The sequence below is a fragment of the Pseudomonas sp. 300 genome, assembly GCF_055803035.1.
Genome location: NZ_JAVLRV010000002.1, coordinates 1,911,771 through 2,009,351, shown reverse-complemented (window position 1 = coordinate 2,009,351; position 97,581 = coordinate 1,911,771). Strand labels below are relative to the sequence as shown.

Annotated in this window: 82 protein-coding genes and 2 pseudogenes; 35 read left to right on the top strand and 49 right to left on the bottom strand. The window is 58.8% G+C overall.

Annotated features, from left to right (window positions below; genetic code table 11):
* Positions 1 to 65: 65 nt before the first annotated feature.
* The 3 genes from nhaB to Q7W83_RS15595 form a co-directional block, all read right to left on the bottom strand.
* Positions 66 to 1,568, bottom strand: coding sequence for a sodium/proton antiporter NhaB (nhaB, locus tag Q7W83_RS15605; RefSeq protein ID WP_150629721.1), 1,503 nt, complete (start codon positions 1,566 to 1,568; stop codon positions 66 to 68).
* Between the two features lie 78 nt (positions 1,569 to 1,646).
* On the bottom strand, positions 1,647 to 2,936 hold the full coding sequence (locus Q7W83_RS15600; protein WP_458377385.1) for a hypothetical protein: 1,290 nt from the start codon (positions 2,934 to 2,936) through the stop codon (positions 1,647 to 1,649).
* 285 nt (positions 2,937 to 3,221) lie between these two features.
* Entirely contained in the window at positions 3,222 to 3,488 is a 267-nt protein-coding gene (locus tag Q7W83_RS15595; RefSeq protein WP_150629717.1) for a hypothetical protein, read from the bottom strand.
* Positions 3,489 to 3,831: 343 nt separating this feature from the next.
* Here Q7W83_RS15595 and Q7W83_RS15590 point away from each other — a divergent pair, with 343 nt between their 5' ends.
* Complete coding sequence (locus tag Q7W83_RS15590) at positions 3,832 to 5,157, top strand: sigma-54 dependent transcriptional regulator (RefSeq protein ID WP_150629715.1); 1,326 nt, start codon at positions 3,832 to 3,834, stop codon at positions 5,155 to 5,157.
* A gap of 63 nt (positions 5,158 to 5,220) precedes the next feature.
* Here Q7W83_RS15590 and Q7W83_RS15585 read toward each other — a convergent pair whose 3' ends face one another.
* From Q7W83_RS15585 to Q7W83_RS15545, 9 genes are all read right to left on the bottom strand, one after another.
* Positions 5,221 to 6,525, bottom strand: a complete 1,305-nt coding sequence (locus tag Q7W83_RS15585) for a transporter family protein (protein ID WP_150639003.1) — start codon at positions 6,523 to 6,525, stop codon at positions 5,221 to 5,223.
* A gap of 46 nt (positions 6,526 to 6,571) precedes the next feature.
* Positions 6,572 to 7,315, bottom strand: a complete 744-nt coding sequence (locus Q7W83_RS15580; RefSeq protein ID WP_150629710.1) for a hypothetical protein — start codon at positions 7,313 to 7,315, stop codon at positions 6,572 to 6,574.
* A 43-nt stretch (positions 7,316 to 7,358) separates the two neighbouring features.
* The gene (locus tag Q7W83_RS15575) at positions 7,359 to 8,039 is read right to left on the bottom strand and encodes a C39 family peptidase (protein ID WP_150629708.1); all 681 of its coding nucleotides are present in this window, start codon (positions 8,037 to 8,039) and stop codon (positions 7,359 to 7,361) included.
* Between the two features lie 63 nt (positions 8,040 to 8,102).
* On the bottom strand, positions 8,103 to 9,128 hold the full coding sequence (locus Q7W83_RS15570; RefSeq protein WP_473656311.1) for a heme utilization protein: 1,026 nt from the start codon (positions 9,126 to 9,128) through the stop codon (positions 8,103 to 8,105).
* Between the two features lie 63 nt (positions 9,129 to 9,191).
* Positions 9,192 to 9,770 (bottom strand): adhesin, encoded by a 579-nt coding sequence (locus Q7W83_RS15565; protein WP_473656310.1) that lies wholly within the window; start codon positions 9,768 to 9,770, stop codon positions 9,192 to 9,194.
* 1 nt (position 9,771) lies between these two features.
* Positions 9,772 to 10,218: a hypothetical protein gene (locus Q7W83_RS15560; protein WP_150639000.1), complete on the bottom strand. Its 447-nt coding sequence runs from the start codon at positions 10,216 to 10,218 to the stop codon at positions 9,772 to 9,774.
* 357 nt (positions 10,219 to 10,575) lie between these two features.
* The gene (locus Q7W83_RS15555; protein WP_150638999.1) at positions 10,576 to 11,100 is read right to left on the bottom strand and encodes an AAA family ATPase; all 525 of its coding nucleotides are present in this window, start codon (positions 11,098 to 11,100) and stop codon (positions 10,576 to 10,578) included.
* Positions 11,097 to 11,660: a nicotinamide riboside transporter PnuC gene (gene pnuC / locus Q7W83_RS15550; protein ID WP_150629698.1), complete on the bottom strand. Its 564-nt coding sequence runs from the start codon at positions 11,658 to 11,660 to the stop codon at positions 11,097 to 11,099. The genes Q7W83_RS15555 and pnuC overlap by 4 nt, the downstream gene beginning before the upstream one ends.
* Before the next feature lie 157 nt (positions 11,661 to 11,817).
* Positions 11,818 to 13,452: a methyl-accepting chemotaxis protein gene (locus Q7W83_RS15545; RefSeq protein ID WP_150638997.1), complete on the bottom strand. Its 1,635-nt coding sequence runs from the start codon at positions 13,450 to 13,452 to the stop codon at positions 11,818 to 11,820.
* 293 nt (positions 13,453 to 13,745) lie between these two features.
* Between Q7W83_RS15545 and Q7W83_RS15540 the strand changes: the two genes are divergently transcribed.
* Positions 13,746 to 14,576 (top strand): undecaprenyl-diphosphate phosphatase, encoded by an 831-nt coding sequence (locus tag Q7W83_RS15540; protein ID WP_473656309.1) that lies wholly within the window; start codon positions 13,746 to 13,748, stop codon positions 14,574 to 14,576.
* Positions 14,573 to 14,998 carry a DUF1294 domain-containing protein gene (locus Q7W83_RS15535; RefSeq protein ID WP_150629692.1) on the top strand — a complete coding sequence of 142 codons (426 nt, stop codon included), beginning with the start codon at positions 14,573 to 14,575 and terminating at the stop codon, positions 14,996 to 14,998. Before Q7W83_RS15540 ends, Q7W83_RS15535 begins: the two co-directional genes overlap by 4 nt.
* Here the strand turns inward: Q7W83_RS15535 and Q7W83_RS15530 are convergent.
* Complete coding sequence (locus Q7W83_RS15530; protein WP_008043775.1) at positions 14,995 to 15,354, bottom strand: MmcQ/YjbR family DNA-binding protein; 360 nt, start codon at positions 15,352 to 15,354, stop codon at positions 14,995 to 14,997. The genes Q7W83_RS15535 and Q7W83_RS15530 overlap by 4 nt on opposite strands.
* Positions 15,351 to 16,259 (bottom strand): LysR substrate-binding domain-containing protein, encoded by a 909-nt coding sequence (locus Q7W83_RS15525; RefSeq protein WP_150629690.1) that lies wholly within the window; start codon positions 16,257 to 16,259, stop codon positions 15,351 to 15,353. The genes Q7W83_RS15530 and Q7W83_RS15525 overlap by 4 nt, the downstream gene beginning before the upstream one ends.
* A 129-nt stretch (positions 16,260 to 16,388) precedes the next feature.
* Between Q7W83_RS15525 and Q7W83_RS15520 the strand changes: the two genes are divergently transcribed.
* Positions 16,389 to 17,000 (top strand): FMN-dependent NADH-azoreductase, encoded by a 612-nt coding sequence (locus Q7W83_RS15520; protein WP_150629688.1) that lies wholly within the window; start codon positions 16,389 to 16,391, stop codon positions 16,998 to 17,000.
* A gap of 257 nt (positions 17,001 to 17,257) precedes the next feature.
* A complete protein-coding gene (locus Q7W83_RS15515) occupies positions 17,258 to 18,295 on the top strand; it encodes an alpha/beta hydrolase family protein (protein ID WP_150638996.1) in 1,038 nt (345 codons plus the stop codon).
* Between the two features lie 95 nt (positions 18,296 to 18,390).
* Here Q7W83_RS15515 and Q7W83_RS15510 read toward each other — a convergent pair whose 3' ends face one another.
* Positions 18,391 to 19,578 (bottom strand): MFS transporter, encoded by a 1,188-nt coding sequence (locus tag Q7W83_RS15510; protein ID WP_150629684.1) that lies wholly within the window; start codon positions 19,576 to 19,578, stop codon positions 18,391 to 18,393.
* A gap of 205 nt (positions 19,579 to 19,783) precedes the next feature.
* Entirely contained in the window at positions 19,784 to 21,373 is a 1,590-nt protein-coding gene (locus Q7W83_RS15505) for an ABC-F family ATPase (RefSeq protein WP_010460520.1), read from the bottom strand.
* Positions 21,374 to 21,867: 494 nt separating this feature from the next.
* On the opposite strand from Q7W83_RS15505, the gene lpxO reads away from it, so the two are divergent.
* The gene (lpxO, locus tag Q7W83_RS15500; protein ID WP_473656308.1) at positions 21,868 to 22,767 is read left to right on the top strand and encodes a lipid A hydroxylase LpxO; all 900 of its coding nucleotides are present in this window, start codon (positions 21,868 to 21,870) and stop codon (positions 22,765 to 22,767) included.
* Positions 22,768 to 22,903: 136 nt separating this feature from the next.
* Here the strand turns inward: lpxO and ku are convergent, their stop codons facing one another.
* Positions 22,904 to 23,776 (bottom strand): non-homologous end joining protein Ku, encoded by an 873-nt coding sequence (gene ku, locus Q7W83_RS15495; protein ID WP_150629679.1) that lies wholly within the window; start codon positions 23,774 to 23,776, stop codon positions 22,904 to 22,906.
* Positions 23,777 to 23,962: 186 nt separating this feature from the next.
* On the opposite strand from ku, the gene Q7W83_RS15490 reads away from it, so the two are divergent.
* Positions 23,963 to 24,319: a hypothetical protein gene (locus tag Q7W83_RS15490; protein ID WP_473656307.1), complete on the top strand. Its 357-nt coding sequence runs from the start codon at positions 23,963 to 23,965 to the stop codon at positions 24,317 to 24,319.
* A gap of 51 nt (positions 24,320 to 24,370) precedes the next feature.
* The gene (locus Q7W83_RS15485) at positions 24,371 to 25,522 is read left to right on the top strand and encodes a PQQ-dependent sugar dehydrogenase (protein WP_473656306.1); all 1,152 of its coding nucleotides are present in this window, start codon (positions 24,371 to 24,373) and stop codon (positions 25,520 to 25,522) included.
* Between the two features lie 103 nt (positions 25,523 to 25,625).
* Here the strand turns inward: Q7W83_RS15485 and rimI are convergent, their stop codons facing one another.
* Positions 25,626 to 26,729 (bottom strand): ribosomal protein S18-alanine N-acetyltransferase, encoded by a 1,104-nt coding sequence (rimI, locus tag Q7W83_RS15480; RefSeq protein WP_150653442.1) that lies wholly within the window; start codon positions 26,727 to 26,729, stop codon positions 25,626 to 25,628.
* Between the two features lie 92 nt (positions 26,730 to 26,821).
* Between rimI and Q7W83_RS15475 the strand changes: the two genes are divergently transcribed.
* Positions 26,822 to 28,396, top strand: coding sequence for a RimK family protein (locus Q7W83_RS15475; protein ID WP_150638994.1), 1,575 nt, complete (start codon positions 26,822 to 26,824; stop codon positions 28,394 to 28,396).
* A 7-nt stretch (positions 28,397 to 28,403) separates the two neighbouring features.
* On the top strand, positions 28,404 to 29,327 hold the full coding sequence (locus Q7W83_RS15470) for a magnesium transporter CorA family protein (RefSeq protein WP_150629670.1): 924 nt from the start codon (positions 28,404 to 28,406) through the stop codon (positions 29,325 to 29,327).
* 128 nt (positions 29,328 to 29,455) lie between these two features.
* On the opposite strand, the gene Q7W83_RS15465 is transcribed toward Q7W83_RS15470, so the two are convergent.
* Positions 29,456 to 29,791 carry a DUF2834 domain-containing protein gene (locus Q7W83_RS15465; protein WP_150638993.1) on the bottom strand — a complete coding sequence of 112 codons (336 nt, stop codon included), beginning with the start codon at positions 29,789 to 29,791 and terminating at the stop codon, positions 29,456 to 29,458.
* 248 nt (positions 29,792 to 30,039) lie between these two features.
* Here Q7W83_RS15465 and ilvA point away from each other — a divergent pair.
* Positions 30,040 to 31,035 (top strand): annotated as a pseudogene (gene ilvA / locus Q7W83_RS15460) (threonine ammonia-lyase, biosynthetic); the annotation flags it as partial.
* Positions 31,036 to 31,207: 172 nt separating this feature from the next.
* Here ilvA and eco read toward each other — a convergent pair.
* Entirely contained in the window at positions 31,208 to 31,690 is a 483-nt protein-coding gene (eco, locus tag Q7W83_RS15455) for a serine protease inhibitor ecotin (RefSeq protein WP_150653440.1), read from the bottom strand.
* A 308-nt stretch (positions 31,691 to 31,998) separates the two neighbouring features.
* On the opposite strand from eco, the gene Q7W83_RS15450 reads away from it, so the two are divergent.
* Positions 31,999 to 32,268, top strand: a complete 270-nt coding sequence (locus tag Q7W83_RS15450; RefSeq protein WP_150629663.1) for a DUF1652 domain-containing protein — start codon at positions 31,999 to 32,001, stop codon at positions 32,266 to 32,268.
* 59 nt (positions 32,269 to 32,327) lie between these two features.
* Here Q7W83_RS15450 and Q7W83_RS15445 read toward each other — a convergent pair whose 3' ends face one another.
* Positions 32,328 to 32,594, bottom strand: coding sequence for a DUF2790 domain-containing protein (locus Q7W83_RS15445; protein ID WP_150629661.1), 267 nt, complete (start codon positions 32,592 to 32,594; stop codon positions 32,328 to 32,330).
* Between the two features lie 402 nt (positions 32,595 to 32,996).
* Here Q7W83_RS15445 and Q7W83_RS15440 point away from each other — a divergent pair, with 402 nt between their 5' ends.
* Complete coding sequence (locus Q7W83_RS15440; protein WP_150629659.1) at positions 32,997 to 34,298, top strand: OprD family porin; 1,302 nt, start codon at positions 32,997 to 32,999, stop codon at positions 34,296 to 34,298.
* 122 nt (positions 34,299 to 34,420) lie between these two features.
* Here Q7W83_RS15440 and Q7W83_RS15435 read toward each other — a convergent pair whose 3' ends face one another.
* The 12 genes from Q7W83_RS15435 to Q7W83_RS15380 all read right to left on the bottom strand — a co-directional run bounded on the left by Q7W83_RS15435 (position 34,421) and on the right by Q7W83_RS15380 (position 47,848).
* Entirely contained in the window at positions 34,421 to 35,365 is a 945-nt protein-coding gene (locus Q7W83_RS15435) for a carbohydrate kinase family protein (protein ID WP_150629657.1), read from the bottom strand.
* Between the two features lie 13 nt (positions 35,366 to 35,378).
* Entirely contained in the window at positions 35,379 to 36,875 is a 1,497-nt protein-coding gene (gene xylB, locus Q7W83_RS15430; RefSeq protein ID WP_473656305.1) for a xylulokinase, read from the bottom strand.
* A 187-nt stretch (positions 36,876 to 37,062) separates the two neighbouring features.
* Complete coding sequence (locus tag Q7W83_RS15425) at positions 37,063 to 38,532, bottom strand: mannitol dehydrogenase family protein (RefSeq protein WP_473656304.1); 1,470 nt, start codon at positions 38,530 to 38,532, stop codon at positions 37,063 to 37,065.
* 16 nt (positions 38,533 to 38,548) lie between these two features.
* Positions 38,549 to 39,652, bottom strand: a complete 1,104-nt coding sequence (locus tag Q7W83_RS15420) for an ABC transporter ATP-binding protein (protein ID WP_458377394.1) — start codon at positions 39,650 to 39,652, stop codon at positions 38,549 to 38,551.
* A 31-nt stretch (positions 39,653 to 39,683) separates the two neighbouring features.
* Positions 39,684 to 40,514, bottom strand: a complete 831-nt coding sequence (locus Q7W83_RS15415) for a carbohydrate ABC transporter permease (protein WP_007936731.1) — start codon at positions 40,512 to 40,514, stop codon at positions 39,684 to 39,686.
* 10 nt (positions 40,515 to 40,524) lie between these two features.
* The gene (locus tag Q7W83_RS15410; RefSeq protein ID WP_150629650.1) at positions 40,525 to 41,451 is read right to left on the bottom strand and encodes a carbohydrate ABC transporter permease; all 927 of its coding nucleotides are present in this window, start codon (positions 41,449 to 41,451) and stop codon (positions 40,525 to 40,527) included.
* A gap of 143 nt (positions 41,452 to 41,594) precedes the next feature.
* Positions 41,595 to 42,905 carry an ABC transporter substrate-binding protein gene (locus tag Q7W83_RS15405; RefSeq protein ID WP_150629648.1) on the bottom strand — a complete coding sequence of 437 codons (1,311 nt, stop codon included), beginning with the start codon at positions 42,903 to 42,905 and terminating at the stop codon, positions 41,595 to 41,597.
* A 224-nt stretch (positions 42,906 to 43,129) separates the two neighbouring features.
* Positions 43,130 to 44,053, bottom strand: coding sequence for a helix-turn-helix domain-containing protein (locus Q7W83_RS15400; protein WP_473656303.1), 924 nt, complete (start codon positions 44,051 to 44,053; stop codon positions 43,130 to 43,132).
* Positions 44,054 to 44,148: 95 nt separating this feature from the next.
* Entirely contained in the window at positions 44,149 to 45,024 is an 876-nt protein-coding gene (locus Q7W83_RS15395; RefSeq protein ID WP_473656302.1) for a phosphatidylinositol-specific phospholipase C domain-containing protein, read from the bottom strand.
* 110 nt (positions 45,025 to 45,134) lie between these two features.
* Positions 45,135 to 46,037: a phosphatidylinositol-specific phospholipase C domain-containing protein gene (locus Q7W83_RS15390; RefSeq protein WP_473656301.1), complete on the bottom strand. Its 903-nt coding sequence runs from the start codon at positions 46,035 to 46,037 to the stop codon at positions 45,135 to 45,137.
* Between the two features lie 50 nt (positions 46,038 to 46,087).
* Positions 46,088 to 47,389, bottom strand: a complete 1,302-nt coding sequence (locus Q7W83_RS15385) for a glycosyltransferase (protein WP_150629641.1) — start codon at positions 47,387 to 47,389, stop codon at positions 46,088 to 46,090.
* A gap of 93 nt (positions 47,390 to 47,482) precedes the next feature.
* Positions 47,483 to 47,848, bottom strand: a complete 366-nt coding sequence (locus Q7W83_RS15380; protein WP_473656300.1) for a response regulator — start codon at positions 47,846 to 47,848, stop codon at positions 47,483 to 47,485.
* Between the two features lie 260 nt (positions 47,849 to 48,108).
* On the opposite strand from Q7W83_RS15380, the gene Q7W83_RS15375 reads away from it, so the two are divergent.
* The 5 genes from Q7W83_RS15375 (at position 48,109) to Q7W83_RS15355 (ending at position 54,653) form a co-directional block, all read left to right on the top strand.
* Positions 48,109 to 51,600 (top strand): response regulator, encoded by a 3,492-nt coding sequence (locus tag Q7W83_RS15375; RefSeq protein ID WP_473656299.1) that lies wholly within the window; start codon positions 48,109 to 48,111, stop codon positions 51,598 to 51,600.
* The gene (locus Q7W83_RS15370; protein WP_150629636.1) at positions 51,600 to 52,433 is read left to right on the top strand and encodes a CheR family methyltransferase; all 834 of its coding nucleotides are present in this window, start codon (positions 51,600 to 51,602) and stop codon (positions 52,431 to 52,433) included. The genes Q7W83_RS15375 and Q7W83_RS15370 overlap by 1 nt, the downstream gene beginning before the upstream one ends.
* On the top strand, positions 52,430 to 53,023 hold the full coding sequence (locus Q7W83_RS15365; RefSeq protein WP_150629634.1) for a chemotaxis protein CheB: 594 nt from the start codon (positions 52,430 to 52,432) through the stop codon (positions 53,021 to 53,023). Before Q7W83_RS15370 ends, Q7W83_RS15365 begins: the two co-directional genes overlap by 4 nt.
* Positions 53,017 to 54,198: a hybrid sensor histidine kinase/response regulator gene (locus tag Q7W83_RS15360; protein ID WP_150629633.1), complete on the top strand. Its 1,182-nt coding sequence runs from the start codon at positions 53,017 to 53,019 to the stop codon at positions 54,196 to 54,198. Before Q7W83_RS15365 ends, Q7W83_RS15360 begins: the two co-directional genes overlap by 7 nt.
* Positions 54,199 to 54,275: 77 nt before the next feature.
* Positions 54,276 to 54,653: a response regulator gene (locus Q7W83_RS15355; RefSeq protein ID WP_150629631.1), complete on the top strand. Its 378-nt coding sequence runs from the start codon at positions 54,276 to 54,278 to the stop codon at positions 54,651 to 54,653.
* A gap of 131 nt (positions 54,654 to 54,784) precedes the next feature.
* Here the strand turns inward: Q7W83_RS15355 and Q7W83_RS15350 are convergent, their stop codons facing one another.
* The 3 genes from Q7W83_RS15350 to Q7W83_RS15340 form a co-directional block, all read right to left on the bottom strand.
* On the bottom strand, positions 54,785 to 56,455 hold the full coding sequence (locus Q7W83_RS15350) for a response regulator (RefSeq protein WP_473656298.1): 1,671 nt from the start codon (positions 56,453 to 56,455) through the stop codon (positions 54,785 to 54,787).
* Positions 56,452 to 57,954, bottom strand: a complete 1,503-nt coding sequence (locus Q7W83_RS15345) for an ATPase domain-containing protein (protein WP_150653434.1) — start codon at positions 57,952 to 57,954, stop codon at positions 56,452 to 56,454. Before Q7W83_RS15345 ends, Q7W83_RS15350 begins: the two co-directional genes overlap by 4 nt.
* Positions 57,955 to 58,119: 165 nt before the next feature.
* The gene (locus Q7W83_RS15340) at positions 58,120 to 59,175 is read right to left on the bottom strand and encodes a tetratricopeptide repeat protein (RefSeq protein WP_150653433.1); all 1,056 of its coding nucleotides are present in this window, start codon (positions 59,173 to 59,175) and stop codon (positions 58,120 to 58,122) included.
* Between the two features lie 179 nt (positions 59,176 to 59,354).
* Here Q7W83_RS15340 and Q7W83_RS15335 point away from each other — a divergent pair, with 179 nt between their 5' ends.
* Genes Q7W83_RS15335 through Q7W83_RS15325 form a run of 3 tightly spaced genes read left to right on the top strand, consistent with a single transcriptional unit; the run spans position 59,355 to position 62,662 of the window.
* Entirely contained in the window at positions 59,355 to 61,502 is a 2,148-nt protein-coding gene (locus Q7W83_RS15335) for an FUSC family protein (RefSeq protein WP_150638980.1), read from the top strand.
* Positions 61,492 to 61,692 carry a DUF1656 domain-containing protein gene (locus Q7W83_RS15330; protein ID WP_008026537.1) on the top strand — a complete coding sequence of 67 codons (201 nt, stop codon included), beginning with the start codon at positions 61,492 to 61,494 and terminating at the stop codon, positions 61,690 to 61,692. The genes Q7W83_RS15335 and Q7W83_RS15330 overlap by 11 nt, the downstream gene beginning before the upstream one ends.
* Before the next feature lie 4 nt (positions 61,693 to 61,696).
* Positions 61,697 to 62,662 (top strand): HlyD family secretion protein, encoded by a 966-nt coding sequence (locus tag Q7W83_RS15325; protein WP_150638979.1) that lies wholly within the window; start codon positions 61,697 to 61,699, stop codon positions 62,660 to 62,662.
* Positions 62,663 to 62,866: 204 nt separating this feature from the next.
* On the opposite strand, the gene Q7W83_RS15320 is transcribed toward Q7W83_RS15325, so the two are convergent.
* The 4 genes from Q7W83_RS15320 to Q7W83_RS15305 form a co-directional block, all read right to left on the bottom strand.
* Positions 62,867 to 64,288, bottom strand: coding sequence for an efflux transporter outer membrane subunit (locus Q7W83_RS15320; RefSeq protein ID WP_150629622.1), 1,422 nt, complete (start codon positions 64,286 to 64,288; stop codon positions 62,867 to 62,869).
* Positions 64,285 to 67,467, bottom strand: a complete 3,183-nt coding sequence (locus Q7W83_RS15315; RefSeq protein ID WP_150629620.1) for an efflux RND transporter permease subunit — start codon at positions 67,465 to 67,467, stop codon at positions 64,285 to 64,287. The genes Q7W83_RS15320 and Q7W83_RS15315 overlap by 4 nt, the downstream gene beginning before the upstream one ends.
* Before the next feature lie 16 nt (positions 67,468 to 67,483).
* Positions 67,484 to 68,737, bottom strand: a complete 1,254-nt coding sequence (gene mexE / locus Q7W83_RS15310; RefSeq protein WP_150629618.1) for a multidrug efflux RND transporter periplasmic adaptor subunit MexE — start codon at positions 68,735 to 68,737, stop codon at positions 67,484 to 67,486.
* Positions 68,738 to 69,047: 310 nt separating this feature from the next.
* Positions 69,048 to 69,965 carry a LysR family transcriptional regulator gene (locus tag Q7W83_RS15305; protein WP_150629616.1) on the bottom strand — a complete coding sequence of 306 codons (918 nt, stop codon included), beginning with the start codon at positions 69,963 to 69,965 and terminating at the stop codon, positions 69,048 to 69,050.
* A 269-nt stretch (positions 69,966 to 70,234) separates the two neighbouring features.
* Here Q7W83_RS15305 and Q7W83_RS15300 point away from each other — a divergent pair, with 269 nt between their 5' ends.
* From Q7W83_RS15300 to pgm, 4 genes are all read left to right on the top strand, one after another.
* A complete protein-coding gene (locus Q7W83_RS15300; protein ID WP_150629614.1) occupies positions 70,235 to 71,257 on the top strand; it encodes a zinc-dependent alcohol dehydrogenase family protein in 1,023 nt (340 codons plus the stop codon).
* Between the two features lie 563 nt (positions 71,258 to 71,820).
* A complete protein-coding gene (locus Q7W83_RS15295; RefSeq protein ID WP_473656297.1) occupies positions 71,821 to 73,311 on the top strand; it encodes a hypothetical protein in 1,491 nt (496 codons plus the stop codon).
* Complete coding sequence (locus tag Q7W83_RS15290; protein WP_473656296.1) at positions 73,308 to 74,708, top strand: aminotransferase-like domain-containing protein; 1,401 nt, start codon at positions 73,308 to 73,310, stop codon at positions 74,706 to 74,708. Before Q7W83_RS15295 ends, Q7W83_RS15290 begins: the two co-directional genes overlap by 4 nt.
* Positions 74,709 to 74,818: 110 nt before the next feature.
* Positions 74,819 to 76,465 carry a phosphoglucomutase (alpha-D-glucose-1,6-bisphosphate-dependent) gene (gene pgm / locus Q7W83_RS15285; protein WP_473656295.1) on the top strand — a complete coding sequence of 549 codons (1,647 nt, stop codon included), beginning with the start codon at positions 74,819 to 74,821 and terminating at the stop codon, positions 76,463 to 76,465.
* A 159-nt stretch (positions 76,466 to 76,624) separates the two neighbouring features.
* Here the strand turns inward: pgm and Q7W83_RS15280 are convergent, their stop codons facing one another.
* Positions 76,625 to 77,320 carry a pirin family protein gene (locus Q7W83_RS15280; RefSeq protein WP_150629607.1) on the bottom strand — a complete coding sequence of 232 codons (696 nt, stop codon included), beginning with the start codon at positions 77,318 to 77,320 and terminating at the stop codon, positions 76,625 to 76,627.
* 239 nt (positions 77,321 to 77,559) lie between these two features.
* Between Q7W83_RS15280 and Q7W83_RS15275 the strand changes: the two are divergent.
* Positions 77,560 to 80,035 (top strand): annotated as a pseudogene (locus Q7W83_RS15275) (UvrD-helicase domain-containing protein).
* Positions 80,036 to 80,104: 69 nt separating this feature from the next.
* Here Q7W83_RS15275 and Q7W83_RS15270 read toward each other — a convergent pair.
* The gene (locus Q7W83_RS15270; RefSeq protein ID WP_150629604.1) at positions 80,105 to 80,377 is read right to left on the bottom strand and encodes a DUF1652 domain-containing protein; all 273 of its coding nucleotides are present in this window, start codon (positions 80,375 to 80,377) and stop codon (positions 80,105 to 80,107) included.
* Between the two features lie 263 nt (positions 80,378 to 80,640).
* Between Q7W83_RS15270 and Q7W83_RS15265 the strand changes: the two genes are divergently transcribed.
* Genes Q7W83_RS15265 through Q7W83_RS15250 form a run of 4 tightly spaced genes read left to right on the top strand, consistent with a single transcriptional unit; the run spans position 80,641 to position 84,431 of the window.
* On the top strand, positions 80,641 to 81,456 hold the full coding sequence (locus tag Q7W83_RS15265; RefSeq protein ID WP_150629602.1) for a helix-turn-helix transcriptional regulator: 816 nt from the start codon (positions 80,641 to 80,643) through the stop codon (positions 81,454 to 81,456).
* A gap of 50 nt (positions 81,457 to 81,506) precedes the next feature.
* Positions 81,507 to 82,913: an NAD(P)/FAD-dependent oxidoreductase gene (locus tag Q7W83_RS15260; protein ID WP_473656294.1), complete on the top strand. Its 1,407-nt coding sequence runs from the start codon at positions 81,507 to 81,509 to the stop codon at positions 82,911 to 82,913.
* A gap of 43 nt (positions 82,914 to 82,956) precedes the next feature.
* On the top strand, positions 82,957 to 83,298 hold the full coding sequence (locus Q7W83_RS15255; RefSeq protein WP_150653426.1) for a cupin domain-containing protein: 342 nt from the start codon (positions 82,957 to 82,959) through the stop codon (positions 83,296 to 83,298).
* A gap of 47 nt (positions 83,299 to 83,345) precedes the next feature.
* Entirely contained in the window at positions 83,346 to 84,431 is a 1,086-nt protein-coding gene (locus tag Q7W83_RS15250) for a polyamine ABC transporter substrate-binding protein (protein WP_150629596.1), read from the top strand.
* Between the two features lie 44 nt (positions 84,432 to 84,475).
* On the opposite strand, the gene Q7W83_RS15245 is transcribed toward Q7W83_RS15250, so the two are convergent.
* Together Q7W83_RS15245 and Q7W83_RS15240 are read right to left on the bottom strand one after the other, a co-directional pair.
* The gene (locus Q7W83_RS15245) at positions 84,476 to 85,132 is read right to left on the bottom strand and encodes an MliC family protein (protein ID WP_150653425.1); all 657 of its coding nucleotides are present in this window, start codon (positions 85,130 to 85,132) and stop codon (positions 84,476 to 84,478) included.
* Between the two features lie 145 nt (positions 85,133 to 85,277).
* Positions 85,278 to 85,502, bottom strand: a complete 225-nt coding sequence (locus Q7W83_RS15240; RefSeq protein WP_150629592.1) for a YgdI/YgdR family lipoprotein — start codon at positions 85,500 to 85,502, stop codon at positions 85,278 to 85,280.
* Between the two features lie 222 nt (positions 85,503 to 85,724).
* Between Q7W83_RS15240 and Q7W83_RS15235 the strand changes: the two genes are divergently transcribed.
* The 4 genes from Q7W83_RS15235 to Q7W83_RS15220 all read left to right on the top strand — a co-directional run bounded on the left by Q7W83_RS15235 (position 85,725) and on the right by Q7W83_RS15220 (position 92,694).
* Entirely contained in the window at positions 85,725 to 87,377 is a 1,653-nt protein-coding gene (locus Q7W83_RS15235; RefSeq protein ID WP_150636457.1) for a VRR-NUC domain-containing protein, read from the top strand.
* A complete protein-coding gene (locus Q7W83_RS15230; protein ID WP_473656293.1) occupies positions 87,374 to 89,653 on the top strand; it encodes an ATP-dependent DNA helicase in 2,280 nt (759 codons plus the stop codon). The genes Q7W83_RS15235 and Q7W83_RS15230 overlap by 4 nt, the downstream gene beginning before the upstream one ends.
* Before the next feature lie 127 nt (positions 89,654 to 89,780).
* On the top strand, positions 89,781 to 90,689 hold the full coding sequence (locus tag Q7W83_RS15225; RefSeq protein WP_150636461.1) for a zeta toxin family protein: 909 nt from the start codon (positions 89,781 to 89,783) through the stop codon (positions 90,687 to 90,689).
* Between the two features lie 85 nt (positions 90,690 to 90,774).
* On the top strand, positions 90,775 to 92,694 hold the full coding sequence (locus Q7W83_RS15220; RefSeq protein ID WP_473656292.1) for a hybrid sensor histidine kinase/response regulator: 1,920 nt from the start codon (positions 90,775 to 90,777) through the stop codon (positions 92,692 to 92,694).
* A gap of 1 nt (position 92,695) precedes the next feature.
* On the opposite strand, the gene Q7W83_RS15215 is transcribed toward Q7W83_RS15220, so the two are convergent.
* Positions 92,696 to 92,941: a hypothetical protein gene (locus Q7W83_RS15215; RefSeq protein WP_150629582.1), complete on the bottom strand. Its 246-nt coding sequence runs from the start codon at positions 92,939 to 92,941 to the stop codon at positions 92,696 to 92,698.
* A gap of 83 nt (positions 92,942 to 93,024) precedes the next feature.
* Between Q7W83_RS15215 and Q7W83_RS15210 the strand changes: the two genes are divergently transcribed.
* Entirely contained in the window at positions 93,025 to 93,561 is a 537-nt protein-coding gene (locus Q7W83_RS15210; RefSeq protein ID WP_150629581.1) for a hypothetical protein, read from the top strand.
* 57 nt (positions 93,562 to 93,618) lie between these two features.
* Here the strand turns inward: Q7W83_RS15210 and Q7W83_RS15205 are convergent, their stop codons facing one another.
* From Q7W83_RS15205 to Q7W83_RS15190, 4 genes are all read right to left on the bottom strand, one after another.
* Complete coding sequence (locus Q7W83_RS15205; RefSeq protein ID WP_150629579.1) at positions 93,619 to 94,095, bottom strand: hemerythrin domain-containing protein; 477 nt, start codon at positions 94,093 to 94,095, stop codon at positions 93,619 to 93,621.
* A gap of 231 nt (positions 94,096 to 94,326) precedes the next feature.
* Positions 94,327 to 95,670 (bottom strand): cation:proton antiporter, encoded by a 1,344-nt coding sequence (locus tag Q7W83_RS15200; RefSeq protein WP_473656291.1) that lies wholly within the window; start codon positions 95,668 to 95,670, stop codon positions 94,327 to 94,329.
* 46 nt (positions 95,671 to 95,716) lie between these two features.
* Positions 95,717 to 96,328, bottom strand: coding sequence for a Yip1 family protein (locus Q7W83_RS15195; protein ID WP_150629575.1), 612 nt, complete (start codon positions 96,326 to 96,328; stop codon positions 95,717 to 95,719).
* Positions 96,329 to 96,571: 243 nt separating this feature from the next.
* Complete coding sequence (locus Q7W83_RS15190) at positions 96,572 to 97,429, bottom strand: SDR family oxidoreductase (RefSeq protein ID WP_473656290.1); 858 nt, start codon at positions 97,427 to 97,429, stop codon at positions 96,572 to 96,574.
* Positions 97,430 to 97,581: the final 152 nt, after the last annotated feature.

Below are 97,581 nucleotides of genomic sequence, written 5' to 3'. Positions count from 1 at the left end.
CATTCAACAATGATGCTGAATGTGAGGGACTCATCGCGGGCAAGCCCGCTCCCACAGGGTCGGTGTTACAGCCAAAAACTTACGGCATACCAGCCCAGCCCACCCATCACCACGGTATATGGCAACGCCATCCACACCATCCGCCCATACGACAGACGAATCAGCGGTGCAATCGCCGACGTCAGCAGAAACAGAAACGCGGCCTGACCATTGGGCGTCGCCACGCTCGGCAGGTTGGTGCCGGTGTTGATTGCAATTGCCAGTGTCTCGAAATGTTCACGGCTCATGTGGCCGGAGATGAACGCCTGTTTCACTTCGGTGATGTAGATGGTCGCGACGAACACATTGTCGCTGATCGCCGACAACAAACCGTTGGCGATAAACAGCATGCCCGGTTGCTGATCCGCCGGCAGCGCCAGCACCCACTGGATCAGCGGCGTGAACAACTGCTGGTCGTGAATTACCGCCACCACCGCAAAAAACACCACCAACAGCGCCGTGAACGGCATGGCGTCCTTGAACGCACTGCCGAGGCGGTGCTCGTCAGTAATCCCAGTGAACGCGGTAATCAGCACGATCACCATCAAGCCGATCAGGCCCACTTCAGCCAGGTGGAAAGCCAGGCAGCCAATCAGGATCAGCGCCGCCAGCCCCTGAACAATCAACGCAGCGCGTTGGCGCGAAGTGCGTTCGGCGTTGTCTTCGGCGGCATAGTTGGCCAGCACCGCGCGCACGTTGTCCGGCAGCAGCGTGCCATAACCGAACCAGCGCAATTTCTCCAGCAGCACGCAAGTCACCAGGCCCGCCACCAGCACCGGCAGGGAAACGGGGGCGACTTTCAGGAAAAACTCAGCGAAGTGCCAACCCATTTCGTGGCCGATCAGCAGGTTTTGCGGTTCGCCGACCAGCGTGCAAACACCTCCCAGTGCAGTGCCCACGGCGCCGTGCATCAGCAGGCTGCGCAGAAAGGCGCGGAACTGTTCGAGATCCCCGTGATGCAGCGTTGGCAGGTGCTGGTCATCGCTGAATTCACTGTCCTGACGCGGATCGTTGCCCGAGGCGACACGGTGATACACCGAGTAAAACCCGACGGCGGCACTGATGATCACGGCGGTCACGGTCAAGGCATCGAGAAATGCCGAGAGAAACGCCGAGAGAAAGCAGAACATCAACGCCAGCATGGCTTTGGAGCGAACGCCGAGCAGCAGGCGCGAGAACAGAAACAGCAGCAGGTCTTTCATGAAGTAGATGCCGGCCACCATGAACATCAGCAGCAGAATCACCGGAAAGTTGTGCAGCAGTTCGTCATACAGCGCCTGAGGCGTGGTCATCTTCAGCAACAGCGCTTCGATCAGCAGCAAGCCGCCTGGCATCAGTGGATAGCACTTGAGCGCCATGGCCAGGGTGAAAATGAATTCCAGCACCAGCAGCCAACCGGCCGCTACCGGACCCACGGTCCAAAGCACCAAGGCATTGAGAATCAGGAAACCGACAATACTGGCCTTGTACCAGCGGGGTGAGTGCCCGAGAAAATTATGCGCGAACGCCTGGGCCATTGAGCCGGACATCGGCTGCTCCTTGTATTAAGAAGCGCGCAACTTGCCGTAAGCGGCCCGGAAGATCAAGTGCAGGAAATGTCGGCAGGTCTATCCCAGGTAGCGTGCGATGATTGCCCGGTAGTTGCCATCCAGCGAATAGCCACCTACGACGATGTTGCCATCGTCCTGCACGGCCAGCGACGTCGCCGTATCCAGGCTGCGACCCAGGCGGGTACGGACCCAGCCAGTGCCATTGCCGAACTGCTCGTCGAGTTGTCCGTCAGGACGATACCGGGCCAGGATGAAGTCGGCTTCGACGCCACCGATGGTCGCGCCAACGGTCAACACACGCCCGTCTGCAAGGGCTTGGGCGGCGGTCCACTGGCAGCCACTGTGGCCGATGCCCAGCAGGTGCGGCTGGCCGTCGTTGCAATGAATGTCCGGGCGACCGTTACTGTGGACTTTCAGGGCCATGCAATGCATCGGGTCGCGGCTGCTGCCAAAACAGTGCAAGTCGCCGTTGTCCTGTTGGATGATCTGGCTGACCTGAGCGTGACGTTCCTGTGCCATGAAACTCATGAAGCCATCCACGGCGAAACTGTCGTCGAGGCTGCCGTCGCTGTGATAGCGCGCAAGCAGGCCCTCTTCAGGAAAGTTGATTGAGCCGCCCACCAGTATCCGGCCGTCGCGTTGCACCATCAGGCTGCTGAGCCAGGTGTTCATCAACAGGTGCCGGACCAGGACGAAGCCGCGACCGTTGAAGGTATCGTCCAGTGTGCCATCGGGGTTGAGCCGCATCAGCAGGCCGACGTGATCGGCGAGTTCGAAATGATGATTGGCCAGCAGGAGCAGTCGTCCGTCTTCCTGCACGCACACATCACAGGCTTCGGCGCCCGGTACGCCGGGGGGAAGCCAGCCATCCCGCACACCCAGGGAAAGATTGCCCGGCAGGCGCACGACCCGGCGTCCGTTGTTGCCAAAGCCTTGGACCGGTTTGCCTTGCTGATCGAACAAGGCGAGGGCGGGCAGCGTCTTGTGTGCATTTTCATAGTGCAGGCCGGTCAACAGAATGCACCCGTCGGGCAGCATCAGCACTTTGCCCCCCATGGCTTCGAAGCCGGGTTCGAACTGGCTGATGACACTGCCTTGATTGCCGAATGCCAGATCCGCCGAGCCGTCCTCAAGCAGGCGGGCCAGACCGAAGCGGCTGCCACCTGGGGTTCCGACCTTGGCTGCGACGAGTAGCCGACCCTGCGAATCAATCGCGACGCCATTGGCCATGCTCGACGTGCTGCCGGCGAAATACACCTGGGTTTTACCGGCGCTGGCAAAGGTTTTGTCGAGTGCCCCGGCGCCGCTCAGTGTCGCGGGTAGGGCAAAAGCGGTCTGGGTTGGCATCCACGCATCTCCTTGCGAGTCGTCAGGGGCCAGGAGTTGGGGTGGCGACTTATAGGGGAAACATTCAATCCCTGAATGAATGGCTGCACAACTCCAAGAACTAACAGGCGGAGGGTCGCTGTGTGCCAGAACAGTGTCTTTTCGATCCACTGACAAGCCTGCCAAGTAGTTGGCCGCGTTCAAGTACACACAAATAGATGTCGCGAGTGCTATTGGCCTGCAACGCCAACAAACTAACGATCAAGGAGGAGGGTGCGGATTACCACCAAGTAATCCGCAAAAAGATTAGTGCGGCATCGACCACGATTGCAGCGCGTAACCTTCCTGGCTCAGCTCTTTACGGGCTTCTTCCAGAACATGTTCCAGTTGCGCTGGATCGGTATAGGCACTGCTCGGGATCTGTTTGCGCCCGATGCGGTTATTGGTGCGGTCGATGACGGTCAGGCTGAGTTCGCCGTTGCCGTCTTGTGGGGCCCAGGCCACGCATTGAAATGGCTTGAACGCGCGGTCGGCAATCAAAAGAGCTTCGTTGATACGGAGCGGGGCGGTCATGGGATCTTCTCTCTGTATGCCCAATCAAGTGATGTGCCGTCGGTTGGGCTTACCGTTCGGCTGGTTACTTGTACTGATGCCCGCAACCCGTGGGTGGGTCACATACAATTAAAAGAATTTTCAACTTTCTTTCATTCGTTCAGGTTTCTGACGTTTTTTGAAAGCTGAATGAATGGTTCGACTCGTTAGGTAACTAACAAAGTTGCTTCTTATAACTGCTTGCTCGCACTCCCTATAGTCAATCGATACAAGCCAGCGTCAAATTCTTGCTAATGTTACAGCCAGATTCGCCAAATGATTGTTTTTAATAATATTTCCTATAATTTGGCGTCAAGGAACAGTCATGATCGAAACGCCTGCGTTACGACGTCTGTTAGTAGTGGACCCTTGCGACGACTGTCATCGCCTGCTGCCAGGTCTGCGTTCTGTCGGTTGGGACGTTGATAGCTGTACGCTGGAAAATGCCGCCGACCGAACCTGCGACGTCGGCCTGTTGCGGCTCCAGCCGTTTCACCTGGAGCGCCCCGATGCCGTCAAGGAGCTGATCAGCCGCAGTGGCACCGAGTGGATCGCCGTGCTTAACCAGGAAGTCCTGCGGATGCAGAATGTCGGGGACTTCGTCTGCGAATGGTTTTTCGATTTTCACACCTTGCCGTTCGATGTATCCCGGGTTCAGGTGACGTTGGGCCGGGCGTTCGGCATGGCGCGCTTGCGTGGCCAAGGCACGGTTCACATCGATCAGCCCGAACACGAGCTGCTCGGTGACAGTAAACCGATTCGCGAACTGCGCAAACTGCTGAGCAAACTGGCGCCCACCGAGTCTCCGGTGTTGATTCGCGGCGAGAGCGGGACCGGCAAAGAGCTGGTCGCCCGGACACTGCACCGACAATCCCAACGCCACAACAAACCTTTTGTCGCGATCAATTGCGGCGCGATTCCCGAACACTTGATCCAGTCTGAATTGTTTGGCCATGAGAAGGGGGCCTTTACCGGTGCCCATCAACGCAAGGTCGGACGGATCGAAGCGGCCAATGGTGGCACCCTGTTTCTCGATGAGATCGGTGACCTGCCGCTGGAGCTGCAAGCCAACCTGTTGCGTTTCCTCCAGGAAAAACACATCGAACGCGTGGGCGGCAGCCAGCCGATTCCGGTCGATGTGCGGGTGCTGGCGGCGACTCACGTCGACCTTGAAGCGGCCATCGAGAAGAAACGCTTTCGCGAAGATTTGTATTACCGCCTCAACGTGCTGCAAGTGGTCACCGCGCCGCTGCGTGAGCGGCATGGCGACTTGTCGATGCTGGCCAACCACTTTTCCCATTTCTACAGTCATGAAACCGGGCGTCGTCCGCGCAGTTTCAGCGAAGACGCATTGATTGCCATGGGTAAGCATGACTGGCCGGGCAACGTGCGCGAGCTGGCCAATCGCGTACGTCGCGGGTTGGTTCTGGCTGAAGGACGACAGATCGAGGCGCGTGACCTGGGGTTGATCAGTCAGCATGCCATCGCCGCACCGATGGGCACTCTCGAAGACTACAAGACTCGCGCCGAACGGCAGGCGTTGTGCGATGTATTGAACCGCCACAGCGACAACTTGAGCGTCGCCGCCCGTGTGTTGGGCGTGTCGCGGCCGACCTTTTACCGATTGCTGCACAAGCACCAGATACGCTGATCTTCAGACACAATCAAAAGCCCCGCTACGATCGAAATCGCAGCGGGGCTTTTGTGTTGCGGGTCAGAAGTAGTACGGGAATTTCAGGCTGAAGGTGAAGTCCGGCGCATCGTCCGTGAGTCCAATGGACAGGTTCGGCACGATGGTCAGGTTGTCGGTGGCCGCAACGGTCATGCCGATGTTGAAGTAACCGGCGTTGGCATCGCTGGAAGTAACCGATTGCCAATCCCCGCCATCCTCCTTGATCTTGCTTTTACGCTGCACCAGGTCAGACACCGAGAACGACATACTCATCTTCTCGTTCAGTGCGAACGCAACGCCGGCACCGATCTGGAAACTGTCGCCAATACTGACCTTGCCAGGGTTCTTCACGTTTTCCGTGGAGCTGATGTCGTCGAAGGACTCCTCAAAGTTGTGGGTGTAGGACAAGCTGCCGAACAGTACGGCCGGGTCGAAGGTTTTGACGAGCGAGATGCCCGGGCTGATCGACCAGACGCCATTGCCGGTCGGCAAGGTGTCAGGCACGAACAGGTTGGTGTTCTCGTCGGCCTGGCGCAGCTTGATGCCGAACGGGTCCTTGCCGGTAGGCGCCTTGACTCGCAAGGTGACCACGGCATCCGGCGTACTCACCGATTCGTCCATGAACTTGTAGGCGATGCCGAAGTTGACGTCGCCAATGGTCGGATCCCGGGTGACGCTGTCTTCGGTGGTGACGCCTGCTGAACCCTGGTTGCCGCCGCCGGATTGATACGTCGATTCGCGGTAGATGACGGGCACGTTCAGGTCGAACTGCCAGCGGTTGTCGAAGTTGTAGCGGCCGGTGAGGTCAAGTGTCCAGGTGTCGGCCTTGATCCGGTCCAGGTTGATGTTGCCGAGAAAGATCGAATCCAGTGCGAGGAAGCCGTTGAGAATCAGCTGGCGGGTGTCATAGCGGGAGTAGGTAATCCCGGTTTCGAAGCTGAACTTGCCGCCGCCGAAGAATCCGCTGGCCTCGTCGTAGAGATTGGAAACGCTTTGTGCCGGTTGTGAATCATCAGCCAGCGACTGCCCGTAGGAACTGCCGCTTCCCCCGGCGGCGCCACCTGAAGCTGCCGCGGCGCCGGTGCCGGTCGCTACCTTGTTGCCTTTCATATCCGCTGGCGACTTGGCCAGGCGTTTAGGTTGTGGGGTTGCCGGTTGATCTTCGACCTGGCGGACCCGTTGCTCGAGTACCGCCAGGGCTTTTTGTTGTACTTCGTATCGTTGCTTCAGCTCCAGAAGCTCTTGTTTCAGAAGCTCTACATCCGCATCGGGCGCTGCTTGCAGCATCGCCGCCGGGAACAGAGTGCTCAAACATACAACTGCGCGCAGTGATACTGATCGATACATGTAATAAGCCGTCCCTTTAAGCCCAATGATCGAGAGTCAGCGTAGTTCAATATCCGAGGGAACGTAGTGCGGTTAGTTGAGAAAGGTTGCAGTCCAGTCCACCTGCACTCGGGCCGTTATTATTGAGCACTACGTTGAGTTGGGTCATGTTGGTGACCATATTGCTGCTACCCAGTAGCTGGGTGTTTTGGAGCAGGCCGCCCTGGCCAACCCGTTGCATGGAGGACCCCTGGTTGTTGTTGGCCGCGATGGCCATCTGGATACCACCGCGCGTAGCGGAAATAGCCACATTCCCCGCGGCATTGCCGCCCGTCACGGTTTGTCCGCTCATCAGCAACTGGCCTTGGCCAGGGCTCAATGCAGGGGGTAGTCGGCCCTCGCTGACGTTGATGCCGACGTTGTTATAGGCGGTGTTGCCATCGCCAGCGGCACGTACGCTTTGCGTGACGCCCTGGCTGCCGTTCAGCCCGGCGCCGCCGACAATAACGCCGGTGCCTTGAGCGGGCGTACTGCCGTCGCCGCTCTGGCTGTAGGTCGAAACATAGAATTCGGGTTTGACGGTAGACGACTGGATCTGCATCGAGGAAGTCGCCCCGATCAAGTCACCACTGGCGTTGCGCCAGGTACTGCTCATGACAATACCGAAGCTGATGATCCGCCCCGGCATAACGTAACGACCGCGTAGCTCACCGAGCTGCTGATCACTTATTTCGATGGGTTTGAATCCGTTGGCAAAACTTGAAGCGCTCGCTGCCAGGCAGGCGGCGGCCAGCAAGTATGACGTTTTCATTTGCTGCTCCCGGGGCATCCAGCCCGAATAACATCGTAGGCGATTAAAAGAAGTCGCTCTGAATGAAACCAAAGTCCATCAATTCAGCATCTTTGACCGGGTTGAAGTTATCCAGCTTGTTCTTGGCTGTCAGGGGTTCCGGTGGACTGCGTAATGCATTGGTTTTTTCGTAACCGGGCCCGACGATAGCGAAAACGATGCCGTTCCAACCTTTGACAAAGTCATCGTGGGAGAAGCGTTTGTGACCGAGTACCGGGTCGCCGATATAGACCCAGTTTTTGTCTGAGCGCTGCAACACCACGAAATGCTTGTAGCCGCGAATATCCATCAGTACCACCACCGGAATAGTGACTGCATCCAGCTTTTCAGGTGGGATCTTGTAGCCCCGTGCACGCATGCCGATGCTTTCTACGTAGCGCTTCATGTCCAGCATGGAGAAACCTTGAGTGCGAACAAGGTCCTGGTCAGCGTTGACCAGCATGCCTTTGATGACGTGCTCTTCATCGACGTCGAGCCAATAGGCCTGGCGTAAAATCGTTGCCAGTGCGGCGGCGCCGCAGCTGAAATCGGTTTTTTGTTCGACGATGTCGGTGAACTTGCGCTCACGCACACTCTGCACGTCTTTGTAGATCAGCACGCCGCCAGGCAAGGCGGCCACAGGCATCTGTGCGGCCTGAGTCAGGCCAGACAGGCAGAGGAGGGCGAAAAGGGCAGTCTTACGCATGATCGATACGCCTTTGCGGACTGAGGAAAAGCCCCGTTTCCGGGGCTTTCGTTTCGATCGCGGTTACAGGCAGGCTCTGCAGCCTGCGGCGATGGACAGCGAGTTGCTTTGTTGGTTGCCTACGCCAGCCGATACGTTGACGCCACTGTTGCCGGACATCCCGTTCATCGAGTTGGTCATGTTGGCAGTGTTGGTGACAGGGTTTTTCCAGCCGTCTGGAGTCAGCACTTGTTGGGTGTATACGCCAGCCAGGCCGAATACGCCTACAGCCACGAAGTCGGAGGTGTTGTTGTCATTGCCATGACCACCACCGTTGTTGCCGCCGCCTCTGTAGTCATTGCCGTGACCATTGCCATGACCATGATCGTCATCACGGGTAGTGGCAGTGCCTGCGGCTACGAACACGCCAGCCGCATTAAAGGTACCGACCAAGGTATCTTTTTTGTAGACCTGGGTGCCGTAGTTGTTGACTGTCAGCCCGCTGGAGGTTTGGTTGGCCGACGCAGCAGCTGTTGCTACACGTCCACCCGATACAGCGATCGCCAGGTTGTTTTTCTGTTGGTTGAAGTTGCCGGCCGTCACGTTGACACCGATGTTGCCGGAGCCGTTGTTGGCAGCGTTGTTCAGGTTGGCGGTGTTGGTACTGGACCAGTTGTTGACCGTGTTGTTGGTGTTGGTTTGTGTGGCGCTGGAAACAGCGACGGCGGAGCCGAAGATGAACCTTTCGTCAGCAGTGGCCAGTGCCGCGGCGTTGTCTTGTTGGTTTCCGTCGCCAGCTGCAACGTTGGCGCCCATGTTGCCGTTGGAACCATTGAGCGAGCCGTCGACTTTGGCGTCGTTTTTGGTGCCTTGGTTCGAGACGTTGTTGCGTTGGCTGCTTTGAGTGTCAATGACGGCAGCCCCAGCGCCCGCAGTGATTGACAGCAGAGTTTCAAGGCTTGGGCCCCGAGGATCATGGTTGTTGCCATGCCCGTTGCCATGCCCGTTACCATGACCGTGATCATCGTCACGACCGCTAGCTTGTGCTGCGATTGCCATCACTGCTGCCAGAGCGAAAACCAGTGGTTTGAGAGCCATTGTAGGTTTCATGGTGTTTCTCCGTGCTTATTAGTTGGTTAAGTATTGGTACTTTCTAATCGCACTGCGTTTGGGTCAGTCAGCGACCCGGATGCTCAGGGTGTTAGCCATTCGGTTCCCCACCCCGGCACTCTGGTTCACCTGAATCACGCCCCGGCTGCCGGTGAAGGCCTGGTCGCTGGTAACGACCTGGCGACTGCCGATTGGGGTGCCAGTTGCTCCTGAGCTTGGTAGCAACGCCACGTTCTGTTGAGAAAGGGCGCTATCGTCAACGGCTTGCGGCCCGGCACTGATGCTGATGCGCATGACGTTGGCCATCTGGTTGTTGGCCCCGGCGCTCTGGTTGACGCCCAGAACTCCGCTGCCATTACTGAAAGAAGTGCCGCCGATGGTGGTGGTCGCGTTCATTGACCGGTTGGCGGGGGTATCGATTCGCTGGTTTACGCCAGTGATCGCAGCGGCTTCGGTGCCGATGGCGATTGCACGAACGTTGGTTTGTTGCTGCTGGTCACCGGCCGCCTGGTTGACGTTGTAGTTGCCTCTGTATTGCGTGCCGGAGTTTTGAATATTGGCGGTGTTCACCGTATTGACGCTGGAGTCAGCCATTGCAGTGGTGCAGGCGAACATGGCAAGGAACAGGAGGGTACGATTCATGTCATTGACCTCCAGCCAGTCTGCCCAATGGGGCGAGGCCGGAACCCATGGCACGGTTGATGGTTCCCGAAATCGCGCTGCCACTGCCGCCGCCGTGGCCGGCGCCCATGCCAGACATGCCGTTGGGGTTGTTGACTACGTTGAGGCCGTGAATGCTGCCATTCGGGATGACGGTGTTGCGAATGGAAGAGCCGCTGGATACGCCGGCGAAGTCACCGTCGCTCAACTCGTTATTGGCAATGTTCTGATTGACGCGGCTGGATGGATTGGCATTGACGGTGGTCGGGTTGGGATCCTTGCCACCGGTACGGCCGAAGTGAACAGGCTTGACATCACGAGTCAGCACAATGATGCCATCGCCCTCTGCCTGAGCGGTGAAGCTGAGTAGCGAGCTGGCGGCACATCCGATCAGTAGGAGGCAGGTCAAACCTTTATTGATAGTCCCCACGGCGGCAATTCCTTCTTCTTGTGGGCTGGCCCTAGTCAGCGTTGTGAAGGAGAGAGCGAAAGCTGTGCCGCTTTTGGATTATTGTTTTAATTCAATAGCTTGCAAGTTTTGTCCGGGAGGGTGGTGTCTAGGCTGTTTCACGATTGAGACAACGCCTCGCACCTGCAACTGAACAAAGTGGGCGCAATGCTCTAGAACAAGGGTTTGCGCGGAGGTGTTTCACAACCTTGACACTTTGCGCACCAAGACCGCACAGGCCGCTGAAACGGCCTGTTTTGGGTGCAAGGTGTGTATCAGAGACGGACACTTTTCCCCCTCAACAGGGGAAACGCTGGGGAAAAGGCCCCAAAAGCAGGGTCAGGGGCCGAGCAGTAGCGTGACGGCTTGCAGTGCGTGGTGACGGCGCTCCGCCCAGTTTCCCCGCAGTATCTGGAACGGTTGTTCATGGGTTTGGAGCCAGGTCAGGGTCGCGTCGAAAAATGCCCGGCGCTCACTCAAATCGGGTTGGCAGCGCTGACCATCGTCCGTCCAGTCGACCTGTTCAGGCGACAGCAACAGGTGCAAATCGTACTGCCGAGTCAACAGTGCTTGCTCAATCCATGGCGGGCAATCGCCAAACAGCGTCTGGCTCCAGAGAATGTTGCTCAGCAAGTGAGTGTCGAGAATCAGCAGCCGTGGCTGCCGGGTGCGGGCCTCGTCTTCGCACTGCAATTGCCCACGGGCAATGTCGGGAACATCGGCCAGGCAGGTATCTCTAGGGTTCTGCTCGATGAACCGGCGCACATATTCGTCGACCAGAACCCCGCCGAAATGCGCTTGCAACTCGGCTGCGAGCCAGCTCTTGCCGCTGGATTCGGGACCGGTGAGTACCAGGACTTTCATGTGCGCAATGCCGGATCAGCCCGCCATTCCCGCCAGCCCTGTACGGCAATCAGGGTAAACAGCGCATAGAGCCCGGCGGTCAAGTACATGCCCTTATAGATGAAGAGACCGACGAAAATCACATCCAGGGTGATCCACAGTGGCCAGCATTGAACGCGCTTTTGCGCCATCCAGACCTGTGCCACCAGGCTGAAGCCAGTCAACGCCGCATCGAGCCAGGGCTGGGCGGCATCCGTCCAGTGCGCCATGGCCGCGCCGAGCAACAGACTGCCGAGGGCTCCGATGGCCAGACTTGTCGTAATCGATTTGCCCCCGAGGCGGCTGACCTGCCGCCCTTGTCGCGCATCCCCGGCACGCGTCCACTGCCACCAGCCATAGAGCTGCAATGCGGCGTAGATCACCTGCAATAGCATGTCCGAATACAGCTTCACTTCAAAAAAGACCCAGCTGTAAAGCAACACCATGACCAGGCCGATCGGCCAGCACCAAGGATTCTGTTTGACCGTCAACCAGACGGCAATGACACCGAGGGCGGCGGCAAACAGTTCAAGCCCGGACATGGAGGTTCCTTGGAGGAGACGAAGAGGGGGGCGGATTGTACCCGGATTGTGGCGGATGGGATTGTGATGGGGAGGGAGAATGCACCCGCTGACCTGTAGGAGCCCGGCTTGCCGGCGATGGCGATTTCATGGTCGCCATCGCCGGCAAGCCTGGCGTCTACACCCGGAATTGCTTGAGCAACCCGTTCAGTTGCTCGCTCAATTCCTTGAGGTGGACGCTCGCCACGCTCGACTGTTCTGCCGCCAGCGCCGTGCTGTGGGACAAACCGGCCGCCTGGGTCACGTTCTGGTTGATGTCTTCGACCACATGGGCCTGTTGCAGAGTGGCGCTGGCAATGGACGCGTTCAGCCCGTTGAGGTTGCGCAGTGCCTGGCCAATGGCATTCAGGCTCGCACCGGCGAGGCCGGCCTGTTCGATAGTCAGTTGCGAGGCGCGACTGCTGTCGCCGATGACCTTGACCGCCGCTTCAGAGTGGCTTTGCAGGCGTTCGATCATTGCCTGGATCTCGGCGGTGGACTTCTGCGTGCGCTGGGCCAGCAGGCGCACCTCATCGGCCACGACGGCAAACCCGCGCCCTTGCTCACCGGCACGGGCAGCTTCGATGGCCGCGTTGAGGGCCAGCAGGTTGGTTTGCTCGGCGATAGAGCGGATCACTTCCAGGACGCTGCCGATCTGGGTGCTTTCTGCGGAGAGGGTACGGATGACCTCCACGGCCTGATCAATCGTTGAAGACAGCTTGTCGATTTGTTGCAGGCTGCTGTCGATGTTGACCTGGCCCTGCTGCGCCTGAGACTCGGCATCGCGCATTTCACTCGCGGCGTGCTCGGCATTCTTCGCCACGTCCTGCACGCCATAGGTCACTTCATTGATGGCCGTGGCTACCAGTTCCATCTGTTGCGATTGCTGCTGACTTCGTTGCTGGGCCTGGGCGGCGTCGTTGCCCAGTTCGCTGGACGACTGGCCCAGGGCGCTGGCAGACACCTGCAATTCGCTGATCACCTGTCGTAGCTTGGCGGTGAACGCATTGAAGTGACGTGCCAGCTGCGTGACTTCGTCCTGGCCGTGGGTGTCGAGGCTGCGAGTCAGATCGCTCTCGCCGCTGGCGATGTTGGCCATGGCGTTCACGGTGTCCTGCAGCGGACGGACGATGCTGCGGGCAATCAGGATCACCAGCAGCGCCATGATGGCGGCGATCACCAGCCCGACGACTGTCGCTTTCCAGACCTGGCCCATGAACTCGGCTTGCATGTCATCGATGTACACACCCGAGCCGATCACCCAGCCCCACGGCTCGAAGAGTTTGACGTAGGAGGTTTTTGCGACCGGATCGCTGGCGCCCGGTTTCGGCCAGCGATAGTCGATCGGGCCGGCGCCCTTGGCCTTGGCGAGGGCGACCATTTCATTGAACAGCGCAAACCCGTCGGGGTCGCGGATCGCCGAGAGGTTCTGGCCATCGAGCTTCGGGTTGACCGGATGCATGATCATCACCGGCGTCAGGTCGTTGATCCAGAAGTACTCGTTCTGGTCATAGCGCAGGCCGCGAACGGTGGTCAGTGCCTGTTTTTGTGCGGCTTCGCGCGTCAGCGTGCCGGCGGTTTCGAGCCCGTGGTAGTAGGTCAGAATGCCGCTGGCCGTCTGCACGACGTGCTGGGTTTTCTGCGCCTTGGCTTGATACAGGTCCTCGTGAATCTGTTTGAGCATCAACACGCCCAACGTCAAAAGCATCATGACGGCCACGATCAAAATCAGCCACAGGCGCCGGCTGATCGACATATTGCGCAAGCTGTTCATAACGCTGTCACTCCTGTTTCTTTTTCTTGTAATAAACGACCGCCAGCATCCAACCACATTTTGCCGATCGGGCATATCCGACCCAAGTCCAATAACGTGGCAGCGTTATTCAGCCTTGTCTGATAGGATTTCGGCCCCGCACGGAAAAACCTGAATCCAAGTTGATTTTTCACGGAATGTTTACGGTTCCGTCTGGATTCTGTGCGCGTCGGGTTGCAGCGACGATGATCGCAGTCAATGTTTTGGAAAATATTAACGGGGCATGCCGCAGTGCATTGCTTTTTGGGGGATTGATGGATCTTTGGACCGCCTTTCAGGCATTGATACTTGGCGTTGTAGAGGGGCTTACGGAGTTTTTGCCCATTTCCAGTACCGGACACCAGATCATCGTGGCCGACTTGCTCAACTTCGGCGGCGAGCGGGCCATGGCGTTCAACATCATTATCCAGCTTGGGGCGATCCTCGCGGTGGTGTGGGAGTTTCGCCGCAAGATTCTCGATGTCGTCATCGGTTTGCCGACGCAGCCCGGCGCCCGTCGCTTTACCGCCAACCTGCTGATTGCCTTCATGCCGGCCGTGGTCCTGGGGGTGATTTTCGCCGACCTGATCCACCATTACCTGTTTAACCCGATTACCGTCGCCACGGCATTGGTCGTGGGCGGTATCGTGATGTTGTGGGCGGAGCAGCGCCAGCATGAAGTGCATGCCGAAACCGTCGACGAGATCACCTGGAAAGATGCCTTGAAAATCGGCTTCGCCCAGTGCCTGGCAATGATTCCGGGTACCTCGCGTTCAGGCTCGACGATCATTGGCGGCTTGCTGTTCGGGCTGTCGCGCAAAACGGCCACCGAGTTTTCGTTCTTCCTGGCGATGCCGACCATGGTCGGTGCGGCGGTGTACTCGGGCTACAAGTATCGCGACCTGTTCGTCCCTGCTGATTTCCCGGTGTTTGCCCTCGGCTTCGTCACCGCCTTCATATTCGCCATGATTGCCGTCAGGGGCTTGCTCAAGTTCATCGCCAGCCACAGCTACGCGGCGTTCGCCTGGTATCGCATTGCATTTGGCCTGGTCATTCTTGCCACTTGGCAGTTTGGCTGGGTTGACTGGACCGCGGTCAAGCCATGAGTGACGCCAGCGCACGCAACCATCCCGGAGGCCGGTCCGGGGGCGGGATCCAGAACCCACGGTTGAAACTGCTGGTGTTCGCGATGGTGTGTGCGCTGCCGTTGTTCGGCTCGATGTCGTTCTGGTTGCGAGGGATTTCGCTGATTCCCCTGGCGGCCTACGGCATCGTCAGCGTGCTCGCGTTCTTCCTTTACTGGAGCGACAAACGCAAGGCCCGGACCGACCGCTGGCGCACGCCGGAGAACGTTTTGCATGCGGTGGAACTCGCTGGTGGCTGGCCGGGTGCGTTGCTGGCTCAGCAGGTGTTTCGGCACAAGACCCGCAAAGTGTCGTTTCAGTTGCTGTTCTGGGTGATCGTGCTGCTGCATCAAGTGTTCTGGATCGATCAACTGTTCCTCGGCGCCAATCTGGCGCTGCTTTAAAGCAGCAGCCCGACCTGCGTGCGTTTGGGCAGTTTGCTCACCACCAGTTGATGAGAGCGTTGCAGCAGCCCTTGCAGTTCTTCGCTGCCCAGCGGGTAGGGCGTTTGCATGATGATCCACTGGGCCCGCGCCAGATAGGGCGCCGGATGAATTCCCGGGCGGTCGCAATGCCCCAGAAACAGATCCTTGTCGACCTTGAACGCCAACGAGTCGCCCCGCAGGTTTTGCAGGGCGAACATCTTGTTCCCGGCAATCGAAAACACCCGCACGCCTCCCCATTTGTAATCTTCCCGCGCACCCGGTAGCGCGAGACAGAACTGCGCGACGTCCTCTTCGCTCATACGCCCAGCCTTCATATCAGTCGGTCCCCACAGGCATTGAATGATTCGATCAAATGGTCGAGCCAGGCGCGAACGGCCGGCATCACCCCGCGCCGATGAGGGTAGACCGCTTGCAGCCAGCCGCCAGGTAAAGACCAGTCCGGCAGCAATTGCACCAGCGCGCCGCTTTCCAGTTCCTGCTCGCAATACATCATCGGCAACATGGTAAAGCCCTGGCCGGCGAGGGTGCAGGCCTTGCGCACGATAAAGTCATCGATGCCCAGTCGTGCTTCGAGGGCGAGTTCATGACTTTTACCCTCTTGGTCGAGCATACGGATGTGCACCATGCGGTCCGCTTCAAGTGCGCCGAGCACGGGCAAGCCCTTGAGGTCTTCGGGGTGATTGATCTCGCGCCCATGTATAAAAGCCGGACTGGCGACCAGGAGCATCTGCGCCTGACGTAGACGCCGGGTCACCAGCAACGGGTCTTCATCGCCCAACTCGCGCACGCGCAGGGCGACGTCGACACCCTCGGTCACCAGATCCACCCGACGATTGAGCAGCATGACTTCCAGTTGAACCTGCGGGTACTTTTCGAGAAACCGGCTGATCACCGTCGGCAACATTTGATGGGCGAGCCCGACGGGGCAGGACACCCGCAAACGTCCGCGAGGTTCACTGGACATGCTGGCCACGGCCTCATCGGCCATCTCGGCTTCCAGCAACATGGCCTGACAGTGGCGTAAATAACGCTCGCCTACCGCGGTCAACTTAAGCTGCCGGGTGGTGCGTTGCAGCAGACGCGCGCCCAGGCGTTCTTCCAGTTCGGCAATGCGACGTGACAAACGCGACTTGGGAATCCCCAGCAAGCGCCCGGCCGCCGCGAACCCGCCGGCTTCGACCACCTTGGCGAAATAGTAGAGGTCATTGAGGTCTTGCATGCGGTTAGCTCGATTGTTCTATCAGTGAGACGAACTATCGCATTGTTGCGGTCTAATCAGCTATTGGTTTCGTCTGTAGGATTGTCTCCATCAGATCGCCCCGTGGCGATCCTCACCTGGAGATCCCACATGAAACTGCTGCATATCGATTCGAGCATTCTTGGTGACAACTCGGCTTCCCGTCAGCTGAGCAGCGAAGTCGTCAACGCCTGGCAAGCCGCCGAGCCGACCGCCGTCGTGACCTACCGCGACCTGGCCAGCGATGCCATCAGCCATTTCTCCGCCACGACCCTGGTCGCTGCCGGCACCACCGCTGAACTGCGCAACGCCGCGCAGCAGCACGAAGCTGAACTGAGCGCTTCGACGCTGGCCGAATTCCTCGCCGCCGATGCCATCGTCATCGCAGCGCCGATGTACAACTTCACTATCCCGACCCAACTCAAGGCCTGGATTGACCGCATCGCCGTTGCCGGTCAGACCTTCCGCTACACCGAAGCCGGCCCAGAAGGCCTGTGCGGTGGCAAAAAAATCGTGATCGTGTCGACTGCCGGCGGTTTGCATGCCGGTCAGGCGTCCGGTGTTGCGCACGAAGAGTATTTGAAGTTGCTGTTCGGCTTCCTTGGCATCACCGACATCGAATTCGTCCGTGCTGAAGGCCTGGCGTACGGAGACGAAGTGCGCACCAAAGCCATGAGCGATGCCCGCACGCACATCAGCGAGCAACTGTTCGCCGCCGCGTAAGGCTTGCGTAAAGGTGTAAATCAGCTCGGGCAACACCCCAAAAAACTCTGTATTCTGATCCTGCAAGATCAGATACGGAGTTTTTTGTTTCTGATCATTGCGTAATTTTTCATGTTGTGGCCCAGGTTATGCAGTCGAGGGTTTAACGTCCCCGTTCTGTAACGGCCTTGGTGGCCGCAAATGCGGGTACAAGGCCGCTTCCTCGGTAGTCGATGGAGAACGGGCTTCCCGGTCAAGTAACAAAGGTGGGGCATCCCATGGTGCGTCTTTGGGCAACGTTACTGATTTGCCTGCTCAGCAGCCTGACTTCAGTGCACGCCGCGCCTGCGCCGCATCCTCACTGGAGCGTTGGTTTCCATGAGATGAGTTTTCTCGATCCGCTGGACCTGCAACCGATGCGCGCCATCGCGTTCTACCCCTCCAGCGACCGTGAGCACACCAGCAAACTCGAGGGCTACACGGTCGAGGCGGGTGAAGACACTCGCGTCGCGATTGGCCGCTTCCCGATGCTGATGTTGTCCCACGGCAACACCGGAACGCCGCTGGCCCTGCACGACCTCGCCACGTCGCTGGCGCGCAAGGGTTTTGTCGTGGTGGCGGTGATTCATCCCGGCGACAACTCCAAAGACCACAGTCGCCTCGGCACCTTGAGCAACCTGTACGGGCGGCCGATCCAGATTTCCGAAGCCATTACCGCGACTCTGGGCGACCGCATGCTTGCGCCGTTCGTCAATGCCGATCAGGTGGGGGTGATCGGTTATTCGGCCGGTGGGGAGACGGCGCTGATTCTGTCGGGCGCAACGCCGGATCTGGATCGTCTGCGTCGCTATTGCCAGGAGCGTCCGGACGACCATGATGCCTGCAACACCCAAGGTGAATTGATCGTCGACCGTGATGACCTGCAACCGGTCGCGGATCCGCGGGTTCACGCGCTGTTGCTGATGGCGCCGTTGAGCCTGAAATTCGGCCGTCATACGCTGGCCGACGTGCATGTGCCGGTGCTGCTGTACAGCGGTGACGGCGACAAACTGGTGGCCTTCGACAAAAACGCCGCAGCGTTGGCGCGCAAACTGCCGATCGCACCGGACTTCAAGTTATTGGCCGGGGCAGGGCACTTCGTGTTCATGGCGCCGTGCAACGAAGAACAGATCGCGGCGATGCCGGCGCTGTGCACCGATGCCGACGGTGTCGACCGCGAGGACATTCACCGCAACATGATCTCCGAAGCGGGGCGCTTCTTCTCCCACGCCCTGGGCAAACCGACCCGCGCCGGCATGCAAACCGCCGATCAATAGGATTCACGCCCCCCTTGCAGGAACCGGCTTGCCGGCGATAGCGCCCTCGAAATCGCCATCGTCGGCAAGCCGGGCTCCTGCAAGGTTTGTGTTTTTCAGGTTGTTGCGCGGCGTTTCAGTAACAGGGTCAACGCCAGGCCGGTGATCGACAACATTGCCGCACTGAAGAAAATCCACGAATACCCCAGGTTCAACGCCACCGCGCCCATCAGCGGTCCGGCAATCGCCAGCGCCAGATCGAAAAACACCGCGTAAGCACTCAAACCCGCACCGCGACTGGAATTGGGCACCTGTTTGATGGCTTCCACCCCCAGCGCCGGGTACACCAGTGACAGGCCAAACCCGGCCAGGCCCGCGCCGATCAGAGCGAAACCGGTCGACGGCGCGAGCCACAGCAGCACCAGACCCACTGTTTCAATGCTCATGCAGACAATCGCCGACGTGAACCCACCAAAACGGCTGATGCTGGAAATGAACAGCAGCCGCGCCAGAATGAAGCAAACGCCGAACACCGTCAGGCAGTACGCAGCGCCGGTCCAGCCACGGCTCACGTAGTACAGGGTAATAAAGGTGGTCAACGTGCCGTAGCCGATCGACGCCAGGCTCAAACTCGCGCCGAACGGCGCGATACGCCCGAACACCGCCCAGAAGGGCAGGCGCTCACCGCGAACCACCGGCACCGAGGGTTTGTTGCGGATCAGCAACAGCGCCAACGCGGCCAGCGCCGACAGCGCGATCCCGAGGCTGGCAAAACCGTATTCAGCCACCATCACCACGCCCAGCGGCGCACCAATCGCAATGGCCCCGTAAGACGCGATGCCGTTCCACGAAATCGAACGCGCGGTATGTTCAGCGCCGACCTGACCCATGCACCAACTGATGGTGCCAACGCCGATCAAGCCCTGTGCGATGCCCAGCAACAAACGGCCGGCGATCAGGATCAACAGGCTCGTCAGCGGAAAGCTTTGCAGCAGCGTCGACAGCAACGTCAGCGCGCCGCTCAAGACAATCCCCGCCAACCCGTAAACAATCGAGCGTTTGGTGCCGATGCTGTCCGACATGCGTCCGGCCATCGGACGGCTGAGCAGGGTGGCGAGGTATTGCGAACCAATGGTCAACCCGGCCACGACCGCACTGAAACCCAGCTGCTCGTGGACATAACCCGGCAGCACCGCAATCGGCAGACCGATGCAGAGGAAGGCAATAAAGGTATAGAAAACGATAGAGACGATCTGCAGGGTGATCGCCATTGAGCTTTGCGGTGGCAGTTGCGGCGCAGACATAGGGCTCGTTCGCGGGCAGCGGTGGGAGAACTGCATCATGGCGCGGGTGTGGCATAAAAGAAAGCAGGCTAACGATCAAAGCGAGCAGGTCTTGCCTTGAAATACGCCTCCTACAGAACTGCGGTACGCAGGCTCAAGCAGTTTGATGCTGAAAATGCAAAAAGCCCCGTCACAAGGACGGGGCTTTCAGTCGAAGCAGGCTTGTTTAGAACACTACGCCTTGGCTACGCAGGTAATCATCATACGTACCGCTGAAGTCAATCACGCCACTTGGGCTCAGCTCGATAATGCGAGTGGCCAGCGACGATACGAACTCACGGTCGTGGCTGACGAAGATCAGCGTGCCCGGATAGTTCTCCAGCGCCAGGTTCAGCGCCTCGATGGATTCCATGTCCAAGTGGTTGGTCGGTTCGTCCATGATCAGCACGTTCGGTTTTTGCAGGATCAGCTTGCCGAACAGCATGCGACCTTGCTCACCACCAGAGATGACCTTGACCGACTTCAGAATCTCGTCGTTGGAGAACAGCATGCGCCCAAGGGTGCCGCGAACGATTTGCTCGCCGCCCTGAGTCCACTGGCCCATCCAGTCGAACAGGTTGCAGTCGTCTTCGAAGTCGTGCGCGTGGTCCTGGGCGTAGTAGCCCAGTTCGGCTGCGTCGGTCCACTTCACGGTGCCGGCGTCCGGGGTCAGTTCGTTGACCAGGGTACGCAGCAGGGTGGTTTTGCCGATACCGTTCGGGCCGATGATCGCTACGCGCTCGCCCGCTTCAACCTGGAAGCTGAAGTCCTTGAACAGTGGCTTGCCGTCGAAGCCTTTGGCCATGCGCTCGACGATGACCGCTTGACGGTGCAGCTTCTTGGTTTGTTCGAAACGTATGAACGGGCTCACACGGCTCGAAGGCTTGACCTCGGCCAGCTGGATCTTGTCGATCGCCTTGGCGCGGGAAGTGGCCTGCTTGGCTTTCGAGGCGTTGGCCGAGAAGCGGCTGACGAACGATTGCAGTTCCGAAATCTGTGCCTTCTTCTTGGCGTTGTCCGACAGCAGTTGCTCGCGGGACTGGGTCGCCACGGTCATGTACTCGTCGTAGTTGCCCGGGAACAGGCGCAGCTCGCCGTAATCCAGGTCAGCCATGTGGGTGCACACGCTGTTCAGGAAGTGACGGTCGTGAGAGATGATGATCATCAGGCTGGAGCGTTGGGTCAGGATGTTTTCCAGCCAGCGGATGGTGTTGATGTCCAGGTGGTTGGTCGGTTCGTCGAGCAACAGCACTTCAGGATCGGAGAACAGCGCCTGCGCCAGCAATACGCGCAGTTTCCAGCCTGGGGAAACCTCGCTCATCGGGCCAAAGTGCTGCTCGATGCCGATACCCAGGCCCAGCAACAGTTCGCCAGCGCGGGATTCGGCGGTGTAGCCGTCCATTTCGGCGAATTCGGTTTCCAGCTCGGCCACGGCCATGCCGTCTTCTTCGGTCATTTCCGGCAACGAGTAGATGCGGTCGCGCTCGGCTTTAACCTTCCACAGTTCTTCGTGACCCATGATCACGGTGTCGATCACGGTGAATTCTTCGTAGGCGAACTGGTCCTGGCGCAATTTACCCAGACGCACGTTCGGCTCGAGCATGACCTGGCCGCCGGACGGCTCGAGGTCGCCACCGAGGATTTTCATGAAGGTCGATTTGCCGCAGCCGTTGGCGCCGATCAGGCCGTAGCGGTTGCCCGCGCCGAATTTGACCGAAACGTTTTCGAATAGCGGCTTGGCGCCGAACTGCATCGTGATGTTAGCTGTAGAGATCAAAGGTTTTTCCTGCGAAGCATTCAGAGTAGCTAGGGTTGCGGCAGTACCGATTCAGTACCCGTTTCCGGTATTCAAACCACGGGAAATGCATCCCGGTCAGAAGCGGAAGGTCCATCTGGCAATAAGTGGACAGCAGCAGTTGGAGCGCTTGGCCCGAGTCGAAGCGCGCTGAAACGGGGTTCATTCCCGTCATCAACCAAGGGGGGCGCGTAATGTTTGGCGGCGATTGTACTGGTCTGGCTCTTTAAACGATAGGGCGTTGAGGCCGCACGGCTGCTTTGGTGGTATCAGCGGACAGATTTTCACATCTGAAGGTTAACTATTGGTTACAAATTGTGACTAAAATGCCATCTTTTCCACCTGATGCCGGCCGCCGGCGTGCTCAAGGACGCGCCTCAGGGACGCTGTTTCGTATTCAGACGCTGCACAAGACCCTTGAGCCGTTGGGCTGGCAGGGGACGCAGTTTGTTCACTTCTGACGTGTGACGATTTCCGTGAAACTCATCATTGCCGCTGTTTATGTTGTATCGATTGCCTACGTCCACCTGCGCGGTCGCGTGCGCCACAAGCTGGGCCGCCAACTGAGCGATCACTCGACGTTTCTCGCACCGATCAATTGCTTCCTTTATCTGTTCTCGAAAATTCCCAACAAGCCTTACCTCGATCCAGCCGACTTCCCCGACCTGAGCCCATTGCAGACCCATTGGGAAGAAATCCGCGCCGAAGGCCAGAACCTGCTCCGGGCGGGTGAGATCAAGCGTTCGAACCAGTACGACGACGTCGGCTTCAACTCGTTCTTCAAGACCGGCTGGAAGCGCTTTTACCTCAAGTGGTACGGGGACAGCCATCCTTCGGCAATGAAGCTTTGCCCGCGCACCACCGAACTGGTGCAGAGCATCGGCTCGATCAAGGCGGCGATGTTCGCCGAACTGCCGCCCGGTTCGAAGCTGGTGCGCCACCGCGATCCGTATGCCGGTTCCTACCGTTATCACCTGGGCCTGGAGACGCCGAACGACGCCGGTTGCTACATTAACGTCGATGGCGAGAACTACCATTGGCGCGACGGTGAAGCGGTGATGTTCGACGAGACCTTCATTCATTACGCTGAAAACACCACCCAGCAGAACCGCATCATTCTGTTCTGCGATGTCGAGCGACCGATGAAGTACCGCTGGGCGGCGGCGTTCAATGGTTGGTTCAGCCGTAACGTGATGTCGGCGGCGGGCGCGCCGAACGATGTGGGCGACAAGACCGGCGGCATCAATCGCCTGTTCGCCAGAATCTACAAGATTCGCCTGCGCGGCAAAGCGTTGAAGAAGCGTAACCGCAAGCTGTATTACCTGGAGAAGTGGGCGATTTTTGCCGGGTTGTTTGCGATTTTTGTCTGGATCTGATTCTGCGTCGCCGCTCATTACGCCATCGCCAGCAGGCTGGCTCCCACAGTTGGAATGCACTTCATTGTGGGAGCCAGCCTGCTGGCGATGGGGCCGGTAGATTCTCCGAAAGACGCTCAGATACCCTCGTAATTGATCAACCACTCGACCGTTTCGTTGCTTTTTTCGCCGCCGCCGGTTTTTCCGTCGACTTCGCTTTGGCCGCCGCTTTACCGCCAGCCTTGCCCCCCAAACTGCGCTTGAGCAACTCGGTCAAATCAATAACATCCGCCGTCTTCCGTTCCTCTTCACCCGTCGCCGACTCAACATCCTCAATCTTCCCTTCGTTAGCCTTCTTCTCGACCAACGCCATGATCTTGTCTTCGAAACTGTCGCGGTAATCCTCGGGGCTCCAGTCGCCGCTCATGTCCTGCACCAGCCGCTTGGCCATCTCCAATTCACCCTTGGCCAATTCCGGTTTGGTCACCTCGCTGCCCAGCTCGAGCGTGTCGAGACTGCGCACTTCCGCCGGCCAGCGCAGCATCACCAGCACCATGGCCGAGTCCAGCGGCATCAGCGCGGCCAGATGCTGACGGGTATGCAATACCACATGGGCGAGGGCGACCTTGTTGGTTTTACTCAGCGTTTCCCGTAGCAGCGCATACACCTTGCCACCGCGTTTATCCGGCGCCAGGTAATAGGGCGTGTCGATGTTCTGCAACGGAATCTGTTCACTGTCGACAAAGGAAAATATGTCGATGGTCTGCGTGGACAGCGGGTGCGCCGACTTGATTTCCTCTTCGCTGAGCACCACGTAGCGACCCTTTTCGTACTGCACGCCCTTGACGATGTGCTCCTTGGTCACTTCCTTGCCGGTGACCTTGTTCACGCGCTTATAGCCCACCGGGTCCATGCTGCGGCTGTCGAGCCAGTCGAAATCCACCCCTTGCGAAGACGTCGCCGAGACCAGCGCCACAGGGATATGCACCAGCCCGAAACTGATTGCGCCTTTCCAGATTGCCCGTGCCATGGTCGTCTACTCGCGAGTGATGATCAGGTGACCCGCGCCCCGGCGCAAAAGTTTCAGCGGCGTGCCACCCCGTCCGGCCGGGGGATCAACTTCGTGTTACATCTTGCCGGGGAGGTTTTGGTTAACAAATCCGAACCCTGGGCGTAGCGTGCTATCGAAGGCTCTATCCACGTAGAGAGGCTACCCATGAATCGATTTGTGCTGGGCGTCATCGCGTTGGCACTGAGTGGCGTGCTGAGCAATCTGGCCCAGGCCGCCGCCCCGTCGCCCACATTCCCTTTGCTGTTGGCCCAAAGCCCGACGGGCGCCGCCAGCAACCCTTACAACAGCCCGATCCGCCGGGCCAATCCCAACAGCATGCAAGGCACACAACCCAATGCGCCGGCGATCCGCGGGCCGAACACGGTTCCCGTTCCGCGGCCACCGACGCTGGACAACGGCGGTATCGGCAACCGCTATCCCCAAGACCGGTCGGCGCCCGCCAGCCCACCGAAATTCATCCCCAATCCGCCGCATCGGGACGCAGACACCAGCAACCGTTGAGCGGCAGGACGCAGGTCTTGCCAGCCATTCAGACGACAAAAGGAATCGTGCATGTTGCGTAAAACCCTCCTGGCCACCGTGTGTGCCAGCGCACTGATCAGCGCCGCCACCGCTGTTTTCGCGGCGCCCGCGCAAGAGCTGAAAAGCGAACAGGGCACCCTTGAGGTCACACCCATCGCCAAGGGGCTGGATCACCCGTGGGCCTTGGCGTTTCTGCCCGATCGCAAAGGGATGCTGGTGACCGAACGGCCCGGTAACCTGCGCGTGGTCAGCGCCGATGGCAAACTGTCGGCGCCGCTCAGTGGCGTGCCGAAGGTGTGGGCCAAAGGGCAGGGCGGTCTGCTCGATGTGGTGCTCTCGCCCGACTTCAAGCAGGACCGCACCGTTTATCTGTCCTATGCCGAAGGCGGGGATGAGGGCGGCAAGGCCGGTACGGCGGTCGGTCGTGGGCAGTTGTCGGAAGACCTGACCGCCATCAGGAATTTCAAAGTGATCTTCCGTCAGGAGCCGAAGCTTTCGGTCGGCAATCACTTCGGTTCGCGCCTGGTGTTCGACCGCGACGGCTACCTGTTCATCACCCTCGGCGAGAACAATGACCGGCCGACCGCGCAGGATCTGGACAAGCTGCAAGGCAAGGTCGTGCGGATCTACCCGGACGGCAAGGTGCCCGACGACAACCCCTTCGTCGGCCAAGCGGGTGTGCGTCCGGAAATCTGGTCCTACGGCCAGCGCAATCCACAAGGCGCGGCACTCAATCCGTGGACCGGCGTGCTCTGGGAAAACGAACACGGCCCGCGCGGCGGTGACGAGATCAACATCATCGAGCGCGGCAAGAATTACGGCTGGCCGCTGGCGACCCATGGAATCAACTACTCCGGTCAACCGATTCCCGAATCCACGGGCAAGACCGCCGAAGGCGCCGTTGCGCCGCACCACGTCTGGGAAAAATCCCCCGGCCTGAGCGGCATGGCGTTTTACGACGCGGACCGCTTCAAGGTGTGGCAGCACAACGTCTTCATCGGCGCGCTGGTGAGTCAGGAGTTGATACGCCTGCAGTTCGACGGCGACAGGGTGGTTCACGAAGAGCGTTTGATGGGCGAGCTGAACCAACGCATCCGCGATGTGCGGCAGGGGCCGGACGGGTATTTGTATGTGCTCACCGATGAAGATGATGGTGTGTTGTACAAGGTTGGGCTCAAGTAAAAATAATGCGCCGCCATCGCGAGCAGGCTCGCTCCCACCGTTGACCGAGATCGAATGTGGGAGCGAGCGTGCTCGCGATGGCGGCGTTGGACTGAATAACCGTTCAGTGATTCTCCCGCGCATACAGAATCACCGCGGCCCTGAGCTTGCCGCGCCCGAAACTGCACATCTTCTCGAACTCCCCATGGCTGACCGGCAAATGCTGGCAGTCCATGGGCTGACGATGCTGGCTATGGTCGACATCCGGGTCGTGCAGGTACACAAAATCCTCATCGCAATCGGTGACGATCACCCAGTGCGGCGACTTGGAGCGGGTCAGCCGGTAACTGCTGATCAACACCATCGGCTGTCCGCCGTCGTTCAGTAACCGTGGCAGGTCCAGCGGTCCGCCGAGTATCTGTTCGACGTCGGTCGCTCCCAGTTGGGCCATGAACTCTTCGTGCACCAGGCGCATGACATCTTTTTTATGCTCATCACGCACGCCGTCGAGGAACAACGGCCCAGCCATGCTCACTTGCAGGCGCACACGAAACCCGCGTCGCGTCGCCGCCAGTGCCAGGCCCTGAGGGCTGCACCCGCCATGACCCGAAGTCATAAACACGGTGGTCGCTTCGCGCCAGATCTGCAATTCTTCGCGGCGCTCCAGCACGCGACCGGTTTGCAGCGCGCCCATGGCCATCAACAGGCACGCCGGGCCACAGGTGAAATCGGTGGTCTGGGCGTACCAGGGGACATTGATATTGCGCGAGTCACGATGCTCAAGGATGCGTTTCTCCAGGCGCAGCGCATCGGCGTGGTCCTGGTAATAATCGTGAATCAGTGCGAAACGCCGATAACCGTTGCGCTCATACAGGGCGATGGCGGCGGGGTTGTCGATGCGCACCTCCAGCCGCAGGTACGCGCAGTCATGCTCAAGGGCACAAGCCTCGATGCGTTCAAGCAATTGCTTGCCGAGCCCGCTGCCGCGAGCCTGTTCGGCGATGGCAATCGAGTAGAGCCGCGCCAGCGATGTGCCTCGGTGAAACAACACCACCGCGTAACCCAGCAATTGCTCGCCACGCTGGGCCACCAGCAGTCGTCCGTGAGCACGGGTGATCATCCATTGAAAACTGCGACTGGTGAGCCGGTCCGTGGTGAAACATTGCTGTTCGAGTGCCAACAACGCGGGTAAGTCTTCAACTACCGCCAAGCGAAAGACAGGATTCATATGACCGCCGTAAAAGTTGCGTAACGAAACGGGACTTTCGAAAAAGTTCGTGCTTAATAGGAAAGGTCTTGTTCTCCAACGGATCAATCACTATGTCAGCGGTACAAGGTCATTGGCGCGAAGTATCCGAGCAAACTTTGCCGGCAGCAACTTATTTAAATGACACGGTCAGAACTTCAAGTCAGTTGATTATCATCGTCGAGCGCAAGGAAGACTGGGCATCTTACTTTCCCAGCGAAGACATCGTCACGGCTCAGGAATACCTCGAGCAGACCCGCGACAATGAGCAGGGCAAGCGGGTCCAGGTGATCAACCTGTGCCGCAGCTACAAGTACCTGGGGCACGGTTATTACTGCTCTTTGCTGGCCGAGGCGCGGGGGCACAAGGTCATTCCGTCGGTGCGCACCATCAGCGAACTGACGCGCAAAGCGCTCTACGGTCTGGCGCTGGATGATCTGGATAAAACGTTGGAGAAAGCCCTCAGTCATCATCTTTACAGCGATACCGAAGGCTTTACCCTGACCCTGTATTTTGGCAAGACGCATATTGAACCTTTGCAGGACTTGGCGCGGCAGTTGTTTGAAGTGTTTCCGTGCCCGATATTGTTAGTTGAGTTTCGTCGAACTAACGGTTGGCACATCGAAGGGATAAAGTCTGGCGCCTTGCACAAGTTGCGCGAAGATCAGGAAGACCAGTTCGCCCACTCACTCGACACGTTCAGTCGCAAGATCTGGCGCGTGCCACGGTCGCGACGCGTGGCCCGTTATGACCTGGCGATCCTGCACGATCCGCAGGAAGCGCTGCCGCCGTCCAACCCCAAGGCGCTGGAAAATTTCGTACGTGTCGGCAAGACCTTGGGCATCGATGTAGAGCTGATCGAGCGCAAGGACTACGCGCGCATCGCCGAATACGACGGGCTGCTGATCCGGGAGACCACAAGCGTCGACAACCACACCTATCGTTTTGCGAAAAAAGCCGAGAGTGAAGGGTTGGTGGTGATGGACGACCCGACATCGATCCTGCGCTGCACCAACAAGGTCTACCTGACCGACCTGCTCAACAGCCATCAGTTGGGCATGCCCGCCACCGAAATCCTCTACAAGGAACGACCGGAAGATTTCGAACGGGTCGGCGAGCGCCTGGGATTTCCGCTGGTGTTGAAGATCCCCGACGGTTGTTTCTCCCGTGGCGTGATCAAGGTCGAAAGCCAGCAAGCCTTGCTTGAAGCGACCGCCGAACTGTTTGAGCACTCGGTGCTGTTGCTGGCTCAGGAGTTCTTCTACACCGAATACGACTGGCGCATTGGCGTGCTCAACCGCAAACCGATCTTTGCCTGCCAGTACTTCATGTCCAAGGGGCACTGGCAGATCTACAACCACAAGGCCAAGGGGCAGGACATCAACGGCGAATGCCGCACCCTTGCGGTTCACGAAGCACCGCGCGCCGTGGTGGAGCTGGCGGTAAAAACCGCCAACCTCATCGGCGACGGCCTCTACGGCGTTGACCTCAAACAGTCCGGCGACAAGGTGGTGGTGATCGAGGTCAACGACAACCCGAATATGGACGCCGGCATCGAAGACGCGTATTTGCAAGACGATTTGTACTCACTGGTACTGGAAGAGTTCGTCCGCCGACTGGAACTCAAACGTCGCGGCCAGGCCTGGTGACCGGCCGATGATCAAGAGCTTTCAACTGACCCATGGCGCGTTGCATGCGGTCGAACGGCTGGACGCTGAAGTGATGCTGTTCAGCAACCCCGACGCGGCCGAGCGTGACTTGCTGCACAGCCATTTCAAACTCGATGAACACGCGTTGGCCTCGGCGCTGGACCCGGATGAGGTGTCGCGCATCGAGTTTCACCCCGACAACCTGTTCCTGATCTGGAAACGCCCGGAGAATTATTCCGGTGCCGGCAGCCTGGCCTTTGAAGTGTCTTCCTGCGGTTTGCTGTTTTGTGCGCAGCGCTTGCTGGTGATCGCCACCGACGACTCGCCGCTGCATGGCCTCGGCACCCGGCAGAAGTTGAACACGCCACTGGATGTGTTGCTCGATCTGCTGTTCAACAACATCCACCACTACCTGGGTCACCTCAAAGTGATCAAGCTGGTTGCACGGGAATTGCAGCAGAAATTCAACGCGTCGATGCAGAACCAGCACCTCATCCAGATGTTCAACCTCAGCGAAAGCCTGATCTATTACATCAACGCGATTCACAGCAACGGCGCGGTCCTGACACGGCTGCGCAACCACGCGGAAAAGCAGCGCTTCAGCGCCGAGGCCATCGGCCTGATCGACGACCTGATCATCGAAAACAACCAGTGCTACAAGCAGGCGGAAATTTACTCCACGGTGTTCTCCGGGCTGATCGATGCCCGGGGCAACCTGATGAACAACAGCATGAACAACCTGCTGCGCAAACTGACGCTGATCAACGTGGTGTTTTTGCCCCTGAACCTGATTGCGAGCATCGGCGGCATGTCCGAGTTCAGCATGATGACGGCAGGTACGCCGTGGTGGGTTTCTTACCCGTTGTTTCTCACGGTGATGATGCTGGGGGCGGGGGTGATGGTGTTGGGGCTCAGGCGGTTGGCGAAATAATATCGGCGGCTGTGATGCCGTCATCGCGAGCAGGCTCGCTCCCACAGTAGTTAGAGTGATCAACTCAGATCCCCTGTGGGAGCGAGCCTGCTCGCGATAGCTATTTCATTAACCCGACAAATCCGCAATTAGGCCACTTGTTCGGCGTCGACAGGCTTTTTTCTGTCCTGCAGCCCACGAACAACGAGGTACAACAACGGCCCAACCGACACAAAAACCGCAGTGAGCAAAAGATAGGGAACAACGGACCACCCCGACCGCCCACGCTTGCGCACATCGCTATACATCCACACCCCGGCCAGCGTCGCCAACAGGTACAGATCTATCACTACCTGCGCCGTATCAGGTCGCGACATCAGGCTGATACCAAACTCGATCAATGACTGTTCGGCCTGGAGCATCACCGAAACGGTGTAGCCAGCGAAGGCGAGCAGGGCAATCAGGGGCAGGGCGACAGACTTCATGGTTTCCTTCCTTGGGACAATGAGCAGAACAGCGAGCCTACACAGGCCGGGGAAAATTGGCCATTGACTTGACTGCCATGCCCGGCTAATTTCCAGCCATGACTTCCACCGTATTGCGTTGCCAGCCAAGCATTATTACCGCCATTCCTTATTTGGCGGGCTAGCTCACGACTGCAGCACCCAACCCGCCCTAGAGGCGGGTTTTTACTTTCCGTCTCCCGGGTTTTGATCAGTGTCAGGAGACGACCATGAACAGCACGCCCGCCCAGCAGACCTTGCTCGAGCACTACGTCAAAAAGATCCTCGCTGCGCCGGTGTACGAGCTGGCGGTACGCACGCCGTTGCAAGCAGCGCCAGCGCTGTCCGAAGCCCTGGGCAACCAGATCCTTTTGAAACGCGAAGACTTGCAGCCGACCTTTTCCTTCAAAATCCGTGGTGCCTACAACAAATTGGTGCAACTGAGCGATGAGCAGAAGGCACGCGGGGTGATCACCGCGTCTGCCGGCAATCATGCCCAGGGCGTAGCGCTGGCGGCGCGAGAGTTGGGGATCGCCGCCACCATCGTCATGCCCGCCACCACACCGGAATTAAAAGTGCTCGGGGTGCGCAGTCGGGGCGCCGAGGCCTTGCTGCACGGGGAGAGTTTTCCATTTGCCCTGGCGTACGCCTTGAAGCTGGCGGAACAAACCGGGCGCACCTTTGTTTCGCCCTTCGACGACCCGGATGTGATCGCCGGGCAGGGCACCGTCGCCATGGAAATCCTCCGTCAACACCAAGGACCGCTCGACGCGATCTTCGTACCCGTGGGCGGTGGCGGCCTGATCGCAGGCATCGCCGCTTACGTCAAATACCTGCGACCTGAAATCCGCATCATCGGCGTCGAGTCGGAACATTCCGCGTGTCTGTCCGCTGCGTTAGAGGTCGGCGAGCGCGTTGTCTTGCCGAGCGTCGGCACTTTCGCCGATGGCGTCGCCGTGGCTCAGATCGGCGCTTATGGTTTCGAAGTCTGCCGGTTTTGTGTGGATGAAATGCTGACCGTCAGCAACGACGAACTGTGCGCAGCGATCAAGAACATCTACGACGATACCCGCTCGATCACCGAACCTTCCGGCGCGTTGGCTGTGGCAGGCATCAAAAAGTACGTGGCGCAGTCGGGCGTGCGTGGTCAAACGTTGGTGGCCATCGACTCCGGCGCCAACATCAATTTCGACAGCTTGCGTCACGTCGCCGAGCGCGCTGCATTGAGCGGCACCCCGGCGTGAGCGGGCGCAGGGGACCAAGCAATCACCCAATCCCCCTGTGGGAGCGAGCTTGCTCGCGATTGCGGTGTGTCAGTCGACAAAGATGCCAGCTGACACATCGCCTTCGCGAGCAAGCTCGCTCCCACAGGTTTTGCATTTGGACGGGCCGCAGTGGTTATTCCTGAACGGCTTTTTCAACCTTGCTGGACGCCGACCAGATCCGGTAGCGCACCTCAACCTCCTTGGGCACATACAGCACGATCGGCAGTTTGCTGTTGTAGCGCAGCATGAAGCCGTCGCCGACGACCGGGACGAACTCCTGCCGGCTTTTGCCATCGGGACAGGCCATTAGGGTACTCATCGGGCCGATCACTTTTTCCAGACGGTAAAACGGATAGCCCCAGCCCTCGAGGTTCTTCTCTTCGAGCATGCCGCCCAGGCGCTGGCGATTGCAGTCCACGGCCAGGGTCTTGCCGGCAAGAATTTCGACCTGGTAGCTGTCTTCCTGCTGCTGTGGCGCCAGGTGAATAACCTGGCGGGTGAACCCGCTGTCGGCTTTGGGGAAGGGCGCGACGTCTTCGAGTTTCGCGGCGTGAACGACGGTCGAAAGCCCGGCAACTATCAGCCCGACGGTAGTGACACAGGTCAATGAACCCATGAAGCCTCCTTGCGTGTGAGTAGGGTCAGCGGATACTGAATGGACGGGATCGCAATTTTTACTGCCATGGGCGGCCAATGCAAACCTGGCGTCACCAGGTTGCAATTTGCAGGAAGCAAAACCTCCTCTCTTGCAAATTGCATGAGGGTATTTATAGACGAGTTGAGTAAACCATTGATTTGCCGATGAGCTGCAGGGCGAAATGTGCGGCATGTTTTATGCTGTAGCTGGTTCTTAAAGCTGACCGGGTTTTACAAGTCAGTTATTTGCTCGTTGTTTGGCAAACTCACACTCAGGAGAGGGTCGCCATGTTTCTTTCTGCCTTGGAACTCCGCAACATCGTCGAAAGCAGTTTTCTGCCGAAACGTTGTCAATGCACGTTGTCGCCGGACTTGTTAATGACCGTCAAGGTGTATTCGGACGGTAAAACCGATCAAGTGGATCTATTGAAGACCGACATCGATGCCAAGTCGCTTAATGGATGTCGGGAAATAAACGATCTGATCGCCGCATTGCGCTCCGACATGCAGCTTCAGGCCAACACCCAGACGCTGCACCCCGACAAGCAAGCGCTTTAACTCATCCTCGTCGCATTCCGGGTCTGGCCAAGAAGCCAGACCGCGGTCGTTGTTTTCGATCAACCCTGATAACTGCACGCATCCGACAGTTTGCGATACGTGATCTCTGCGGGTTTGCCGGACGTATCGATGTACTTCATGTTTGCCGTAATGACTTTGCAGTCCAGCGTCGAGGGTTCGGTCAGGGCGACGACCTTGGCCACGTGCAGCGGCATCCCGTATTCGTAGGGTACGGCTTGAGAGGATGCGGTGTCGTTGGCCTGGGCAAGCCCGGCGAACCCGGTGCAGGCGAGAGCGGCGGTAACCAGCAAAATGCGCGTATTCATGAGCAATCTCCGGTGCGGACGGAAGGAGAGTTCGACGTAGCGAACGTCGAACCTGCCGCACTGGGCATCAGAAGAACCTGAGGGCGTGCGGTCCAGTAAAGTTTTGGACCGCAGCGTTAAGCGATGGTTAACCGGGCTGAGTGCCGCTTGTCGTGTGGTGCGATTCTGTCAGGCAATTAGTCGGGCAAGAATCTTCGGTAGTTTCGGCTTCGTCCTGCAAGGATGGATGCCCCGCCTGACTCATTTCCGACTAAAGTCGTCTGTAGCCGGTAAAAGCCCTCTGCCATCATTGCCCCTCACCCCGTGTGTCGCCTTCATCCTGGCCAGTTTCCTGGTCCGGGGCGAAGCTATTTTCTGGCTTATTGCGCCTTGCGCAAACGCTGCACTGTTGGAGCTTTTTTCATGCGTCCCCCCTTGCCACTCATCACCGCGCGCCAGTCATTTGGCCTCGGCGCTTTAGTCCTGTGCGCCGGTTTTACCCTCCCGGCTCAAGCGAGCGGTTTTATCGATGACACCACGGCTAAAATCGAATCGCGCACGGTGTATTTCAACCGTGATTTTCGCGATGGGCACACGTCCACCGAACAGGGCGCGTCCAAGCGCGAAGAATCGGCCCAGGGCTTCATTCTCAACCTGCAGTCGGGTTACACCGACGGCACCGTCGGCTTCGGTGTTGATGCGTTGGGCATGCTCGGATTGAAGCTGGATTCCAGCGCCGACAGCAGCAACAGCGGCTTGCTGCCCTCATCGGGTGAAAACCCGCGTGGCTCGAAAGACCAGTACGCCAAACTCGGCCTGACCGCCAAAGTACGCGTGTCCGACAGCGTGTTGAAGTACGGCGCGCTGTTGCCTGACGTGCCGCTGCTCAAGTACAACGACGGCCGTCTGCTGCCGACGATGTTCAACGGCGCGCAGCTCACCTCTAAAGAGATCAAGGACCTGACGTTCATGGCCGCGCGCCTGGACCAGTACACCGCCCGGGATTCCACCGATGCCCAGGACATCCGCGTGCACTGCAAAAACAAGCGCTACGGCTGCAACGTCACGGCCGATCATTTCGATATGTACGGCTTTGACTATAAGATCAACGAGCGCCTGACCGCCCAGTATCACTACGCGGAACTGGAAGACATCTACCGTCAGCACTTCGTCGGTCTGCTCGCCAATCAACCGTTGGGCAGCGGCGTGCTCAAGGCCGATCTGCGCGTGCTCAAGAGTGCCGACAGCGGCGCCGAACGTGCCGGCGCCATCGACAACCGCGCATTGAGCGGCATGTTCGCGTATGCCATCAGCGGCCACACCTTCAGTGCCGGTTGGCAGCGCATGAACGGCGACAATTCGATGCCGTACCTGGATGGCACCAACCCGTATCTGGTGAACTACGTCCAGGTCAACGACTTCGCCGCCGCGCAAGAGCGTTCGTGGCAACTGCGTTATGACTATGACTTCAAGGCGATCGGCATCAACGGCCTGAGTTTCCTGACCCGCTACGTGAACGGCGACCACATCAAGGTGTTGGGCAGCGATCAGGAAGGCAAGGAGTGGGAGCGCGATAGCGAGCTCAAATATGTGGTGCAGAGCGGGACGTTCAAGGATGTCAGCCTGCGGCTGCGCAATGCGACATACCGGACCAACTACGAGAAGTTCGCCCGGGATGTGGATGAGACGCGGTTGATCATCAGCTATAACTTTTCAGTCTTGTAGCGCCTGACAGAAAGTCATCGCGAGCAAGCACGCTCCCACATTGGAACTTTGGTGAACATGGATCTTATGTTCGGCATCGATTCAATGTGGGAGCTTGCCTGCTAGCGATGAGGCCATCACATTCAACGCAAATCCAACTGCCGCCGATACGGCAAATCCGGCCCGGCCTTGCTGCACGTCAACGCCGCCGCCCGCACCGCAAACTTCAACATCCCGTCGATCTGCTCACGCGCCAGCGATTGCACACCCTCGACCGAGTCCAGCTGCTGCTCGGTCAACCACGTAAGCAACGCCGCCTGAAACGTATCGCCAGCCCCCACGGTGTCGGCAATCTTCACCGAACAGGCCGGCACCGACCACGAACCATGGCTGCGGCTGAACACCGTCGCCCCCTCGCCACCCCGGGTCAGGAATACGACCTGACAGCGATGCTGCAACCAGCCTTCGATCACCCGCTGCGGATCCTGCCCGGGGTACAGCAGGCTCAAATCCTCGTCGCTGACTTTGATCAGGTCGGCCAGCTCCACCAACGTAGCAACCCGCGACCGCCACAGGTCGATGTTCGGTTCAGGGTTGAGCCGCACATTCGGATCAAGGCTGATCAGACGCTTGCCACTTTCGCGCTGCACCAGGGCCAGCAACGTGTCGGCAATCGGCTGCACCACCAGCGAGAACGAGCCGATGTGCAAACCGCGCACCTCAGGCCCCAGTTCCGGCAGATGCTCCAGTTTCAACTGCCGATCCGCGCAACCCTCGCCACGGAAGCTGTACTGCGGCGAACCGTTGGCGCCGACCGCAACCATCGCCAGGGTGGTCGGTGCGGCAAAATCCGCCAGGTAATCCGGACGTACACCTTCATCCTGCAGCACTTGCCGCAAGCGCCGGCCCAAGTAGTCGGTCGACAACCCGGCAAACAGCGCTGCGTCCACGCCCAGGCGGCGCAAACCGACCGCTACGTTGAAAGGCGAGCCGCCGGCAATCGCCTTGAAATTCACTTTTGAAGCCAGGCCGCTGGCGTCGTCTTCACTGAAGAAATCGAACAGCGCTTCGCCACACACCAGGTACATAGTTGTTCACTCTTTAAAGGGTTGCGACATGCTGTTGATAGCGTTCATAGGCCTGCTGACAGGCCGTTACATTCTCTGCAATCGGCAGGGTTTCGCTGGCCGGATCAAACTTCACGCAACGCTCGCACAAATCCGCGAGGCTGTCTTCGTGGCCGTTTGCCCAGGATTGGCACCACGCGGCCTGAATCGCCGCGCCGAGGGCGGCGGCTTCGCTTTGTTCGGTGCAGATCACCGGGGTGTTCATGATGTCGGCGACGATCTGTCGCCACACCGGGCTTTTCGAACCGCCGCCGATCAGGCAGATGGTGCGGCTTTGTAAGCCATTCTGACGCAGCAGGTCCAGCCCGTAACGCAAACCGAAAGTGGTGCCTTCGACCACGGCGCGGCACAGGTTGGCTTGCGTCAGGTTCGTCATGGTCAAGCCGAGCAGGCTGCCGGTGGCGTGGGGCAGGGCGGGGACGCGCTCGCCGTTGAGAAACGGCAACAGGGTCACCCCTTCGGCGCCGATCGGTGCTTGCGCGACGAGGGCATTGAACTGCTCGATATCCAACTCGAACAAATCGCGAATCACCCCGGTGGCGTTGGTCAGGTTCATGGTGCAGATCAGCGGCAGCCAGCCACCGCTGGAGGAACAGAACGTCGCGACCGAGGCATCCGCACTGACGTTCGGTTGATCGGCATAAGCGTAAACCGTCCCCGACGAACCGAGGCTCATGGTGATCGCGCCGGGGCGGATATTGCCGGTGCCGATGGCGCCCATCATGTTGTCGCCACCGCCGCTGGACACCAGCGCCTTGGGGTTGATGCCCAGGTGCTCGGCGATGCCTGGCAGGAGCGTGCCGACGGCTTGATGGGCGTCGATCAGCTCTGGCAGCGCCGCTTGCAAACGCCCACTGGGGTCGATGTCGCGCAGCAGCTGCAAGTCCCACTGGCGGGTGCGCACGTTGAAATAACCGGTGCCCGAGGCGTCGCCGTACTCGCTGCAACTGCGGCCGGTGAGCCAATGGTTGAGGTAGTCGTGGGGCAGCAGAATGTGTGCGATCCGCGAAAAAACCTCCGGGTGTTGTTCTTTGGTCCAGAGTAATTTTGAAACCGTGTAGCCCGGCGCGATGACCACGCCGAGGCGTTCGAGCGAGCCTTTTTCACCGCCCAGATGGGCTAGCAGGCGGTCGTTTTCCGCAGTGGATTCGGTGTCGCACCAGAGCTTGGCGGGGCGCAGCACCTGGTCTTGATCGTCGAGCAGGACCAGGCCGTGTTGTTGCCCGGAGACGCCGATGCCGAGGATGTGTTGGCCGTCGACGTTTGCCGCGATCAAAGCACGGCGAGTCGCCAACGTGAACGCTTCAAGCCATTGCGATGTGTCCTGCTCACGGCGGCCATTGGCGCCGCAGAGCAACGTGTGCGCGGCGGCGCCCTGGCCGAGAACCTGACCACTGGCCGCATCGAGAACGATGGCCTTTGTGCCTTGGGTGCCGCAGTCGATGCCGAGGAATAATTGTTGGTTTGCCATGGGCGGTCCTTGCTGCGTCAGTTCGATATCAGTGCGTATTCATCAACATGTCGGGAGGCTGTCAGTCAGCCATCGCGGGCAAGCCCGCTCCCACAGGGATCAATGTCGTTCACAAATCTGTGTTCCACCACGGGCCACTTTGGGAGCGGGCTTGCCCGCGATGTCGGCAGTAGTTTCACCACTGTATTTAAGCCAGCACCCGCTCCAACGTCCGAGTCACACCTACTTCCCGCAAACTGTTACAGCACCACTCAAACGCCGCGACAAATTCCGGCGAGCGCGGAATCTCCGTGCCAAAAATATCCTCGATCCCCAGCAATCGCTGGGTAATCAACGCATCATCCGCCACCAGCGCCTGGCAAAACGCGGCGCGCGGGTCGGGAATCGAATAGGTATCGCCATTCTCATCCACCCCCTTCAAATACAGCGCCCACGCCGCCACCACCAACGCCGCACGTTGGGTCTCCCGGCCATCGGTAATCAATCGGTTGATCGTCGGCACGGTGAACTTGGGAAACTTCGACGAACCGTCCGAACACACGCGTTCGAGTTGGTCGGCAATCGCCTGATTGGAGAAACGCGCCACCAGGGTGTTCTTGTAGTCGCTCAGGTCGATCCCCGGAACGGCGGACAACTGCGGCGTCACGTCCAGGTCCATGTAGGCACGCATGTAGCGCACGAACAGTGGATCGTTCATGGTCTCGTGAACGAAGCGATATCCCTTGAGGAACCCAAGATAGGTCAGTGCCAGATGACTGCCGTTGAGCAGCTTGATCTTCATCTCTTCATACGGCGTGACGTCGTCGGTGAACTGCACGCCGACCTTCTCCCACGCCGGGCGCCCGTTGACGAACTTGTCTTCCAGCACCCACTGCACAAACGGCTCGCAGACCACCGGCCAGGCGTCGTCCACCGCGTGTTTGTCGTGCAATTGCAGCTTGTGTTCGGTGCTGGTCATCGGCGTGATGCGGTCGACCATGGCGTTCGGGAAACTGACGTTTTTGGCGATCCAGTCGTGAAGTTCTGCGTCGCGTAATGCGGCGAAGGCCAACAGCGCTTTGCGCGTCACTGCGCCGTTGTGCGGCAGGTTATCGCAGGACATCAAGCTGAACGCCGGCGTGCCGGCAGCGCGGCGTTTGGCCAGCGCGGCACAGAGGAAACCGAATACGGTTTTCGGCGAATACGGGTGCGTCAGGTCGTGCTGGATCTGCGGCAGGTGTGCCATGAATTCGCCGTTGCTGTCATCGATGCAGTAACCGCCCTCGGTGATGGTCAGCGAGACAATGCGAATCTCGGGGCTGGCCAGCTTGTCGATCACCGCCTGCGCGCCGTCTTCGGCCAGCAGCATGTCGCGGATCGCGCCGATGACCCGGACCTCGGTGTCGGTATCGCCGAGTTCAAACAGGGTGAACAGGTAGTCCTGATCCTTCAGGTCGTCATGGGCGCGACGGTCTTCGGCGCGCAGGCCGACGCCGCAAATGGCCCAGTCCAGCGCTTCGCCAGTGTTCATCAAAGCGTCGGTGTAATACGCCTGATGAGCGCGGTGGAAGCCGCCAACGCCAATGTGCGCGATGCCTTGGCGCGTATCGCTCAGGGCGTAGGCGGGCAGGACCACTTCGGGGGCTAGGTGGTGCAGGTTCTGTTTATTCAGTTTCATCACAGGCTCTCTGAAATCAGGCCGCAGCGCGCAATGGACGGGTCAGCGCCACGCCGTCGGCATCGAATAAATGGCAGTGTTCGGCGTCCAGGTGCAGGCTCAACGCTTCGCCATATCGGCTGGCCAGATCGCCGCGAACACGCATGGTCAGCGCTTCACCGGACGAGGTCAGCACGTGGCAGAAGGTGTCGCTGCCCAGCCGTTCGCTGACGTCGGCGGTGACCTGCAAGGTGCAGTCGCCGGTTTGCGCGAGGTTGAGGTGCTCAGGGCGAATGCCCAGCGTCACGGCGCCGCCAATGCTCAAGTTGGCGCCGGTCAGCGGCAAGGTGATGCGGGTGCCGGCATCGAGCGCGACTTCGCAGCTTTGGCTGTCGACACGGGTGACTTTGCCCTTGAGGAAGCCCATTTTCGGCGTGCCGAGAAAGCCCGCGACAAACAGGTTGGCCGGCTGGTGATACAGGTCCAGCGGCGAGCCGACCTGCTCGATCTTGCCGCCATTGAGCACGACCACTTTGTCGGCCATGGTCATGGCTTCGACCTGGTCGTGAGTCACGTAGATCATCGTCGCTTGCAGCTCTTTGTGCAGGCGCAACAGTTCCAGACGCATCTGCACCCGCAGTGCCGCATCGAGGTTGGACAGCGGTTCGTCGAACAGGAAAATTTTCGGGTTGCGCACGATGGCGCGGCCGATGGCTACGCGTTGACGCTGGCCGCCGGACAGTTGTTTCGGCTTGCGCTCCAGCATCGGCCCGAGCTCGAGGATGCGCGCCGCTTCGCCGACTTTTTTCTCGACCTCGGCTTTTGGTACGCCCGCGAGGTCGAGGGCAAACGACATGTTTTTGCGCACGCTCATGTGCGGGTACAGGGCATAGGTCTGGAACACCATGGCCAGGTCACGCTTGGCCGGGCTGACTTCGGTGATGTCGCGGCCGTCGAGTTCGATGGTGCCGCCGCTGACTTCTTCCAGGCCGGCGATCAGGCGCAGCAGGGTGGATTTGCCACAGCCCGACGGGCCGACGAAGACCACGAATTCCTTGTCGTTCACTTCCAGGTCGATGCCTTTGATGATGGAAAAGCCTTCGAAGCCTTTTTGCAGATTCTTGATTTTCAGGTTGGCCATGGTGGCGCTCCTTTATGCTAATTCTTGAGGGCTATTTCACTGCGCCAAACGACAGGCCGCGGACCAGTTGTTTCTGGCTGATCCAGCCGAAGATCAGAATCGGCGCGCAGGCCAGCGTGGACACCGCCGACAACTTGGCCCAGAACAACCCTTCGGGGCTTGAGTACGAAGCGATCAGCGCGGTCAGTGGCGCGGCTTTCGATGAGGTCAGGTTCAGCGACCAGAACGCCTCGTTCCAGCACAGGATCAGCGACAACAACACCGTGGAAGCCAAACCGCCCTTGGCGATCGGCAGCAGCACCCGGACCATTTCCTGCCACAGCGTGGCGCCGTCGAGGCGCGCGGCTTCGAGGATGTCTTTGGGGATGTCCTTGAAGTAGGTGTAAATCATCCAGACCACGATCGGCAGGTTGATCAGCGTGTAGATCACGATCAGCGCGATGCGTGTGTCGAGCAGGCCGAAGCTCTTGGCCAGCAGGTAGATCGGCATCAGCACGCCCACTGGTGGCAGCATCTTGGTGGAGAGCATCCACAGCAGCGTGCCTTTGGTGCGCTGGGTTTCATAGAACGCCATGGAGTAGGCCGCCGGCACCGCGATCAGCAGGCACAGGGCCGTGGCGCTGAAGGAAATCACCACCGAGTTCCAGGCGAAACTGAAGTAATCGCTGCGCTCGTTGATGTGCAGGTAATTCTCCAGCGTCGGCGTGAAGATGAATTGCGGCGGCGTGGCGAACGCGTCGATTTCGGTTTTGAAACTGGTCAGCACCATCCAGAAGATCGGGAAGAAGATCAGGATCGCGATGGCCCAGGCCAGCGTGCCGAGCAGCAGGCTTTGCAGACGACGGGATTGTTGAAGGGTCATGGCGCAGGCCTCAGGCTTTGTCTGTCAGGTTTTTGCCGATCATGCGCACCAGCACGATGGCCGCGATGTTGGCAATCACCACCGCAATCAAGCCGCCGGCGGACGCCATGCCGACGTCGAACTGCACCAGCGCCTGGTTGTAGATCAGGTAGGCGAGGTTGGTCGAGGCGTAGCCGGGGCCGCCGTTGGTGGTGGTGAAGATTTCGGCGAACACCGAGAGCAGGAAAATGGTTTCGATCATCACCACCACCGCAATCGGTCGCGCCAGGTGCGGCAGGGTCAGGTGCCAGAAGATGGCGACAGGACCGGCACCGTCGAGGCGCGCGGCTTCTTTCTGTTCCTGGTCGAGCGACTGCATGGCGGTCATCAGGATCAGGATCGCGAAGGGCAGCCATTGCCAGGACACAATGATGATGATCGACAGCAGCGGGTAGTGCGCCAGCCAGTCCACCGGCTGCGCGCCGAAGAGTTTCCAGACGTAGGCGAGAATCCCCGAGACCGGGTGGAAAATCAGGTTCTTCCAGATCAGCGCGCCGACGGTGGGCATGATGAAGAACGGCGAAATCAGCATGACCCGCACGATGCCGCGACCGAGGAACTCACTGGCCTCCAGCAAGGCGCTGATCAATACGCCAAACACCACGCTGATCAGCAACACGCTGCCCACCAGCAACAAGGTGTTGGTGGCTCCGGGCATGAACCCGGAATCCGTCAGGAAGTAGGTGAAATTCTCCAGCCCCACGAACTCGTTTTCGCCCGGGTTGAGCAGGTTGTAGCGGATCATCGAGAAGTACAGCGTCATGCCCAGCGGCACGATCATCCACAGCAGCAACAACGCCACCGAGGGGCTGACCAGAAACCAGCCGGGGTTGGCCAGGCGGTTTTTGCGCACCGGCTGGGGGATGTCCACTTGAGCTTTGGCAGTTGAAATATTCATGGCGTTAAAACCGATTGGGAACAGACGATGAAGATCAACTGTGGGAGCGAGCCTGCTCGCGATAGCGATTTATCAGCCAACACTGATGTTGAATGTCATGGCCTCATCGCGAGCAGGCTCGCTCCCACATTGAAATGGTGGGGTTACTTGGGATAACCCGCGCGCTTCATCTCACGTTCGGTGGTTTGCTGGGCAGCGGTCAGGGCTTGATCCACCGTGGTCTGACCGATCAGCGCCGCCGAGAAAGACTTGCCGACCTGGGTGCCAATGCCCTGGAACTCGGGAATGGTCACCAACTGAATGCCGATGTAAGGCACAGGCTTGAGTGTCGGCTTGCTCGGGTCCGCCTTCTTCAGCGACTCAAGCGTCACCTTGGCGAATGGCGCAGCGCTCATGTACGCCTCGCTGTAAGTCGAGGCCCGAGTGCCTGGCGGCACGTTGGCGATGCCGTCCTTTTCCGCGACCAGCGCCCCGTATTCCTTGGAAGTTGCCCAGGCGCTGAAGGTCTTCGCCGCATCCTTCGCCTTGGAGCTGGTCGGAATCGCCAGCGCCCAGGAATAGAGCCAGGCCGACCCTTTGTCAGTGATCTGGTGCGGCGCGTAGGTGAAGCCGACGTGCTCGCTGACTTTGCTCTGGGTCTTGTCGGTGACGAACGAGCCGGCGACGCTGGCATCGACCCAGATTGCGCACTTGCCGCTGTTGAACAGCGCCAGGTTTTCGTTGAAACCGTTGCTCGACGCGCCCGGCGGGCCGGATTTCTTCATGGTCTCGACGTAGAAGTTGAGTGCGTTTTTCCACTCCGGACCGGTGAATTCCGGCTGCCACTTCTCATCGAACCAGCGTGCGCCGTAAGCATTGGCGACGGTGGTGATCAGCGCCATGTTCTCGCCCCAGCCGGCCTTGCCGCGCAGGCAGATGCCGTACTGCTCTTTGTCCTTGTTGGTGAGTTTGCTGGCGAATTCGCCGATCTGTTCCCAGGTCGGATGTTCCGGCATGGTCAGCCCGGCGTCCTTGAACAGGTCAGTGCGGTAATAGGTGATGGAGCTTTCGGCGTAGAACGGCAAGGCATATAGCGAACCCTTGACCGACAGGCCTTCACGCACCGAAGGGAACACGTCGTCAAGGTCATAAGTGGCGGGCAAATCCTTCATCGGTTCCAGCCAGCCCTTGGCGCCCCACAGTGCGGCTTCGTACATGCCGATGGTCAACACGTCGAACTGCCCGCCCTGGGTGGCGATGTCGGTGGTCAGGCGTTGGCGCAGGACGTTCTCTTCGAGCACCACCCAATTGAGCTTGATGTCCGGGTGCTCGGCCTCGAAGGTTTTCGAGAGCTTTTGCATGCGGATCATGTCGCTGTTGTTGACGGTGGCGATGGTCAATGTCTGAGCGCCGAGGCTGACGCTGCTGAGGGTCATGCAGGTGAGGGCTAGCAGAGCTTTTACAGAAGGTTGCATCGTGCACTCCTTTTCTGCACCCGGCGGGGGCAGAAGGACAGTTATTGTTTTTGTGTCTTCCGAGGCAGGAAGAATGTGCACTGATTACAGCCTTCAATTGAGGATGAGACAAATCATCCATCGCACTTGAATCGATACTATTTTGCACTGGCGTTTGGAGTGGCAAACGAAGGGAAGGGCTTTTCAGCGCTCAAGCGTTATCGAATACGTATAGGTTTCTGGCCTCAACGCCGTAGCGGTGCTAGCCCAGATTTCTGCTCGGTCAACCGCTGTACCGCCAACCGCCGGTAGTGCGACGGCGTCATGCCTTTTAACTGCTGAAAACGCCGGTTGAAATTTGAAATGTTGTTGAATCCCGACTCGAAACACACGTCGGTCACCGGTTTGTCGCCGTCGGCCAGCAGTTCGCAGGATTTGCTGATGCGCAGCCGGTTGACGAACTCGATGAAGCAGCGCCCGGTGGCTTGTTTGAACACGCGGCTGAAATAGGTCGGCTTCATGCCCAGGTGCTCGGCGACTTCCTCCAGCGGCAGTTCACGGGCGTAGTGGGCAAAGATGTAATCCACCGCACGGTTAGTGCGATCGATATTGTGTTCATCCGCCAGTTGCGGCGTTGTGGCGCCGGACAACAGTTGATAGTCGTCGCAGGCGGCGAGCAACTCCAGCAGAATGAAAAAGTGCCCGAGGCGGGTCACGCCTTTGGTGTCGGCGATGCGTTGCATCAAGGTCATTGCCTGGCGGATGGTGTGTTTGCAGCGAAACTCGATGCCGTATTGCGCGCGCTCCAGCAAGGGCGCAAGCGACTTGAGCTCGGTAAACACTTGATGGCCGCTCTCGAACAACTCGTCGGTGAAGTTGACCAGCATGTCACGCTTGGGCACCACTTCGTCTTCGGCGACCTGGCTGATCCAGTTGTGGGGCAGGTTGGGGCCGGTGAGGAACAGTGTTTGCGGATAGAAGTTGCCAATGTAGTCGCCAATGAACACCTTGCCCGAGCTGGCGACGATCAGGTGCAGTTCGTATTCCTTGTGAAAATGCCAGCGCACCAAGGGGCAGGGGAAACCGTGCTGGCGATAAATGATCGACAACCCGTTGTGGTCGTCCATCAGTTCGTAGGAAGGATCGGTGACTCTGGCAGTCCGGGTCATATCGGGGCGCTTTTATTGTTATTGCACCCTGATCATGCCTCTTTACCGGCCGACATTGCCAGCCTTGGGCATGTCGACCGGCGTCATGCGTCCGCTTACTGATGCAACGCGCTGCCGTAAACCGCCTTCATGCTCGACGCGCTCCAGCAGTAACGCACGATGTCTGACTCATCGAAAAAGTCGGTGCTGATAATGCTGCAACGCGTTACCCAGTCGCGGGTCGGGTTGAACCAGGCGTTGATCTGGGTCTTGATGTCCTGAGGCCCGCCCAGAAAGCCATAACTGGTGGCCGACAACAACCATAGAAAGGTCTCGAACGGTGCGTCTTGCAGCTCGCTGGAAATGTGGCGTTCCAGTTCCGCGGTGTCAGTGAAGGTTTCACCGCTCCATTTGTGCGGGATACGCGGCCAGAAGCAATCATCGTCCAGCCCCGTTACCACGTGCGCAGCCAGTACCAGTCTGCGGCGGGTGCTGATGCGCTTGAGCTCGCCCACCGTTTTCGACGCGTCGTAGGGCGGTATGACGCGGTTCCCTAGTCGATTTACCAACAAATCATTGAGTTTCTTGTGGTCAAAACGCTTCGCACCGTCGCCCATTTGGTGAAAGTCGAAGACGATGAATTCGTCCGGGTTTTGATCAAGGAACGTCGTCGTCGCGTCGATCAGCTCATCAAGGACGCGATGAGATTGAAAACCGTTGTGATGAAAGTAGAAGATCGATTGATCGTGCCCCTCGGTGTAACCAAGACGAATATCAAAGGCCCGTGCGCCGTTGGCCAGTTGCCACGCAAATGAATCGTTCTGACACGTGGTCCAGTTGCCAATCACGACATCATAGTTGGGGGCTTTTTTATCCATGCCGCTGTTATGAGTGCAGGGCCAGACCAAGTCGGTCAACTTCAGGCGGTCAATGTCGAGCACATTACTCATCCATTTCTTTTTGTCGAGAATACCTTGTAGAGATTGGGTCATTATCTTTCCTGATAGTGGCTTCAGCCCGTCCGTGGGATGAAGTGGATAAATGTAAATTCAAGCATAGAAGTGCGCTCCGACATTGCCAGTGATGGAAACATCTGCACAAATTAATGGTTATAGGCGTTTACCTTGAACAGGTTGGCCGTTCGACAATGGCCTACCAGATTCGACGTTTCAAAAAAATCGACATTGATAATGCTGCTCTTCAGAACCCATTCGCTGGCGGCCGGATTGAACCATTGATCAAGTTGCTCGCCGATGTTCACCGGACCGCCCGCTGCATGGTAGCTGGTCGCGGAGAGCGACCACGGCAGGCCGCTGGATGGCGGGTACTTCATCACGCGAGTGATATGCGCGTTCAGTTCACTGATGCTGGTCGTCCCGATCCCGCTCCACTCGTGCTGGATGGACCGACTGAAGAAGGTTGCATCGAATGCCGGGTGATAGTCGGCGGCGACTAGTACACGCTGGGCATGACTGGCCCGTTTCAATTGACTGAGGGGCAGGTTCGCATTTCTGCGAGGAATGATCCGGTCCCCCAGATGTGTCATCAGCAGGCGGTTGAACTCGTGATGGCCAAGGGGCTGGTTGCCTGTGTTCAGCTGATGAAAATCCAGGATGATGAATTCATCGGGGTTTTCCTGCAGAAACCGGATCACGCTCGTGATCAGATTTTCCAGGGAGCGGGAAGAGCGAAAACCGTTGTGCTGAAACCAGAACGTTCCGACGCCATTGCTGCCGATTTCATACTCAAGGCGCAAATCGAGCGCACGTGCGCCATGGGTCAATTGATAATAAAACGAATGGGTCTGACAAGCGGCCCAGTGACTGATCCCCGGCGCCGCGTAGGAAGCCTTCTTGTCCACCCCGGCATTATGAGCTCCGGGCAAAACCAGTTCCGCAAGCGAGAGTGCATCAATAACGGGAAGTTGGGTCATCCAGTTGTGGGCGGTGAAAGCGTGAGTGTCATAGGGGACGTCGGGCAGAAGTCGAATTGCAGCGTTATTCATAGTGCATCCTTGCACAGTGGGTTAATCGTCAGATGAGACGATTCTAACGATCAAGTGTCCGCTTTAGTTTGGTTTTTCGCTTCAATCCATTGCGCCATGTATTGAGTACTTTTGTGTTGATGGTGACGCAACATGCTGCCGGTGAAGTTGTCCCGTCTAAGTGTCGCCAAGTGCTGTTGGCAATACTTGAGTTGTGCAATCAACGCCGGGCCGTGAGTGTGCACCTGGTAACGTTCGGCGAGCAGTTCCAGGCCAACCGTCTGGGCGTTCGACCATTGCGCCTGGTCTTTATAAAGTTGCACCGCGCAATCGGCAAACTCGCGCGCCGTGCGGGTCACCGCACCCGGCCAAGGGCCTTGGCCATGCATGGCTTCGGCGCCGATCGGCGTGGTGACATTAGGCGTACCGCAGATCATCGCATCGACGATTTTGCCCTTGATGCCGGCACCGAAACGCAATGGCGCCAGGCACACGCGTGCGGCCGACATGACTTGCAACGCATCTTCTGCCCAGTTCATTACATGGAAACCTTGAGCCGCATTGTGCAGCGCGGTCGCCTTGGGGGGCGTGTAGGCCCCGTAGATGAGCAGACGGGCAGTGGGCAATTGCTCGCGAATCAGTGGCCAAATGGTGGTTTTCATCCAGAGCACCGCATCCCAGTTGGGCGCGTGGCGGAAGTTGCCAATGCTGAGAAAGTCCGCGCGTTCCTCAAAACCCGCTGGCGGCACGCTCGGCAGATCGACCATCAACGGGCACCAGTGCAGCAGGCTGCGTGGCACCTTGAACTGCTCGACCAGCAACTCGATTTCCGTTTCGGAAATCATCAGGTTCAAGTCGCAGCGATACAGCGCAGCGATTTCCCGTTTGGCCAGGTCGGTGTCGGCCATCAGTTCGAATTCTTCACGCAAGGCCGGCGCGAACAGCTCGCTGAAATCATTGTCGTCGTCGCGGGCCTTCAACCGGTCCTTGAGCCGTTGATGACGGGCATGACGCAGGCTTTGCAAATCCTGGGTGCCGAGCACGCGCAAGGCATCGGGGCAGTGCTTTTCAACACGCCAGCCGAACTGTTCTTCCATCATGAATTGTTCGAACAGCACGATATCCGGCGCCAGTTCACGGACAAACACATCGAAACTGCTGTTGTTCAGTTCTATCGGCACTTCACGAATGCCCAACGCCGTCAGGTCTTCCTGATGTTCGCCAGCGCCGGCCGGGCTGCTGAATGTCACGTCCCAGCCTTGTTGCAGAAACGTCCCGAGCAGTTGCATCACATACCCACCCGCCGCAGAAGAGCGAGGCTCGGGCCAGACGTAGCCGATAACCAGGACTTTGGTGGCGCGGGGCTGACTCATGCAGGGAGGTTCCTTGAAGCGGGGCAGGGGAACAAAAGCGGGGCGCAATTAAACCACAGCCGTGGGCGATTCCTCAGCCCGCTCCAGCGCAGACTAGGTGTGAGCGAGTATGTCTTTGACCTTGTCGCGCAGTTGATCAATGGAAAACGGCTTGCCGATCACCTGCATTCCTGCGGGCACGTCAATGTTTTCGGCATACCCGCTGGCGAACAGAATGGGGAGTTCGGGGCGCAGCATCCGCGCCTGGGTGGCCAGCTCGCGCCCGTCCATTACTGGTAAGCCGACGTCGGTCATCATCAGGTCGATGTACTGGTCTTCGTCGTTGAGAAACTCCAACGCCTTTTCACTGCCGTCGGCTTCGAGCACGTTGAATTCCAGCTCCTCCAGCACATCGACGATCAGCATGCGCACAATGTCGTCGTCTTCAACGACCAGGATGATGGGTTTTTCAGCGGACATAATGGGGCTCTCGAAGGTTGAATGTGCGGTGACCGGTCGATCGGAAATGCCGGGCTTGTGCTTCAGTAAGTGACGGAACCCGACAAGTTCCCAAGCTCGCTGAAAAAAGAATAGCCGCATCGCGCCGGCAAGGATAACCACTCCTTTGCGCAGGGGCAGCTGAATGTAGGAATTCGCGTATAAACACGTCAGAAAATTGGATCAATGCGGCAGTTTTGGGGCAAACTCCTTGGTTTCCAACAGTTCGACAAGGCCCTCCCATGACCACTGCGTCTTCGGTTGATGAGCAACGATTCCGTAAACTCCTGAGCCGCAACGTCAGCCTGCCGTTGGGTGTCGGTGTGCTCAGTGCGGTGTTCTTTGTCTCGCTGATCACCTATCTGCTGTCGGTGATCCAGTGGGTCGAGCACACCGACCGGGTGATCAATAACGCCAATGAAGCGGTCAAGCTGACCGTCGATCTGGAAACCGGTATGCGCGGCTACCTGCTCAGTGGCGACGAGAAATTTCTTGAACCCTACGAAACCGCCCGGCCGAGAGTCGCGGTAGCGGTCAAGACCTTGCTCGAACTGACGGCAGACAACCCGGTGCAGACTGACCGCTTGCAACGGCTCCAGGCGTTGCAGGATGAATGGGCCACGTATGCGCAGAGCATGATCGACTTGCAGCGTGCGAGCGGTGATTACCGCGGTGCCGTCAAGGCCGGGCGCGGCAAACGCCTGACCGATGAAATCCGCAAGCAATTCGAAGACGTGATCGACATGGAGCAGCAGTTACGCGCCACGCGTAACGAAGAAGTGCGCCGTACCACGATCTGGAGCATCAGCCTTTATCTGCTGTTCATTGTCGGCATCAGCGCGTTGCTCGCCTATATTGGTCGCCGCGATCTGCTCAACCTTTCGCAAAGTTACAGCGCTAACCTGGCCGCGCAACAGGCCAGTGCCCATCGGCTGGAGCAGCAAGCCTGGTTGCGCAACGGCCAGACCGAGCTGGCCGAACAAGTGCTGGGGCAACTGTCGCTCAATCTGCTGGGGCGCAACATTTTGCAGTTTTGCGCGCAATACCTCGGCTCGGCGGTGGCGGCTATTTATGTGCGTGAAGAACATGGCGGCCTGAACCGCATTGCCTCTTACGGTTTCTCCCGGGAGCAGGAAGCCCTTGGTCAACAGATTTACAGCGACGAAGGGATTGTCGGGCAAGTGGCGCAACAGGCGCGGCTGATACGCCTCGACAATGTGCCCAGTCACTATTTCAAGGTCAGTTCCGGCCTGGGTGAAGGCTTGCCGCACAGTGTGCTGGTGGTACCGACCAGCGATGACGAACGGGTCAACGGGGTCATCGAACTCGGCTTCCTGCGCCCGCTGAACGACCGCGACATCGAATTGCTGGAATTGATTGCTGGCAACATTGGCACTTCCATCGAGGCCGCACGCTATCGCCAACGCTTGCAGGAAGTGCTCGCCGAAACCCAGCAGCTCAACGAAGAACTGCAAGTTCAGCAGGAAGAACTCAAGACCGCCAACGAAGAGCTTGAAGAGCAATCAAGGATTCTCAAAGAGTCCCAGGCGCATCTGGAAACCCAGCAAGTCGAACTGGAGCAGACCAACGAGCAGCTCGCCGATCAGGCACAGATCCTCGCCGAACAACGCGATGCCATGGACCTGAAGAACACCGAACTCAATCATGCCCAGGCGCAGCTCGAGGAGCGCGCCGAAGAGCTGCAGCGCTCAAGCAAGTACAAGTCTGAATTCCTCGCCAACATGTCTCACGAATTGCGCACGCCGCTGAACAGTTCGTTGATCCTGGCCAAGTTGCTGGCGGAAAACCCGCAGGAAAACCTCAGCGCCGAACAGGTCAAATTCGCCGAGTCGATCTATTCGGCCGGTAACGATTTGCTGAACCTGATCAACGACATTCTCGACATTTCCAAGGTCGAGGCCGGCAAACTGGATATGCGTCCGGAAAACACCAGCGTTGCCCGTCTGGTGGACGGTTTGCGCGGGATGTTCCAGCCATTGGCGACGGACAAGCGCCTTGATTTCCAGGTCGATGTGCAGCCCGGCGCGCCGATGATGATCTTCACCGACCGCCAGCGTCTGGAACAGGTGGTGAAGAATCTGCTGTCCAACGCGGTGAAGTTCACCGAGAAAGGCGCGGTCAGCCTGACCGTCGCCAGTCAGCCAAACGACGGGATTGCCTTTATCGTTCGCGATTCCGGGATCGGTATTGCAGCGGAGCAGCAGGAAAGCATTTTCGAAGCATTCCGCCAGGCCGATGGCACCACCAATCGCCGTTACGGCGGCACGGGTCTGGGTCTGTCGATTTCCCGCGATCTGGCGACACTGCTCGGCGGCTCCATCAGCGTCACCAGCGAACCGGGGCAGGGCAGTGTGTTTACCCTGGTCTTGCCGCAGCACTACATTGAACCGGGCGAGACGCCGGTCAAGCCGATGCAGGCCTCACCGGTCACGATGGCGCCGAGAGTGCCGACTCTTGCCCTGGTGCCGCTGATAGCTGACGTTGATATTCCGCGTTTCGACGATGATCGCAGCAAGGCGCCGTTCAACACTCGCTGTATTCTGGTGGTGGAGGATGAGCCGAACTTCGCGAACATCCTCTACGATCTGGCCCACGAATTGGGGTATCAGTGCCTGGTAGCCCATGGTGCCGACGAAGGTTACGACCTTGCGAAGGCGTACATTCCCGACGCCATCCTGCTGGACATGCGCCTGCCGGACCATTCCGGTCTGACGGTGTTGCAACGTCTGAAGGAACACGCGCAAACCCGGCACATTCCGGTGCATGTGATCTCGGTCGAAGACCGCGTGGAAGCCGCCATGCACATGGGCGCGATCGGTTATGCGGTCAAGCCGACCACCCGCGAAGAGCTCAAGGATGTGTTTGCACGCCTCGAAGCCAAGTTGACCCAGAAGGTCAAACGCGTGCTGCTGGTGGAGGACGACGATTTGCAACGCGACAGCATTGCCCGCTTGATCGGCGACGATGACATCGAGATCACCGCTGTCGGCCTCGCGCAGGATGCGCTGGATCTGCTGCGCACGACGATTTTCGACTGCATGATCATCGACCTTAAGCTGCCGGATATGCTGGGTAATGATTTGCTCAAGCGCATGTCCACCGAGGACATCTGTTCGTTCCCGCCGGTGATCGTCTACACCGGGCGCAACCTGACCCGGGACGAAGAAGCCGAACTGCGCAAGTATTCGCGCTCGATCATCATCAAGGGCGCGCGCTCGCCAGAGCGTTTGCTGGATGAAGTGACACTCTTTCTGCACAAAGTCGAATCGCGGTTGTCCCATGAACGGCAGACGATGCTCAAGACCGCGCGCAGCCGCGACAAGGTCTTCGAGGGTCGCAAAGTGCTGTTGGTGGATGACGATGTACGCAACATCTTCGCCCTCACCAGCGCGCTGGAGCAAAAAGGCGCAGTCGTGATCATTGGCCGCAACGGCCGTGAGGCGATTGAAAAACTGAATGAAGTCGAGGACATCGATCTGGTGCTGATGGACGTGATGATGCCGGAGATGGACGGTTTCGAGGCGACGAGCCTGATCCGCCAGGACCCGCGCTGGCGCAAGCTGCCCATCATTGCGGTGACGGCCAAAGCCATGAAGGACGATCAGGAGCGCTGCCTGCAGGCCGGTTCCAACGATTACCTGGCCAAGCCTATCGACCTGGATCGCCTGTTCTCGCTGATTCGCGTGTGGTTACCGAAGATGGAACGCATTTAGTGGAACGCAATTATTCAGTGGAGCGAAATAGCGAAATCGAACTGCGCTTGTTGATTGAGGCGATCTACCTCAAATACAGCTACGATTTTCGTGATTATTCTGGCGCGTCGATCAAACGCCGCGTCCAGCATGCGCTGAGTCAATTGGAGTGCGCGACCATTTCGGCGTTGCAAGAGAGGGTGTTGCACGATCCGAAGGCGTTCATGCAGTTGCTGCAATTACTGACGATCCCGGTCAGCGAGATGTTCCGCGACCCTTCGCACTTCCTCGCCATTCGCGAGGAAGTCGTGCCGCTGCTCAAGACCTACCCCTCGATCAAGATCTGGATTGCCGGTTGCAGCACTGGTGAAGAGGTCTATTCGATGGCGATCCTGCTGCGCGAAGAAGGCTTGCTCGATCGCACCATCATCTATGCGACCGACATCAATCCGCGCTCGCTGGACAAGGCCAAGCAGGGGATTTTCTCCATGGAGAATGTCCGGGCCTACACTCACAACTACCAGCAGGCAGGTGGCCAGCGTTCGTTCGCCGACTACTACACGGCGGCGTACGGCTACGCGATTTTCGACAAGAGCTTGTGCGAAAACGTGACCTTTGCCGATCACAGCCTGGCGACGGACAGCGTCTTTTCAGAAACTCAATTAATTTCGTGTCGTAACGTATTGATTTATTTCAATAAAAAACTTCAGGATCGAGCGTTTGGATTGTTCCACGAATCCCTTTGTCATCGGGGTTTTCTGGCGCTGGGTAGCAAGGAAACCCCGGACTTTTCGGCTTTCGGCAATCAGTTCGAGTCGTTGGTCAAACAAGAACGGATCTACCGTAAATCATGAACAGTGCAGCGGATTTGCCTACTGTCGAGGCCATCGTGATCGGCGCTTCAGCCGGTGGCGTGGAGGCGTTGCTGAGTATTCTCAGCCCTCTGCGTGAAGGTTTCATGCTGCCGATCATTGTCGTGCTGCACCTGCCGGACGAGCGTCGCAGCCACCTCGCCGAAGTGTTTGCCCGAAGAGTCGCAATGCGCGTTGTCGAGGCACATGACAAGACGCTGATCGAAACGGGAACGTTGTATTTCGCCACACCGGGCTATCACTTGTCGGTGGAGCAGGACCGCACCTTTTCCCTGAGTCTTGAAGACCGCGTGCATTATTCGCGGCCGGCCATCGATTTCCTGTTCTCGTCGGCAGCGGATGCTTACGGTCCTGCCTTGGCCGCGGTGCTGTTGACCGGTGCCAATCGCGATGGCGCGAGCGGCATGGCAAAGGTCCAGCATCTTGGCGGCCTGACTATCGTGCAGGACCCGAACGAAGCCCAGGTTGCGACCATGCCCCTGGCGGCGCTGGATGTTCACCAACCAGACCACATTCTCCCCATACGCGGCATCGGCCGTCTGCTTGTCGAGCTGGAACGAATAGCATGCTAAGTAACATCCAAGCCAAACTGCTGATCGTCGACGATCTGCCGGAGAACCTGTTGGCGCTCGAAGCGCTGATCAAGCGTGAAGACCGTGTGGTCTACAAAGCCTTGTCCGCCGACGAAGCCTTATCGCTGCTGCTGCAACACGAATTCGCCATCGCCATTCTCGATGTGCAGATGCCCGGCATGAATGGCTTCGAACTGGCCGAGTTGATGCGCGGCACGGAAAAGACCAAGAACATCCCGATTGTGTTCGTCAGTGCCGCCGGCCGTGAACTGAACTACGCGTTCAAGGGCTACGAAAGCGGCGCCGTGGACTTCCTGCACAAACCCCTGGATATCCACGCGGTGAAGAGCAAGGTCAACGTCTTTGTTGATCTGTACCGCCAAAGCAAGGCCATGAAGCAACAGGTCGAAGCGCTGGAACAGAGCCGCCGCGAGCAGGAAGCGCTGCTAAAACAGTTGCAGAGCACCCAGTCGGAACTGGAGCAGGCGGTGCGCATGCGCGATGACTTCATGTCCATCGTCGCCCACGAAGTGCGTACGCCGCTCAACGGTCTGATCCTCGAAACCCAACTGCGCAAGATGCACCTGGCCCGGGACAATGCCGCTGCGTTCACCCTGGAAAAAATGCACGCGATGGTCGATCGCGACGAGCGGCAGATCAAAAGCCTGATTCGCCTGATCGAAGACATGCTCGATGTGTCGCGCATTCGCACAGGCAAGTTGTCCATCCGTCCGACACGCTTCGATCTGTCGGCTCTGGTGCGCAATTTTCTGCAGAACTTCGCCCCGCAGATCGATGCCGCCGAATCCGCGGTCACCCTGGACGCCGAGCATCCGGTGGAGGGCAATTGGGACGAATTCCGTATAGAACAGGTGATTTCCAACCTGTTGACCAACGCATTGCGTTACGGCGCCAAGAGCCCGATCAACGTGAAGGTGTACAGTGAGAACGATCAGGCGCGGGTGGAAGTGTGCGATCAGGGCATCGGCATCGGTGAAGAAAACCAGAAGCGCATTTTCCAGCAGTTCGAACGCGTGACGGCTAAACATGCCGTCGCCGGGCTGGGCCTGGGGTTGTTTATTTCAGAGCAGATTGTGACCGCCCATGGCGGTACCATTACCGTCGAGAGCCGGATTGGCGAAGGCGCCTTGTTTCGCGTTTGTCTGCCGCTGTAGGAAAACAGCCAGTTAAACGCAACCTCTGATCGACCTCACGGTCGTATCAGCAGCTATTGACCGAACAAAGGCTTCCCATGAGTGAAGATGCACAAGATGTCGTATTGATCGTCGAAGATGACCCCTCGATCCTGATGGTGTTGTCGGCTTACCTGTCGGGTGAGGGCTACCGGGTATTGCAGGCCGAAAACGGCGAGCAAGCCTTCGAGATTCTGGCGAGCAAGCCGCATCTGGACATGATGATCACCGACTTCCGTCTGCCGGGTGGGATTTCTGGCGTGCAGATCGCCGAACCCGCCGTGAAATTGCGACCGGAGCTCAAGGTGATTTTCATCAGCGGTTACCCGCAGGAAATCCGCGAGACCGACAGTCCGATAACGCGCACGGCGCCAATCCTGGGCAAGCCGTTTGATCTGGATGTGTTGCAGGAATTGATGCAGGACATGTTGTCCTAATCATTTGTCGGCATGGCTCGACCGGTTGACCCCGGACCAGCAGGAGCCGACTTGCCGGCGAAGAGGCCCCTGAGGTTTGCGTCGATCTTGCGGCCGCTATCGCCAGCAGCTGGCTCCTGCAGGGGCGATCTTCAGATTCGGATCATCTCCCGCACCTTCGCCGTCAACAGGTCGAAGGTAAACGGCTTGGTGATCATCTGCATGCCCGGATCAAGGAAACCACCGCGCACTGCCGCGTGTTCCGCATAGCCGGTGATGAACAACACTTTGAGGTCGGGCCGGTACTGGCGGCCGATTTCTGCCAGTTGCCGGCCATTCATGCCTGGTAACCCGACGTCGCTGATCATCAGGTCGATACGCTGCCCGGAGTCGAGAATCGGCACCGCGCTGTCGGCGTCACCGGCCTCGACGAAGGCGTAACCCAGGTCACTCAGCACCGTACTCACCAGCACCCGCACAGCCGGATCATCCTCGACGATCAGCACCGTTTCGCCGTTTTGCGCGAACAGCGCATGCTGGACGTCTATCGGCGGGGCCTCGGGCAGCTCACCACCAAAGCGTGGCAGAAACAGACTGACGGTGGTGCCTACATCCACTTCACTTTGAATGGCGACATGCCCGCGCGATTGTTTGCTGAAACCGTAGATCATCGACAACCCAAGGCCCGTGCCCTGGCCGATTGGCTTGGTGGTGAAAAACGGGTCGAACGCGCGGTTGATGGTGCTTTGCGGCATGCCGCAACCGTTGTCGGTAACGCTAAGCACCACGTAATCACCGGGTTTCAGGGTGTTGTGGGCTTCGGTGAAATCGCTGTCCAAGTATTGATTGCCGGTTCTGACGACAAGTTTTCCGCCATCAGGCATGGCATCCCGCGCGTTGATCACCAGATTGAGCAGGGCACTCTCCAGTTGATTGGGATCTGCCTCGGCCACCCACAACTGCTCGCTCAACTGCATGTCCAGTTGAATGCTCTCATTGATGCTGCGCTGCAACAGCTCGCCCATGGACACCACGAGGGTGTTCATCTCCACGGGTTTGGAGTCCAGCGACTGACGCCGCGAGAACGCCAGCAGACGGTGGGTCAGCCCCGCCGCACGGTTGGCCGACGTCACGCCAAGATCGATCAGGCTGTCGAGGTCTTCAGTGCGTCCACGCGCCAGGCGTCGGCGCAACAGTTCCAGGCTGCCGATGATCCCGGTCAACATGTTGTTGAAGTCGTGGGCAATGCCGCCGGTGAGTTGACCGACCGCCTCCATTTTTTGCGATTGGCGCAGGGCTTCTTCGTTGTGGCGCAACTGTGTGGTGCGTTCCTCGACCTGCTGTTCCAGGGTTTCGAGGGTGGTTTGCAGGCGCAGTTCGCTTTGACTCAGATCGATCAGCCGATCCCTGGCGTCATACTGTCGTCGTCGGCCGCGCAGCGCGGTGGTCACCAGGCTGATCAACGTCACCGGATGAAAAGGGCGCTCAAGGAAGGTGACATTGCCCAGTTGCGGGCCGAAGCGCGAGGCAGGGTTCTGTTCCGGGCCGCCATGGTAGGTCATCAGAACAATCGGCAGATCGGACCACGACGGCTGTTGTTCAATCAGTCCGACCAACGGTTCGATATCGCCGCCCAGCAAGGCCTCGGAGGAGATCAGCAGCAACCCGGCGCCTTGCTCCAGCTCGGCGCACAGGCCGATCAGATCCCGGGTAATGACACCGTCGTAACCGGCTTCGTTGAGCATCATCAGGGCAATCTGGCCGTCACGTCCCAGCGGCGCGAGAATGATCGCGCGCTCGGACGTAGCTTGCATGACCGTCATGGGAACGGGTCCCCGAGCAACGGATTGCTCGCACCCAGGTAAGTTGGCACGCCGCGCAACACACCCTGGAAAGCGTCCAGCGGTTCGCCGATGGTCATGCCGTGTCCGCTGATGCGGTATTCGCGAATGGTCGATTCATGGCTGCCCGTACGTTTCTTGATGATCGAAATGGCCCGGCGAACCTTGCCCAGTGCTTCGAAGTAGCGCAGCAGGATGACGGTATCCGCCAGGTAGGTGATGTCCACCGGGGCCTGCATGTCGCCGACCAGACCGTGCTGGGCGACGGTCATGAAAGTCGCAGCGCCCTGGCGGTTGAGGTACAGCAGCAATTCATGCATGTGCAGCACGAGGGCGTTTTCTTCGGGCATCGCCGCCTGATAGCCGTTGATGCTGTCGATGACCACGGTCTTGATATTGCGCACATCGACGCAACGCCGAACCCGGTGGGAAAACTCGCCGGGGGACAATTCCGCCGCATCCACTTGCTCGATCAGCAGGTTGCCGGTGTCTTGCAGGGCCTTGAGGTCGATGCCCATGTTGTTCATGCGTTCAAACAGCAGGCCGAGGTCTTCATCGAAGATGAACAGCGCGGCTTTTTCTCCCCGAGCCACGGCGGCAGCGGCGAAAATCATCGAGATCAGTGATTTGCCGGTACCGGCCGGGCCGAGGATCAAGGTGCTGGAACCGGTCTCGATGCCGCCGCCGAGCAGGGCATCCATTTCCTTGATGCCACTGGTGAGTTGCGTGCGCACGTACTTGCCACGATGTTCGGCGGCCACCAGGCGCGGAAAGACGTGGACGCCGTCACCCATGATGGTGAAGTCATGGAAACCGCCGCGGTATTTCTGGCCGCGGTACTTCACCACGCGGATGCGCCGGCGTTCGGCGCCATAGTTGGGGGTCAGCTCCTCAAGGCGAATTACGCCGTGGGCAACGCTGTGCACGGTTTTGTCGAGGGATTCGGTGGTCAGGTCGTCCAGCAGCACCACGGTGGCGTCATAGCGCACGAAGTAGTGTTTAATCGCGAGGATCTGGCGGCGATAGCGCAATGAGCTTTGGGCCAGCAGGCGAATTTCGGAAAGGCTGTCGAGCACCACACGAGTGGGTTTGACCCGTTCGACCACTTCGAAAATCTGCTTGGTGGCTTCACCCAGTTCAAGGTCCGAGGAGTACAGAAGGCTCTGCTGATGCTCGGCATTGAGCAGGCTTTCCGGCGGGGTCAGCTCAAAAATGTGGATGTTGTCATCCAGCTCCCAGCCATGGGAGCGCGCCCCTTGGCGCAGCTCGCGCTCGGTTTCGGACAGGGTGATGTACAACGAGCGTTCGCCGGCTCTGGCACCGGCCAACAGAAAATGCAAAGCGACGGTGGTTTTGCCGGTTCCGGGTTCACCCTCCAGCAAAAACACGTGGCCGCGGGACAGTCCACCGGCCAGGATGTCATCCAGACCTTCGATGCCGGTGGCGGCTTTTGCACTGAACAACTCGTTAGATGTAGACAAAAAATGCCCTCTCATGACTAGGGGAAGCGAGGCAGCAGGTCTGAATACCTGAATGGACTGCCTGATCACTTGACCGTTGGCCGAGACGACGGTTCAACCTTTTGTTACACCTGACTTTGCAGGAGCCCGCGTGCCAGCGATAGCGGCCGCCAGGTCAATAATGATTTAAAGCCCTTGCTGTAACGCCGGGTCGTCCGGATTGAGCTGTTCGAGTTGCGCCAACAGAATCTGCACGTTTTGCAGCTGCCCGCTTTCTTTCCAATAGTTGATCAACAACACCCGTGCCTTACGGTCGGCCGGGTGGCGCTGGACGATTTCCTGCAACTGCTTCTGCGCCGCTTCCAGCTCTTGTTCGTCGTGCAGCGTGGTGGCGAGGTCGTAGCGGTAATCCTTATTGTCCGGTTCCAGCTCCACGGCTTTGGACAGGCCGAGCAGGGCGAATTCGCTCTGTCCGTGATGCAGCAACCAGAGCCCCAGGGCATGTTGCAGGTAAGCGGAATCGGGCTGAGCCTTCAACTGTTTGGCCAGTAGCAGCCGGGCGGCTTCGTTTTGGCCTAGTTTGTCCAGCACCTCGATCTGCATCACCAGTGCCGGCAGATTGTCAGGAGCAAGGCGCAAGGTGTTCTCCAACGCCTGTTGCGCCGCCTTGAATTCGCCGTTATGCAGATGCAGTCGGGCCAGCTGGAACTGGTTGTCCGCGCTGTCTGGCGCACTGGTGAGCACTTGCTCCCACGCGTCGATCGCCTGCTGCAACGGTCCGAAATACAACCCAAGGTCGTCCGGCGACAGTCCCAGCAACGCGTTCACCGCGGCGAACCGCACGTGTTGTTCGCTGTCATCGAGCAGCGGCCCCAGCAGCAGGCTGCGTTGCCCGCTCGGGACTAAACCGCTGATGCTTTTGATCGCAGCGATGCGCACCTCGACGGCCGGATGCTGCAGGTCTGCGTCCGCCAGTTTCAGGGCAACAGTGCTCGGATAATTGGGCAGTTCGGCATGCAGCCAGACGCGGCGCTTGGGGGAAATGTCAGGGCGGCCCAACTGCTGATACAAAACCCGCGCTGCGCCCGGTTGCCCCGTCCGCGCCTGGTTCAGCGCTTCGCTGTAACCGCGCTTGATCGCTTCCGGCACCACGGGCGCAGTGCTGCGCAGGAAAAACCACGCAAGGCCGATGGCAAACAAGGTGCAGAGGCTGATGATCAGGTAACGGCGGGACTGGGGCATGCAGGAATCCGGGAGCTGGCAAGCTTTTGCAAGGTCGCCAGCTTCGGTCAGGCCGGGCTGTGAGTCAAACCCTGAGGCCATTGCGCAGCGGATTGACAGTATTTTTCCTACAAGTCCTGTCGATACTGAAACCCTGTCGAGCCACCGAAGCAGTGACTACGCTTGCTGGAGAGAACTCGATGAGCACGCCCATGCAACCACTGCTTCAATACTTCAAGGCAATACTCAACCCTGGGCCGGCGGTGGTGTTGTTCGCCTTGAGAACCATTGCAGCCGGGCTGTTGACGCTGTACCTGGCGTTCCTGTTCGACCTCGACCAGCCCAAGTGGTCGATCATGGCGGTGGTCATCGTCAGTCAACCATTGGGCGGAATGGCCCTGGCTCGCAGCTTCGGCCAAGTCGTCGGTACCACACTCGGGGCCGTGGTCGCGGTGTTGATCATGGCGATCTTTCCCCAGGCGCCGTTGCCTTTCATCGTTACCCTGGCCTTGTGGCTGGCGTTGTGTACCGCTGGCGGCACCTTGTTGCGTTACACCAGTTCCCAGGCATTTGTCTTGAGCGGCTACACGGCGGTGGTCGTGGCGCTGCTGGCCGTGCCTGATCAGGACGGCACGTTCCTGCTGGCCGTGACCCGCGTCACCGAAACCTTGTTGGCGGTGGCCTGCGTATGTGTGGTCAGCCTGCTCACCGCGCGCCCGGAAACCGTGGCCCGGGACTATTTCGCCAAAATCGATCAAGTCATCAAGCTGCTGGCTACCCATGCCGCTGCGGTCATTCGCACTGAAGAAAACGAGGCTGACTTCCACCGCCGACAGATGCAACTGTTGGGGGAGATCAGCGCTCTTGAAGGCGTGCGTCGGCATTTGTATTTCGACGCGCCACGGTTGCGCAGTGCCAATGGCCTCGTGCAGTTACTGGGCAACCAGCTCGTGCTGCTCACCTCGCGGCTGACGGCGCTGCGTCACCAGCGAGAACTGCTGACCGAGCGTTGGCAAGGAGCTCTACCCGAGGAAATTCAGCTGTTGCGCGCTGAAGAGCTGGCCTTCCTCGATCAACTGGCCCTTCAAGGGCGCTCGCTGTCGAGCGAGGCGCGGCACCATTTCGCGGCGCTGCAACAGCGTTTCGATGATCAGGCCTACAAGGCTGAACAACTCACCGAGACGATGCCTGCCACGTTGCGCTCCCTGGCCTGGGCACTGCGCTGGGAACAGGCCCGGATGTTGGAGCAACTGGGGCAGATGCTCGAGCTGAGCGATGCCATTCAGGACGAACGTGCGGCCAGCTGCGTCTTTCGCGGACAAGACAATCCGTTGCATCTGGATTTCACGCTGGCGGCAATGAATGCGATCCGCGCCTTTACTGCCTTGGTGGTCGCCGGGTTCATCTGGATCGAGACCGGTTGGGACGGGGCCCGGGGCGGGATGATTGTGGTGGGGATTCTCTGTTCGCTGATGGCGACTTTTCCCCGGCCATTACTCGCCAGCCAAAGCTTTGCCAGGGGGTTGGGTCTGGCGCTGGTGGTGTCAGCGCTCTACCTGTTCTTGCTGATTCCGATGATCAGCGGCTTCGAACTGCTGGCCTTGCTGCTCGCGCCGTTGCTGTATGCCGTTGCGGTGGGGTTGTCCAGCCCGCCAACCACGGGCACCGGGATTGGCCTCGGATTGACGACGATGCTGTTGCTGGGCCCGCAAAACGTCGGCATCGGGCAAAACACGGCGATTCAGTGGTTCGAGTTTGCCGGGGCCTATATCAGTGCCGCCGCACTGGCACTAAGTGTGTACGCCTTGATATTCCCGTTCCGGCCCGTGTTGCGGATACGTCGACTGTTCAAAGAGAACTGCGAGCAGGTCTACGCTTTGCTGAAGACCCCGGCCACCGACGAACAACAATTTGCCTTTGAAAGCCGCATGGTCGATAGCCTGACCATGATGTTGGGCCTGTTGCCGGCCACCACTGACAAGCATTCCAGAGACCTGTTTGAAGTCAGCCTCGGGTGCATGGCACTGGGCGTGGCGTTGAATCAGCTCAGGCAACAGGGGCAAAGCAACGCGTTGCTGAGTACCGATCAATTGAACCGTTTGCTGGCGGCAGTCCGTGAGACCGGGCGACTGATTGCCGGGCGCCCCGGGATCGACCTTGAACGGTTGCTGGAAAACCTGCGAGTCCTGGGTGATGAAATGGACGACTTGCATCTGGACGTTCATGAACACTTGTGGTCGGTCTTCAGGATGCGCGTGGCGTTATTGATTGTGGTGTCGTTTCTGGAGCGATATCGCGCCTGGTTTCAACCCGCTGAACAGGAAGGAGATCCCGTCCTTGCCCATTGACCTGGAAGTAGGGGGCGTCTATTTGCCGCCGATTGCGCAGGCGCTGTTGCTGGCCCTGCCGATTTTTTTGCTGCTGGATTGGACCCTGCGCCGCCTTGGTGTATTGCGGTTCGTCTGGCACGAAGCCTTGTTTGAGGGGGCGTTGTACGCCTGTGTTTGCGCAACGCTGATTCTGGTGATGGGAGCTTGATGCCTTGAAGAAGATCCTTGCCCGGCTCGCAACAGTAGCGGTGGTGGTGCTGGCCTTTGTGCTCGGCTGGTTCGCCTGGGAGCATTACACCCGCGCACCCTGGACTCGCGATGCGCGGGTGCGGGCTGATGTGGTGACATTGTCTGCCGATGTCTCGGGTCGCATTGTCGCGCTGGGGGTTCAGGACAATCAGCATGTCGACAAGGGCCAGTTACTGCTGGAGATCGACCCGGCTCGCTACGTTCTCGCAGTGGAACATGCCAAGCGTTCGGTGGAGGTTTCGAAGGCTAGCCTCGGTCAATCCGAAGCAACGATTGTCGCCAGCGAAGCGCTGCTGCGCCAACGCCAAAGTGAAGAGCGCCGACGGCGCACGCTCAAGCAACGCTTTGCGATTTCTGGCGAAGAATGGGAAAAGTCCAGTACCGAGGTGGCGGTAGCGCAGGCCGAGTTGCTGCGTAACCAGGCCAACCTGGGGCTGGCGCAGGCCAATGTGCAATTGGCCCTCGCGGCATTGACCCAGGCTGAGCTGGATCTGCAGCGTACCCGGGTCGAAGCGCCCGTCAGCGGTTACGTCACCAATCTGCTGACCCGGCAGGGCGACTATGCCGCGGCCGGTGGCGCGTTGTTGGCGTTGGTGGACAGCGGTTCGTTCTATGTCAGCGGCTATTTCGAAGAAACCAAGTTGCCGAGAATCGGGGAGGGTGATCGGGTCAGGATCGAATTGATGAGCGGTGAAACGTTCGGTGGCGCGGTACAAAGTATTGCTTTCGCCATCGCCGACCGCGAGAACTTGCCCGGTGGCCGCCTGCTGGCCAACATCAACCCCAGTTACACCTGGGTCAAACTGGCGCAACGGGTGCCGGTGCGGATCAGGATTGACCCCGACTATGCCGGCAAAGACACACTGCGGGCGGGGACAACGGCCACTGTGACCATTGAGGAAAACCGCACTACCGAAGATCACCGCTAATCACTGTGGGAACGGGCTTGCCCGCGATAGCGGTGGATCAGTCACCACGTTGTTGAATGTGCGACCGTCATCGCGGCAAGCCCGCTCCCACAGGGGACTCTAGTAATTTCACTCATCGTGCAGACAAAAAAAAGCCCCGCGACCGAATGAGGCGCGGGGCAAAAAATCGGTTGGTTGCGGCCAACCAAAGAAGCAATTGACGCGTTACTTGCTGGCGACCGTCTCTGGTTGCCAACCGCCACCAAGGGCCTTGTAAATCGCGACAATGCCGCGATACAGATCGACTTCGGCCTGGGCCTGAGTGTCTTCTGCCGCCAAACGTTCGCGCTGGGCATCGAGCAGGACGAGGAAGTCCGACGACCCTTCGCGGTAGCGAATTTCCGCCAGGTCAGCGGCCGCACGGCTGGATTCACTCTGGCGAATCAGCGAAATCAGACGTTGCTGGCGTTTGCCGTAATCACTGAAGGCGTTTTCCGACTCTTCCAGCGCCAGCAGCACTTGTTGCTCGTAAGTCGCCAGAGCGCCTTCGGCATCTGCGTCGGCACCGCGCAAGCGGGCTCGAACACTGCCCAGGTCAAACGCTGCCCAGGTGATGCTCGGGCCCAGCGCCCAGGCGTTGGCCGCCGAGGAACCGATCTGCGAACCTCGCCCGGCAGTAAAGCCGAGGAAGCCACTGAGGCTGACCCTTGGAAACAGATCCGCCTTGGCCACGCCGATACGCGCCGTGGCTGAAGCCAGTTTGCGTTCGGCGCTGAGAATGTCCGGACGACGTTGCAGCAGTTCGCCCGGATCACCGATCGGCAGCGCTTTGGCAATCGCCGGCAAGTCTTTCGGGCTCAAGTCGACGGTCAGTTTGTCCGGACGTTCACCCAGCAGGGTGGCGATACGGTTTTTCTGCCGGACCTGCTCGGCCTGCAACTGCGGCACGCTGGCTTCGACAGACGCCAGACGCGCATCGGCGCGGACCACATCAAGCTGATCGCCGACGCCGGCATCACGTAGGCTTTCGGTGATCTTGCGCGATTCCTGCTGGTTGTTCAGGTTGGCCAGGGCAATTTTTTCCCGCAGTTGCGCACCGCGCAGTTGACCGTAGGCGTCCACCAGTTCGGCAATCATGCTGACTTGCAGTTGGTACAGATCGGCTTCGGCCGCTTGCTGTTCGGCGTCGCTGGATTCCAGGTTGCGCTGGATGCGACCAAACAGGTCCAGTTCCCAGGCCATGTCCAGACCCAGGTCATAGCGTTCGCTATTGACCCGTTTGGTGGTCTGGCCCGGAATCTGGCCTTTGCCCAGATCACTGCTGGCGCGGCTGGTGATGGTCGGCATGGCGTCATTGCTGGCGTCATCACGAATCGCCCGGGCCGCTTTCCAGCGCGCGAAGGCGACGCGCAAATCGCGGTTGCCTTGCAGGGATTGTGTCACCAACTGGTTGAGGGTCGGGTCTTCGAACTGCTGCCACCAGATGCCCTCGAAACGCGAGCGGTCGTAGTTTTTCTGACCGGCAGCGCCATCGGTGGCGGTGGTGATGTTCGCCGGTTCGGTGGCCGGGGTCTTGTAGTCCGGGCCGACGGCACAAGCACTCAGGGCCAGTACCAGCAGGCTCGGCAGGAAGGCTTTCAGGCTCATTGTTGCGCCTCCAGTTTCAGGGCCTTGGCCGCTTTGCGCTTCTCGCCGCGCTCCACGAAATTACGAATCAACACGTAGAACACCGGTGTCAGCAACAGACCGAAGAACGTCACCCCGAGCATCCCGGAGAACACCGCCACACCCATGGCGTGACGCATTTCGGCACCGGCACCGCTGGAGAACACCAGTGGCACCACACCCATGATGAACGCGAAGGAGGTCATCAGGATCGGCCGCAGACGCAGGCGGCACGCTTCGAGCACCGCAGCCAGCGGGCTCATGCCTTCGTCCTGCTGTTTGTCCTTGGCGAACTCGACGATCAGAATCGCGTTCTTGCACGCAAGTCCCACCAGTACGATCAAGCCGATCTGGGTGAAGATGTTGTTGTCGCCTCCCGAAGCAATCACACCGATGATGGCCGACAGCAGGGTCATCGGTACGATCAGGATCACCGCCAGTGGCAGGCTCCAGCTTTCGTACTGCGCCGCGAGTACCAGGAACGCCAGCAATACGCAGAGCGGGAACACGAACAGCGCGGTGTTGCCGGACAGAATCTGCTGGTAGGTCAGGTCAGTCCATTCGTAGGTCATGCCGTTCGGAAGTTCTTCCTTGAGCAGTTTCTCGATGGCCGCTTGAGCCTGGCCGGAGCTGTAGCCGGGGGCTGCCGCACCGTTGATTTCAGCGGTGATGAAGCCGTTGTAGTGCATCACGCGGTCCGGGCCCGAGGTGTCGCTGACCTTGATGAAGGTCGCCAGCGGGATCATCTCGCCTTTGTTGTTGCGCACTTTCAGCTGACCGATCTGGTCCGGCTCGAGGCGGAACTGCTGTTCAGCCTGAACGTTGACCTGGTAGGTACGACCAAAGCGGTTGAAGTCGTTGGCATACAGCGAACCCAGGTAGATCTGCAGGGTGTCGAAGATGTCGCTGACGGCCACGCCGTGAGTCTTGGCTTTTTCCCGGTCGATGGCGGCATCGACTTGCGGCACGTTCACCGTGTAGCTGGTGAACAGGGCGGCCAGTTCCGGCACGTTGTGGCTCTTGGTGATGATGTTCATGGTTTCTTTGTACAGCTCGTCGTAGCCCAGGTTGCCCCGGTCTTCGATCTGCAAGCGGAAACCACCGATGGTGCCCAGGCCTTGTACCGGCGGCGGCGGGAAGATCGCCATGTAGGCTTCCTGAATCCCGGCGAACTGGCCGTTCAATGCACCGGCAATCGCACCGGCGGACATGCTCGGGTCTTTACGCTCGTCGAACGGTTTCAGGGTCACGAACACGATGCCGGCGTTCGGGCTGTTGGTGAATCCGTTGATCGACAGGCCCGGGAACGCTACCGCGCTTTCCACGCCAGGCTGTTTCAAGGCCAGGTCGGACATGCGTTTGATCACGTCTTCGGTGCGGTCCAGGCTGGAAGCATCCGGCAATTGCGCGAAGGCCACCAGGTATTGCTTGTCTTGGCCGGGTACGAAACCGGTGGGGGTGCTGGAGAAACCGAAGAAGGTCAGCACCATCAAGCCTGCGTACAACAGCAAGGCAATACCGCTGCTGCGGATAACCCGGGCTACGGTGCCGACATAGCCATGACTGGCGCGTTCGAAGAACCGGTTGAACGGACGGAACAGCCAGCCGCCCAATAGTTTATCAAGCACTTTGGTAAAGCGATCTTTCGGCGCATGGTGGCTCTTGAGCAGCACGGCGGCCAGGGCAGGGGACAGTGTCAGCGAGTTGAACGCCGAGATCACGGTCGAGATGGCAATGGTCAGGGCAAACTGTTTGTAGAACTGGCCGGTGAGACCGGAAATGAACGCCGCCGGGATAAATACCGCACACAGCACCAGCGCCGTCGCGATGATCGGGCCGGTCACCTCTCGCATGGCTTTCTTGGTGGCTTCTACGGGCGTTTCTCCCAGCTCGATGTGCCTTTCCACGTTCTCCACCACCACGATGGCGTCGTCCACCACGATACCGATGGCCAGTACCAATCCGAACAGTGATAAGGCGTTCAGCGAGAAGCCGAACAAATGCATCACCGCAAACGTACCGATCAGCGAAACCGGCACCGCCACCAACGGAATGATCGAGGCACGCCAGGTTTGCAGGAACAGGATCACCACCAGCACCACGAGGATCAGTGCTTCGAAGAGCGTGTGAACCACCGCTTCGATGGAGCCGCGCACGAAGATCGTCGGGTCATAGACGATGCTGAAGTCCATGCCTTCAGGGAAGCTCTTCTTCAGCTCCGCCATCTTGTCGCGAACTTCGTTGGAGATTTCGATCGCGTTGGAACCCGGGCGCTGGAAGATCGGGATCGCCACCGCCGGTTGATTGTTCAGCAAGGAGCGCAGGGCGTACTGGCTTGAACCCAGCTCGACGCGCGCGATGTCTTTCAGGCGGGTGATTTCACCGTTGTCGCCGGAGCGAATGATGATGTTCTCGAACTCTTCTTCGGAAACCAGACGACCCTGGGTGTTGACCGACAACTGGAACGCCGTGGCATTCGGCGCGGGTGGTGCACCCAAGGCACCGGCAGCGACTTGACGGTTTTGTTCGCGGATCGCGGTTACGACGTCGGTCGCGGTCAGATTGCGCGAAGCGGTCTTGTTCGGATCGAGCCATACACGCAACGAGTAGTCGCCCATACCAAACAGCTGCACGTCCCCGACACCGCCCAGGCGCGCCAGCTCATCCTTGATGTTGAGCAGGGCGTAGTTGGACAGGTAGAGCATGTCGTAGCGTTTGTCCGGCGAGGTCAAGTGCACCACCATGGTCAGGTCGGGCGAGGCCTTGTCCACGGTGATACCGATGCGCGTCACTTCTTCTGGAAGCTTCGGTTCGGTGCGGGTCACGCGGTTCTGCACCTGCACCTGTGCGTTGTCCAGGTCAGTGCCCAGCGCAAAAGTGATGGTCAGGGTGATCTTGCCGTCAGCGGTGGACTGCGAGGACATGTACAACATGTTCTCGACGCCGGTGATGGCTTGCTCCAATGGAGCGGCCACGGTTTCACCGATGACTTTTGGGTTGGCGCCCGGGAAGTTCGCGCGGACCACAACGGTCGGCGGCACGACTTCCGGGTATTCGCTGATCGGCAACTGGAACAGCGAGATGGCGCCGGCGATCAGGATCAGCAGCGACAGCACCGCTGCAAAAATTGGCCGTGAAATGAAGAATTGGGAAAAATTCATCGGAGTTTGTCGTCCCTTAACCGCGTGGAGTCGCAGCAGCCAGTTTCACAACCGAACCCGGCGCGACCTTGGCAGGTGCAACTTGAGGCAGGTTGCTGGCTTCCAGCGCTTGTCGTTGTTGTGCGAGTGCCGCGAGGGTTTGTTCGCTGGCCATCGGGATCACCTCAGGGGTGACTGGCGAACCGGGACGTACCCGTTGCAGGCCCTTGACGATGATCGTGTCATCCTTGTTCAGGCCGTTGCGCACGATGCGCAGGCCTTCGATTTTCGGACCCAGTTCAACTGCGCGGTAGGCGGTTTTGTTGTCCGCATCCATCACCAGCACGAACTTTTTACCGAGGTCAGTACCGACTGCTTCATCGTTGATCAGCACGGCGGAGTAGGTGCCGCTGCCGACCAGTTTCAGGCGGGCATACAGGCCTGGGGTGTAGGTGCCGTCGGTATTGTCGAACACGGCGCGACCACGAATGGTGCCGGTTTTCGGGTTGACCTGGTTGTCGACAAAGTTCATCACGCCCTGATGCGGGTTGCCGTCTTCGTTGGACAGACCGAGGTAAACCGGGGTGGTTGCGCCGCGTTTGCCCTGGCGAGCGAGTTGGGTGTACTTGAGGAACACCCGCTCGTCAGCGTCGAAATAGGCGTAGACCTTGTCGGTGGACACTACGCTGGTCAGCGGTGTGGTGTCGGCGGTCACCAGGTTACCCGCGGTGATTTCCGCACGGCTGACACGGCCGCTGATCGGTGCGGTGACGCGGGTGAAGCTCAGGTTCAGTTTCGCCAGGTCCAGTTGTGCCTGGAGGGCACCGACTGCAGCGCGGGCTTCTTGTGCAGCGCTGGTGCGCGAATCAGCCAGCTCGGCGGAAATCGCGTTGCTGATGCGCAGACGCTCACCGCGCTGGGCTTCATTTTCGCTACGGGTGGCATTGGCGCGAGACTGCGCGACCAGCGCTTCGAGGCGGCGGACTTCAGCCTGGAAGGGACGCGGGTCGATCTGGAACAGCAAGTCGCCTTTCTTGACCAGCGCGCCTTCGGTGAAGGCCACGTCATCGATCTGACCGGAGACCCGTGGACGAATCTCTACCGTTTCCGGCGCTTCGAGGCGCCCGGTGAATTCGTCCCACTCATTGACCGGTTGTTCCAGCACCTTGGCGACGCTGACTTTCGCCGCAGGCATGGTCGCGGCAGACTCCGGAGCCTTGCCGCAAGCGCTCATCACCACTACGGCCAAGAGGGCCAACGGGAAGCGCAAATGTTTGAATGACTGTTCCATGGATGCATCCGCCAATGTATTGAGATGGGCGGATGATGCTCGGCGAGGGGGTATCGCACGAATCGAATGAAGCAAAGGTAACTATCATTCGGAATGATATGAGGTCAGAGCAAGCCCTCTAGCATGCGCCTCAGGCTAGAACGCGATCAATGTGATTGATGACAATTCAGTGTTGCGTGGAGTGCAAAGGACAGGAGACCGAGTCGCAGTCTTCGCGGGCAAGCCCGCGCCCACGGGGATCCGATGAGCGCCACAAATCCCTGTGGGAGCAGGCTTGCCAGCGAAGGCGCCAGAAGCCGTTATAAACAACTCAAGCCAGACTGTCCGGATCCCCGAAGAACATCTGAATCCGCGACCGCAACCAACGCTCCCCCGGGTCATTGTCCTGCGACCCGCGCCACGCCATGTGCAACTCAAAGCTGCGCACCGGCAACGGCGGATCTTCCGCCCGCACACCGCCTGCGGCCGTCAACGCGTCAGCCGTGTAATCCGGCACCGTCGCGACGATATCCGTACCGCTGATAAGTGTGCTGAGCCCGTTGAACTGCGGCACAGCGAGCACCACGTGACGTTTGCGCCCGAGTTTTTCCAGTTCTTCATCTATAAAGCCGCTCAGGTCGCCGGCAAATGACACCAACGCGTGGGGGCGTTCGCAGAAGTCGTCGAGGCTCAGCGGTCCCGGTACGGTGTCGGCGCGCAAGAGTTTGGGCATGCTGCGGCGCAGCACTTTGCGCTTGGCGTTGGCCGGCAGGTCGGCGGTGTAGCTGACGCCGATTGAAATCTCGCCCGAGGCCAGCAAGCTCGGCATCAGGATGTAGTTGGCCCGCCGCACCACCAGCACAATCCCAGGCGATTCGGCGCGCAGACGCTTGAGCAGCATCGGCAACAAAGCGAACTCGACATCGTCCGACAGACCGATGCGGAACACCGCCGTGCTGGTCGCCGGGTCGAATTCCGCTGCACGGCTGACGGCCGTGGAAATCGAGTCCAGGGCCGGGGAGAGCAGGGCGAAGATCTCCACCGCCCGCGCGGACGGTTCCATACTGCGCCCGGTGCGCACGAATAATGGATCATCGAACAGCCCGCGCAGGCGCGAGAGCGCCGCACTGATGGCCGGCTGACCAAGGAACAATTTCTCCGCAGCGCGGGTCACACTGCGTTCGTGCATCAATGTTTCGAAAACGATCAACAGGTTCAGGTCGACACGACGCAGGTCATTACGATTCATCTGGAGTCCTGGCAGAGTCATCAAGCTTGACGGGAGCGGCCATATGAGAACAATGGCCGGCATGAATATTACGGGGAAAGGCTGCTACTCTGCACCGAGTAATTCAGTTTTCCTACAAAGGCTGCTTCGGTTTCTTACGGCATTTGAAGATGTCGCCGTCGCTGCGGAATCAATGACAGGCATGTCGACTATTAATAGCCACTGATAGTCTTGGGTAGAAAGCCCAGATAGAGTTCAGGGCATTAGAGGTTTCTTTGACGAGGTTTGCGATGTCCCGCACGATCCGTTTTCACAAGTTTGGTCCAGCCGAGGTGCTCAAATGCGAAGAGCATGCGGCCGCTCTCCCTGCGCCGGGCGAAGTGCAGGTGCGCGTCGAGGCGATTGGCATCAGCTGGTACGACATTCTTTGGCGTCAGAACCTGGCGTCCTCCCATGCTCGCTTGCCTTCAGGCCTTGGCCATGAAATGTCCGGCGTCGTGACGGCGGTCGGCGACGGTGTCGATGACCTCGCGGTCGGTGACAAAGTCGCCAGCTTCCCGGCTGAAAGTCCGAACGACTATCCCGTCTATGGTGAGCAAATCGTTCTGCCACGCTCGGCACTGACCCGTTATCCGGACGTGCTCAGCCCGATCGAAGCGGCGGTGCACTACACGCCGCTGTTGATTGCCTATTTCGCTTATGTCGACCTGGCACGGGTCAAGCCTGGGCAGTTCGCCCTGGTTACCGACGCCAGTCACTGCGCCGGGCCTTCTTTCGTCCAATTGGGTAAAGCCTTGGGTGTTCGGGTGATTGCCGCCACGAAGACCGCCGAAGAGCGTGAATACTTACTGTCGCTGGGTGCCGAGAAGGTCATCGTCACCGAGGAAGAAGATCTGCTCATGCGGATCAACAAGATTACCGATAACCGCGGCGTCGATGTGGTATTCGATGGCCTGGGCGGCCCGCAAATGTCGCTGCTCGGCGATGTGCTTGCGCCACGTGGCAGTCTGGTGTTGTACGGCCTGCAAGGCGGTAACCAGACGCCGTTCCCGGCCTGCGCAGCGTTCCAAAAGAACATCCAGTTCTTTGTGCACTGCATCGGCAACTTCACCGGCAAGCCGGAGCTTGGCATCGTTCAGGACCAGGTTGCGCTGCAACGGGCCTTGCGCGATATCAACCAGCTGACCGCCGACCGCGTGCTGCTGCCGCTCAAGACTCGGGTCTTCCCGTTTTCCGAGTTTGTCGAAGCGCACCGCTACATGGACGAATGCCCATGCCGCGAGCGGGTCGCCCTTCAGGTTGAACCTGCGTAACAGCCCCAGAAAAAGTCCGTGCTTGCACGGACTTTTTTATTGTCCCCTCGCAAAACATGAGACGTCTCATCGATCTGTCGATGGGTCAGTTCAGCAACTGAACTGGTTTTTGCTCTCGATCTGTATCTTCTAATCAGCATCTAAGCCTTGATAATTGGATGATTACTTTCATCTCAAGGAATGAGTCATGTCTGGGTGTCAGCCTGATACGTTTAAATGCACATCGTTAATAGATATCCGACCAACAGTAAGTCGTTGCGCTGCGGTCAAAAAAACAGGTGCGGCTTCTCTCTTTATTTCTTGTGCTACATGTCTGTGGGACGCTGTCGGACATTTCCTAGGATTCTCTGTGAAGTCGCCAGATGCCAGTGATACGGGGCTTTTGCGCCGTTCAGCCTCGACCGGAACAACGTCGGCGTTCAACTATTTCAAATAATTACTAAAAGCATAAGTGCTAGCATTTGACAATTACGTCCAGCACTTCATTGGTGTCGGTTAATCCGCTGTGCAATGCATATTGCTGTTTATGCAGTACCGAACTTACGAGCATCAGGTAAATAAAGATGACCCATATCCATGACCAAGCGATGAACTATGTCTACCAACAAATGCTGCAACGCGTGCTGAGTTTTTTCTCGCGGGCCGAACGCACGGCATTGCAACTGATGATTCAGCGCCTGGTGGTCGCAGCAGGGGGCATGGAGCGCATTGGGGATTACAAGGTGCTGGCGATCCAGTCCGGGTCGCGGGACAGTTGCTACACCCTGGCGCTGCTGCGTGCTGCACAACTGAGTATTGCCGGACGGGCACCTGCCACATTCCAGTTGCGCGTGGCCTCCCTGCGAATGAACGGTGCCAGCTCGATGGCGCAGGAAAACATCCATCGCAGCTACAGCTCGCTGTTTCTCTACGACGATCCGCGGGTCGAAGTGTTGATGGTGGATAACCGCGAAGTGTTGCCGTTCAGCCATCCGGCGCCGATCTCAGATGCCGGTCGCGAAGCCAATCGGCTCAATGTGCTGATGGTGGGCCATCGTCGAACGTGGAACGGCCCCATCGATCTGTGGGACGACCGCTATCTGGCGACTGGAGAGTTCTATGGGCAGATCGCTCGCTGGGACGGCGGCGTCGATGCCCTGGTCAGCAGTGACACGCCACGCCAACAAAAGCTGTTTCTCGAAGGCTTGAAGCGCGCGGCAGCGAAGGTCGGGCTCAAAACCTCCAGTCCCGTCGAAACAGGCTTCGATGAGCTGTTCGCCTTGCTCGACGAGCTCGGCAGTGATTGCTATCGCGCGTTTTATGGTGAATTCGGGCAGGCGGCATGGCGACCGGCCGAGCGCTTTGAGGCGTGTCGCCGGACCACGTTCATCGACATTCACGATATGTTGGTCAGTAACCTGGAAGAGCGCTGGCCGTTGCTCACCGAGTTTCTCGGCTTTCAACCTGACGAACTGGCAGCTCAGCTCAGCGACAACGAATTCGTCAGCCTTTCGATATCCGCACACGTGCGGGGGTTGCAAGCGTGCTTCGTGCACGGTCGCAGTTATGAGGCGGGTGTTGCCGAATACTTGCAGCGGGCATTGGTGATGATGCGCCGCAAGCGGCTCCCGGAGCGTTTATGCGAGCAAGCCGTGGAGGTCTTCGGTAACCCGGCGAGGCAGTCTGAACAGCGGGGGCTGGCCGCGGCCGAGGTGCAAAAAGACCTCGGTTTGACCGAGGCTCAGTTGGTGTGCCTGCTTTTCGCGCCCTTTGTCGAAAACGGCGCTGCCCTTGAGCGCTTTTTGCGCCAGTGTCATCCCGGCATGCTGGTGGCGATGCCTGACTTGCACCGGGCAATGCAGGGTCATCCGGTGCCGGAGCAGATTCTGCAATGGATGGTCGACGTCAGCGGGTTGCCCGTCAGCCTGATCTGCATACTTTACCGGATGGGCCCGGTACCGGGGATCGAGGACATGCAAACCGCCCCGGACTCCGGCGGCGCGGATTTGTCATCGCAAGCTCCCGACTTTGGCGATGATGCCTCGATGGCGGGTCAAGGGTCAGTGGGACATTGAAAGGACCGCGCGAGACCGATTTTGCTTATCAGGCGGTGTACCGATACCTGACGCACCTGATCAACGAGCCGGTCAATGACACGCGCGTGCGCCTGCCGTCGTTGCGGCAGTTGGCGGATCGTCTGAGCGTATCGATTTCGACGATTCAGTACGCTTATTCGTTGCTGGAGAAAGAGGGGCGTGTGTATTCGGTCGCCAAATCCGGCTATTACGCATTGCCAGTGTCCGCCATCAACTCGCTCGGTCATGGCAATGACCTGCTCGAAACCGTTTATTTCAGTGCCAGATGTCCAGGCATGCTGGTTTTGAGTGCCGATGAGCCGGCATTGTTGCAGCCCCTCGACAGCCCGTTATTGCTGCTGGAGCGCGAACTGCTGCGACAGTATCCGCGCCAGCCTCAACCGCCTTCGCAACCCTGCGGGGAACTGGAACTGCGCACCGCCGTGGCCGCGCGCTACACCACGACACCGGTGCGCTGTTGGCACGCCGATGACGTTTACATTGGCGCCGACTTGCGCGGCGTCCTGGAAATACTGATCGCCGTGTTGTGCCTCAAAAACGCCGCCGTAGTGCTTGAGTCTCCGTGTGACTGGGCGATTCTGCGCTTGCTCCAGGCCGCCGACGTCCAGGTGATCGAGTTGCAGCTGCAAAACGATGGCGGTCTGGATGTCGAACAACTCAAAGAGCTGCTGGAAACCCGAGCGGTGCGGTTAGTCATGCTGTCATCCGCTTTGAACATGCCGCGAGGCAGCCTCGCGGCTGACGACAACCGGCGCGCCATTGCGCAGCTATTGGAGCGGCATGGCAGTTGGGTGTTGGAAAACGATTGCTACGGCGAGCTCGAATTCGAACCGGGCGGCTTGCGGTTTCGTGATCTGCTGGACCCCGACCGGCTTATCGTGTTTTCCACGTTCGAAAAGATCATCGGTCCGGAAGCGCCTTACGGCTATCTGTTGTCACGGCATTTCAGCGCCGAATTGCAGCGGCACTTTCTGCTGCGCTCCTTTCGTCTGTCGCCGATTCGCCAGAAAGCCATCGCCCGTTTGTACGGGAATGGGCGGATCGATCAGCACCTTCAGGTTTTGCGCAGATTGCTCAAGGACCGCAAGGTGCAGATGATGCAGCTGTTGCAGGAGCGCTTGGGCGATGCCTTGCATTTTGTCGAGCCGCAGGGTGGCGCAACGATTTGGGCTCGCTCACTGCGTCAGGTCGATGTGCGGCGGGTGTTTCAGCGTCTGCTCAAACATCAGGTGGTGATTGCGCCGGGCGAGCTGTTCAGTTTGCAGGGGCTGCACTCGCAGCACTTGCGCCTCAGCCATACCTTTGGCGGTGATCATGATCTGGCCGCTGCCCTGAGCCTGCTCGGCGATGCCTTGCGCCTGGAGTCGGTCGACTGAGCACGTCCGCCGGACATCCTTCGCGCTCGTGGATCGATCCCATCGCGTTGCGGTCAAACTGCCAGTAAACTGCGTTCCTATTCCTGAACCACTCTATTCAGAGGTTTTGCATGACTCTCAGTCCTTTTGCGGGAAAACCGGCACCGGCAGAGTTGTTGGTCGACATCCCGCGACTGGTAACGGCTTATTACACCGGCCAGCCCGATGCTGCGATCTCCACCCAGCGTGTCGCTTTCGGCACGTCCGGGCACCGCGGTAGCTCGTTCGACTTGAGTTTCAACGAATGGCATGTTCTGGCGATTAGCCAGGCGATCTGCCTGTACCGCGAAGCCCAGGGCATCGATGGTCCGCTGTTCGTCGGCATCGACACCCACGCGCTGTCCACCCCGGCCGGCACCAGCGCCCTCGAAGTACTGGCCGCGAACGGCGTGACAGTGATGATTGCGGAGGGTGACGAGTACACCCCCACACCGGCCATTTCCCACGCGATTCTCTGTTATAACCGTGGCCGCACCTCAGGCCTGGCAGACGGCATCGTCATCACGCCCTCCCACAACCCGCCGCAAAGCGGTGGCTACAAATACAACCCGACCAACGGTGGCCCGGCCGATACCCACATCACCAAGTGGATCGAAGCCAAGGCCAACGAGCTGTTGAGCAACAAGCTCGCCGGCGTCAAGCGCATCAGCTACGAGCAGGCGCTGAAAGCCAGTACCACGCACCGTCACGATTACCTCAACACCTATGTCGCCGACCTGATCAACGTGATCGACTTCGACGCCATCCGCAACGCCAAATTGCGTCTGGGCGTCGATCCGCTGGGCGGAGCAGGGGTGCGTTACTGGTCGGCGATTGCCGAGCATTACAAGCTGGACCTCGACGTGGTGAACAAGCAGGTCGATCCGACTTTCCGCTTCATGACAGTCGACTGGGATGGCCAGATCCGCATGGACCCCTCGTCCAGCCACGCCATGCAAGGCCTGATCGGCCTCAAAGAGCGTTTTGACGTAGCGTTCGCCTGTGACCCGGATCACGATCGCCATGGCATCGTGACGCCGTCCGGTGGTTTGCTAGCGCCGAACAGTTACCTGGCGGTGTCCATTGACTACCTGTTCCAGAACCGCCCGCAATGGCGCGCCGATGCAGCCGTGGGTAAAACCGTGGTCAGCAGTGGCTTGATTGATCGAGTGGCCAAGCGCTTGGGTCGTCGACTCTACGAAGTGCCAGTCGGTTTCAAATGGTTTGCAGACGGCCTGTTCGACGGCTCGCTGGGATTTGGCGGCGAAGAAAGCGCCGGTGCCTCGTTCCTGCGCAGGGATGGCGGCGTCTGGAGCACTGACAAGGATGGTTTGATTCCGGCCCTGTTGGCCGCGGAAATGACTGCCCGTACCGGCCGCGACCCGAGCCAGGCGTATCGCGCGTTGACCGATGAGCTGGGTGAACCGTTCTCGGTGCGGGTCGATGCCAAGGCCAATCCGGAACAGAAAGCGTTGCTGAGCAAGTTGTCACCGGAGCAAGTCACCTCGACCCAGCTTGCGGGCGAAGCGATCCAGAGCATCCTCAGCCACGCGCCGGGTAATGACCAGGCCATTGGCGGCCTGAAAGTCATGACCGAAAACGGCTGGTTCGCAGCGCGTCCGTCAGGTACGGAAGACATCTACAAGATCTACGCTGAGAGTTTCGTCAGTGATGAGCATCTGAAGCAGTTGGTGGCTGAAGCGCAAACATTGGTGGATAGCGCAATTTCTGCGAAATAGTAGAGGGCCCCTTCGCTGGCAAGCCAGCTCCCCACAAGGAATGCACAAAACCCCTGTGGGAGCGAGCCTGCTCGCGATGGCGTCGGCACAGTCACCAACAACTATGAAAAAGGGGCGACCATTTCCGGTCGCCCCTTTTTTCGCCCTGCATTTACCCAATCAAGCGAGGTCCACCAGGACAATTTCACTGTCCTCAATGGCTGTTACGCTCAACACCTGCTCATCCGTCACCGCGACACCGTCTCGAGCTTGTGCACGCAAGCCATTGACTTCAATGACGCCCGTCGCCGGCACCAGGTAAGCACGACGGCCATTGTCCAGCCGATATTGCGCAGACTCGCCCGCCTTCAGGTTCGCCGCAACCAGGCGCGCATCCGCACGGATCCGCAGGCTTTGATCGTCACCGGTCTTGCCGCTGGCCAGGGTCACGAAGCCTTCGCGCTGACCTTTAGGGAACGGTTTCGCACCCCAGGACGGCGCCAGGCCTGTTTCGTTCGGGATGATCCAGATCTGGAAGATTTTAGTTTCAGTCGCTTCCAGGTTGTACTCACTGTGGGCGATCCCGGTGCCAGCGCTCATGACCTGCACGTCGCCCGCTTCGGTACGGCCTTTGTTACCCAGGTTGTCCTCGTGGGTAATCGCGCCTTCACGGACATAAGTGATGATTTCCATGTCCCGGTGCGGGTGTTTCGGAAAACCGGTGCCCGAGGCGATCACGTCGTCGTTCCATACCCGCAGATTGCCCCAGTTCATGCGTTTGGGGTCATGGTATTCGGCGAACGAAAAGTGGTGATGAGCATCCAACCAGCCATGGTGGGCGCCGCCCAAGGAGTTGAAGGGCCTGAGTTCGAGCATGATCGTCTCCTGAAAGAGGGTGGTGAATGGCGAGCATCATCTATCAGCAACTGATCGATAAAAAGCGTAAAAAATGCCTCAATACAATCGAATAAACTGATATTAAATCAGCTCGAAACATTCTTACCCAGCCTTCACTTCATCGCATAAGCCAATGACCTGTAAGCATTTCACTAGAACTGAATGGCAAATGCAGACACCATAGCCCGCAACAGCCTCACACCCTGGAGTCAGCCCGCGTGCCGCAACACACCCCCGATCTTCCTCCTGAACTACGGCCCCTGGCCGAGATGCCACTGCTCAAGCGTCTGGCCGCCCGATTCTTTGGCCATGGGTTGACGCGTCTGCGTGCACAGCATCGGGCGTCATGGCTGCATGGCCAGGCTGATGGTTTTCGCAGCGGCCACAGCGCCGGGGTGGATTACGGCTACAAGGAAGGCAGGCTCGAAGGGTTGGAGGAAGGTCGGCAGGTGTTGCTGATTCGTGACTCGCGCTCGACCGAGCACCGACCACCCAACGTCGATGACAACCTGTTCGACGACTGGCGCCTGCCATTGACCGCTGAACTGAAGAAACGCATGAAGGCCGATGTCGCTCGTTTGCTCGCGCCACAGGCTCAACCCAGCACCGCACAGTGGAAAATGATCTTCAGCGATACGCCATCGACGTCGGTAATCGCCGGCGCGGGGGCGGGCAAGTCGACCACTCTGGTGCTGCGCATTTTGCTGCTGACCCACTATCTGGGCTTCGAGCTGAACTCAATGACCGTCGTAACGTTCACGCGGGAGTCGCGCAAGGACTTCATCAACAAGCTGATCGAGATGTTTGCGCTCTGGGGGCGGCCACTCGGCTTCAAGGAGGCGCGGGATCTGGTGCGCACCTTCCATTCGCGAATCCTGCCGATGGTGCGCAGCCTGCCGGGCTTCGAGCGGCTGCAAGCGTTCGAAAACCTCAGCAGCCGGGCACAAGGCGCTGACGAGGAGGTCGACAGTAATCCTTTCGACTTGCGCATCAACGACGCCCAGCGCCAGCAGCTCAATGCCTGCTATCACCACCTGCACACGCGTGATGAGCGCTTTCGCGAATTGATCAAACCGTTGTCGCGGCATGCCTTGCAGCTCAAGGAGCTGGAGCGCGATCACCCGGACGTGCAAAAACGCATGGCCGTGACCGAACTGGCCGCCAAGCGTGATGAAGAGTTATGCGACTTCGTTGAAGATTTGTGGTTCCGCGCAGGCGCCTGGCCCATCAAAGGCATCGAGCCCAATCGACAGTCGTTTGATATCAACGGCTCGACCTTTCATTGCCATGGCTATATTCCGAGCCTGGATGCGTGGGTGGTGCTGGGTTTCGACCCGCGGGAAAACCCGCAGATCAGCCGTCCGAATGCGAAGCTCAGCGTTCGCGCAGAGTGGGCGGTAAAGCGAACCCTGTTTCAAGCTTTCTGTCGTAAGCCTTTGATATGGATAGATAGTTATGAAACATCCAAACGTGTTTTGGCGTCCCTTGCGGGCGATGCCAGCGCCGGGCCTGGGTTCGATTACAAGGTCAAGGGCGAGCTCGGTTCCGCGCCGTTGCTGGACTGTTTTGTCGCAGCGGCCGGGTTTATTGAAAATCTTGGCCTGGATGTTCCGAGCGCCGTAGGCCAGATGAGCTTCGCCAAGGACGACCCTGACCGGTTTTTCTTCGAGGCCCTGAGCCTGTACTGGCGAGCCTTTGGAGGATCATTTGCTGGATCAGAAGCCGCCGGTAATGACTTACAACCGCATGTTCGCTTTGTTCAGCGAGCATTCGCCGGAAAACCAGAAGCTGTTGAGCGATGAACTGCTGCGGCCGCTGTCGCACCTGATGATCGACGAATTTCAGGACGTATCGCCGCAGATTGTTTCCTGGATTCGTGCCAGCCTGGCTGAGATTCGCAGTCGTGGCCCGGCCATGCATGTGGGGCGCGGCGCTCAGCGTTCGTCGCTGCTGTGTGTGGGCGATGACTGGCAGTCCATTTATGGATGGCGCGGCAGTTCGCCGACGTATTTCATGGAATTCAACAAGGAATTCCCGTCGCCGAGCACGACCAAGGTGATGCTCAGCGACAATTATCGCAGCCATCAACACATCATCGACGCCGCCGAACACATCGTGCGCGCCGCGCCGGCCATTGCCGGCAAGAAGGCCAAGGCCAGCGGCGAGTCAAAAGCGCTGCTGCCGGTCAACGTGCTGGATCGGGACGATCAAGACTTGGCCAAACGGTTGATGGAGCACTACAGGCAAGGCGATACCATCTTGATGCTCTATCGAAAAAGTAGCGATAAGTCATTGATAGAAAAGCATATTCTTCCTGTAGTTAATGTTGATTCTAACTTGCCGTACGAGTCGCGACGGCTGAAGCAGTTGACCTATCACAGCGCCAAGGGTCTTCAGGCTGATGCCGTGTTTTTGCTGGGAGACTGCCAGCACCTGACCAGTTCCCCGTACAAGAATCAGGTCTACCGCATGGCCGGTCTGGGTAAGGCTGGCGACAACGAAGCTTACGATAACGCGCAAAAAGACGAGATTCTGCGGCTGGCTTATGTCGGCATCACTCGGGCGGTCAGCCATTGCTACTGGTATGTCGATGGGCAGGACAAACAAGCGGCGAACATGCCCAAGGCCTCCGACCGGATCGGCAAAGGCAAGGTTTTCTTTACCGATCACCGGGGCAACAAGGCATTGGTTTAAAGCCTTTTGACCCTCACAAAAAAGCCCACACGCTGTGGGCTTTTGATTGTGGCAACGGCGTTTCAACCTTCAGGCATAGCTCCTGAGGGCTACCGGTGGAATGAAAGATTCGAGCTCATCCTCCACCGCTTCGATTATTCGTTCTACGTCCGCCGCGTTCATGACAGTCGCGCACGGAATGCCGGCAATGGCGATCATGGTCTCGCCCGTGGCACGGTCAAAAAGACGGGCGATCATACTGCCCGGTGCGTCCATGCTCGCCTCAAAACCCATGGGATGAAAATGCCAGCGCATCAACTGGCAGGCGTTTGGAAAGGTGACTTTACTGAACCCTTTATTCATATGTTGCCCGCCTTCATTATCGAGCGCTTCCGTTAGCTCATGTTAGGAGGGAAGAGCCTTCATTGGCTCAACCGGTGACTGCCCTTTAAAAGTAGCATCCGCATGTGAAAATAATGTGGATTTTTCAGGCCGTTTGGCGATTGCTTCGGTTTTTTTGATTCAGGTCACATCGCTGCGGTATTTCGGCAAAAGGCCAGCATTGATTGATCATTGAAGCCGGTGCTGAATTTCGGCAAGCTCGCCTTTTTCTCGTCGAGTCCTTTATGCATGCCGATGATGATGGTCCGTCGCAGACCCAGGCCACGAGCGAGACGGTCATGCGCTATCACCTGCGCTGGAAGCACCGGGATCTTGACGGTGTCATGGCGTTGTATCACCCGGACATCCAGTACAGCGACTTCTTCCAGAACCGCGTGATGGGGTTGGACCAATTGCGCGAGTACGTGCGCAGCAGCATGCCGCGCGGTCCGGATGAAGCGCTGGAGCACTCGGACCGCATCCGGCTGGACGGCAACACCGCGTTCATTCAGTACCGCATCACCCTGCGGGGCGGTGAGGGGTTGGTGTCATTTCGGGCCAGCGAGGCGATTACCGTCCGCGACGGGCTGATCTGGCGGGTTAACGAATACGCCTCGCTGGTGCATGAACTGCCCGTCAGCAAAACAACGAACAGTCAGCGCCCGGCCGTCAGCCGGCTCGGCTTGTCGCCGCGTCAGCTGAGTTTCATGGCGCAAGACCTGCAACAGTATTTCCAGCGCCAGCAACCTTATCTGGATCCTGAACTCGACCTGCAACGGGTGGCGAAGGAGTGCGGGTACAGCCGCAATCAGATGTCCTACCTGCTGAACCAGGTGCTAGGCCAGAGTTTCTACCGCTACGTTAACCAGGCGCGCTTGCAACATGTGCTCGCCGCACTGGAAAACGTCGCACCGCCCCTGCGCATCGACGATCTGGCGTTTGCCGCCGGCTTCAACTCGTTGTCCGCGTTCTATAGCTGTTTCCGCCAACACACCGGCCTGTCGCCCAAGGCCTACGTCAAACAAATTTCTTTGCGTGCACGCGCGCAAGACAGACTCTGAGCCCACGCACTAGGATCGACGCCATCGAAGTTTGAGTGGTGGAGTCTTACATGCCGGTGTGGCGCACTATCAGTTTGTGGATGGATCAACTCGACGAGCCGTTGCTGGCGCGGCCGGCGCTGGAACACGATCTTGATGTCGATGTCGCCATCATTGGCGCGGGGTACACCGGGCTCTGGACCGCGTACTACCTCAGGCGCCTGGCACCGGCGTTGAACATCGCCATCATTGAAGCGCAAACCGCAGGTTTTGGTGCCTCCGGGCGCAATGGCGGCTGGTTGATGGGCAACCTCCTGGGAGAAGACCGCTTGCTCGCCGACTTACCGCCCGAGCAGCGGCGGGCATCGTATGAACTGCTGCACAGCATTCCTGATGAAGTAGAGATTGTCCTCGAACGGGAAGGCATCGACTGTGATTACCGTAAAGGCGGGGCGCTGTATTGCGCTGCGCGCTACCCCGAACAGGAAACCAGCCTTCGACACTACCTGGACAAGCTGTATAGCCAGGGCCTGACCGAAAGCCATTACCGCTGGCTCAGCCCCGAGCAGTTGGCGCAACAGATCAGAATCGCCAAGCCTTATGGCGGTATCTATGCACCGCACGTTGCGACCCTGCAACCGGCAAAGTTGGTGCGAGGTCTGGCCCGCACGGTAGAACGCATGGGCGTCAGGATTTACGAAAACAGTCCGGTCACCCACTGGCAATCCGGCAGTCTGCGCACGGCGAACGCGGCGGTGCGCAGCCGCTGGATCGTTCCGGCGGTAGAAGGGTACGCGACCACGCTGCCCCCGCTGGGGCGCTATCAGTTGCCGGTGCAAAGCCTGATCGTCGCCACCGAGCCGCTGTCGGCTGCCACTTGGGACGGAATCGGCCTGAGCCACGGGCAGGCGTTTGGCGAAAGCAGCCGTCAGGTCACTTACGGTCAGCGTACGGCGGATAACCGCCTGGTGTTCGGCGCGCGGGGTGGCTATCAGTTTGCCGGCAAGTTGCGCCATGACTTCGACCTGACCACCAGCGAAGTGGAGTTGCGGCGTTACCTGTTCGGCGAGCTCTTCCCGCAACTCAAGCACGTGCGCCTCACTCACGGCTGGGGCGGCAACCTGGGCATGTCTCGGCGGTTCAAGCCGCACATGCTGTGCGATCACGCGAGCGGCATTGCGATTTCCGGCGGTTACGGCGGGGAGGGTGTCGGCGCCAGCAACCTGGGTGGACGGACCCTGGCCGACTTGATTCTGCAACGCGACACCGAGCTGATTCGCCAGCCGTGGGTCATCCCGCAGGGCGGTCTCGATGCGCTCAAGACCTGGGAGCCGGAACCCTGTCGCTGGCTGGGTTACAACGCGATCATCCGCAGCTTTGTCCACGAAGACCAGACCCTGGCCAACCCGGCCACCGCGCCTTGGCGACGCAAGCTGGCCAGCGGTGTCGCAGGGTTCATGGAGGGTTTCATGCAGTAAACAGCGCGCTTTTCACCTAAAAGCTCAATCGACAGGTACTCCCATGGGCATCACGCAGTTCAAGAACACCGCAACCCTGACGCTGGACGAATCTAACCCGGTCGCCGTGCCACTGGGCACCCCCGTGGCGGTGGCTTCCACCACCAGCGTCGAACGCGACGACGGGGTCGAAACCGGCGTCTGGGAATGCACCCCCGGCCGCTGGCGTCGACAGATCGTGGCGCAAGAATTTTGTCATTTCATTCAGGGGCGCTGCACCTTCACCCCGGATGACGGTGAAACCCTCCACATAGAAGCCGGCGACGCACTGATGTTGCCAGCCAACAGCCTCGGTATCTGGGACATTCAGGAAACCGTGCGCAAGACCTACGTTTTGATTTTTTGATCCTCTGATTGCCTGCCAACAACAATAACCCACACAGGAATCCACTCATGATCCGAAAGACTTTGGCACTGGCCCCACTGGCGCTCGTTGTTTCCCTCAGCCACGCGGCCGACACCGTCAAGATCTACAACTGGTCGGACTACATTGCACCGGACACCACCAAAAACTTCCAGAAAGAAACCGGCATCGCCTTCAGCTATGACGTCTACGACAGCAATGAAACCCTCGACGGCAAGTTGATGACCGGCAAATCCGGGTACGACGTGGTGTTCCCGTCCAACCACTTCATGGCGCGGCAGATTCAGGGCGGTGCGCTGAAGAAACTCGACAAGAGCCAGTTGCCGAACTGGAAGAACCTCAATCCGGTCTTGCTCAAAGCCTTGCAGACCAACGATCCGGGCAACGAGCACGGCTTCCCGTATCTATGGGGCAGCACCGGCATCGGCTACAACATCGCCAAGGTCAAAGCGGTGCTGGGCGATAACGCGCCGGTGGATTCCTGGGACCTGATCTTCAAACCCGAAAACATGGCCAAACTGCAGAAGTGCGGCGTGGCCATTCTCGACAACGGGCCCGAACTGTTGCCGGCCGCGCTGAACTATCTGGGTTTGCCGCATCACAGCAAGAACCCGGAAGACTACAAAAAGGCTGAAGCGCTGCTGATGAAAGTCCGGCCTTACATCAGCTACTTCCATTCGTCCAAGTACACCAGCGACCTCGCCAACGGTGACATCTGCGTGGCGGTCGGTTTCTCCGGCGACATCCTGCAGGCTGAAAATCGCGCCAGAGAAGCCAAAAATGGCGTGGACATCGGCTATGCGATTCCCAAGGAAGGCGCCGCCATCTGGTTCGACATGGTTGCCATGCCCGCCGACGCCCCGGACGAAAAGGCCGGCTACGCCTTCATGGACTACCTGTTGCGCCCGGACGTCATGGCCGGCATCAGCAACTACGTGCACTACGCCAATGGCAACGAACAGGCTGACAGCCTGATCGACCCGGCGATCAAGAACGACACCAAGGTTTACCCGAGCCCGGAAATGATGGGGAAACTGTTCGCGCTGGAAGCGATGCCGTTGAACATCGACCGGATTCGGACACGAGTGTGGAACAAGATTCGCACGGGTAGCTGACAGGCGGGACCGGGCCATCGGGACAGGGTTGTCCCGTTGCGCGATCAACTGACCGGCTCGGCCGTACAACTCATTTGCCCCGAGCCCGGCATCTGGAACAAGGCGTCGCTGCCGTTTTGCCAGAAGTTGTAGCTTCCCCGGTAATCCTTGCCGTTGTATTGAGTTGCGGAATCATTCGGCACCTGGATTAGGGTGGCAGAGGTATTCCCCCATTTCAGGTACGCGACACGTGGCTGGACATTGAAGTAAGTGACGGCAATTAACGCGTTGAGCCCGGCGCAACGGAAGGCGATCGGGCCGTCGGTCAGTCTGCTCGGATCCTTGGTGCGTGCAATTGCCGAGCCCTGACGAAGCTGATGCGCCCGCTCGGCATAACTTCGGATCGTGCAGGCGATGGGCTGTGCTTCGGAAGAGCACTGATTGCGGGCGCCCACCCAGAACCGCTGTTCGATCTCGATTTTGTCAGGACGTGGCACCGAATGATCGTCCGTCAGTGCCAGGCGATAAAGGCGCGTCAGTTCAATATCCATCTGTTTCAGTTGAGGGGTACGGCAGATCAGCTTCTCGACGGCTGCGGCGGCCCTGGCGCAGTCGAAGCTGGTTTCCAGGACCACGGAAGTCTCGGCATTCGTACACAGGCTCGCTGCCGCACCTGTGCCAGCGGTGATGAGCGCGACTAAAAAGGGTGTGAACATTTTCATGTCGGCTTCACCCGGATCATTTTGTGAGGCCCGTGGAGTAACGAAAACCTGCATCGTCATGCGTTACATGGGGTGTACGCAGTTTAAGGCAGTGTGCGAAACCTGCCACATCGAGGAGGGCTCGCGATGAACGATAACGAGGTGTTTAATCTTCCTTGCGAACCGTGGCCACATCATCAACCTTGATCTTCACTTTCGCCCCGGAAATATCTTCGAATTCGTAAAAGCCTTCCTTGTTGTTGGCTTTTGGCATGTCCTTGGTCAAATACTGAGTGCCGTTCTGCAGCGTCACGACCGTTGGCGTCGAGCAACCGGCCAATGTCAGAAGCGCGGCGGCTGCCAGGGGCAAACCCAGAGTCTTGATGTTCATAACCACCTCATATCCTCCAAAAAAACAGCGCGACGGCCTTGGACCCTCCAATCGCCACTGTACCTCTACCGCGGTTGGTGCGAAGTATCCGCAGAAAGTTCGACGGTCCAGAAAAAAAATCTGCATCGCGCTGCCGCTTATCCTTTTCCGTTTGCACCGGACGGGTTGTAGCTGGTATCTGTACGCATAACCAGTACTCTTTCGCCATGGCCCTGTTTTCCTGTGACTACAAATCCCCTCGATGATCCGTTCTATTACTTGAATAACTTCATGCAAGTACTTGATTGGCTTGAACATCGCTATGTCGATGTGTTGAGTGTCGAGGAGCAATGCTTCATCCGTGAATTCAACCGACTGCCCCGGGAGCCCCGTGCGTTACTGGTGCGGATGGTCATGCGCAAGGGCGTTCACTTCCGGGCGAGCAAACTGCATTACGTCGAGATTGGCGACATTGCCCGGGCCGCCGAACCGTTGTTGGCCCTGGGCTGGATTGATGAGCAGTCGCCGCTGCCGCTCGACGTGGTGTTCGAGGTGCTGCTCAAGGCCGAAATCCTTCAATGCTTCGGTGCCGCCATCGATCAGCCCAAGGCGAAAAAGTCCGACTGGCTGCCCGAACTGAGCGAACAGTTTCCCGAGATACAACCCTTCAATCAGTGGTGCGCGCCACTGGATGATCGATTGTTCAGCCTGACTATCATGGGCTTGTGCGATCGCCTGCGCCTGATGTTTTTCGGCAACCTGTACCAGGACTGGTCGGAGTTCGTGCTCGCTGACCTCGGCATCTTTACCTATGAAAAAGTCGAGTTCTGTACCGAATCACGCGGCTTGCGCAGTCGCGAGGACGTGGATACCTGCCTGTTTCTTCATGATTGTCAGCAGCGTTTCGATGCCGGAGAAGCAGTGGCGGCGATTGTCGAGCAGATCAACGGACTGGCGCTGAGCAATCCCTGGCTGCAAAAACGGCGCGGCAAATTGCTGTTCCTGATCGGTCAGCATTGCGAGCGCATGGCGGACTTCGCCAATGCCCTCAATATTTACCGCGAGTGCGCCTGGCCTGGTGCTCGGGGGCGATTGATTCGTGTGCTGGAGCGCTGTGGCGAGTATCAACTGGCGATGGACCTGGCCGTTGCTGCCGGGCAGTCGCCGGAAAGCGCCGCCGAACAACAGCAATTGCTGCGTGTGGTACCCAGGCTGCGACGCAAGCTCGGCGGGCCGGCAGTGAAACGATCTTCTCCACGGGAAATGCAACGGCTCGATCTGCAACTGCCCAGAACCGACCCGGCGCTGTCGGTGGAATCCTGCGTTCAGGCGCATCTGGCGGAGGACTCGGCACCGGTGCATTACGTCGAAAACAGCCTGATCAACTCATTGTTCGGGCTGCTGTGCTGGCCGGCAATCTTTGCGCCGTTACCGGGTGCGTTTTTCCACCCGTTTCAGCGGGGGCCGGCGGATTTGCTCAATGAAGACTTCCAGGCGCGCCGGGCTGATCTGTTTCAGGCCTGCCTCGTCGAACTCGATGACGGGCGTTACCGTCAGACCATCCGTGAGCGGTATGCCGTGAAGTGGGGGGTGCAGTCGCCTTTCGTGTTCTGGGGGGCGTTGAGCGAACAGTTGCTTGAACAAGCCCTCGATTGCCTGCCCGCCGAGCACCTCAAACACTGGTTCAACCGCCTGTTGCTGGACATCAAGGCCAACCGCGCCGGTATGCCGGACCTGATCCAGTTCTGGCCGCAGCACAAGACCTACCGCATGATCGAAGTCAAAGGCCCCGGTGATCGCCTGCAGGACAACCAGTTGCGCTGGCTCGAATTCTGCCATGAACACCAGATGCCGATTGCTGTTTGCTACGTGCAGTGGGCGGAGCAGAGCGCTTGAGCTACAGCATCGCAGTGCGGGCGTTGTGTGAATTCACCGCCAAGGTCGGGGACCTCGACCTGCGCTTCACGCCATCGCCGACGGCACTGGAGGGAATCGTCGGCCACCGCACGGTGGCGTCCCGGCGCAGCGAGGGTTACCAGAGCGAAGTCGCGCTTGAAAGTGTGTACCAGACGTTGAAGGTCAAGGGCAGGGCGGATGGTTACGACCCGGCGCAAAACTGCCTGGAAGAAGTCAAAACCTATCGCGGGGACTTGAGCAAACAACCGGCCAACCATCGTCAACTGCATTGGGCGCAGGCCAAGGTTTACGGCTGGTTGATGTGCCAGAAACTGGACCTGGCGCAGATCAACCTGGCACTGGTGTATTTCGACATCGTCAGCGAAAAGGAAACCTGCCTGGTCGAGGCCTTCAGCGCTGAAGAACTGCAGGCATTCTTCGAGCATCATTGTCAGCTTTTCCTGCATTGGGCCGAACAGGAATTGGCCCATCGCGAGGCGCGCAACAGCGCGGCGCAGCAATTGGAATTTCCCCATGCCGGTTTTCGTCCGGGGCAGCGTCATTTGGCCGAGTCGGTGTTCAAGGCGGTCAGCACCGGACGGTGCCTGATGGCACAGGCGCCGACCGGTATCGGCAAGACGCTTGGCACGCTGTTTCCAATGCTTAAGGCGCTGGCGCCGCAGCAACTGGACAAGGTGTTCTTCCTTACGGCAAAAACGCCGGGGCGCAAACTGGCGCTCGACGCGGCGCAGGTGATCCTCGACAGCGGTGCTGCGCCACCGCTGCGGGTCCTGGAAATGATCGCCCGGGACAAGGCTTGCGAGCATCCGGACAAAGCCTGCCACGGCGAATCCTGCCCCTTGGCCCTGGGCTTCTATGATCGCTTGCCGGCTGCGCGCCGGGCCGCCAGCGCGTTGACGCTGTTGAACCAGAACGCCTTGCGCGAGGTAGCGCTCAAACATGCGGTTTGCCCGTATTACCTGAGCCAGGAAATGGCCCGCTGGGCAGACGTGGTGGTCGCCGACTACAACTACTATTTCGATTTCAGTGCGCTGCTGTTCGGGCTGGCCCAGGCCAACCACTGGAAAGTGGCGGTGCTGGTGGACGAAGCCCACAACCTGGTGGAGCGCGGCCGGCAGATGTACAGCGCCAGTCTCGACCAATCGACCTTCAACGATGTGCGTAAAACCGCTCCCGAGCCGTTGAAGAAATCCCTGCAGCGGGTCAATCGCGAGTGGAACACCCTGCATAATCTGCAATTGGGGGCGTATCAGGCCTACGACAAGCCTCCGGAAAAGCTGCTTCAGGCGCTGTCTTCGTGCACGGCGAGCATCGGCGATTACCTCAACGATCATCCGCAGGGACTGGACAGCGCATTGCAGACGTTTTATTTCGACATGCTGCAATTCTGCCGCGTCGCCGAACTGTTCGATGAACAGTTCCTGTTCGACATCGGCAAGCGGGACCTCGAGCGCAAAAAGCCGCTTTCGCAACTGTGCCTGCGCAACGTGGTGCCTGCGGGCTTCATCCGCCCGCGCCTGACGGCTGCACGCAGCACCGTGCTGTTTTCTGCGACGTTGAGTCCGCGTCATTACTACGCGGATCTCCTCGGGACGCCGGCGACCACGGTGTGGATCGACGTCGAATCACCGTTTCACGCCGACCAGTTGAAGGTGCATATCGTCAGCCAGATATCCACGCGGTTCGTCCATCGGCAATCGTCCCTTGCACCGATCGTCGAGCTGATCGCCCGGCAGTTCAGTCAACGCCCCGGCAACTACCTGGCATTTTTCAGCAGCTTCGATTACTTGCAGCAAGTGGCACAGTTGCTGGCCGAAAAACATCCGCACATCAATTTGTGGGCGCAATCCCGGGGCATGGGGGAAGCCCGGCGCCAGGACTTTCTCGACCAATTCACCGCGGATAGCCAGGGAGTTGGCTTCGCGGTGTTGGGCGGGGCATTTGGCGAGGGCATCGACTTGCCCGGCGCGCGGCTGATCGGTGCATTTATCGCCACCTTGGGTCTTGCGCAACTCAACCCGGTCAATGAACAGTTGAAACATCGCATGGCAGCGATTTTCGGTGCTGGTTACGACTACACCTACCTGTTTCCCGGCGTGCAGAAGGTGGTGCAGGCCGCGGGTCGGGTGATCCGCACCCAGCAGGATGAAGGGGTGGTGATGTTGATCGATGACCGGTTTGGCGACAGCAAGGTCAAGCAACTGCTACCGCGCTGGTGGTCGGTTGCGCTGGCGAATTCGGTCTCGGTCGAGTAGGAATTTTTACTTTTAAAAACATAGACATACCTTGAAAAACACAGGCATTTGAACAAGTGGCGTATGCCCGCTTTAGTCATAGAGGCAATCATCACTTTCAGCCAGTCTTTGATAAGGAAATCAAGGTATGTCAGCAGCACCGAACTATACGTACACCCAAGAGCAGGTCACGGCAGCATTCGATGAAATAAAAGCGACGCTGTTCAGCGGCATCACCGCCGAGGCAACTCCGAAAATGCTGATCGCTGCCGGTCTGCAGGGGTCGGGCAAAACGTATCTGCTTGAAAAAAGTCTTCTGCCTTCGGGCCGCTATAAAAACTACGTGCGCCTTTACCTGCTCGAATACCGGGAAAAACACCCTCAGTACGCCGAGATGATCAAACTCGGTGTTTTGCATGCGTATGAACATACGGAGGCGTTTGTACGTGATGTCTGCGCGAAAATCTTTGCGCAGGCATTCGTCAGTAAATTCAACATCATCATGGAATGCGCATTCGACAGTATCGATTTTGCGAATTTTCCACCTTCAGCGACCATCGCCGGTTATCAATTCGAGACTCACATTGTCGGGTGCAATCAAGCGTTCGCTCATGTTTCGAGCATCAAGAGAGCGTTCAACAGCCTCAAAGAAAAACAAATGGAGCGCTTTCTGACGTCATCGGCGCTGGACGCCAGCATGAGCAATGCGCAAGCGATCATCCTGGCCCTGGAAACAGCCGCGAAAGCGGTCAGCGGATCACAAATCACCCTTTACGAACGCGGGTTTGGTGAGTTGAAGGAGCGGACCTTGCGTGCCCAAAGCCTCTACACCAGGGATGCCGACGATGAACTGGTGATCACCGGCTCACCAGCGCCTTACTCCTACGGTGCTTACGGTGAAATCATCAACAATCCTGTATACACCATGGGCGATCGTGACGAGATCGTAAAAGAGTGCCACATGGCGCTGCTCAAGGCCGGCCTGTACGACAGTCATGTTCCTGGCTTCGTATGCAACGACTTGTATGCCTACATTGTCAGATACGTGTACCGCTGACTTTTTGCGGCGAGCATTGCTTTTCAACTTTCCAAATCCCGCTTTGTCGCATACTCCAGAAAAATAATCCTGCCGAGATGGATCAATGATTGAAGATCGAACCAAAGCCAGCGCAATCGAGGACGGGCGCTTTCGCCTGTTGATCGATGCGGTGATTGACTATGCGATCTACATGATTGATCCCGACGGCATCATTACCAGCTGGAACGCCGGAGCTCGACGCTTCAAAGGGTATGAGGAAGCGGAAATCCTCGGTCAGCATTTCTCGCGTTTCTACACGGAAGAAGACCGTCTCAAGGGAATGCCCCAGCGAGCTCTGGAAACTGCCATTCGGGAAGGGCGTTTCGAAGGCGAAGGCTGGCGGATACGCAAGGACGGTACACGTTTCTGGTGCCATGTGGTGATCGACCCGATCCTCGACCCGACGGGAAAATTGCTGGGGTTTGCCAAGATCACCCGGGACCTGACCGACCGCAAGATGGCCGAAGAAGTCCTCAAACAAAGCGAGCAGCAGTTCCGGCTATTGGTTCAAAGCGTCACGGACTACGCCATCTACATGCTCGACGCCAATGGATGCCTGACCAACTGGAATCCTGGGGCCCAGCGCATCAAGGGTTACTTGCCCGAAGAAGTGATCGGCCAGCATTTTTCGATGTTTTACACCCCGGAAGATCGCGCAGCCGGCGAACCGAAACGCACGCTGGACATTGCCGTCCGTGAAGGACGATTCGAGAACAAGGGCTGGCGACTGCGCAAGGACGGCACACGGTTCCTGGCGCATGTCGTGGTCGATCCGATCTGGGGCGAAACCGGCACGTTGCTCGGTTTCGCCAAGATCACCCGGGATATCACCGAAGCGACCCGCGCTCAGCAAGCCCTCGAACAAACCCGCGAAGCGCTTTTCCAGGCGCAAAAAATGCAAGCCATCGGGCAGCTTAGCGGGGGGATTGCCCATGACTTCAATAATCTGTTGACGGTGATCCTTGGCAATCTGGAAATCGTGCGCAAGCGCGTGGGGGAGGATAAAAAAATCACCCGCTTGCTGGACAACGCCACTCAAGGCGCCTTGCGCGGAGTGTCGCTGACCCAGCGCATGCTTGCATTTGCCAGACGTCAGGAATTGAAGACCGAATCGGTCGAGATACCGGCGCTGCTAGAAGGTATCACCGGCCTGTTGCGCAGTTCCCTCGGGCCTACGGTGGTTCTCGAAACCCGTTTTACGGAAGCAGTCGAGCCGGTTTTGGCCGACATAAACCAACTCGAACTGGCAGTCCTGAATCTGGTGACCAACGCCCGCGATGCCATGCCCCATGGTGGCAAGATCCTGATCCGCGCCCGGTCTGAAGAAGCCAGTGATCACTCCGCGCTCACGCCAATGTCAGGCCGTTATGTTTGCCTCTCCATCAATGACACAGGGGAGGGCATGGACGACGCCACACTCGCCGTGGCGATGGACCCGTTCTTTACCACCAAGGGGGTTGGCAAAGGTACAGGGCTGGGATTGTCGATGGTGCATGGCTTCATCGAACAACTGGGCGGGCGATTCATCATCAAGAGTCACAAGGGCGAGGGCACCACGGCCGAACTGTGGATTCCCGTGGCTACACAGGGTTCGGTTGCCAAACCTGTAGAGGAAAATGCCGCGCCTCCGGTGTCTCGTCTATGCGTGCTGGTGGTGGACGACGACAGCCTGGTGCTGACCAGTACCTGCCTTTTGCTCGAAGACTTGGGGCATCGGGTGATCAGTGCGGTATCCGGGGCTCAAGCGCTGAAAGTGTTCGACAGCGAACAGGCCATCGATCTGGTCATTACCGACATGGCTATGCCACAAATGGACGGCGCGCACCTGGCGCAGGCGATACGCAGCATCAAACCTGACCTGCCGATCATCCTGGCCACGGGTTACGCCGAGCGGCTGGAAGGCTTTGCGACCAGACTACCGCGCTTGTCCAAACCTTTTACTCAACTCAATCTGGTGGAAATCATTGCCTCGACGATGAAGTGAATCATTGTTCGGTTGCGGAGCCTGCGTTCTTTTTGAACCCGCGCAAGTTCATGGCACACAGGCAAAATTGCAACACGATCAACGCGTAGGCCTGAGTGTGATACCCCCAGATCACCCATAAAATATTGCTGAGGATAAAGCAGATGAACCCCCAGACCCGGCGCCTGGGGTTTCGTGAACCGATCAGCCAAGCCGCCAGCACCGTGACCAGCATCGCTGGCCATTGCACCCAATCAAGATCGTCCATTGCAGGCCCCTTGCCGTGTTAATCCAGCTGAACTTGTCAGTAGGCGTTTCTTCTAAACGTTTTCCATTCTGTGCGTGATTCCCTTGCCAAGAATACTGACTGAAGCTCCAGCCGAAGAAGCCCTGACCGAACACAACGCCAAGATGTTCGGCTCGCCCAAGGAACGTCTGGATTTCTACCGTCGGGAAATCCAGTACGAAACCAGCATTCTGGCCAATCGCACCGACGCCTACCTCGCGGCGCAATCGTTTCTGGTGATTGCTTTTGCATCGTGCATGTCCAACCTTAATCCCGAGTGGGGCAAACTGTTCACCCTGGTGGTGCCGCCGTTTCTGGCGCTGTTGGGAATACTCAGTTCACTTAACGCCTGGCCGGGTATTCGCGCGGCGTACGACATCATCGATCACTGGCACTTCAAGCAGAGTGAACTGCTGCGCAGCGAACCCCTGATGGGGCTCGCTTACGACGAGTCGCCGTTGTTCAGCGAAATGGAATCGTCCCACAAGGGCTACCGCAAATCCCTGTTGTTTTCGGTGCGTACACCCTGGATTTTTGCCACGTTCTGGGTATTGCTGGGCAGTTACGCGGTTTTTATCCAGGTGACCAATCCCGGCGCGTAAGACGCAAAAGCAAAAAGGCCCGGCAAACGCCGGGCCTTTTATTGCCTGCCACTTTGATCAGGCTGCCAGATTGGCCGCACTCATTTCTTTCTTGTACTGAGCCTTAAGACTTTCCATTTGCGCACCCAATTCTTCGAGGGTGGCCTTGCCCAGCAGCTTTTTCGCCTGAGGAAACATTTCTGTTTCTTCCTCTTCGATGTGGTGTTCCAGCAACTCCTTGACCACTTTTACGCGGCCGGCGAATTCCACAGAGGATGGATCGGTCACTTTCAAGTCAGGCAACACCAGCGAGTCAACGGTACGGTGTTCTTCCTTGGCTTCGTAGTACATGACGTCCTGTTCCTTGCCGCCCGCTTTTTTATACGCGGGGTACAAGACTTCCTCTTCGAGACGGGTATGGATCGTGATCTCCATTTCAAGCTTGGCCAGCAGCTCGGTGCGTTTTTTAACACCACGCTCGGTGGATTCGCTCAATTGGGTCAGGATGCCCTTTACGCGTTCATGGTCGGCTTGCAGCAGGTCAATAGCGTTCATGGTCGAGTCTCTCCAATAGTCACGGGGATGAGCGCGAACGGTCTCAAGGCCGAAGGTCGCTCATGGTGCAGGAGCATTTGTCGTGCCGATTTTTCTGCTGTGGCATCTGTCTTGAAAATCAACAGGTTGAATTGGCTGATGGCGATCTGAAGTCATGCAGGCTGCATGAGTATGTTTTTTGGCTCATGCAGATCGCGGCATCGAATTTTGCGGAAATTTGCAGGTATCCAATCAAGCCTTTTGCTTTTTGCGCTGTTCGTACCAAGCCAGCATCGGTTGCGTGCTGATGCCATGGATGAGGATGCTCAGCGCAACCACCGACAACGTCAAGTCGGTGCAAAGCGCTGCGATTGAAGGCGCGAGCCCATGGTTCAGGGCATAGAAAAGGTAATACAGGCTACCGATGCCGCGTATGCCGAACCAGCCGATCAACAGGCGCTGGCGCCCGTCCAGCAAGCCACGCCAGGGCAGGGCGACGACGCTCAGCGGCCGGATCAGGCAAAACAACACGCCGCCGATCAGCAGCGCTCGCCAGTCCCAGTGCCCAATCAGCACGACACCGAGCAGCGTCACCAGAAACACTTCCATGGCGCGTTCGACCAGACTGCCGAAGGCGAGCATGTCGCCCATCATGATGCCGGCGGCGACCTGCGTTTCTTCAAGACCTTCGGTGTCGCCATGAACGGCCTGGTGCGGATCGACGTTCTGATGGCCGACGACAGGCTGCACCCGATGCTCGGCCGGCAGTTCGTCGTCGCCGGTGGATTTGACTTCTACATGGCGCAGGCCCAGGCCTGCTGCGAACACGGATAAAAAGCCGTAGCCATGAATCGATTCGGCAGCGACGTACGCCAGGGCGATCAACGCGAGGGCCAGGTAGTCGTTGGGGGAAAGGGTGCTGTCGTCATTTTTGATCCGCAGTACCAACGTCAGGCGACCAATGCCGCGCCCCATCACGTAACCCGTGAGCAAACCGGCAGGAACGGCCCAGAGCAGGCTGCGCAGCGCCCAATCGCCCAGCCAGCCGGGGTTGCCGTCGTGTTGCAACAGCAGCAACCCGAGGATCACGAACGGAAACGCAATCCCGTCGTTGAGCCCGGCTTCACCGGAGAGGCCAAATCGCACGCTGTCGTCATCCCGGGCGTCATTGACTTGCACCAGCGCGGCGAGAACCGGGTCGGTGGGTGCCAGTATCGATCCGATCAACACGGCCGCGCCCCAGGACAATTCGAAACCGTAGTGCAGCAGCAGGGAAACGCCGGTAATGGTCAACACCATCACCGGGCCAGCCAGACCTGCGGCGATGCGCCAGTTTTTGTCCTTGAAGGGCGAGCGTAACTTCAGGCCACACACAAACAACGAAAAGAGCACCGCGACTTCCGTCAGGTGCTCCATCCAGATAGAGGCGTCGTTCATGTCCAGCTTCAACAGGCCGAGCGCTGCCGGCCCGATGGCGATCCCCAGCATCAGGCACACCGCCGAGGTCGTCACCGGCATCCAGCGCAGGTACGACGATGTCAACGCCAGTGTCAGCAGCACCGCACCCAACACCGCCACCCAGAGAATGAAGCTCATGCGCTGTACTCGCCGGACAGGTGTTGCGAGGTTGGGCCGTGGGCGATCAACCGACAGTCGCGCGCAGGTATTCCGGTGTCAGTACGTTGAACCACACCAGGATCATTTCCACCAGGGCAGTGACCAGCACCAACAACCCGACACCCCAGACACAGGCGGCATTCAGCAACCCCTGTTCCTTGCGTTCGTGCATGAACGTCGGCATGCCGATGAACAGCAAAAACGTCGAGTAGATCGAGGCCGCACCGAGCACGGTAATCGCCAGCCAACGACTCGGGTACAGACCGGCAAAGCCTGCAAGGAAAAACGGGGTGACGGTATACGCGGCAAAACCGATGCACTGGTTGACCGTCGGCCGCGCATCGAACGAGCGGGACATCCAGCGGATGAACAGACCCATCAACGCCACGCCGGCGACAATGGTCACGTAAAGCAGCACGCACAATTGCAGCGCGCTACTGCTGCTGAGCTTCACCGTTTCGTTTTCGGCCAGGCTCCAGCCAACGTAGGTAGTCCCGATAAACAGGCAGACGGCAGGGATCAAGGCGAGCAGCAACAAGTGAGCGAGGTAGTGGCGGGGGTGAGCTTCCTCTTCTTTGCGGATATCCGTCCACGCGAAGTTCGGTTGGGTAAACAGTTTGACGATAGGTGCGGACATGACGACCTCCTAATCGGGAGCGGCCCCGTGACAGGAGCCCCTAAAGTATTGAGGGGCGAGCCTTGTCCTGGGTTCACTTTTTTCTTGCCGCAGCCGGGCAGGGCCCGATAGAGGGAATGTTTACTGTGGTGAAGGCGCTTGCCGTGGCGAGAGAGCTTGCTCCCGCTGGGCTGCGCAGCGGCCCCCTTTTGTGAGCGCTGCGCCCTCAAGCGCGAGTAAGCTCGCTCCCCACAGGATGTCCCTTCAAAGCATCGGTTTGCCACCGGTAATCCCGTAGCGCTGACCAGTGATGTAGCTGGCCTCATCCGACGCCAGCAGCACATAAATGGGCGCCACTTCGACCGGTTGTCCCGGCCGTCCCAGAGGTGTCTGCCCGCCAAAGTTCTGCACTTCCTCATCCGGCATGGTCGAGACGATCAGCGGTGTCCAGATGGGCCCCGGCGCCACGCAGTTCACTCGGATGTTTTTCGGCCCCAGCATTTGCGCCAGGCCGCCGGTGAAATTGGCAATCGCACCTTTGGTCGTGGCGTAGGGGAGCAGGGTCGGTTTGGGCATGTCCGAATTGACTGAGCTGGTGTTGATGATCGAACTACCGGGCTTCATGTGCTTCAGCGCCGCCTGGCAGATCCGGAAGATGGCAGTGATGTTGACGTCGAAGGTCATCACCCATTCTTCGTCCGGGATGTCCTCGAAGTTTTCGTGGGTCATCTGGAACGCGGCGTTGTTGACCAGAATGTCGATACGGCCAAAGCGCTCGACGGTTTTATCGACGAGCGCCTGGCATTGCGCTTTCTGTGCGATGTCGCCGGGCAGCAACACGCACTGACGCCCGGCCTGTTCGACCCAGCGCGCGGTTTCCTGCGCGTCTTCGTGTTCATTGAGGTAGGCAACGGCGACGTCCGCGCCTTCACGGGCGAAGGCGATTGCGACTGCGCGGCCGATACCGCTGTCGGCGCCGGTGATCAGGGCGATCTTGCCGAGCAGACGGCCGGAGCCTTTGTAGCTCTGCTCGCCGCAATCCGGATACGGGTCCATTTTCTTCTGGGAGCCGGGGACGGGCTGGCCCTGTTTCTTGAAGGGCGGTTTTGGATAGTCAGTCATCGGGAAATCTCCGTTCTCAAGGCAGAAGCGTCAAAGGGTGGACCCCGCTCTTTTGCCTTGAGTTCGGTTGGATTTCGGACGGTTGCTGAAACCTTCAAATCAACCCGACCTCCTGTGGGAGCTAGCCTGCTAGCGATGGCGTCGGATCAGTC

Coding starts and splice junctions, on each gene's coding strand:
- nhaB (WP_150629721.1), bottom strand. CDS start 1,568: ATGTCCGGCTCAATGGCCCAGGCGTTCGCGCATAATTTTCTCGGGCAC.
- Q7W83_RS15600 (WP_458377385.1), bottom strand. CDS start 2,936: ATGCCAACCCAGACCGCTTTTGCCCTACCCGCGACACTGAGCGGCGCC.
- Q7W83_RS15595 (WP_150629717.1), bottom strand. CDS start 3,488: ATGACCGCCCCGCTCCGTATCAACGAAGCTCTTTTGATTGCCGACCGC.
- Q7W83_RS15590 (WP_150629715.1), top strand. CDS start 3,832: ATGATCGAAACGCCTGCGTTACGACGTCTGTTAGTAGTGGACCCTTGC.
- Q7W83_RS15585 (WP_150639003.1), bottom strand. CDS start 6,525: ATGTATCGATCAGTATCACTGCGCGCAGTTGTATGTTTGAGCACTCTG.
- Q7W83_RS15580 (WP_150629710.1), bottom strand. CDS start 7,315: ATGAAAACGTCATACTTGCTGGCCGCCGCCTGCCTGGCAGCGAGCGCT.
- Q7W83_RS15575 (WP_150629708.1), bottom strand. CDS start 8,039: ATGCGTAAGACTGCCCTTTTCGCCCTCCTCTGCCTGTCTGGCCTGACT.
- Q7W83_RS15570 (WP_473656311.1), bottom strand. CDS start 9,128: ATGAAACCTACAATGGCTCTCAAACCACTGGTTTTCGCTCTGGCAGCA.
- Q7W83_RS15565 (WP_473656310.1), bottom strand. CDS start 9,770: ATGAATCGTACCCTCCTGTTCCTTGCCATGTTCGCCTGCACCACTGCA.
- Q7W83_RS15555 (WP_150638999.1), bottom strand. CDS start 11,100: ATGAAAGTCCTGGTACTCACCGGTCCCGAATCCAGCGGCAAGAGCTGG.
- pnuC (WP_150629698.1), bottom strand. CDS start 11,660: ATGTCCGGGCTTGAACTGTTTGCCGCCGCCCTCGGTGTCATTGCCGTC.
- Q7W83_RS15545 (WP_150638997.1), bottom strand. CDS start 13,452: ATGAACAGCTTGCGCAATATGTCGATCAGCCGGCGCCTGTGGCTGATT.
- Q7W83_RS15540 (WP_473656309.1), top strand. CDS start 13,746: ATGGATCTTTGGACCGCCTTTCAGGCATTGATACTTGGCGTTGTAGAG.
- Q7W83_RS15535 (WP_150629692.1), top strand. CDS start 14,573: ATGAGTGACGCCAGCGCACGCAACCATCCCGGAGGCCGGTCCGGGGGC.
- Q7W83_RS15530 (WP_008043775.1), bottom strand. CDS start 15,354: ATGAAGGCTGGGCGTATGAGCGAAGAGGACGTCGCGCAGTTCTGTCTC.
- Q7W83_RS15525 (WP_150629690.1), bottom strand. CDS start 16,259: ATGCAAGACCTCAATGACCTCTACTATTTCGCCAAGGTGGTCGAAGCC.
- Q7W83_RS15520 (WP_150629688.1), top strand. CDS start 16,389: ATGAAACTGCTGCATATCGATTCGAGCATTCTTGGTGACAACTCGGCT.
- Q7W83_RS15515 (WP_150638996.1), top strand. CDS start 17,258: ATGGTGCGTCTTTGGGCAACGTTACTGATTTGCCTGCTCAGCAGCCTG.
- Q7W83_RS15510 (WP_150629684.1), bottom strand. CDS start 19,578: ATGTCTGCGCCGCAACTGCCACCGCAAAGCTCAATGGCGATCACCCTG.
- ku (WP_150629679.1), bottom strand. CDS start 23,776: ATGGCACGGGCAATCTGGAAAGGCGCAATCAGTTTCGGGCTGGTGCAT.
- Q7W83_RS15490 (WP_473656307.1), top strand. CDS start 23,963: ATGAATCGATTTGTGCTGGGCGTCATCGCGTTGGCACTGAGTGGCGTG.
- Q7W83_RS15485 (WP_473656306.1), top strand. CDS start 24,371: ATGTTGCGTAAAACCCTCCTGGCCACCGTGTGTGCCAGCGCACTGATC.
- rimI (WP_150653442.1), bottom strand. CDS start 26,729: ATGAATCCTGTCTTTCGCTTGGCGGTAGTTGAAGACTTACCCGCGTTG.
- Q7W83_RS15475 (WP_150638994.1), top strand. CDS start 26,822: ATGTCAGCGGTACAAGGTCATTGGCGCGAAGTATCCGAGCAAACTTTG.
- Q7W83_RS15470 (WP_150629670.1), top strand. CDS start 28,404: ATGATCAAGAGCTTTCAACTGACCCATGGCGCGTTGCATGCGGTCGAA.
- Q7W83_RS15465 (WP_150638993.1), bottom strand. CDS start 29,791: ATGAAGTCTGTCGCCCTGCCCCTGATTGCCCTGCTCGCCTTCGCTGGC.
- eco (WP_150653440.1), bottom strand. CDS start 31,690: ATGGGTTCATTGACCTGTGTCACTACCGTCGGGCTGATAGTTGCCGGG.
- Q7W83_RS15450 (WP_150629663.1), top strand. CDS start 31,999: ATGTTTCTTTCTGCCTTGGAACTCCGCAACATCGTCGAAAGCAGTTTT.
- Q7W83_RS15445 (WP_150629661.1), bottom strand. CDS start 32,594: ATGAATACGCGCATTTTGCTGGTTACCGCCGCTCTCGCCTGCACCGGG.
- Q7W83_RS15440 (WP_150629659.1), top strand. CDS start 32,997: ATGCGTCCCCCCTTGCCACTCATCACCGCGCGCCAGTCATTTGGCCTC.
- Q7W83_RS15435 (WP_150629657.1), bottom strand. CDS start 35,365: ATGTACCTGGTGTGTGGCGAAGCGCTGTTCGATTTCTTCAGTGAAGAC.
- xylB (WP_473656305.1), bottom strand. CDS start 36,875: ATGGCAAACCAACAATTATTCCTCGGCATCGACTGCGGCACCCAAGGC.
- Q7W83_RS15425 (WP_473656304.1), bottom strand. CDS start 38,532: ATGAAACTGAATAAACAGAACCTGCACCACCTAGCCCCCGAAGTGGTC.
- Q7W83_RS15420 (WP_458377394.1), bottom strand. CDS start 39,652: ATGGCCAACCTGAAAATCAAGAATCTGCAAAAAGGCTTCGAAGGCTTT.
- Q7W83_RS15415 (WP_007936731.1), bottom strand. CDS start 40,514: ATGACCCTTCAACAATCCCGTCGTCTGCAAAGCCTGCTGCTCGGCACG.
- Q7W83_RS15410 (WP_150629650.1), bottom strand. CDS start 41,451: ATGAATATTTCAACTGCCAAAGCTCAAGTGGACATCCCCCAGCCGGTG.
- Q7W83_RS15405 (WP_150629648.1), bottom strand. CDS start 42,905: ATGCAACCTTCTGTAAAAGCTCTGCTAGCCCTCACCTGCATGACCCTC.
- Q7W83_RS15400 (WP_473656303.1), bottom strand. CDS start 44,053: ATGACCCGGACTGCCAGAGTCACCGATCCTTCCTACGAACTGATGGAC.
- Q7W83_RS15395 (WP_473656302.1), bottom strand. CDS start 45,024: ATGACCCAATCTCTACAAGGTATTCTCGACAAAAAGAAATGGATGAGT.
- Q7W83_RS15390 (WP_473656301.1), bottom strand. CDS start 46,037: ATGAATAACGCTGCAATTCGACTTCTGCCCGACGTCCCCTATGACACT.
- Q7W83_RS15385 (WP_150629641.1), bottom strand. CDS start 47,389: ATGAGTCAGCCCCGCGCCACCAAAGTCCTGGTTATCGGCTACGTCTGG.
- Q7W83_RS15380 (WP_473656300.1), bottom strand. CDS start 47,848: ATGTCCGCTGAAAAACCCATCATCCTGGTCGTTGAAGACGACGACATT.
- Q7W83_RS15375 (WP_473656299.1), top strand. CDS start 48,109: ATGACCACTGCGTCTTCGGTTGATGAGCAACGATTCCGTAAACTCCTG.
- Q7W83_RS15365 (WP_150629634.1), top strand. CDS start 52,430: ATGAACAGTGCAGCGGATTTGCCTACTGTCGAGGCCATCGTGATCGGC.
- Q7W83_RS15360 (WP_150629633.1), top strand. CDS start 53,017: ATGCTAAGTAACATCCAAGCCAAACTGCTGATCGTCGACGATCTGCCG.
- Q7W83_RS15355 (WP_150629631.1), top strand. CDS start 54,276: ATGAGTGAAGATGCACAAGATGTCGTATTGATCGTCGAAGATGACCCC.
- Q7W83_RS15350 (WP_473656298.1), bottom strand. CDS start 56,455: ATGACGGTCATGCAAGCTACGTCCGAGCGCGCGATCATTCTCGCGCCG.
- Q7W83_RS15340 (WP_150653433.1), bottom strand. CDS start 59,175: ATGCCCCAGTCCCGCCGTTACCTGATCATCAGCCTCTGCACCTTGTTT.
- Q7W83_RS15335 (WP_150638980.1), top strand. CDS start 59,355: ATGAGCACGCCCATGCAACCACTGCTTCAATACTTCAAGGCAATACTC.
- Q7W83_RS15320 (WP_150629622.1), bottom strand. CDS start 64,288: ATGAGCCTGAAAGCCTTCCTGCCGAGCCTGCTGGTACTGGCCCTGAGT.
- Q7W83_RS15315 (WP_150629620.1), bottom strand. CDS start 67,467: ATGAATTTTTCCCAATTCTTCATTTCACGGCCAATTTTTGCAGCGGTG.
- mexE (WP_150629618.1), bottom strand. CDS start 68,737: ATGGAACAGTCATTCAAACATTTGCGCTTCCCGTTGGCCCTCTTGGCC.
- Q7W83_RS15305 (WP_150629616.1), bottom strand. CDS start 69,965: ATGAATCGTAATGACCTGCGTCGTGTCGACCTGAACCTGTTGATCGTT.
- Q7W83_RS15300 (WP_150629614.1), top strand. CDS start 70,235: ATGTCCCGCACGATCCGTTTTCACAAGTTTGGTCCAGCCGAGGTGCTC.
- Q7W83_RS15295 (WP_473656297.1), top strand. CDS start 71,821: ATGACCCATATCCATGACCAAGCGATGAACTATGTCTACCAACAAATG.
- pgm (WP_473656295.1), top strand. CDS start 74,819: ATGACTCTCAGTCCTTTTGCGGGAAAACCGGCACCGGCAGAGTTGTTG.
- Q7W83_RS15280 (WP_150629607.1), bottom strand. CDS start 77,320: ATGCTCGAACTCAGGCCCTTCAACTCCTTGGGCGGCGCCCACCATGGC.
- Q7W83_RS15270 (WP_150629604.1), bottom strand. CDS start 80,377: ATGAATAAAGGGTTCAGTAAAGTCACCTTTCCAAACGCCTGCCAGTTG.
- Q7W83_RS15265 (WP_150629602.1), top strand. CDS start 80,641: ATGCATGCCGATGATGATGGTCCGTCGCAGACCCAGGCCACGAGCGAG.
- Q7W83_RS15260 (WP_473656294.1), top strand. CDS start 81,507: ATGCCGGTGTGGCGCACTATCAGTTTGTGGATGGATCAACTCGACGAG.
- Q7W83_RS15255 (WP_150653426.1), top strand. CDS start 82,957: ATGGGCATCACGCAGTTCAAGAACACCGCAACCCTGACGCTGGACGAA.
- Q7W83_RS15250 (WP_150629596.1), top strand. CDS start 83,346: ATGATCCGAAAGACTTTGGCACTGGCCCCACTGGCGCTCGTTGTTTCC.
- Q7W83_RS15245 (WP_150653425.1), bottom strand. CDS start 85,132: ATGAAAATGTTCACACCCTTTTTAGTCGCGCTCATCACCGCTGGCACA.
- Q7W83_RS15240 (WP_150629592.1), bottom strand. CDS start 85,502: ATGAACATCAAGACTCTGGGTTTGCCCCTGGCAGCCGCCGCGCTTCTG.
- Q7W83_RS15225 (WP_150636461.1), top strand. CDS start 89,781: ATGTCAGCAGCACCGAACTATACGTACACCCAAGAGCAGGTCACGGCA.
- Q7W83_RS15220 (WP_473656292.1), top strand. CDS start 90,775: ATGATTGAAGATCGAACCAAAGCCAGCGCAATCGAGGACGGGCGCTTT.
- Q7W83_RS15215 (WP_150629582.1), bottom strand. CDS start 92,941: ATGGACGATCTTGATTGGGTGCAATGGCCAGCGATGCTGGTCACGGTG.
- Q7W83_RS15205 (WP_150629579.1), bottom strand. CDS start 94,095: ATGAACGCTATTGACCTGCTGCAAGCCGACCATGAACGCGTAAAGGGC.
- Q7W83_RS15200 (WP_473656291.1), bottom strand. CDS start 95,670: ATGAGCTTCATTCTCTGGGTGGCGGTGTTGGGTGCGGTGCTGCTGACA.
- Q7W83_RS15195 (WP_150629575.1), bottom strand. CDS start 96,328: ATGTCCGCACCTATCGTCAAACTGTTTACCCAACCGAACTTCGCGTGG.
- Q7W83_RS15190 (WP_473656290.1), bottom strand. CDS start 97,429: ATGACTGACTATCCAAAACCGCCCTTCAAGAAACAGGGCCAGCCCGTC.